The sequence below is a fragment of the Chitinophaga sp. sic0106 genome (genome assembly GCF_019219075.1).
Classification (GTDB): domain Bacteria; phylum Bacteroidota; class Bacteroidia; order Chitinophagales; family Chitinophagaceae; genus Chitinophaga.
Window position 1 is genome coordinate 173,014 of record NZ_JAHUWJ010000004.1, and the last position, 115,343, is coordinate 288,356.

The following is a 115,343-nucleotide window of genomic DNA, read 5'->3' on the forward strand; positions in this document are numbered from 1 at the left end:
AATCAGCTATTGGTGGCGTGCATATAAATAAAGAGGCATGAAAAAATTAGCGAAGGTTTATAAAGGTCTGCAATTATATCTCTGGTGTTACCTGCCTTTTTTCGCAGGACTGATGCTGGTAAAGCTTTTGTTTAGCAGAGACGATATTTATTTCTTCATCAATGGGCTGCATACCCCGTTTGGCGACTGGTTTTTCCCGCTGGTCACACATCTGGGGAGTGTAGCCGCCGCCGTTGTGTTTACTGTGCTGGTGTTTTTCTTCAGCAAGCGGGAGGGTTTTATACTGGCCGGCGCCTATTGTTTTACGGCGCTGGTAAATTTCATGCTCAAGTTTTGGGTGGCTTTTCCGAGGCCGCACCGTTACTTTTCCCGGAAGATAGCGGAAGCTATTAATGATCCACGGCTCCATGGCATTTATTATGTACCGGGGGTGGATGTATTGGATAATTTCCGGAGTTTCCCTTCCGGACATACGGTATGTGCATTTACTGCTGCTACCGTTCTTGCCTATTTTACGAAAAGAAAAGCCTGGTCGCTGCTATACCTGGCGATAGCGATCCTGGTGGGTTATTCCAGGATGTATATGAGCCAGCATTTTTTCGAAGATGTGGCCATAGGCTCTCTGGTAGGGATCGTGTTAACCATTGCCTGGCTTGCCTTAACGGATGGCAAAGGCTTTGACGCCAATACAGTGAAAGTATAAAAAGGGGTCAGTAAACCTGACCCCTGCTAACCCGTGTATCATTAGGAATGATATGTTTGTCGTTGTACTTTTTCATGGCTTCTGTATACATTTCAGCCGGGGTGGGGTACTTTCTTTGTTTAGGCTGATACCATTTCGGTACTTCTGTATAACGTGCCCAAATGATTTCGTAGCCGATAAAAATTTTGTACCTGCCTTCCTGCACATCATCGGCGTGACCCAGTCTTCTTTCTTCACCGGGAGCGAGATTCGTAATTAAACGTATATCCTGGGAGGTGCCCATATCTGTCTTAATCACCTGTTTTACGGCAACTGTCATCCAGCGGTGGGAGGAGTTGTTACGGATACTTCTGAGATAGCGCGACACATTAAATAAATGGTTCGAGGTGCCTACTATCCGGGCATCGGCAATGGCGTCTTCGCCGGGGCAGGGAGTACTGTGCAGTTCAGATAATTTGAATTTTCGCAGTACCTGAATGCGATAGAGCAGGTACATGGAAATACAGGCCAACAGAAAAATAAAGGGTCCGTACATAGTTATCCTGATTGAAAAGTTCCTGATTTTCAGGTTATCAAAAAAAGAGATATTACCATCAAAATGAAATTATGTTTATTTTTTAGCGCATTCCTTTATTAGATGTTAACGAAACAGGAAATATCGGCAGGGAGATTTGAAATTCTCTAATTAACCAACGGTTTACAAAATTATCGGGATATAAAATTGAAATTTGCCGATGCTAATTAGAAAATGGTGTTCATTACCATGGTGTTATCTTTAGGGTAGTAAAACAGATAGGTGCAGATTGGACAACCCCACCAAAAACAGAGGAACCTATTAATAGTAAATTATTAAGCGCATGGCCCGATGTGAGATTGCTCACAATCCTAGCAGCAGGCTATGCTTCGTTTGAAGCAATCCCCACTATGCCACTTTGAGTAAGATTTTTAGAAGCTTGTAACGGATAAGCTGATCCCCGCAGTTTTCCATTGTGCATTGTAATACGGCAGCATGACTACATTCTTGTGTTCGGGAAACAGTTTACGTTGTATAACCGGGTAAATCCAGTAGGCGGCTTTGGTACTTAGGATACCAAACCCGGCGCCGGCCACCACATCGCTGAGCCAGTGGCGGTTGTTATACATGCGCATGGCGCCTGTAGCGGTAGCCACGGCATAGCCTGCCACGCCTATCCAGGGCGATACATCTTTATATTCCTGTCGCAGAAACTCCGCCGAAGCAAAGGCATTGGCCGTATGGCCGCTGGGAAAGCTGTAGTCATTACTTCCATCCGGGCGCATTTCATTGGTCTGTGCTTTCACAAATCCTACCGTACTGGCGTTAATGATAGCCGCCAGTCCGAGGATGATTGTACGGTCGCGCAGGTTATGCTTCCCTTTTACGCCTGCTGCATTGAGTACATACACCGCTACAGCAGGGGAGTATTGCATGAAATTATCCACGCCGGTACTGAAATTGGGACTATGCTCCCGGATTTCCGTTTTGGTGCTGTGATTAAGATCCCGCAGCGTAGTGCTATGCAGGGCCGCAAAGCCGTAGCCGATCATGGCTGCCGGAATAATTACGCCAGCTGCACTGCATACAAAGGATTTTTGTTTGTTTTCCTTTACTGCAGTCAGGTTCAGGGGAGATATTGGTGTAATGTCGGGAATAGTATCAGTGGTGATCAGGGATATGCCACTACGTGCTGTCGTATCTGGTACCAATTGTAGGTCGGTTTGTTGTGCTGACAAGCTATTCCAACGCACCATGGCTAGTGTAGCCATCAAAATCATTTTCTTCATGCAACGCTCCTTGTTAGAATAAAAGTATTACTTAATTCTGTAGCAATTCTGTGTTACGCCTCATTTATTGTATCTGACTGAGCAACAGTTCGTTGTGTTAGTTTGTTATGAAACAGGAAGGTGATCCCCAGCCCAATGATACATCCGGCGATTACTGACAGGACCCTGCCAATGGCCGTATCCCACGGATGCTGGCCTGCCTCGTGGGTCATTACAATAATGGCTGCCGCCAGGGCGGTACGTGTAGCCGATTCGAGTTGTAACAAATTACAGAGGATAACTGTTATAATAACAGCAATGCTCATCATCAGCACTATGTCGGGATGTATCAATATTAACAGGAATCCTGACACTGCCCCGATCAGATTGGCTTTAATACGTGTAACCGCAAGCGTTACGGCGTCCGAACCATCCGGAGATAATACCAGCATCACTGAAATCAGTACCCATACTGTATCTTTGTAGCCAATTATCCACGACACCAGGCTTACGAAAAGTACCCCGGTAACACATTTGGCAGCGTATATGCTTACGCGTTTGATTCGAACTTTATCGGACATATACAATGTTAATAAATTTTAGGAAACCAACAGATATACTGATGATTAAACGGACACTATGTTTCGGCGCCATCCTGGCAACGCTGCTAAGCAGCAGTTGTATCAAGGATGCGCCCCTAAGCCCGGAGGCTGATTTGGACTCCTTTATAGTAGACCAGGCCGACCTCACCGGTGCCGTCTTTATTGATGAGGCAAATTCAAGGGTACAATTATACCTCAAACAAAATGCCTTTGAAAAAGGTATTGTTCCCAGGGTGGTACCCATACCCGGCTCCACAGTAGAGCCTGCATATGGTGATACCCTCAAATTTGACCAGGTTACAGGGGAAGGTCTTACCAGTTATAAAATCACCTCCCAGGATGGCAATTACCATAAAACCTATACCGTGTCGGTAGTAACAATTGGTGTATGGGCGTGGGATTTTGAGCAGTGGAGGGTGCAGGAGCCCAATAAATATATGTACACCGTAGAGGACAATGCTACTGTTATCTGGTCCTCCGGTAACCCGGGTATTGCGCTGTCAGGTGTACAGGCCGATCCCAAACAGTACCCGTTGCGGGATACTACTGAACCATACCACGGGCAATATTGCGCAGTATTGGAAACACGTGCCGGTACTACATTATCCGCCTTTGTAGGTATACGCTTGTTTGCCGGTAATTTCTTTCTCGGAGTATTTGATAGCAGATTCGCCCTGTCTAACCCACTCGCATCTACGCAGTTTGGCCAGCCCTACCGCGGACGCCCCAAAAGTTTCAGTGGGTACTATAAATACCAACCTGGTCCGGTTTACCAGGACAAAGCCGGTAAGCCAGTGGCCGGCGCTACAGACTCCTGTTCCATGTATGCAGTACTTTATGGCGGAACAACAAGACTGGACGGTACTAATATCCAGACCTCCGACCGCATTATTGCTGTGGCTAAACTACCTGATGGTGGGGCAAAGGCGACTTATACCCGCTTTAATCTGCCCTTCATTTTCCTGAAAGATATTGAGCCGCAAATGATGTTGGCAATAGTAATGTCATCCAGTTATAAGGGTGATCTGTACGAGGGTGCTATCGGCAGCCGCTTACTTGTTGATAGCCTTCAGATTATTCGCTAATAAAGATCCTGCATATGATGAGATATATTTCAAAAATATTTATAACCTTAACATTGATCGGCGCTGCCAGTGATTTATTGGCGCAGAATAGTACCAGCACTTTCAAACCGTTTTTGGAACACCGTATTTTGGCGGGATTCAACTTTGGGGCTACGGCTCCAATGGGCTTTCCCAACACTATCCGTGCTATTGATGGCTATTGGCCTGAATTTTCTCCTACGCTGGGCTATGAACTCAGTGTACGCGCTTCCCAAAAATGGGGTGCTGCCATTGGGGTGAAATTGGATTTTAAAGGCATGGGCATTAAAGATGAAGTACAGTACTTTCATACTATCATTACTGTGCAGGATGGTTCCAGCACGGGCACTTTTGAAGGTACCTTCACCGGCAAAAACAAAACCATTGCCCGTAATGCATATGTTACCTTTCCGATAAGTGCTGTATTTACGCCTAACAATAACTGGCGTTTTTCGCTTGGTGGCTATATGGCCTGGAAGTTCAGCGCCAATTTTCATGGAACCGTTTCTGATGGCTACATCCGTAACGGAGGTCCTACCGGCGAAAAGGTGATCGTGGACGAAGCTACCTTTGATTTCAGCAGTGAAGTAAGAAACTTTGATGTAGGATTTCAGGGAGGCGCTGAACGCCGGGTTGGTAAAAAACTCAGCGTGTTGGGTAATCTGGCCTGGGGTGTAAGGCCCATTTTTCCAAGCGATTTTCAGGGACTGGATTTTCCACTCTATAACGTATTCCTGATGTTAGGAGTGAGTTATAAAATTTAGTAGTTTGTTTTTCGAACATAAAAAAGCGATTGCCACCGGCAATCGCTTTTTATTTTGGCTAAAATGTAATGGCATCGCCTGTTCAGGAGGGTTCTCCTTTTTAGGCAGCCCTTCATTAATATTTCGCCGGCTGCCCGGCCTTTGGCAGCGAAGCCCTGATAAAATTCCGGATATCTTCATTCCCTGTGGCCAGATCATCTTTCCGCAAATACATCATATGCCCGCTCCGGTAACCCTTCCAGGATAACCGGTCTTTCAGCCTGCCACCAGGGTCCAGCTGCCACATACTATATTTTGCATTGAAATAATCGCAGGCGCCATCATAATACCCGGATTGAATCATCACATGCAGGTAAGGATTCTGCGCCATAGCCTGGCGCAGGTTTTCACCAGTATTATCATTACCGCGGTCCCATGGATGCACGGGGCCAAACATCATATATTTCAAATCTGTTTTTACACCCAGCTCTTCGCGCAAATAAATATTAATAGCAGGAGTGAAGGCATGCAACCAGCTGGTGAGTTCCGCGTTGTAGTCGGGACTATTGCCGGCCAGCTCACGGTCCATACCCCGGTAGCGACTATCGAGTCGCCCTACCGTAAAGCCTTTATCACGCAGGAGTTCCTTCCAGAAATAATCCGTTGGTACGTCCAGGTTATGCTGCAGGATCACCTGTGCTGACAGGCCGGAGTAACGGGCCATTTTAGCGGCGATGTTGCTGCGTTGCTGATCATCCAGGAAGCCGCCCTGGCTGATAGCGGGCAATAATTCTTTTATCGTGAATTCTTCCACCTCAGGCAGAAAAACGGTGAGGTCTTTTTGTTGCAGATCGCTCGCCAGCGCTTTGTGATACCAGGCGGTTGCTGCATAATAAGGTAAACGTAAAGCGGCATCCACCGGGCCATTTCTGTTGATCCCCAGTTCTGTTGGGGAGACGAGAATGACACCATTGAGGTACATCCATTGTGAGTTCTGTAATTCCAGCGCCAGGCCGGAGGCACGGGTGGTACCATAGCTTTCACCGATCAGGTATTTCGGAGAGGCCCATCTGTTGTGCCGCGACACAAATGTATTGATCCAGTCGGCCAGGTAGCGGATATCCGCATTCACCCCAAAGAATTTTTCCCGTGGTACATCCTTTGAAGACAGGCGACTGAAACCGGTGTTGGCCGGATCGATATAGAGGATATCGGCCACATCGAGGATGGACTGGTTGTTTTCGTGTATCCCATAGGGTTGTACCGGGTAGCCTTCATCGTCGATGTTTAACAAGCGCGGGCCGGTGTAGGCAATCTGCATCCATACGGAAGGGGTGCCGGGCCCGCCATTAAAGGAAATCACCAGCGGCCGGCCGGTTTTGTCCTTTACATCTGTGCGCTCATAATAGGTGTAAAACAAGCCGGCCAGAACTTTGCCGTTTTCGTCCCATACGGGTTGGGTGCCGGCTGTAGTTTTGTAAGGGATACGCTGGCCTTTAATGGTGACTTCATGAGAGCTAACGATGGTAGTGTCCGGGCTCATGGAAACGCTGGTTTTGGCTTCCGGTCGCGCAGGAGGTGCCTGTGCCGGCCCTTTTTGTTGCGCCACGGCATGCAGACTCAATCCTGCCAGCAATGCCGGAAACAGCAGCTGTTTTTTCATTGTGTTCATACGGTTTAGATCTTGATTGGCTGGTAAGATGGCTCAAATCACTTACAAATGCAACATCTTTTATCTGAATGGCAATAGGGGGCTATTTCCGGGTTTAGGGAGATGTCAAAGTTCCGGTGCTTTACTCTTCTTCCGGTTGTATGGTTTTGCTGAGGTGCTGGTAATCCGACGGGCGCCTGCCAGTCAGTTTATAAAACGTATTGCTGAACGCGGATACACTGTTATAGCCAGTATCCCAGGCGATTTCACTGATGGTTTTGTCCGTTTCCATGAGGTAACCCATGGCGCGGGACATGCGGGCGATTTTCAGGTACTGGAAAAAGGAAATATCCATCGTAGACCTGAATAGCCGTGTTAGCGTGCGCTCACTGGTGTTGAATTTTACACATACCGTTTCCATTGTCAGTGGTTCGGCCAAATTCTCCTGTATAAACCGTAAAATAGGACTCATGCGCGGATTATCACTGGTAGGCAGGGTAATGGGTAAAGGACTGGTACTGATATCTGGCAGCAAATATTTCATAGCCTTTATAAATGTAAAAGGCTTGGTACCCGGCATAATATTGCCTTCCCAGCGGGTCGTAAACAGCAGCATTTCCAACAGGAGGTTGGTAACCGGGTAAATGCCGGTGGTGCTGTAAAATGGTTCATTCGCATCTTCCCTTTCAGTAAAAAAATAAATCGAACGAACATAATTAGCCGGATAACGATGGGCAAAGTAATGCTCCACGCCGGCCGGTACCCACATGTAATGTCTGGCAGGCAGGAAGTAGGTTTTTTCCCGCGTATATAAAAATGCGGCGCCACCTTCAACATAGGTCAGCTGACCTTTGTTATGCTTGTGAAAAGGGAAGTGGTGTTCGGTTTTCATATGCCATATATAGGCCGACTGAGGCACTTCATCGGTGTCTAATAGTATCTGGTTATAGTCAATTTTTTCCATTTGGCCGGATCTAACAATTATATGGCAATTTATAGCAAAAATAATTTACAAACTGAATGGAACTTTGCAGCTTCATCACGAATAATATGTTTACAATCAGTAATAAGATGCTGGCGGGGGTGCTGCTAATCACACTTTCAGGCAGCATAAAGGCCTTCAGCCAGGACCCTGAACAAAAGAACACCCTGACCCTCTCAGAAGTTTGGAAAAAAACATCAACTTATAATAAACAGTTGCAAATGAAGCAGCTGAGCGTGGAGAGCGCGGAAGCACGTGTTAAGAATGCGAAAACAGAGCGGCTGCCGGAAGTATCCGGTAGCGGCATGTATGCGCGTTTCTCCAACTTCGCGTTATATGAAGATGGTATCCTGCACGCACCTACGCAGATTCCCATCGAAAAGAAAGGTACCTACAAGGTTTCCGGGGAAGCCTTTCTGAACTTATATAACGGTGGCAAGATCACCCGGGAAATACATGCTGCCGAAACCGAAGCAGAGCTGGCAGCCGAGCAGAAAAATCTCACAGAGCAGGAGCTGAGGTATAAAGCTGCGGCCTATTACCTGGAGATATACCGCAACTACCAATACGAAAAAGTAATGCTGCAGGATATTTCAGAACGTGAAAAAGAACTCGAAGAAATCCGCCACCTGCAGCAGAACGGTGTTGTGCTTAAGAGTGATGTGCTTAGAGCAGAATTACGTCTCTCCAAACAAAAAATGACACTGCTGGAAATAAGAAACAGCCTCAGGATTGCGATGCAACGCCTCAATATCATGATGGGAGATCCTGATGGCAACGTGATCCGCATTGCCAATGATACTATTAATGCTATACCACGCCAACGCAGCTACGAAGATTATGTGAACGATGCGTATGAAAATTCATTTGAGTTTAAAATTTCAGAGAAAGAAACGAAGCTCAGCGAACTGAAGCTGCAACAGGTGAAATCGAACATCATGCCTAAGGTGGGCTTGTTTGCGGAATACGGCTATTCTTTTCCGCAGATCCTGATGTATCCATACTCTTTTAATCTGTATGGACTGGGAATGGCTGGTGTAAAAGCCTCCCTTCCGATTTCGCAACTTTATACAAATAAGCACCGTAAGGCAGAGGCAAAAATTAACCTGGAACGGCAGGAAGTGGAGCATGCGGATACAAAGGACAGGGTGCGGGAAGAAGTAAATACCGCTTATCTGCGCTACACCGAGGCGCTGACGCGCATCCAGGTGGCAAAGGAAAACATTGTGCAGGCAAAGGAAAATTTCAGAATCGTAAATAATACTTACTTCAATCAGCTGTCGCTGCTGACTGACTTGCTGGATGCAGAAACACAACTGCTGCAATCCCGCTTTGATCTGACGACAGCTGAAGTGACGGCGCAATTACAATACTATCAATTATTGAAAGCAACAGGCAACCTATAATTATATGAACAAAACAGCTAACACAAACACCAACAGAACGGACAAAATAATTTCTCGTGTCACCACCGTGGTGGCATTAATTGTAGTGGTATGCCTGGCCATCTGGGGGATTCGCACCCTCATACATCAGGCGAGGTTTGAAGAAACCAACGACGCCCAGGTGGATGAATACATTAATCCGGTAGTAGCCAAGGTAACAGGCTATGTGGAAGAGATCCGGTACGAAGAAAACCAGGATGTGAAAAAAGGAGATACGCTGGTAGTGATTGATAACAGTGAATATGCAGCCGCGCAACAGGAAGCGGAAGCCGCCTTGCTCAATGCACGTGCACAGATAGCCGTGATTCAAAGTAATGTGCGCACCACCGGTCAGAGCTCGAAAGTTTATGAATCACAGATTGCGGCAGCCAAAGCGAAACTGTTGAACCAGGAGCAGGAGTACGACCGTTACAAAAAATTATACGACGTGGAATCCGCCACCAAACAACAATTGGACAGGGTACAAGCCGCCCTGGATGTGGCCCGCTCAGAATATAAATCAGCCCAGAACGCCTATGAAGCCTCTCTTGGCCGTATAGACGATGCCAAGGTACAGCTCCAGGCGCTGGAGGCGGAAATTAAAAGGAGGGAAGCGGTAGTAACGCGCAACGACCTCACCGTTTCCTATACCGTGATTGTGGCGCCATATGATGGTAAAATGGGACGCCGCACCATTCAGCCCAAACAGCTGGTGCAGGCCGGACAAACATTAGCGTTTATAGTTGACCGTGAGGCAGGCAAATGGGTAGTTGCCAACTACAAAGAAACGCAGATCCGCCATATGAAAGTGGGGGAGAACGCTACTATTACCATAGATGCCTTCCCTGGAAAAAAATATACCGGAACGATAGAATCCTTATCAGGTGCCACCGGCAGTAAGTTCTCTATTTTACCACCGGATAATGCCACGGGTAACTTCGTGAAAATTGCCCAGCGCATACCGGTTCGTATACGCTTAACCGGTAGTGCGGAAGAATTGAAGGACTTGTCGGCCGGCATGAGCGCCATTGTTGCTGTCAAAAAAGAGAGGAATTAATTTATGGCTAGTGTTCCGATATTCAGAAGCTGGGTACCACAATGGCTTAGCAGGTTGACGATCGTGCTGGTAATGCTGCCAACAGTGATGCTGTTTGCTTTGTCTACCGCCAACGTGAGCGCTGCTACCGGTTTCTATGGGGTAGAGCCGGCTGATATCCAGTTTTCCATGCTGGTGTACTACTCCGCAATTGCAGCGTTTACGCCGCTGGAGCGGCGGTTCTTCAGCCGCATTTCTACTAAAGAGTATTTCCTCCTGTGTATTGTATTACAGGTAATCATTACCTGGTTTGTGTACAATACCCGTGAGCTGCCTATACTATATATCTGTCGTTTTTTACAGGGGACCGTTAACTGCGGCGTTACCAGTATTTGTCTGACGTTGTTGTTCGCTCAGTTAAAGAGCGAACATGCCCGGGAGATAGGCTATACGTTTTTCTATGGTCTTATCTTATGTGCTTCTTCTTTTACCTCACTTGTAACCGCCCCCATCATTGACAATTATGAGTACAACGTACTTTATAAAGTGATGATATACGTGTTTGTTCCGGGAGCAGTATTATTACTGCTCCTGATGAACCGTATACACCTGGTGAGAAAGGTGCCACTGTACCAGCTGGATTGGGGCAGCTTTGTGTTGTATGCGCCGCTGCTGATCTGCCTGGGCTACGTGCTCACCTACGGACAACAGTATTATTGGATGTCGGACCCTGCGATTGTGTGGAGTTTAATTGCCGTGATAGGTTTGGGAGCTGTATTCGTTATCCGGCAGGTATACAGCAAAAGACCGCTGATTCACATGGAAGTATTTAAGTACAAGAATTTTGTTTTCGGGGCGGCGCTGGTAGGACTCCTGTACCTGGTCAGGGGTGCATTTTCGGTAACCACCAGTTATTTTAATGTGGTGCTGGGCATGGACCCGATTCATATTTATGAGTTGTTTATCTATAACATTGTGGGAGTGGTCATCGGGAGTCTGATGGCGGCAAGATGGATTGTGAAAAAGCGCCCGACGCAACTGATCTGGCTGGCTGGTTTTTCGCTGATGCTGGGCTTCCATACCTGGATGTATTTTCATTTTGCTACGGAGGCAGATGCGGTTATTTTCATTATACCCTTAATTGTACAGGGCGCTGGTGCGGGGCTGCTGATGGCGCCGGTGGTGTTGTTTACCATATCCTCCGTGCCGTTTGAACTGAGTCAGTCGGCGGCGGCCGTGGGTGTATTTGTGCGCTTCGCTTTTTTCAGTGGCAGTACTGCGTTGATTAATTTCTTCAGTTTATACTACGCAAAGATCCACGGCACCCGTATGAGTGATACTATCACCGCAGTGGAACCGGGTCTGCAATCGCGTTTACATACTTACCAGGCTGCGCTCCAATCGCGGGGCATTCCCGCTGATCAGGCAGCCAAAGCTGCTACGGGCTTGCTGAGCAGGGCGGTGCAAAAACAGGCTTTCCTGAAATATGCGATGGATTATTATGCTATCGTATCTATTGGTATCCTGGTGATTATGTTGATTATAATTATGGCGCCGTTTATAAATCGTACGATTATTAATGTTAGATCCAAGCAGCCGGCAGCGGCAACGTTTTAATGTGCAATAAATACTACCTTAATTCCACCTATTATGTGGAGGTTGAACTCATCCAGTTGTTCAGCGGGTATCCAATATTCATCATGTATATTTCCGCCAACATTTTGTACTTTAAAATTGGCTAGATATTCATTATCTACATCGAATGCGGTCACATAACCATTTCCATATGCCGGTAAGTTCCAGTCAACCGTGATTTGTCGGGCATATTCGAAATTGGTTACAGGGTAGAATATAGGTTGGTCTGGTAAGCGTGGTGGAAAAGCCTTGTAGCCAGATTGTTCGATCAGCATAAGTTCTGCTGAATTAACGGGTCTGTATAAGGTTGTAGTGTTTTGCATGGGACTAAAATAAGAAATACTATTTGGCATCTGGAAAATTAAAAATACTAACAGTTATGTTAAATCCCACTTCTGCCGGTGAAATTGCGACAATGTATATGAATAGATAGCTTTATGCATTGTAATCAGAATTAATATTAATCATCCTCAAAACCATAAACATATAATAAAAAACCTTTAATTTTCCTGATTGCGTAAATCATTTTCCCGCTTGCGTAACCGCTCCCTTTTGCCTGCCTATACCTTTGCATGCAAAAAAAGCCGATGAAACAATTTTTACTGCGCTCCGCTACCCCAAAAGCACTGATGGTGATCCTGCTGTTAGTGGCGGTTTGGAGCCAGGCAGCAGCAGACGATATCCTATCCGCCATCAGAGGACGCGTCCTCACTTCCGATGGACTACCTGCCCCATATGTTACCGTTAGATTGCAACATACAAATTACGGCGCCCTTACTGATGCTAATGGCGACTTCGTAATCAAAAGAGTGAAACCAGGAAAATATACCCTGGTGATTTCCCTGGTAGGCTATGAGAATGTAACGCAGGCTATAGAAGTAGAAACCGATAAAATCTCCCAGACAAATATTACCCTAGGTGCTTCCGGCCAGCAAATGAAGGAAATCACCATAGTAGGTGAATCCAATAAATACACCGTACTTACCCCTTCCAACTCCCTGCGTTTAAACCAACCCCTGGTAGAAGTACCACAAAGCATTACAGAAGTATCCAAAGAAATAATGGCCGACCAGCAGATATATAACATGCAGGAAGGTGTTACCAGAAACGTTTCCGGCGTGTCGCGCCTGGCGCACTGGGATATGTACGCCAATATCCAGATGCGTGGTAGTCGCGCTACCTCCATGCGTAACGGCATGAACGTGTTCATCAGCCCATGGAGCCCGCTCGTAGAAGACTTCAGCATGGTGGACCGTATCGAATTTGTAAAAGGCCCTGCGGGTTTTATGCTGTCCAACGGCGAACCTGGCGGCCTCTATAACGTAGTTACCAAAAAACCTACCGGCAACACCGGTGGCGAGGTGACCATGTCCCTCGGCAGCTACGATAACTACCGCGCTACCCTCGACCTGGACGGTAAATTATCTAAGGATGGCAAGCTGCTCTACCGCTTTAATCTGGCCGGTGAAGCAAAAAATGGCTGGCGCGATTTCGACTACACTAACCGCTACAGCATTTCTCCGGTACTCAAATATTTAATCGACGATAAAAACAGCATCACCCTGGAATATAACCTCCAGTATATGCAGCTGCCGGTAATTGGTGGTAACTACTCCTTCTCCAAGCGTGGCTATGGGGACCTGCCCAGGAACTTCACTACCATTGAAGGGAATATGGACCCTACTACCATCAAAGACAACAGCGTAATGGCATTTTATGAACACAAGTTTAGCCAGGACTGGAAACTGACCGCGCAATTCGGTTACTTCCACTTCAGCCAGATCGGACAGAGCATGTGGCCTAAAGGTTTTTATGATGCTAATAACGACAGCCTGCTGCAACGCAGCATCAACATCTGGGATGGACTGGGCCTCAACAAAACGGCGCAGGTGTTTATCAACGGTACCGTTAGAACCGGTGCACTGGTTCACAATATCCTCGGTGGTGTAGATATGAAATACAGCAACTATTGGGCTGACTGGAGTCAGGGCGCAGACTTCGGCGATGGTACCTTTAACATCTACAATCCTGTATATGGTGGCGTAAAAATGCCTAAATGGGACCGCTCTACGGATATCCGTACCCGTGGTGTAGAATATAACTACGGCTACAGCGCAGTATACCTGCAGGATCAGATCGGATTCTTCAACGACGCACTTCGCTTTACCCTCGCCGGCCGTTATACTACCAATTCCGTAGTGAGTCCGTACGATGGCAAGAACAAAGACAGCAAATTCACGCCACGCTTTGGTATCAGCTATTCTATTGACCGCAATACTTCCGTATACGGCGTATACGATGTGGCCTTCATGCAAAACCCGGGACTGGACTATCAAAAGAAAACTTTTGAACCACTCACCGGTAGCAATGTGGAAGTAGGCTTCAAGCGCGACTGGTTCAACGGCCGCTTCACTTCTACCTTAGCCCTGTACCAGATCATCAAAAACAATGTACTCACACAGGACAACGATCATCCGGACCCGATAACACACCAGCCGATTTATAGTCGCACAAACGGTCAGCAAAAAATCAAAGGCCTGGAAGTAGATATCCAGGGTGAGGTTGCAAAAGGACTGAACGTAGTGGTAAACTATGCTTACACGGATGGTATTGTTTCGGAAGATACCAAGGCGGAACTGGTAGGTAACTACGTACCAGGTATATCTAAACATATACAAAATACCTGGTTGACCTATACCCTCGGAACCGGTGCCCTGAAAGGCCTGCGCGCCAACATCGGGTATCAGTATCAGGCTGGTCGTGTAGCCGGTATGGTGTACGATAAAACTGAAAACTTCATCCCAGACTATTTCAGAATGGACGCAGGTCTTGGCTATAATATCAATAAATTCAGCATCAACGTACTGGTTAATAACCTGCTGGATAAATACCTGTGGACCGGTGGCCCTTCAGGGGATAACTTCGGTAAAATTTACTATTGGCAAACAGAACCAGGTCGTAATGTTCGCATGAGCGTTGGCTATCGTTTCTAATATTTATCATCGTAACAAACCCTCACTATAAAAATGAAAAAAGTACTATTTTCTGTATTACTGTGTTGCAGCATGTTTACTGCCTTTGGTCACGCCCTCTGGATCGAAACTTCCGTAAACGGTAAAAAAGGTCAGACCCAGGAAGTGAAAGTCTTTTTGGGTGAATATGCCGAAAATGAAAGAGATTCTATCCAGAACTGGTTTAGCAACATGAAAGACTTTACCCTCTACCTGATAGACCCTTCCGGTAAAAAAACAAAACTGGAATGCCAGCCTGCAGGGACCTACTTTAAAGCTACTTTCACGCCGCAGCAGGATGGTGCGTATGTACTCTACATCGATCATACGGTGCAGGAAGTATACGGTGGCAGCAAAATCCGCTACTATGCCCAGGGGCTGGTACAGGTCAACAATACCAACGGCCTGGCTAACCTGAAGCAGAACGATTTCGTATTACAAACTTCTGCAGTAGCGGCTAAAAAAGTAAATACACCAGAACAGGTTTCACTGTTTAATAAAACAAAAACAGTACTGCCTAAAGCGGAACTGACAGTAATTTCTCCTAGTGGCTGGAGCAAAAAAATTAATGCCGAAGGTGGTAAAACCCTGAGCTATGCACCAGTTGAAGCTGGTCGTTACCTGCTGGAAGGTACCTACCTGGAAGAAGAAAAAGGACAACATGAAGGAAAGCCGTTTGAGCGCGTTTGGTATTGTGTCACCTATTGCAAGGACGTGACAAAATAAAAATATGCCCTTAAAGAAGACTATCCTCAAGATACACAGCTGGCTCGGACTTTTGTCCGGGCTGGTTGTTTTTATACTGGGCATTACCGGATGCATTTATGCCTTCATTGATGAGCTGAAACCAGTATTTTACCACGACCGCATGTATGTAGAAGTGCCGGCTGATGCGCAACGTTTACCCATGAGCGTTATACGTGAAAAAGCACAGCAGGCCATGGGGGAGGAGTATAAACTGCAACTTGCAGAAATTCCCCTGGGAGCTAACAGGAGTGTGTCTTTCCGTACCCTCAAAGTAAACCCGGAAGGCCTGAGCTACGCCACCTACATGGAATATTTTTACCGTATTTATGTAAACCCTTATAACGGTAAGATCCTCAAAATAGAAAATAGTAAATGGGAGTTTTTCAATACCATTGTTAACCTGCACATCAGTTTATTGCTGGGACCTAATATAGGTACCACGATTGTAAACTGGTCGGTGATCATATTTGTGGTGCTGTTGATTTCCGGCATCGTCCTCTGGTGGCCCAATAATAAAGCTGCAGCTAAACAGCGGCTGCGATTCAAATGGAAAGATACTACCAGGTGGAAACGTAAAAATTATGACCTGCATAACATCCTGGGTTTTTATGCGATGCTGGTACTCCTGATCATAGCCATCACGGGGCTGGTGATCAGTTACCAATGGGTAAGCAATGGGGTGCAGTGGATCGCCAATGGGGGTAAAACGATTGCAGCACCGCCGCCGGTGATGTCGGATACGACCATTGCTGACGCCTATTCTCTCGATAAAATCCTCCATGATGCGGTGAAGCAGGCACCAACAGGAACTACCTTTTTTATCGGTATTCCTAAAGATACCAAACTGCCGGTGCACGTTTTCGCCCGCAACGATAACAAGCCATTGTACAAAGCCACCCGGATGCAGTATGACCAGCACGCCGCTGCCATGCTCACCAAAACCACTTTTGCCACCATGAATAACGGAGAGCGCATCAACGCAATGAACTATGATATTCACGTGGGTGCAGTGCTGGGTATTCCCGGTAAGATACTGGCTTTCCTGGCTTCCCTCATTGCCGCTTCTTTGCCGGTGACAGGCATTTATATCTGGTGGGGCAGGAGAAACAAAAAGCAAACATCGTCTAAAATCAATACCATTCAAGCGCGTAAGCGAGCGTAATCTTTTTCTTAAACCCTGAAAATTTTATTTATAACCATAAACCATATTAATCTTCCTTTTTAAAAACAGGTCATATAAAGTGTTATCAGCACAATGAACAGTACAGATATGACCCGTATTATACTGGCGGATGCTCAACCTGTTTTCAGAGAAGGAATCAAAAGTTTGTTAGCGGATCATCAAAATAACTACCAGATTGAAGAGGCAGGCAACAGCGCAGAGCTGCGGCCTGCGCTGCTGGCCTTTCACCCGGATATATTAATCCTGGACTATGATCCCACATTCTTTGATGCTGATGAAATATTCAGCACCTTGTCTGTCATCCCGGAATGTAAGGTGATCATTATCTCCGGACAGAAGAGAAAAGTGGACGTATTGAAATTACTGGATTGCAATGTCTGCTGCTATCTTACCAAAGAGTGCAGGAAAAAAGATATTCATGAAGCCATCCATTGTGCCATCCATGGAGAGAAATTCTTTTGCAGCTTTGCAGTGGATGTACTGCTGTCTGACAGAAAAAGAGCACCCTTCATCCCGCAAATCCCGCCGGAAGGCTTATCGGCAAGGGAAACTGAGATCATCCGACATATAGTACGCGGTAAGTCGAACAAAGAAATTGCCAGCGAAATGCATTTAAGCCAGCATACCGTCCACACGCACAGAAGGAATATAATGAAGAAACTACATCTTCATTCTGCGGTGGAACTCTGCAACTATGCGCTGGAGTCAGGAATTGTAAGAGTAGAAAACTAAAAAGCACACCTGTGTGTTTGCATGCATTGGGGCAACCGATTCACCAACGGTTGCCCCAATGCATTTTGTTTCCCACCCTGTAGAGACGGGCAGCGCCCGTCTCAGCGAATAGCCGCAAGCATTGCGGCTCTACAGCATTTAATACCACCTGTGTGGTAATTTCGCTACCATCTCCCTACCACCATTATACCACCTCCCTGCGATTTCCTACGGTTACGCCAACACGTATTTTTAAACCTGCTATCATAATAATTAAAAATTCTATGAACAAAATGATCTATGATTTTGCTGCGGTTGGTGTTGGCCCTTTTAACCTCGGATTGGCTTGTCTGACCCATCCTTTAAACGACCTGCAAGGCATCTTTATCGACAAACGACCCGACTTTAACTGGCACCCGGGAATGCTCCTGCAGGATACCACGCTGCAAGTGCCGTTTCTTGCCGATCACGTGACCCTGGCGGATCCTACCAGCCCATTCAGCTTTCTCAATTACCTGAAAGAAGAAGGACGTATTTACTCGTTTTATATCCGGGAAAATTTTAAGATGCTACGCAATGAATATAATCAGTACTGTCGCTGGGCGATCAACAAACTGGATAATATTCATTTCAATACGGCAGTAAAGCAAATTAATTACGATGCCGATCAGCAGTTATACGTGCTGGAATGCAGCAATAACCGGCAGGTCAAAGCCAAACGACTGGTACTCGGTACCGGTACGGTACCTTATGTGCCGGCTAACTGTAAAGCACATATGGATACCGCCATCCACAGTGCCAACTACCTGCAACATAAGCACCGCCTGCAATCCGGCCGCAGTATCACTATCGTGGGCAGCGGACAGAGCGCCGCCGAAATTTACTACGATCTCCTCCAGGATATCGATACGTACGGATATGCGCTGCATTGGATTACCCGTTCTCCCAGGTTTTACCCCCTCGAGTACAGCAAGCTGACGCTGGAAATGACATCTCCCGAATATGTAGACTACTTCTATAACCTCACCCAGGAAAAACGGGATCATCTGCTGCATCACCAGAAGCACCTGTACAAAGGCATTAACAACGACCTAATTGCGGCTATTTTCGATACTATCTATGCTAAAAAACTCGTAGCGGATGTAAAGGTCAGTCTGCGTACCAATGCTGATCTGCAACAGGTAGCCTACGATGCTGCCACCGAAAATTTCCGCCTCACCTTCTTCCAGGAGGAGCAGGAGAAATATTATTCCCACGAAACGGCAGGCCTGGTGCTGGCCACGGGTTATACGCACCGCATTCCTGATTTCCTGGAACCTGTTGCCGACCGCTTCCTCACCGATGATAAAAACCGTTTTATTGTCAACAGAAATTATACGGTCGATAAAAATGCCAACGAAATTTTCGTGCAAAATGCAGAGCTGCATACGCATGGTTTTGTTACACCAGACCTGGGCATGGGTTGTTATCGCAATGCCTGGATCATCCGGGAGATGCTGGGCAGGGAAGTATACCCTATTGAGCAAAGAATAGCCTTCCAGCAATTCGCTGTTGACGCGGGAGAGGAGATTGTTTTACCTAAAGCGCACACCCTGTAACATGCCGGTAAGAGTATTTTTGATTGCCATGACACTCGTGGCCGTGGTGAGTGATTACATGATGCACCCGTTTTACCCGATCTTTTTTGCTGCCCGCTTTGGTGTTACCGATCCGCGCATTACCGGTATCTATTTCAGCGCTGTATGCGCAACCGTGATGGTCGCTTTTCCCATATGGGCCATGGTTTCCAGGCGTATCCCCGAACTGCGTATTCTCGTAATCACGCAGGTGCTCGCAGGGATGCTGGCTGCCAGCTGTGCATTCATTACTTCCTATCCGATTTTTTGGCTGGTGTCGTTGGTGGTCATTGTGTTTAAAGGTTCCTACCTGTTGGTATACCCCTACATTTTGCGCATTACACCGGCAGAAAAACATGTTGGAATCATCAGCATCCTTTCGGTCATTATTCACCTGGGGGGTGTGCTGGGCGCTATTTTCGGCGGGATGGTGATCGACTGGCTTCAGCCGCAGTACATCTACCTGGGCATGGCCGCCGGCGATTTCTTTCAGGCAGGCCTCAGCCTGTATTTACTGATGGCAGGCCGTCAGGAAACGCCAGCACCGGCAACTACACCACATAGCTGGTACGACCTGATACCCGGCGGTATGGTGCTGAAGCTAAGCGTGATCACGCTGCTGTTTTATTATGCCGACTTCCTCATCCGCCCATTTTTTGTGCGGTACTGGGAATCGGTGGCATCTTCGGATAGCCGTATTTTATCCGGTACCATCTACGCCATTCCCGCAGCGGTAGCCGTATTGGCGCTGTACATGAATAAAACACGCAGGCCCTACAATACGCCATGGCATGGGATTTTGCCGGCATTGCTACTGGCCTTGTGCGGGTTAATGTTGCAGGCATATCCCACGGTGATTACTATTATCGCAGGCAGATGCCTGTACGGCTGGGCATTTTTTCAATGTGCTGTCCGGTTTGATGCCCTGCTGTTTCATATCAGCGATCCGGCATCGTATGCCATTGAGTATAGTAAAATTCATTTCTTCCAGAACCTGGGTGTGCTGGCCGCTTCTTTTTCTGCCGGTGTACTTGCGGAATACCTGCCGCTCAACATCCCGTTTGTAGTGGCTTTCGCAGGGTATCTCGGTGTAGTACTGCTGTACTATATGCTGGCGCGCACCCGTATTCAAACCATTCCACAATATTGATCTATGCAGGTAATGTCTCCCCTACATGCAATGCCGGTATACCAGGAAACCAGCCACCCCCTTGGGACTATTGAGCTGTGGCCCATGGACCTGCAAAAGGATATCACCGCGGTTTACAGTTGGGTAACGCAACCCTATGCTTCCTACTGGGGCATGACGGAAAAGTTGCTCACTGCGGTGGCACTGGAATATAGTAATATCATCAGTAGTGATCATGCCATGGCTTTCATTGGGAAGGTAAACGGCATCACCAGTTTTCTCTGCGAAGTATATGATCCGGCCTACGATCTCATTGGCAGCCATTATGAGGTGGCAACGGGAGATGTAGGTATGCACATACTCATTGCCCCCGCGGACAAAAAAATACCTGGTTTTACCTGGTGGATATTCAGTGCTGTAATGGATTTCCTGTTTCAGAATCCCACTCACCAACGGGTGATTGTAGAGCCGGATGTCAGAAATGAAAAAATCCACCGGCTCAACAGGCGCGCAGGTTTTGTATATGAGAAAGAAGTGCAGCTGCCGCACAAAACCGCAGCCCTGGCCATCTGCACAAGAACACAATTTCAATTAACAAAGAAAAAACTAACATGCTATGAAAGCACCTGAACAACTGGTCGCGCATCTGCAACCGGAAATATGGGCATCTGCCAACAGACTACACATCGCTAAAATTATCAGTGAGTTTTCCCACGAGTTGCTGCTGCAACCAGAATGGATCAGTGACCACAACGGATGGAGCCAATACCGTCTCAGCGCTCCTGATGCCACCGCTACTGTGTATTATTTTAACGCACGTGTTATGAGCCTGCAACACTGGCACATCGATACCAACAGTATCTCCAAACATACCAATGAACAACCACAGCCACTGGACAGTATCCTGTTTATCCAGGAGTTTAAGGGTTTACTCAATATTAGCGAAGAGCAACTCCCCAGCTACCTCGAAGAAATAACCAGCACCTTATATGGTAGCGCCTTTATGATGAGCAGACCGCAACTGCCGGTGGCGGAACTGGCCAAGGCGGACTACCAAACGCTGGAACATGCGATGACCAGTGGCCATCCCTGCTTTGTGGCTAACAACGGCCGTATTGGCTTTGATGCCAACGACTATGAAAAATATGCCCCGGAGGCCGACCAGCCCATCCGCCTGATATGGCTGGCGGGGCATAGGAGTCGCACCGCTTACAGCGCCGTTGGTGAACTTCCTTATGCCACGCTGATTGCACAGGAACTGGGAGAGGAGGTAATAGCGCAGTTTAATAAAATTCTTACTGATAAAGGGTTGCAGCCGGATGACTATTTCTTTATTCCTGTACATCCGTGGCAGTGGTATAATAAACTGGCCATCATCTGTGCGCCGGATCTGGCCAACCATCACCTGGTTTGCCTGGGATATAGTCCGGATGAATTCAATGCGCAGCAGTCAATCCGTACCTTCTATAACCTGACGAATCCCGAAAAGCATTATACCAAAACAGCGCTGTCCATACTCAACATGGGCTTTGTAAGAGGCCTGACCCCTTATTACATGGATAGTACACCACCTATCACCGAATGGATTCGTGAAGCCGTAGGCAAGGACCCTTACATCCTTAAAAATGGATTTACGCTGCTTTGTGAAGTTGCCACCGTGGGCTACCGCAACTTTTACTATGAGCCGTTCGGCAAGCAGGTGGCTTATAACAAGATGCTGGCGGGCCTATGGCGGGAGAGCCCTGCCAGGGTACTGCAACCTGGTCAGCAGCTGATGACCATGGCCGCGCTGCTGCATAAGGATTTTTATGGCAATGCCTTGCTGCCGGCAGTGATCAAAGCCTCCGGCATTGATACTGCCACCTGGGTGAGCAAGTACCTGCGTGCCTATCTGACGCCACTGCTGCATTGCTTCTACGAGCACGATCTGGTATTTATGCCACATGGTGAAAACCTCATCCTGGTCATGGAAAACCAGGTGCCCGTGAAGGCTATCATGAAAGATATTACAGAGGAAATCGGCGTGTTCCGCATGCGCACCGATATTGCAGAAAAGGGAAGGCGTATATGCGTGGAGGTGCCCGAGGAGTTACGTATCCTCAGCATTCTGACGGATATTTTCGATTGCTTCTTCCGTTTCCTGGCACCTATTCTCGATACACAATGCAACTTCCCGGAAGATACCTTCTGGCAGCTGGTAGCTGATTGCGTGTATGATTATCAGGCAGAGCAACCGCAGCACCAGCATAAGTTTGAGCAGTACGATATGTTTGCGCCGGAGTTTATTTTATCCTGCCTCAACAGACTGCAGTTGCGCAACAATCGCCAGATGGTAGATCTGGCCGATCCCGCAGGCAGCCTGCAACTGGCGGGAACGCTGCGCAATCCGATTGCGCCATTTAAACGTGCCACCAAAGCTACTGCTGAACTAACCAACGCAGCAAGTATATGATAGCAACGGAAACCAGGCGGGATGTCCGTCAGCAGCTGCTGACGGACATCATCCGCAACCGCAGGAGCGTATACGCGGACGACTATACGAACGAACCCATTCCGGAAGCCATCATCCGCGAAGTGCTTACCAACGCCACCTGGGCACCTACCTACAAGATGACGCAGCCCTGGCGCTTTATCGTATTGCAGGGGAACCAGCGAAAACCCTTTGGTGAATTCCTGGCAGAATACTACCGTGAACGGTTAAACGAAACGGTGTTTACCAGGGAACGGTATGAGCGTGCGAAAGCATATCCGGAAAGAGCTGCGTGCATGGTCGTGCTCATCATGCGCCGTAATGATAAAATTGATATCAAGGAATGGGAGGAGCTGGCAGCCGTATGCTGCGCCGTGCAAAATATGGCGCTCACCTGCGAAGCCTACGATATAGGTGCTTACTGGGATAGCTGCGATGCCTGCGTGGAATACGCTGCCAGGTTTGGCCTGGAATCAAACGAACAATGCCTGGGATTTTTTTATATGGGCTACTACGACAAAGCTACATACAGTAGCCCGAAACGGCGTACGCCCATTGATAAAAAAGTGACCTGGCTCTATTGATTTTATTACCTCAAAATATAAATGTATGGATACCGCATTGCCTTTAATACTGGGAAAAATGCATAGTGTATTTGGCTACGTTGTACTGGGATTGGTGGTGTTGGAGTGGGTGATACTGGTGCTTACCCGTAAGATGGAGAGCAACCGCGAAGGATGGGTCAACATCTTCTCCTATGTGCTCGACAGCCTACCGGGCATTTTCCTGGGAAAGATCCTGATTTTCGGCACCATGATGTGGCTATACGAATACCGCTTGTGTACCCTGGGTTACGCCTGGTATATCTGGATACTGGCTTATTTCGTATACGATTTCATGTTCTGGCTCATTCATTACCTCGGACATAAAGTACGCTTTTTCTGGTGCATACACGGCGTACACCACACAGCGGAAGAAATGAAGCTGACGGTGGCGGTGCGTGGTTCCTTCCTGGGCATCCTGCATATACCGCTCACCATCATAGGCTTGCCATTACTGGGTTTTGATCCTTTTATGTTGTTTATAGTAGAGGCTATCGCGAGATTATATGGCCTTTATGAACATGTAAATGATCACTTCGACGAGATCGTAGGGAAACAGCGGTGGCTCGAAGTTTTTTTCGTGACACCTTCCGTTCACCGGGTACACCACGCTAAAAACCTGATCTACCTGGATCGTAACTACGGTGAAACATTCTCCATCTGGGACCGGATCTTCGGCACCTTCCAGACGGAGGTCAACGAGGTGAGGCCCGAATATGGACTACTCAATAATCATATCAACAGCAAAAACCTGTGGCAGGTGCAGGTAGGCCTCTGGAAAGACCTCTGGCAGGACGTTCGCACCGCCCCAGGCTGGAAAAATAAGCTCCGGTATATTTTGATGCCTCCTGGCTGGAATCACTACAATGGTGGTAAAATGGCCGCCGAATACCGGGAGGAAGGATGGCAACAGTTGAAAGCAAGGCACACCCGTAAACCAGTTACCCATTTAAACCCTTCAACATGAAAAATTTAACCGTAACTACCAAGGATATACCCGCGGAGGACTGGCAACAAACCAGCAACGTTCCTCCGGCAGCCCCATTGATAGTGGATATCACGGCCCGTGAATCTACCGCCATTCACTACATCGGGCAGAAGCTGATACGAGAATACGGCAGCTACGAGAATCCTGCTTTTCTGGCAACCTTACACCTCAATGCGTACCAGTTATTACCAGAACGCATTACCCGCATACTCAGTGCCTTTGGTACTGATTTTTCGGCCGGGCAGTATGGCGCCATTGTGTTTCGTGGCCTGATGCAGGTAGACCAGGAAGAGCTGGGCAAAACGCCTGCCAGCTGGAAGGAAATGGACCCCGGAAAGCTGCAAGCGTTTGGCTTCATCAGTAGCCTGATGCACGGTGCCGTGCCCAGCAAGCCGGTACAGTATTATGCCCAGCGAAAGGGCGGCGGTCTGCTGCATCCCATCATCCCGGATGAAAGTATGAACTACACACAAACAGGCAGCGGCTCCCGCACGGATTTGTTTGTACATACAGAAGATGCATTCCTCTTTAACCAGGCGGACTTCCTCAGTTTTTTATTCGTACGCAACGAGGAGCAGGTGCCCTCTACTTTATATTCCATCCGCTCGCATGGGGCCACTGACGACACTATGACCCCTTTGTTCCGGTCCTTGTATAAGTGCCCTAAGGATGCGAATTACAGCCAGGATACCGCTTTCGGAGAAGAAGTATCGACCGCCGTTTTATATGGCAACGATACCTATCCGTTTATCCGGTTTGATGCCGCTGAACAGATTTATAATACTGACGCCAATCAAACCGCCGAAGCGCTGCACCACCTGGAGGAATTCTGGAAGGTGGCGAAAACGCATATCTATAACGATTTTATCCCCCAGGCCGGCGATCTGATATTCGTGAACAATCATCTCTGCGCCCATGGCCGTAATGCTTTTATGGCGGGGTTCCGCAATGAAAACGGCACCATGGTACCTTGCGAACGCAGAATGATGCTGCGCATGATGAGTAAAACAAGTTTGATCGATATCCGTAATGTTACCCGCACCAATGATCCTTTCTTTATCATGGAAGAGCACTATGGTAGCGTATTCCAGGACCAATAAATACTTAAAATATGATTACTGAATCACTCGCTATAACATCCGAACGTACTACATCGCGGCATGCGCTGCTCAATGATATTTTTTACGAAGGCAGCGCCGGCGAATATAAGCAAGCCATAGAACAAGCCCGTGAAGCGGTGCTGCATTTCCTGGAAAATAATACCCAGCCCTTTTCCGGCGTAAAGCCAGCCACCATGAAAGCCGCTGTGGCGGCGGTGAACCTGGAGGCGCCACTGCAGAATTACGAGGAACTCATTGCAGAAGTGCATGATCTGTATATCCAGCATGCTACCGCATTTCATTTGCCGCAATACATTGCGCACCTCAACTGTCCTGTAGTCATTCCTGCGCTGGCAGCGGAGGTAATTATCAGTGCTGTCAACTCCTCCCAGGATACCTACGACCAAAGCGCCGGCGGCACTTTCATAGAGCGCCGCATGGTGGACTGGACCTGTGAGCAACTGGGATTTGGTAATCTGGGAGATGGAATCTTCACCGGTGGAGGATCGCAGAGTAACCTGATGGGGTTGCTGCTGGCACGTGATCACTTCGCGCTGCGGACAGACGGTGTAAATATCAAGAAAGATGGATTACCGCCGAACGCACAGCGCTACCGCATTTTTGTGGCGGATACTGCCCATTTCAGCAACCAGAAGAATGCTTCCCTTATGGGGCTTGGTGAGCAGGCGGTCATCAAAGTAAAAACGGATCAGCGTTTTCGTATGGACACCGCCGCACTGCGGCAGGCCATCGAAACGGAACTGGCCGCCGGAAATATTCCTATCGCCATCGTAGCCACCGCTGGTACCACTGATTTCGGCAACATCGATCCGCTGAGAGAAATCGCCGCGCTGGCCACCTACTATCAGTTATGGATGCACGTAGATGCTGCCTATGGCTGTGGACTGCTGCTGAGCAGCAAGTACCGCCACAGACTCAATGGCATTGAGCTGGCAGACTCGGTAACGGTGGACTATCATAAATCCTTTTTCCAGCCTATCAGCAGCAGCGCCTTCCTCGTAAAAGAAAAGGATACGCTCAAAATTGTACAACACCATGCGGACTACCTCAATCCTGCCGAACAGGATTATGAGGAGCTGCCGGCTCAAATCAATAAATCCATTACCCAGAGTACCCGCCGCTTTGATGCGCTCAAACTATGGTGTACGCTGCGTTTGATGGGAAAAGAGCAACTGGGGATTTATACCGATATGATGATCGAAACCACAGCCGCTACGGCCGCACTATTGCAGCAGGAAGAAGATTTTGAACTTTTGTCTGATTCCGACCTGGGAGTGCTCGTATTCCGCTTTGCACCAGCCCGCGGCATTGCTGATTTGTCGGCACTGAATCTCTCCATAAAAAAATCCTTGTTTTTTGATGGTACTATACAGGTTGCCAGCACAAAGGTAAAAGGGGAGTTCTATCTGAAATTTACCATCCTGAATCCGTTGACTACGGTGGCGCATACACGCGACATACTTGAAGCGATTAAGACGCGTGGATTTGAGCTGATAGGCTAAATAATAGGTCATGCAGAAAAGAGGTATGGGCGTAAGCCCGTGCCTCTTTCCGTGTTTCATAGGGTGCCGAAGGCATCCGGTGAAACACGGAAAAATACCCGCTGAAATAATATAGCGTTAACATCCGGCCTTTCCACTTCACATCCCCCTATAAATAGTGGCTCGTGAAATTGTAGTAGTATATTTGTATATATGATTATTGTGACCAGCCGGTTGGCGTTCTGTCCCAGCGGTGTTTTTTCAGTTCCGCCAGCAGCGCTGGTGACAGGCCTTTACCATCGCTGGCGCCCATGTTGGCATTCACATTCCTGATTTTACGCATGCCCGGAATAGTGGTGCTGATATCCGGATTGCTGAGGATGAAGCGCAGCGCCATTTCAGGCATCGTCATGCCTTGCGGAATCAGTGGCCTCAGTGCGTCAGCATGTTCTACGCTGCTGTTCAGATTCTCTGGTACGAAATAGCTGGCGCGCCAGTCGCCTGCCGGAAACGTAGTTTCTTTCGTGAAAGTGCCGGTGAGTGTACCTTCATCAAAAGGCACCCTGGCAATCACCGCGATATTTTTTGCGCGGCAGAGCGGCAACAGGTTGTCTTCCGGCGCCTGGTCAAAAATATTATAGATCACCTGTACCGAATCGATCAGATCAGTTTTTAATGTTTCCAGGCAGTTATCCGGCTCCCAGCGGTTTACGCTGATGCCCCAGTGTTTCACTTTACCTTGTTGCTGTAGTTTGGTAATAGCTTCTTTCCATTCGTCCTGGTTGGCCCAGTGGTCCTCCCATACGTGGAATTGCTGCAGGTCGATGCAATCTACACCAAGATTTTTCAGACTTTTCTCCGTGTATTCAACGATGTAATCAGCCGGAAATACATCCTGGAGGGAGTATTCAGGTTTGGATGGCCATTTCCTGTTTTTCGGTGGTATTTTAGTGGCGGCGTAGAGTCGTTTTCCTGCATGACGTTTCATGGTTTTGTTCAGTATCTCTTCGCTCAGGCCTTCGCCGTATCCCCAGGCAGTATCAAAGAAGTTGCAGCCCAGTTCAATTGCCTGGTCCAGTGCTGCATTTACTTCCGCCTCTTCTGAGCCCGTCCAGCCTGCCATTCCCCACATGCCGTAGCCTATTTCACTCACGTTCCAGCCGGTTCTTCCAAATACCCTGTATTCCATTGTAAGCTATTTTTTTAGTTGAAAATTTACAAGGCTTAAATATAAATGTTTGCAGTTATTTTTTTAGTTATTCTGCCAGCAGGGATTTAAGGAAGTTTTCAAATTTCCGGTTGCTGTAATCCTTTGCACCGGTGTAGCGGGCGCGGATGTTGCCTTGTTTGTCGATCACAACGGTTGTTGGTAAAGTGCCATCGTAAACGGTGGCAGGAATACCGCTGGTGGTCTTGAATACAGGCAGGCTATAGCCCTGGCTTTCCATGAATTTTTTTGATACGGAGAGTTTCCTGTCAGCGTCTACTGCAAGGAACACGACCTCATTTTTATATTTTTCATATAGGGCCTGGAGAGAAGGAAGCTCCGCCCGGCATGGTGGACACCAGGTTGCCCAGAAGTTCAGGATGATCACCTTACCCTTCAATTGCTCTGTTTCCACAGTGGTTTCCTGACTGTCTTTAAAAGACATGGACGGTGCTTTCGTAACAGGAGCGGAGGGTACAGCAGGCTGGAATAAACCTGCTTTCATGAGGCCTCTGATCACATAGGATTTAGTGCCAGGACTTACCAGCATTAGTATCACAAAAATCAGCAATAGGGCATTCAGGATCGTGCTCCTTTCGAACCATTTCTTTTTCATAAACATCACTTACACTTCAATTTTTCGTCCCAAAAGTACAAAATACTATCAGGATCATTATGTACATCAGAATCCATTATCTGTCCATTGGGCAAGTAACGATGAATGATGAATTTTACATCATCGGAAACGGAAAATTTTTTAACATGAAAGCGAACATAGGTTTAAGCGAAGCAAACTCCCAGGCAGTTGGATTATTATTGAACGGTTTGCTGGCAGACGAGCAGGTATTGTATCATAAGGTAAGAAACTATCACTGGAATGTTACCGGTACAAACATGATTGAGCTGCACAAATTTTATGAAGAGCAGTATAATGAGCTGGCAGAAGTAATTGATGATACGGCGGAGCGTATCCGTAAAGTAGGCCACTTTGCGATGGGGCGTATGGAAGATTATCTGAAGCTAACTAGTCTGCTGGAAGGTGAGAGCACCAGTGAACGCGTACAGCAATGGACCAACCTGCTGAATGATCATGAAACATTGGTAAGGGAAATCAAGCAAAGGATTATTACTACGGAAGGATTCAATGATCCGGGTACCGTGGACTTTCTGACAAACGTGCTGAAAGTACATGAAAAATGGGCCTGGATGATCCGTGCTTATCTTAGTTAACTTCAAAATTTCAACATTATGTTTAGCCAGGAATTCGAATGCCAGTTACCACTGGTGGTGGCGGAGCTCATGCCCTTTGCGATCAAGCTTACTCGTAACAGAGATGCCGCTCAGGACCTTTGCCAGGAAACCCTTTGCCGGGCATTGATGAACAAGGATAAATTCGCACCCGGCACCAGCATGGAAGCGTGGCTGCTGGTGATCATGCGGAATATCTTTCTGAATAATTACCGGAGAAAGCAACTGCACGACAAATTTGAAAGCTACAGCAAGCATGAGGTAGCACATGCGGCCGACCGCAACCTGCACAATAACAGCACCGAAATGGCGCTCACCCTCAAAGAACTGCAGGAAGGCATGGATGGCCTGCCAGGTAAGTTCAAAATAACTTTTCAGCTATATAGTCAGGGCTATAAATACCAGGAAATTGCAGATATGATGAAAGAGCCGATGGGTACCATCAAAAGCCGTATCCATATGGCCAAGCGAATGCTCAGAAATAATGTGCCCGCATGGGCAGAAGCGCATGCATAAGTGACGACAACCGACGCCGGGCCAGGCAAAAGTACCAGGTTTTTGCCGGCCGGTTGGATTGTCGGGATACCCCTGTAAAATGTCGCTTTGACCCCCTGATGATTTGCGTAAGAGTAAGTACGTTTGTACCAGTATAAAAACTGATTATTATGCAAAAGATCATCCCATTTTTGTGGTTTAACGGTCAGGCTGAAGAAGCGACCAACTTTTACACCGGCATCTTCAAAAATTCAAAGATTGTCAATGTTAGCCGCATGCCGGGCCAGGAGCCGGGACAGCAGGGGCCTGTGTTCTCCACCATCTTCGAATTAGAAAGTCAAACGTTCTACGCTTTAAATGGAGGCCCGCAATTCAATTTTACACCCGCCATCTCATTGTTTGTTAACTGCTTTACCCAGGCAGAAGTAGATGAGCTGTGGGAAAAACTTACCGCCGATGGTGGTCAGGAAAGTCGCTGCGGTTGGCTTACTGATAAGTACGGCATATCCTGGCAAATCATTCCCGTACAGTTAGGTCAGTATATGGGAGATAAAGATCCCGCAAAAGCCGGCAGGGTTATGCAGGCCATGATGGGAATGGGGAAGCTGGACATCCAGGCACTTACAGATGCGTATAATGGGGTAGGCGCAGGGGTGTAATGCGTGGGACTATTCTAAGGCATAAACTGCTGTAATTTCCTCACTGGACGCCTGGTATTACGACCACCATGTAGGAAGTGCATACTTTCCCAACTCGCTCCATTTACCACTGAATGATCTGCAACAGTATTTTCCAGCCGGATTGCGTATGGTTCCATACGCGCATATAATTATTTCTTTTACTGCCCTCCAGCGTGTAGCCATACACGTAACCCAGGTCCCGGTCCTCAGAGAGGCCGCCGGCTACCGGTTTAAACATAATTCTGCCATGTACCTGGCTGATGGCCTGCATGATGCTGGTACTGTCGTGCAACGGTGGATACCCTTCCAGGTTAAACCAGGTGGCCCCATCAATGTATTCACTAAAGGCCAGGTTGCCGGCAGTCTGATAGGATTTCAGGAACCTGGCTTCTACTTCCCGGATATCCCCGATGCCGGAAGGTAAGGAACTCACCTTCGCAACTTTGGTATTGCTGATAGTATCCACCTTGGAGCGGGGTGTAGATACGCCGATGTCCAATACTACTTTCCAGTTACCATAGGCATCCTTTGCCCAGATGCTGCTGAATTGCCCACGGTCGGCGGCGGAGTCGCTCCCCGGTGCACGTAGTTCATAAGGGCCGGTTGTGAAGCCGGTATTGCCGCTCAATGCCGTGTAATAGTAAACTGGTTTCCAGATCAGCTGCACATCTGTATCCGGTTGTTTCCAGACCTGCTGGCGGCCATTTTGGATCATCCCATTCTGGAAGGTAACAGCCGTACTGTCCAGGTAACGCAGGAAGGCCCGCTTCATGCCAGAATCCTTGGCAAGGGTAGCAAACGAAGTTTCAGCTTCTGTGATACGTTGCTGTGCAGATACCGTTGTGGCGAATAATAGGATAAATAACAGGTAGCGCATGTCGGTGTATTGAAATAACTGCGACTAATTTGGGGTTAGCCGGTAAAAATTATTGAAACGAAAATAACGAAAACAGGATAAAGAAATTAGCACTTTAGTACTATTAGTTGCGATTTTACCATCAGTTTATCGATAATTACGAAAATGGATAAGTTTTGGTTGCTTTTTAATAATATTTCAAAAATGAAACTGCGGCATTATCGCTTTTGCATCTTATGTGGTTGATATTGCATGAAATGGACATCGTCAAGTAAATATAATTGCCTGAGTCAACCAAATGTATGACTGGGACTTTTTAAATAGAATCCCTGATATCTCCCTAAGTAATAAAAAAATTACTGTACCTGCCATAGATAGTGTAACAATGGGCAATAGATCCAAATAATAAAAGTTATAATCCGGGAAGACGGAAATCCTTCTGCATCAGGAATCCCGTAGGCTGCCCTTAACACACACCATATTCAAAAGTTTCTCAAAACTATTTTTTGAACAATTGTTTAATACATTTGTTTAATTGAAAAAACGCATCTACTTTTATGTAGTAAAATAGTAAAGACATGGCAAAAGCAACCAGGAAGAAAAAAGATCCGGATGCCTCCGCAGAAGAGAAGATCCTCAGCGCAGCCAGAGTGGTATTTACCCGCAACGGCTACGCCGCCACAACGGTGAGGGACATTGCCGCGGAAGCGGATCTCAACTTCTCCCTTGTCAACTATTACTTCCGCAGCAAGGAAAAGTTGTACGACCTGGTCATGAAAGATGCCATCCGGCAGTTGTTGTACAGCATCAAATATTTACTGGATGAACCGCAAACCACCCCGCAGGAAAAAATTGACCTGCTATGTGTGAGGTGGATAGACATGCTGCTGGAGCACCCCGACCTGCCCCTGTTCGTCATGAACGGCGTGGCCAACAGCTCCAACGACATCACAAAAGAACTGGTAGAGAATAATGTTTTCCTTACTTCCTATTTCGTTAAACAATTAATGGAGTTACACGGTAAAGGAAAATTGAAAATAGCGCCCCTGCACCTGGTCATGAACCTGGTGAGTATGCTCAGCCTGCCATTTGTAGCCCGGCACCTGTTGCTTAAAACAGGAGCAGTGGACATGAAAATGTTCAGGGCCATGATGGAAGAACGTAAGACGCACATCCCCGGATGGATTAAGTTAATGATGTAACATCTTTATTCCTGGATATATGACGCATAAGCTAACCTCCCTTAAGCTGGTGTTATTAATGACATTCCCTGCTGTAATGGCTGCGGCGCAAGACCCCATGCTTACATTGGAACAATGTCATACCCTGGCAGAACAGAATTATCCGTTAATCAAACGATATGAGCTTATAGCTGCAAGTCGAAACTACTCCCTGTCGAACGCAGGAAAAGTGTATCTACCCCAGCTGACTGTAGCAGGTTCGGCTACCTATCAGTCTGATGTGGTTGCCTTTCCTATTGAGTTCCCACCTGGTTTTGGTGTAACCATACCAAGCCTGGCAAAGGATCAGTATAAGTTGACCGCCGAAGTACAGCAGACTATTTTTGATGGCAATAATTCCCGTTTCCAAAAGGAAGCTATTAAAGCCAATGCAGAGGCAGAGCGGCAGGGCGTTGCTGTCAACCTCTATGCTATCCGTGAACGAATCAACCAGTTATATTTTTCAATTCTCCTGATGAATGAGCAACTCCGGCAGAATGACCTCAGACTGTCGGATCTGGACAACGCAATTGGAAAAGTTAGTGCAGCTTACCGGAATGGTACAGCCTATCGAAGCAATGTGGATGAATTAAAGGCAGAACGGTCCGCCGCTAAAACGCAGGAAATAACGTTTGTGGCTAACCGTAGTGCGTATACGCAAATGCTCGGACTCTTTATCGGACGGCAGTTAGCCGATACCATTAAGCTGTTGATGCCAGAAGAGCAGTCGGTATTAGGTAACATAAATCGTCCGGAGCTCGCTTGGTACGCTTATCGCCGCAGCGTAGCAGACGCACAGGAACAACAGCTGAAGTCCGACCACCTTCCCAGGTTCAATGCATTTTTTCAGGGCGGCTATGGCAGACCTACACTTAATATCCTGGATAATGCCTTTGGTCCCTGGTATTTTACCGGGCTTAGAATGAACTGGAATTTTGGTAGCCTATACAGCCTCAAAAATAACCGGCGTATCATAGAAAATAACCGTAAGTCCATCAGCGTGGAGGAGGAAACTTTCCTGTTCAATACCAATATGAACCTGACGCAGCAGCGCACAGAAGTGAAAAAATTCCATGAAATGATTGCGGAAGACGAGGAAGCTATTGGCTTCCGGACTTCAGTGAAGCAATCCGCCAAAGCGCAGCTGGAAAACGGTGTGATCACGGTACATGACTATATCGGTCAGCTCAATGCGGAAAACCAGGCCAGGCAACTGCTCATCCTCCACAAACTGCAACTGCTGCAAGCTACTTATCAATATAAATTTACTTCCGGTAATTAATAATAGTATACATGAAACAGATACTTTGTATTGCTGCTGTACTGGCCCTGCTATCTGCCTGTACTAATAAAACCAGGCAAGCAGATGCCTCCGGCAATTTTGAAGCAGATGAAGTAATTGTATCCGCCCAGCAAAACGGAGAACTGCTGTCCTTTCAGGTTCCTGAAGGAAGTGCACTTCGTGCAGGCGATACCGTAGGACAGATAGATGTAAAAATTCCTTCCCTGCAGAAAGCACAGGTAGAAGCGAGTATAGCAGCATTGCAGGAAAAGACGAGTAGTCCCGCCGAAAAGAACCAGCTGGTAAAAAAGCAGCTGGCAGTGCAGGAAGCTCAACTGGCGCAGCTGATACGCGAACAGCAACGTACCGAAAACCTGGTAAAAGAAGATGCCGCCACCCGTAAGCAGCTCGATGATATGAACAGCCAGGTGGACCAGATGCGTAAACAGATTGCCGCTACCCGGCAGCAGATTAACCTGGACGACTATACGACTGGTGTGCAAAACAGGTCCGTGCTCAGCGAAAAAGCGCCGCTGCAGATGGCTGCCGCACAATACAATGAACAGATACGCAAAGGACTGATCATCAACCCTATCACCGGTGTAGTGCTCACCCGCTATGCCTTACAGGGGGAGCTGGCCACAGTGGGCAAACCACTGTATAAGATTGCCAACACCGATACGCTTTATCTCAGGGCATACGCCGATGGTACGCAGCTGCCGCAGATCAAAATCGGTCAGCAGGTGCAGGTGCGCATTGACCAGGGCAAAAAAGAATATAAATCATATACCGGCACCATCACCTGGATAGCCGCTAAATCAGAGTTTACCCCGAAAACGATTCAGACGAAAAATGAAAGGGCCAACCTGGTGTATGCGATTAAAATAAAAGTACCCAATGATGGGGTCCTGAAAATAGGTATGTACGGCGAGGCGCTCTGGTCACAACAATAAATCAATGATTATGGATGCAGTAGTGCTGGATGGTATCACGAAAACATATGCCGATGGAAAAATTCTGGCGGTAGATCATGTTTCCCTGACGGTGAAACGGGGAGAGCTGTTTGGCCTGATAGGCCCTGACGGCGCCGGCAAAACCAGCATCTTCCGTATACTCACCACCTTGTTGCTGGCAGATAAAGGTACAGCTTCGGTGCAAGGCCTGCATGTAGTGAAAGATTACCGGCAGATACGGAAAATACTGGGTTATATGCCAGGTAAATTCTCCCTGTACCAGGACCTGACCGTACACGAAAACCTGACTTTTTTTGCGACCCTCTTTGATACTACCATCGAAGAGAACTATGATATCATCCGCGATATTTATGAGCAGCTGAAGCCTTTCAGCGACCGCCGGGCAGGCAAACTTTCCGGCGGTATGAAACAGAAGCTGGCATTGTGTTGTGCGCTGATACATAAGCCGGAGGTGCTGTTCCTCGATGAGCCAACCACCGGGGTGGATGTGGTGTCGCGCAGGGAGTTCTGGGACATACTGGCGCGACTCAAAAGCATGGGCATCACCATTCTCGTGTCCACCCCTTACATGGATGAAGCAGGTTTATGCGAAAGGATTGCACTGATCCAGGCGGGGAGTATTATGCAAATTGATACGCCGGATAATATTATACATAGCTATCCCGTACGACTATACGCTGCTAAGTCGGCCAATATTTACGGCCTGCTGAAAGACATGCGTGATAATGCTTCCGTGGAAAGCTGCTTTGCATTTGGCGAGTACCTGCACCTCACGTTGAAGGAGGACAGCGGTCATGCGGTAACGGAGCTGGAGGCGTTTGCACAACAGAAAGGGCATACCGGTATTGCGGTAAAGGAGATATCGCCGGGCATTGAAGATACTTTTATCCGTTTGATGAATCAAAAATCGCAATAATATGGCAGAGCAGGTGATTGTATGCAACGAACTGACCAAGCGTTTCGGCGATTTTTACGCTGTAAACAAAATAACGTTTGAGGTAACTAAGGGAGAGATTTTTGGGTTCCTTGGGGCCAATGGCGCCGGTAAAACCACGGCCATGCGTATACTGTGCGGCCTCTCGTACCCAACCAGCGGAACGGCTACCGTAGCGGGATTTGATGTGTACCGGCAGCAGGACCAGATCAAAAGAAATATCGGTTATATGAGTCAGAAGTTTTCTTTGTATGAAAACCTGACCATCGTTGAAAATATTGAATTTTACGGAGGTGTGTATGGGCTGAGCAGGGCGGTGATAAAGGAGCGGAGTGGGGAGTTGATCCAAACACTGGGTCTGGAAAAAGAAGCTAAAAAACTCGTTGGGTCGTTGCCGTTAGGCTGGAAGCAGAAGCTGGCATTTTCAGTGGCCATTTTTCACCGGCCGCAGATAGTGTTCCTGGATGAGCCTACGGGCGGGGTGGACCCTGTTACCCGCCGGCAGTTCTGGGATATGATATACGAAGCCGCTGCCAGTGGTATCACGGTATTTGTAACCACCCACTATATGGATGAAGCAGAATATTGCAACAGGGTAACGATCATGGTAGATGGTAAAATTGAAGCGCTGGATGCTCCGCAGGCCCTGAAACAACGGTTCCAGGCAGCAAACATGGAAGAAGTATTTTATCAGCTGGCCAGATCGGCCAAACGTTCATCAGACTGATTAACTTATGAAACAGTTACTGGTATTTATCCGTAAAGAGTTTTACCACGTGTTCCGCGACCGGCGCACGTTGCTGATTATGTTTGGTTTGCCGGTGGCGCAGATCCTGCTGTTTGGCTATGCCCTTACCAGCGAGGTGAAAAATGCCGATATCGTGATCAGCGATCAGGCCAAAGATGCCAATACAGCCAAAATTATCAGTAAGATAAAATCATCATCCTACTTTATTGTACACGAAGAGCAACTGGCAGGACCCGCTATAGACGCCGCTTTTAAGAAGGGCACTATCAAATGCGTATTGATATTTCCGCCCCGGTTTGGCGACGACCTGCGTCATGACGGCAAAGCCAGCGTGCAGATTATTGCCGATGGTTCCGATCCCAATACTGCAAAAACGCTGGTGAATTATTTATCGATGATCATGCTTAACTACCAGCAGGATCTGGCGGGTGGAGGAGGAGCGCCGATAGGTATCATCCCTGAATTGCGGATGTTGTACAACCCGGAAGACAACGGTTCACTTAATTTCATTCCTGGGGTGATAGCGCTGATTTTTATGATCGTATGTGCCACGCTTACCTCCGTATCAGTGGTGAGGGAGAAGGAACTGGGCACGATGGAAATCCTGCTGGTATCGCCTTTTCATCCGATGATGGTGCTGATTGCGAAAGCGATTCCGTACCTGGTGTTATCGCTGGTGAACTTCACTTTTATTTTGATATTGTCTGTAGGCTTCCTGGATATTGAGGTGAAAGGCAGCCTGCTGTTATTGTTTGCGGAGAGTACTTTATTCATCATTACCTGTTTGTCGGTGGGCTTGCTGATCAGCAATATCGCTTCTTCGCAACAGGCGGCCATGCTCATTTCCATGATGGGTATGATGTTGCCTACGTTGCTGCTCACAGGATTTATGTATCCACTGGAGAACATGCCATTGGTATTACAGGTGATTTCAAATGTGGTTCCGTCGAGGTGGTATTACCTGATTGTAAAAGCGGTGATGCTGAAGGGGCTGGGCTTTAGTGCTGTTTGGCGGGAAACCCTGGTGCTGGCAGGGATGACGGTGGGGTTATTGTCGCTCGCATTACTGAAATTTAAAACCAGACTGGAATGAAGAAACTCGGGTTTTTGTTGCAGAAGGAGTTCAGGCAGATATTACGGGACCGGATTATTCTCGTGATGATCTTTGCCATGCCTACTATTCAGCTGATCATACTGCCGCTGGCGGCCAATTTTGAGGTGAAAGACATTAAAGTGGTGGTGGTAGATCATGATCATAGCACCCTTACCCAGCGCATGCTGAGCAAGCTGGGGGCGAGTGGCTATTTCCGTATAACCGGTGCCGTTAGTTCATATCAGGAGGCGCTGCATTATGTGGAGCGCAATGATGCCGACGTGGTGTTGGAGATTCCGGCGAATTTTGAGCGTAATCTGGTGCGGGAAGGACGGCAGCAGGTGTCGTTGTCCATTGACGCCATTAATGGCGCGAGGGCCTCTATTGGCGGCGCATATCTGAACAGTATAATCGCGGATTTTAGCCAGGGTATGGACCTTGATTTTGTACGGGCGGCACATCCCGTAGCGGCACGTATGCCGGTGATCAACGTGATGTATAATACCTGGTACAATCCGAGGGAGCAGTATAAATACTACATGGTGCCGGGGATATTTGTGTTGCTGCTTACACTGATCGGTGGTTTTATGGCGGCGCTCAATATTGTGAAGGAGAAGGAGATAGGCACTATTGAGCAGATCAACGTAACGCCTATACGCAAATGGGAATTTATCAGTGGTAAGCTGATTCCGTTCTGGCTGATGGGGCTGATCATATTTACAATTGGATTGCTGGTGGCCTATGTGGTGTATGGCATTGCTTCCGTAGGGCCGTTATGGTTATTGTACCTGTTTGCGGCTGTATACCTGGTAGCCTTGCTGGGCTTTGGTTTGCTGATATCTACTTTTAGTGCCAACCAGGTGCAGGCGATGTTTCTGGCCTTCTTTTTTATGATGATATTTATGCTGATGAGCGGGTTGTTTACGGCCACGGAAAGCATGCCCGGCTGGGCGCGCACGATATCGGCGCTTACCCCTGTGACACATTTTGTAAAGGTGATACGGATGGTAATGCTGAAGGGGAGCGGCTTTGCGGATGTACAGCTGGAGTTCTGGTATGAGGTGGCGTTTGCGTTGGTGCTGAATGCCTGGGCGGTATTTAACTACAAAAAGACGAGTTGATGCTGCAGTTGCTGGTGTGGAACACCCGTTGATTTTTCGCTCATCCCAACGGCGTTTGCGAAGGAGCTGCAAATGCGAGCTCTCCGCGTGCAAAGGCACACTCCGTGCACCGTGCTGCCGCTGAACAGGTAGGGGAGGAACGGAGAACGGCTTGCCTTTCAAGATAAGTTAACCCCGGTTTACGAAAACGTTTGCTATGCTATATTTCAACGCTTCGAAATTATCCGCTATGCCTGTGTTTGTACTGATATTATTTCTCTGGTTTTCTGTACAATTTTCACATTCTGAATATTTTTTGTTAGAATCTGTCTAAAATCAGGATAATTTTTTCTATTTTGTTGGAAGATTATTTATTTCAATCGATTGTTTTTTATATTTTTGATCGTGTACTGCTATTTCCTGATACAATAAACAAATCAACTGAAGAGAAAAGACCAAAATTTTTCCCACGTATGAAATTAATTGGCTCATGACTTAAGGTCTAGTTACTAACTTTTCATGCAAACGTTTGCTGTGCCATTCCACTTATGTCGGTTACCGGCGAGGCTTTCTATTGCTATTTTATCATGCATTCAAATTACATAGGTTTCGGACTGTAACCCGATTCAGCCTTTTATTGCTCAAAAATTAATACCTAATGATTCACTATTTACCACGTTCTTCATCGGGTAAACTACGTTTACACTGGATGATGCTGACACTGATACCCGCAGCGGGTATGATTTGTACCGCGCCTGCATATGCGGCCTCAGGTGCATCCGGCAATGCTGTAGCTGAATTTTTTCAGCAGGATCCAGCCCAATCACACGTTATCACAGGTACAGTAACAGACGATAAGGGACAGCCGGTTCCCGGTGTTACCATCGCTGTAAAAGGTACTTCCCACGGTACCGTTACTGACGCTAAAGGTGCTTATTCACTGCGTTTCCCTAACAGCGTTAAATCACCTGTACTGGTATTCACTTCCATGGGCTTCAGCGCCAAAGAAGTGGCTTACACCAACCAGAAAACAATCAACCAGCAAATGGTGACCGACCAGAAAGCACTGGGAGAAGTAGTCGTGGTTGGTTATGGTACCCAGCGTAAAGTAAACATGGTGGGTGCCGTTTCGGCAATTAAAGTAGATGAAAAGATGGCAGGCCGTGCAGTGTCCAACGCCTCTTCTGCACTGAGTGGAATGGTGCCTGGTCTGGCAGTAAGCCAGCCAATGGGTATGGCCGGTAAAAACGGTGCAAACCTCACCATCCGTGGTCTGGGTACGGTAAACAACGCCAATCCGCTCATCGTAGTGGATGGTATGCCGGACGTAGACATCAACACCATCAACATGAACGATATCGAGAGCATCTCTGTTTTGAAAGATGCAACCTCGGCGTCCGTATACGGTTCCCGTGCGGCCAACGGTGTGATCCTCGTGACCACCAAATCCGGTAAGGGAAACAAAAAAACACAATTCAACTTCAACGGCTTTTACGGGGTAGCAAAACCTACGAAATCCTATGATTTCATGGCCGACTACCCACGCTCCCTTACCCTGGCGCAAATGCAGCAGCGGGTAAGCACGATGCGTGACCTGCTCACCTTCCGTGATGGTACCATCGACCAATGGATGGCACTGGGCATGATCGATCCACTGGCATACCCTAACACAGACTGGTGGAACATCATCATGCGCGACGGGGTGAACGAAAACTACAACCTCTCTGCTTCCGGCGGTAACGACTTGTCCAACTTCTTCGTGTCCGTGGGCGTGCAAAATGAGCGAGGACTACAGATCAACAACGATTATAAAAGATATAACGCACGTTTTAACTTCGATTATAAACTGCGCCCTAATATGAATGTAGGGGTGAAATTCGCCGGTGTTTGGACGAAATTTACCTACGCCCTCGAAAATGGCTTCACCGATGATGATGGTGGTAACCTCGACCTGCAATATGCTATCGCAGGTATCACGCCATATGATCCCATCACCGGCAAATTCGGCGGTGTAATGGCCTTCAACGAAGATCCGCAGGCGTTCAACCCATACATGATGTTCACACAGAACAAAAATGACCAGAACCGCCAGCAACTCAACGCCAATGTGTACTACGACTGGTCGCCTATCAAAGGCCTGACCGCTAAGGTAGATTACTCCCTGGCTTATTATAACCAATTCAGCTACTCGGCACCAATTCCTACCACCTCCTGGAACTTCCAGACGATGACGAACGGAAGCCGTGTATGGTACGGTGCTAACGCAGGTATTTCCAACAACACCAGCAGCGGTTATAAAACACAGCTCAACGGTAGCCTGACGTATCACAAAGCATTTAATAAGAACCACGACTTTACCGTTCTGGGTGTATATTCAGAGGAGTACTGGTACGACCGCAACCTGAACGCGAGCCGTAACGACCGTCTCTATCCTGACCTGCACGAAATCGATGGTGCCTTAACCAGTATTCAGGGTACTGGCGGTAACTCCAGCACGGAAGGGCTGCGTTCCTATATTGGTCGTATCAACTACACCGCATACGATAAATACCTGCTGGAACTGAACTTCCGTACAGATGGTTCTTCTAAATTCCTGAAAGGCAGCCAATACGGTTTCTTCCCGTCTGCGGCCGTGGGTTGGAGATTCATCGAGGAAGACTTTATTAAACAATATGTATCCAACTGGCTGAGCAACGGTAAACTCCGTGCCTCATATGGTACACTGGGTAACAATAGCGGTGTTAAACGCTATGAGCAACAGGAAACCCTGGCTATGGCATCCTACTTCCTGGATAAGGATATCGTTAAAGGATTTGTAAACCAGAAAATGGTAAACAGGGATCTGACCTGGGAAACTACTTCGGTATTAAACATCGGTCTGGACCTGGGCTTTTTCAACAGCCGCCTGAATGCTGAACTGGATTACTACAACCGCCTTACTTCCGGTATGAACAGGCCTTCCGACTTGTCAATGCTGCTCACCGGTGCTTACGATGCACCACGCAAAAACATCGGTAACCTGCGCAACAAAGGGGTAGAGCTGAACCTGACCTGGACAGACAAACTGTCTAACGGCATCTCCTACATGCTGAATGCCAACGCCTCTTATAACCGTACCACCCTGGAAAAATGGAACGAGTACCTCGGTCGTGGCTATACCTTCCTCAACATGCCTTACCACTTCGTGTATACCTATACGGATAAAGGCATTGCCAAAACGTGGCAGGATGTATACAATTCCACTCCACAAGGTGCCTCTCCCGGTGATATTCTCCGCAACGACGTGAACGGCGATGGTATCATCGACGGTAACGATAAAGTAGCACAGGAAAACTACCAACGCGACAGACCTACCACTAACTATGCCTTATCTGGTAACGTTAGCTGGCATGGTATCGACTTCAGCTTCCTGTTACAAGGTGCTGCCGGCCGTAAAGACTATTGGATCAACAACTATAACAATACGAACTTCAGCGCTACCCGTTACGCCACCACCTGGGATCACTGGACTAATCCATGGAGTACCGACAATCCAAACGGTATCTGGCCACGCCTGGGCGGTATCGGTGGAAACCGCGAGGAAACTACCTTCTGGCTGGATAATATGTCGTACCTGCGCCTGAAAAATATTCAGCTGGGTTATTCCATTCCTTCCCGCCTGGTTAAACTGGCTAAGATCAACAGCGTAAGAATCTATGGTTCTGCTGAAAACCTTGCCACTATTACCAGGTTCCGTGGTCTGGACCCTGAAATGACTGGTAACAGGAACATTGCGTATCCGTTGCTTAAAAATTACTCCTTAGGTGTGAACGTTGGATTCTAATAAAATTGTTATGAAGAGAAAATCATTATCTATTATACGCACCGCAGTTGTTGCCTCTTCCGTGGCACTGCTGGCTACCGGATGCACCAAGAACCTGCTGGATCAGCAACCTACTACTGAAGTTGGTTCCAGCTTCTTCTGGAAAACGGAAGACGATGCCACTTACGCACTGATGGGCGCCTACAACGCCACCCGTTCCGTGTTTGACCGCGATTACTATTTCGATGGACAGGGAGAGTATACCCGTACCCGTGGTACTTCCACTTCCAGTGGCGATCCATACAATCCATCCAGCAGCGCCGGTTATCAGTCGGCCAGCTATGGTGACCGCTTCGATAACTATTTCAAAGCACTATACGGTTCTGTCAACCGTGCCAACTACGTTATTGAGAACGTAAACGCGATGATTGACCGTAAAGTAGGTAACAGGGAAAAGCTGGAAGTAATCGTGGGCGAAGCAAAACTGCTGCGCGGTATGACTTATTTCCGTCTGATCAGCATGTGGGGAGATGTGCCTTACTTTGATAAGGTGGCAACCTCTAACGCTGATGTACAAACGCTTGCCCGCATGCCGATCACTCAGATCAAGGATTCGATCATGAATGATTTCAGCTATGCATTTGAAAAACTGCCTGCCAAGCCATCCGCTGTTGGCCGTGCTGCGAAACCTGCCGCACTGGCGTTCCGTGGCAAGCTGCAGTTGTTCTGGGGCTCCTGGAATAAAAACGGCTGGCCTGAGCTGACTACCTTCAAACCGGATGCAGCTGCTGCCACTGCAGCATTTAAAGGCGCTGCGGAAGATCTCGGGCATGTGGTAAACGATTACGGGTTGGCCCTCTTCAGAGGTGGCGAGCCTGGTGCAATCGATACGCTCGGTGGCGGTGAAATTCTCCCTAACTATTTCTACCTGTTTATGCCAATCGCTAACGGTGATCCTGAAATGATCATGGCATTTACACACGGTGGTACCAGTACCGGTCAGGGAGAATCACTCATGCGTGATTTCTCCGGTCGTACTATGCAGCGTTCCCAGTGCTGGGTGTCTCCGCGCTACGAGCTGGCAGATCGCTATCAGCTGATCACCACCGGCGAGGAAGCGCCAAAGCTGAAGCCTATGGCTCCAACTGCCGCCGGTGCAAGAACAACCGTTAACTCCGCACTCAACCCGCAGAGTTATGCCAACCGTGATTATCGTATGAAGTCCACCATCATGTGGGATTACGAAAAAGCAATTGGCATGCAGGCGCTGAAAGCAACCGGTTTCGCTCCTTTCATTTATAAATCATGGGGTACCAACATCACCATCGGAGGTGTTTCTTATACCACCTACGATACCGATGGTTGCAACTCTGGTTATGTATACCGCAAGTTTGTACGTAACTACGCCGGTCAGGATCGTACCGATGGGGATTACAACTACCCTGTAATGCGCCTCGCTGATGTGTTCCTGATGTATGCGGAAGCTACCAATGAAGTAAACGGTCCGCAGGCAGATGCGATCGCGCTGGTAAATAAAGTACGTCGCCGTGGTAACCTGCCAGCACTTAAAGCGGATAGATATACCGGTAAAGATGCTTTCTTCAAAGCCATTGAGCAGGAGAGAATTGTGGAACTGGTGGCTGAAGGACAGCGTGCGTTTGACTTGCGTCGCTGGAGAAAACTGGAGGCGCTGTATGGTGGCCTCGGTGGACTGGGTGTAGGCCAACAGGATACACAGGGCGCTGTAAGACAATCGCCAATTGTGTTCCAGAACGCTACTGAAAGGGATTATGCGAGAGCATATATTTTCAAGATCCCGCAGAGCGAACGTGACCGCAACCCGAACCTGACCCAGAACACGCCTTGGTTATAATTGAAAATTTGACAATCCGGAGATAGTAATGATCCAGTGAACATTACTATCTCCCTAAAATAAATCAGTATGAAGAAATTTGTAATCATCAGCGGCTTGATCCTGTTTTTTGCAGGCATGATAAGCAGCTGTAAGAAGAACGACCTGCCAGTGGATGAAGACGGACTGCTGATCACCACACGTACCGATTGCTACGTTACCAACTTTGAATTGCTCGGTTCTGACTTCCAGACCGTAAGAAGTAAAGCTCCCGTAATTGATACCGCCTTAGGTACCATTACCCAGGAGGTATTTTATGGTGCTGACCTGAAAAATCTATGGCCACAGCTGTCACTCGCACAAGATTGCAAGCTGGAACCTAAGATTACCGGTAAAACAGATTTCTCTGACCTTGCAAACCCACGCCAGTATACAGTCGTATCTGGTAACAGGCAAATCAGGAAAACTTACAAGATCATCATCACCGTTCAACCAAAGTAAAACCTGAGACATGAGAATTAATTTCAGATCATATACACCCGCTCTCTTTGGGATAATGCTGCTGGCGGCATCCTGCGCAAAGGACGATGCATACGAAACACCCACTACAAAAGATCAGCTGCAGAACGATTGTATCAAACGTTCTACCGGACCTAATATTTCCGGAGGCATGATTGAATTTGCCTATGCCATGGCATTACCTGCCTCCAGAGGAAAACTGGTATCTGCACAGGTAGAAGCCAGCATTGCCGGTGCTTCCGGTACTTACCTGGAGAATAATTCCTATTATTATTCCATCGAGCAACAGAAAGATGTGCCGGTGAAAATAGGGGAGCCTTCTGTTACTACCGGCACTACCACGGTTACCACTTTCACGAAAGATACCATGGCTTCTACGCTGCGTTTCTTCTACCAGATTCCGGAAGAAGCAAAAGGTAAATCTGTCACCTTCACCTTCTCTGCTAAATCCAGCAACGGTGAAAATGTATCCTACAAAATGGGACCTTACGAAATATCCACCATGGATATGAAGCTGGACCTGAATATGACAGATGGCGATTCTACCTACTTCTCTGTAGCCGACATGAAAGTGTACGCTAAAAATCAAACGGTGGATGCATCAAAAATCGACCTGATTTATATGTACCGCACTTCAGCCACCGCCAGCCTGAAACATGCACTGGTGTCCCCAGGCGCTCCTAAAGAGTACCTGCAGGACTTCGTAGTGCCAGGTGGTGCCGCTAATGTGACCAAACTGATGAAAACCTTTAACCTCCGCGATCAGCAGCTGGCGCGCCTGCAATATGGTGTGTTCATCACCGACCTGGACTTTAAAGCGGTAGATTTTACCAACCAGCCAAGTTATCTCTTCAACCTGAAAGGGGAAGGTGGTACCTGGGTGGAAACCGCTGACGGTAAATACAGAGCATATATCTATATCAATAAAGTAGATGATGCTAAAAAATCCATGGTTATCAGCGTGAAACGCTACCAGGTGAAGTAATATTTTTATTTGCTATATGCACGAAAAGGCGCCAGGGGCGCCTTTTCGTGCATATGACGGAGCCGTTTCCGCAGACTTCGGTAAAAATTATACAAACATCTACTTATGAAAAAGACCTTGCTAGTAATCGGGGTGCTGCTGGCAGCAGTTACCGTGCAGGCACAAAACCTGCTCAGTGGGCGCTATAACCCACAGGAACTGGCCACAAAGCTGATTCCGCGCGACAAATGGGAACCTTTCCCCGCACGTGAAAAAAGGGCCGTGTGGACTACCGTAGATCCAAAGCTGGCCGCCAATACCATCAAAGCCGCAGAAGGGTATCTGAATTACACCTGGCCAGGCATTCCGGCCACCGTGTCCATGCTGATCGTGCGCACCGGCGACCGCCGCCAGTACCAGGAAATTGCCAATGGGAAACGACAGGTGCTGGCTACCCTCATGATGGCAGAAGTATATGAAAACAAAGGCCGGTTTACAGATGATATCATCAATGGTATCTGGTCCGTTTGCGAAGAATCTTTCTGGGGTGCATCCGCACATCTTCCAAAAGGAAAAGACGGTGGATTACCGGACGTCGCTGAGCCATTTGTAGAGCTGTTTTCAGCAGAAACAGCTGAACTGCTGGGCTGGGTCGACTACTTCATTGGCGACAAACTGGATGCGGCCTCTCCGCTCATACGTAAACGTATATACGACGAAACTAACCGCCGCGTGTTTACCCCGCTCATGACCAAACACCATGGCTGGATGGGTAGCAGTAGTTCAGGCAGAAGGCCAAATAACTGGAATCCGTGGATCTCCTCCAACTGGCTCACCGCCGTGCTGCTGCTCGAACCGAACGAAAAGGTAAGAGCTGCAACGGTCAGCAAAATTTTGCATACACTGGATCAGTTCCTTAATCCGTATCCGCAGGATGGTGGTTGCGACGAAGGTCCGGGTTACTGGAGTGGCGCTGCTGCTTCTCTCTACGACAATATCTGTATGCTGAACCTGGCTACCAACAATGCTTTTAGCTATGTGCTGAAAGAGGAGAAGGTTAAACATATGGCGCAGTTTATCTACAAGGCACAGATCAGTGAAAAGTACTTCATTGACTTCGCAGACGCTGATCCACAGCCAGGAATGAACGGAAGTCTCGTATATCGCTTCGGTAAAGATGTAGGTGATCCGGACATGATGAAGTTTGGCGCCTGGTATATTGATAACGACCGGGATGGCATCTGGCGGGGTACGTATATGTATTACCGTAATCTCTATTCCTTATTCATGAAAGAGGAATTCCGCAAGGCCGAGAAAGGGTTGCCGTTGCTGGAAAAAGTGTGGTGGCCTGACCTGGAAGTAATGACTGCCCGCGACAACGGTGGCACCGCCAAAGGCTTTTATGTAGCAGCCAAAGGCGGTAACAACGATGAAAGTCATAACCACAATGATGTTGGTAACTTTATTGTGTACTACGATGGCTTGCCGGTATTGATTGATGCTGGACGCGGCACCTACACCGCCCGGACTTTCAGTGGTCAGCGCTACGATATCTGGTTTAACCGTTCCGACTATCATAACCTGCCTACCGTTAACGGCTACACGCAGCCGAATGGGCCTCAATATAAAGCCACGACGGTGAGCAGTACCAGCAATAAATCAGGTAGCATCATGCAGCTGGACCTGGCAAAAGCATATCCGGCTGAGGCGGGGATTAACAACTGGAACAGAACTGTGCAGCTGCTCAAGAAACAAAAGGTGGTAGTAGAAGATCAGGTGAGCCTGAATCGCACGGATAGCCTGACCCAGCACCTGATGACCTGCTTTCCGGCAGAAGTGACTGCTCCTGGTGTGATTACCATTCACGGCGAAGAAAGGGATTACCAGTTAAATTACTCTTCCAAAATGAAGGCTTCCGTTGAGAAACTGGTATTGACGAAAATGGAGGATAAAGGAATCATTGAGAAGTGGGGCGATAGTATTTATCGCATCAACCTTGAAGTCGTTAAGCCTGCCGCAAAAGAGAAATTTGTATATACAATAACACCATCAAAGCAAACGGCGTCTGCGAAAGGCAGATAGTTGCTTTATGGTCAGATAGATGATTGCGGAAACGCAAAGCACGATGAGGCCCCAACGTAGGTAGCTGGCCGTTGTAATCGGTATACCCATGCCGGTGCCTACTGCAATATAAGCAGCCAGGCATACAGGGCATTTGGGTATAAGCGCCAGTCCAACTCCCGGCAAGGCCCATCGTATGAAGTGGAGAATGCGCCGGAATACAGGCCGGCGCATTTTCTCTGCTTTGTTACAGGAACAGGAATGATGTGACATAACATATATTTTAGTGACAGCAATTGCCATTGCCCGTAACGGCAGGCTGTTCCGCATACATGTCGTGGAGTTTCACCCAGCCCATCGGGTGATCCCCCTCATTCCGCCCTTTAGGAGCTATATCCAGGTAGTTAAAAGTATTGGTCAGCGTTTCCATGCCTCTGGCATAAGTGGAGTAGGTGTGGAAAATTGCTCCATCTTCCTCTTTATAAAAAGCACTCACGCCAGGCTGTTCTTCCCCCGCATTTTTCTCCAGCCGGTAGTTATAATACACCCCGCCATTGCTGAGCTCTTCCGGCTTAAAGGAGACTTTATAGTCGTAATTGAAATCATTGCCATTAGATGATACCCACTTAAACTGCCAGCCCATGCGTTTTTTGAATTTTTCAATTTCTGCCAGGGGGGCGCGGGACACTACTACCAGGTTGACGTCATGGTTGTACAAATGCGGCAGCACACCGTCGATATTATCCGCATTGAAGGAGCAGCCGGTACACCCTTCTTTCCAGCCGGGGCCCAGCATAAAGTGTACTATCAGCAGCTGACTGCGGCCATCAAAGAGGTCGGAAAGGGTTTCTTTGCCTTCCGGACCATCAAAAGAATAGGTTTTGGTAACCGCCTGCCAGGGCAATGCCTGTCTTTCACGGGCAATCTGATCGCGCAGGCGGGTCAGTTCTTTTTCTTTCACCAGCAATGCTTTGCGGGCAAGATCCCATTCAGCTGCGGATACTACTTTATTTTTAGTTTGCATAACAAATGGATTTTCGACTACAAATATCCATTTAACGCCTGCAAGTAATGCTGGGCAAAAACGTCAATTTAGGGGTCATATGCGACCCTCCTGCAAGGGCAGCATGAAGTTATGGGCACTGATGTAGAAACCATAGTTCAGGTACAAACGATGTGCATGGCTATTACCATGGCCGGAGGATAGCCGCACACTGTGCAGTCCCTGCTTCACCGCCAGTTCGCGTATATGATCCAGCAGCTGCTTTGCGTAACCCTTGCCCTGGAATTCCGGCAGGGTCGATAAATCATCGATGTAAAAATGCGGACCGCCGAGCAGCTTGTGCAGTCGCCGGAAACCAGCGATAGCAGCGGCGCGTGAAGGGTCTGATTCATCCGTGATGTATACCAGCATGTAACCATCGGTGTCCTGCATCGCTTTTACCTGTGCCAGCACTTCGTCTTTTTTCAGCATTGGCCGTAAGGCCACAATAGCGTCTGCACAAGCGTTAATTTGTTCGTCGGAATTGGCGTATTGTACCGGCATTATTTGTTGAATTGATAGTTAAGAGAGATGGCAATCCTGTTCCAGGTATTGATCTGAACAATGGCCATGAGGATTTGTGCCGTACCGTCCATCCCGAAATGTGCTATCACGTCCTGGTACGTTTTATCTGATAAGCCCTGCTGGCCTATTTGTGTCACTTCCTCTGTCATGGCCAGCAATGCGCGTTCTGCCGGAGTGTACAGCGTTGTCTCTCTCCAGGCATTAAGCAGGTATATACGCTGTTCCGTTTCCCCGTATTTGCGTGCATCGCGTGTATGCATGTCTATACAATAAGCACATTGGTTGATCTGTGATGCCCTGATTTTAATCAACTCTTTCTGGATAATATTAAGTTTGGAATCTGTGCCAAATACATGCAGCGCCCTAATGGCCTTTACAGCCTCCGGAAATTGCTCGTGTAAACTGAATCTGGTGTTCATCTTTTTTATTTAGGGAGATATTAACTGCTACAAATGTATATTTGATCTGGACTAGTAGAGTAGTCCACTTTTGAATTAATAAGTAGTCCAGATGCTTCCATTCAAATCACTGATAGAAATAGACCGCAACGCGCATCAGGCCATCTATCTCCAGGTGGCTAACCGCTTTATTACCCTCATCCGGGACGGTATGATCCGCCCGGGCACCTTTCTGCCAGGCAGCAGGATATTGGCTGATTTGCTGGGCCTTCACCGCAAAACAGTGGTAGCAGCCTACGATGAGTTGGTGAGCCAGGATTGGGTAGTGCCCGTGCCGCGAAAAGGCATGATGGTAGCCACGAACCTCCCAATGGTAAAACCACGGACGTTTTCAGGTGCGGTCCATGCTTATGCGCAGCAGCCTGCATTTGAAATGAATACTTTTCCTGTACTGCCACATCCTAACAAAGTTGGTGCTACCAAAAAACTGGTGGTAAATGATGGCTTTCCGGATGTGCGCCTGGCGCCATTGGAGGATTGGATGAAAGAATGCCGCTCCCTGATTCAGCAGCCAGGTTATGCCCGCAACCTGGCCGCAACTGCCGTTGCTGGCAATCTGCATCTGCGGACCCAGCTGGTAAAGCATCTCTCTGATACCAGGGGACTCAACATCACCCCCAGCAATATTATGATTACACGAGGTGCGCAAATGAGCATTTATCTGGCCGCAGCTACGTTGATCCGTAAGGGTGATTATGTAATAGTGGGTAGCCCCAATTACTATTTCGCAGATCTTACTTTTGAGCAGCTGGGGGCAAAACTGCTAAGAGTGCCGGTGGACAACCACGGGATAGACGTAGATGCGATCGAGCGACTTTGCAAAAGCAAGCGGATAAAGCTACTGTACGTGATCAGTCATCATCATCACCCAACCACTGTTACATTAAGTGCGGAGAGAAGAATGAAGCTGCTGGAAATCATCAGGAAGTATAACCTGGCTGTAATTGAAGATGATTACGATTACGATTTTTATTACAGCGCATCGCCGATTGTACCCCTGGCCAGTGCGGATCATGGTGGTAATGTCATCTACGTGGGCTCCTTTACCAAATCGCTTGGATTATCATTGCGCATGGGTTTTATGATAGCCCCGGAAATGTTTATAGAACGGGCTGCACAACTGCGGCAGTTGATGGACCTGGGAGGCGATAACCTTGTGGAAGAGGCGCTGGGTAATATGTTAAAGGCTGGCGTAATTGCCCGTCACCTGAAAAAAGCCAATAAAGTATATCGGGAAAGGCGGGACCTGGCAGGGGAGTTGTTGCAACAACAGTTGGGCAACAAGGTATCTTTTGAGCTGCCACAGGGTGGGATGGCTATCTGGCTTCAGTTTGATCCCGCCTGCAACCTGGCGGCTGTAACTATCAGGGCAGCGGATCTCGGGCTTACTATGAATAATGGCTACCGGTATTTTTACGGTACACAGCCAGGAAATGCCATTCGGTTTGGCTTTGCATCACTTAACCAGCGGGAGCTGACGCAGGCAGTGACAATCATCCGCAAAGCGATGGACCGCATGTAGTCAGCCAACCGCATGACGGTTCCGGCAATCACCTGCAATGCGATGGGAAAAGCGTAGTAAGCCTGCTACCATCATTTGCATTCAACGTTCCTTTTAGTCCGCCAACCGCAGGCGCCATGTGGCGCGGGTGCGGCGCACCTCCTTCAGCTTTTCTTTCTGATCAGGGGTGAGCGCCGCCATAAATTGCGGCAAGCTGCTGATAAGCGCATGGTTCGGTTGTGCTACCTCATCAATTACAAAACCCATTTCTTCAAAAAAAGATTCTGCTTCTTCAAAAGAACTGAACTTCTTCTCTTCAATTTGATGTGCCTTCAGAAATTGCATTAATGCATCATCACGATACATTTTGGCGGCTACGTCTGTATCTTCACGGATATAGATATCGGCAGTAATCCAATATCCCCCGCTTTGCTGCAAAATTCGGCGGATGATGCCACATAGTTGTTCTTTCTCGGCTGTATCAAGATACATCAGCAAGCCTTCATTGATGATAGCCACAGGGCCGGGAGGAAACCTGGCAGTTAAGGAACGGAAGGTGTTTTCGTCAAGGGCATTTAACCCTTCGAGATCCAAATGGCCTGCAATGGGCTCCGGATGCAATTTTTCAATGAAGGATTTTTTGGCAGCAATGAGGTCTGGTAGGTCTGTATCGATATAATAAACTGTAGGGTCGGCTACCATGGCGAGGCCACGGAATGAAAAACCGGCTGATATCTCCACGATATTTTTTATATCAATTGGTTTCAGCAGCTGGTCAATACTGCGGTATCGCTGTTCAAAGTGTACAATCCTTGCCCAGTAACGGGCGGCCTTTTCAGGATCTGCCTGGAATGGCTCCGGCTCTCCCAGTAATGCTACTGCTTCCTTGCAATAAGGCAGGGTAGTATGTCCTTTCAGATACAACAGCCCTTTTGCGGAGGGACTTATGGAGTTAAAATCTCGGTTAGAAGGTGTTTCCATTGTAAGTTTTCCTGCATTAAAAAAGGCCATTCCTGCATTACAGAAATGGCCCGGTTTGAATAATATAGCATGTTCCGTAGTATCATGCATGTTATCTGATCGCTTTCATGAGTCGGCTCCAGCGGATGCCATCACTATCGTAACTCATCCAGGTGATCCAGGCTTTGCCTACCACGTGATCCTCCGGCAGGAAGCCCCAGTAACGGGAGTCGATAGAGTTATGGCGGTTGTCGCCCATTACCCAGTAATAATTCATTTTGAAGGTATAACTGGTGGTGGGTTGGCCATTGAGTATAAAGCTACCATTTTTCACTGTAAAATCATTGCCCTCATATATCTGAATAATGCGCTGGTAGAGCGGCAGGTTTGCTGCTGTTAACTGTACGGTGACGCCTTTGGCGGGTACCACGACCGGGCCGAAATTATCCTGGTTCCAGTGGAAGCGGGTGGTGTCAAAAGGGAATACGCCGGGATCCGACATTTCCGTGTTGACAAACGGCGTAACTGCGGTAACGGACGACCATGTTTTGATGGTGGCCAGGTCGGACTGGTTAAAGTTACAGAGGTATAATCCCGCCTGTCCGGTAGGGGTAGGCTCATCGATGATACCCATTTCTTTCAGCCGGGCAGGGTTAAGCGCATCACCATTGGTTTGCACGAGGTACTGCATCTCGCTGCCGGGAGCCACATAGGCCGGCTTAGTATTTACAAATAAGTGTCCGTCGCGGATTTGCAGGGTATCGCCAGGTACGCCCACACATCTTTTGATAATATTTTCTCTTTTATCCAGGGGGCGTGGAATAATGTGGTAGCTGTTCCAAACCTCCTGACGGCCGAGCTGTCGTACCAGCTCGTAATAGTTCACGTTCTCTTCTACCTCGAGTGCCACGGTATCCCCGGCAGGGAGATTAAACACCACAATATCATTTCTTTCGAGAGAGGAGAAGCCTGGCAGGCGCTTATAGGGCCATTTTACCAGCGTGCTGTAAGAGGGACTATAACTGGTAAAAGGCATCTTGTTGTGTACCAGTGGCAGTGCCAGCGGTGTTACCGGCAGCCTGGGGCCGTAGCTGATCTTACTGACGAAAAGGTAATCGTTTACCAGCAGGGTGCGTTCCATAGAACCAGAGGGAATACAATAGGCCTCGAAAATGAACATCCTGATCAGGGTGGCGGCTACAATGGCGAATATACCAGCATTGAGCCATTCCCGGAGTATGGATTTCTTTTCTCCAGTAGTATCTTTCCGGCGGCGGAAGAGTTTCATACTATAAGAATTTTGAATCTAATATCGGCTAAATATCAATAGCCGGATTAGAAATTATCCCGGCGGCGGGAAATGGATGCTCAATGGCATTTATTTTCTTATCTTCGTACTAACCCATAATTGAAAATTAGGGATTTTGTATATGGCAAGATCACAGGAAACCTTTAACAAACAAGAATTCCAAAAGAAGAAGCAACAGAAAAAACAAGAAAAGGCGGATCGTAAAGAAGAGCGACAGTCCAAGAGCAACAAAGGCAAGAGTTTGGAAGACATGATGGCCTATCTGGACGAGAATGGTAATCTGACTACCGTGCCTCCGGATCCGTCTAAAAAGAAAGAAGTCAATCTGGAAGATATACAGATAGGAGTGGCGCGCCAGCAGGAAGAGGCGGAAGATCCGGTGCGTACTGGTGTGGTAACGTTTTATAACGATGGAAAAGGCTTCGGCTTTATCAAAGACAGCCGCAACCAGGAGAGCTATTTCGTGCACATTAACCAGTCGAAAGACCCGCTGAAGGAGAACGTGAAAGTATCTTTCGAGCTCGGAAAAGGTCCTAAAGGCCCGATCGCCATTAATGTGCAGGTAATAAAATAGCCTGCTGCAGGCACATCGTTTACGCTACAATTTACCGTCCCAAAGCCACCTGCTTTGCGGCACTAATATCTCCCTGTACCTTATAACACCAAAACGGGACTCGTCCACAAGCATTCCGGTAGCACCCGGGTTATATAGATATGATTGCCCACGTATGAAAAAAGATTCTGTTACTACACCTGTAACGGCCATGCCGTTTAATTTATTTGATCAGGAACTCAGTGAAAATGGAATTGGTTGTCATACCATGCTGGAAGCCTTTCCCGCCGCAGCATACATCTGTGATATGGATGGTCATGTAAGGATTTTCAATCACCTGGCCATTAATCTCTTTGGTCGTATGCCCGCCACAGGTACTGATAAATGGTGTATGAGCCTGAAAACTTTTTCTCCCAATGGCAAGCCTTTGCAGCCCGAGGAATACCCGGTAGCCTGCACCATTGAGCAACAGCGGCCATACGCCGGTAAAGCGATTATCATCGAAAAGCCGGATGGCAGCAGGCGTATGCTCGAAGTAAACACCAGTTTGCTGTATAATCATCGGCACCAGCCGGTGGCGGTAATGTGCGTGGCCAGGCCACCGCTGACGTCCAGCGATTGGCTGGCGACCAGCGTTTAGCACTTACTATATTGATGGAGATCCATCCAACACGACCGCCATTATAATAATCCGCACATGTATTCCTGGCCGAAGGCGAGGAACACCAGCGAAAAAATATTAAGAAAATCTCCTTGTGAGAAAAAAACTAATGTATCTTTCTTCCCTATTAGAAACGAATTATGATAGTTGATACATTAGATCGTGCAGCACGATACCACGTCCTCGGCGAAAAGTTTGTAAAAGCCTTTGATTACCTGCGCCAGACCGACTTTACCACCATTGCGAAAGGGAAATACGACATTGACGGCACCAATATATTCGCCATCGTTAATGAATACGATACCATCGCGGAAGAAGGTGAACAAATGGAAGCCCACCGTAAGTACATAGATGTACAATACCTGGCGGCCGGAGAAGAAAGAATAGGTCATGATTTTTTGGGAGATAAAAATCCCTCCAAAGCCTACTCCGACACAGAAGATTACATGCTCTTTGCAGAGAAGCCTGCTTTCTATACGGTACTCAAACAGGGCCAGTTTGCTATATTTTTCCCAACGGATCTGCATATGCCTAATCTTCGTGTAGCCGGTCCCGTGCCCGTTAAAAAAGTAGTGATTAAAATTGCGGTGGACTAATGGAGATATTGATACGTGAAATCCAGTCCGGCGATAATGCAGCTTTGGCGGGCATTATACGTAAAGGTATTGAAGAATTTGGGGTGCCGCTGGAAGGCACTGCGCATAGCGATCCTACTACGGACGACTTATTTACTTTATTTAAAACACCTGGTTCCGGATATTTCGTGGCAGTGGAAAACGGTGTAATCCTTGGTGGCGGTGGTTTTTACCCCACTGAAGGATTGCCTGCAGGTTGTGCGGAGCTGGTTCGTTTTTTTCTTTCGCCTGCGGCGAGAGGAAAAGGCCTCGGTGTTAAATTGCTCGAAAATGCCAGCGAGGCGGCCCGGAAAGCGGGCTATACTTCGTTCTACCTGGAATCATTTCCTGAGATGACAAAGGCAGTTGCGATGTATGAGAAAAACGGATTTCAATACCTGCCGGCAGCATTGGGCAATTCAGGGCATCACGCCTGTACTATCTGGATGTTAAAAGACCTTACTTCATTATGAGTCTGATTGGAAATATTATCTGGCTGATTTTTGGCGGTTTCTTCACCGCTATATGGTATTTTATTGTAGGCTTCGGCTTTTGCATTACCATCATTGGTATTCCTTTTGGCTTGCAGTGCTTTAAAATAGGACTGCTGACGCTGATGCCTTTTGGGGCAAATGTGAGAGAAGCAAATCCGCCAACAGGCTGCCTGTCCACCATCTTCAATATCATCTGGATATTTGCAGGTGGTATCTGGGTGGCGCTTGGGCACTTGCTGTTTGGCCTGCTGCTCGCCATTACCATCATCGGTATCCCGTTTGCGCGGCAACATTTTAAATTATTGGCATTGACGTTTGCACCATTTGGTAAAGAAGTTTATTACTAAATTTCCCGTTAATTTTTTCGAAGCGGGTGTATCAAAAGTAGTATACACCCGCTTTTTTTCGGGTACCTGTGGTGGAAGATTTTCCTGTATCCAATTCTCCGGATCTTTAAATTACTGTTGATACATCCCGGCCAACCAAACACCATCCTCTGGCAGTTTCTGTTTTTTTTAACAAATCCACGGGTTACCTCTGCTGCGTTTCCGGTATAAAAGGAAAATTACTACTATATGCGAAACGCCCTTCCGCTGTGGGTTCTACCCGCCCTGACCCTTGCTGCCTGTTCATCACAGCGCTATGAAAAAGATGCCGCTGCGAGCGAAGCTGTATCTGCGGAAACAGTAACTGCCGCTGCTGATTCCACCTCTTTTGCAGCTGATATTGCTTCCCTTAACAGCGCTTCCCGCAAACGTGTACGTACCGCTGATGTAAGCTGTCGCGTACCCGATGTATTTACTGCCAGCCAGGCGCTGGAAAGAGTGACAAAATCACTCGATGGTATTGTAGTAGAGAGCAAACAGCAAAACGAAATCTCCCATGAAAAGTACATTCCATATAAAGGAGACTCTTTGATGCATGTACGGATGTACAATACAGTGGCGAGTCTTACCCTGCGTGTGCCTGCAGCTGCCATGGATTCCGTAGTGCAGGTACTGACCCAACAAGCCACCTATATTGATTACAGAACGTTAAAAGATCAGGATAAAACACTGGATTACCTGAGCAATTCCCTGCGCAACAATGCTAAAACGTATACGGCAACAGCAGACAGGCATACCTCTTCTGTAGATGCAGCCAATTACAATCAGTCAAAAGAAGATAATACGATCAGCCGCCAACTCAACAACCTGGCTATTTTGGATGAAGCCAATAATGCCACCATTACCGTGGCTATGGTGCAACCCGGCCGTGCGGATGTGGTAGTGGAAGTAGACCCGACAGCTGCCACCCGCGCAGGTTTTGGGACTGAGTTGAAGACAGCGTTGTATACGGGAGCGGATATACTGAGGAATATTGTATTGTTCTTTATTACGATCTGGCCTTTCGTGATCATAGGTATTATAGTTTGGGTAATGGTAAAGCGTTTCAGGAAAACTTCCGTGCAGGCATAGTAATCCACTCAATTTTTTTTAAATTGAGCGGATCATTTTAGCCGCATGAATACAACAACCAAACCGCGCTTATTGTCGCTGGACTTTTTCAGGGGCCTTACGGTGGCCGCCATGATAATGGTAAACAACCCAGGTAGCTGGTCCTATGTGTATCCTCCGCTGGAACACAGCAAATGGAACGGTTGCACGCCAACAGACCTGATATTTCCTTTCTTTCTGTTTATCGTTGGCGTATCGGTACCATACGCCATGGGTACGAAAAAAGAAGATCCTGCTCAACATCGTTCACTGATCATACATGCACTCCGTCGTGCGGTCACCCTGATCCTGATCGGGCTGGCATTGCGACTGATATTTAAGTTCGACCTCGCTCATTTACGTTTTCCAGGCGTATTGCAGCGTATAGGGCTCGTATTTGGTATAATTGCCGTGTTGTATATCAAAACCAGTTTACGTACCCTGAAATGGATATTTGCAGCAGCGTTGATAGGCTATTACCTGTTGATGACGGTAGTGCCGGTGCCAGGAGTAGGGCCTGCTAACCTGGAGCCGGAAACAAACCTGGGGGCCTGGCTGGATAGGTTGGTGTTTACTACCAATCACCTATGGGCATCCAGTAAAACATGGGACCCGGAAGGATTACTGGGCACAATCCCGGCAGTAGGTACCGGCATCTTTGGTATACTGGTGGGCAGCTGGCTGCGCAGGAAAGATAAGGATGATGCCGTGAAAGTTAGCTGGCTGTTTGTCTATGGCTTCTTTTCGATTATCCTGGCCCTGGTGTGGGATCTGTTTTTTCCGATTAACAAATCCCTGTGGACCAGCTCCTTTGTACTGTACACCGGTGGTTGGGCAACCGTAGGCCTGGCGGTGTGTTACTGGCTGATAGATGTGCAGCAACGTACACGTTACCTGACGCCAATGGTAGCATTTGGCCGCAATGCAATTACCGCCTATATTTTATCGGCACTGGTACCGAAATTACTGAGCCTGATTCCTGTAGGAGAATTGTCCTTACAGGCATGGCTAAACGAAAAAGTATGGAGTAATATTTTCACGCCATACAACGCATCACTGGCAGCAGCGCTGTTCCTGGTTTTCCTTATCTGGATACCGATGGCAGTGATGTACCGCAGAAATATTATTATAAAAATTTAGAGAGATGGAAGAGAAACAAAAGAAGCATGTCAGTAAATTTCTGAGTCTGGTGCTTCGCCATAAGCCGGAAGAAATTGGACTGGAGCTGGATGCAAACGGCTGGGCAGTGATAGATGAGCTGATTGCAAAATCAAACGTGAAATTTACCAAAGCAGATTTATTGGATATAGTGGCTACGAACGACAAGCAGCGGTTTGCGCTGAATGCCGATCAAACCATGATCCGTGCCAGCCAGGGGCATAGTGTGAACATTGACCTGGGCCTTGCGCCATCTGTACCGCCGGAAATACTGTACCATGGTACGGCCGCTGATACGGTGGATCTTCTCCGGAAGGAAGGTATTCAGCGCATGTCCAGGCAGTATGTGCACCTGAGCACGCAGCAGTCAACCGCCGTACAGGTGGGCGGCCGTCATGGTGCGCCTGTGGTAGTGAGCGTACGTACCGGGCAAATGCATGCCGATGGATTGCTGTTTTACTTGTCCGAAAATAAGGTATGGTTAACTGAATTTGTGCCGGCAAAATATATCGACTAGCGCCATTTTTTCGTTAAATTGTGGTGCTATTGGAAACCTTTAATCACCAGAACAATGTCAATTACATCCGAAAAAGAATTAGAAGGCATGCGCCGCATCAGCGAAATGGTGGCTACTACGCTGAAAGAAATGCGCCATTATACTAAGCCTGGAATGAGCACCCGGCAGATAGACGATTTCGGCGGTAAGCTGCTGGAGAAAATGGGTGCGAGGTCGGCTCCCAAGTTGACCTACGGCTTTCCGGGCTACACCTGCATCTCCCTGAATCATGAAATTGCACACGGGATACCTGCTTCGGATAAGATTATCCAGGAAGGGGACCTGATCAATATTGACGTATCTGCGGAATATGATGGCTATTGGTCCGACAATGGCGGTTCATTTGTAGTGGGTCAGGATATCCACGGTTATCAGCCATTGGTTGAAACATCAAAGAATATCCTGCACAAAGCCATTCATGCGATCCGTGGCGGGGTAAGGATTTGTGATATCGGCAAGCTGATTGAAACAGAAGCCCGTCGTAACGGCTACACCGTGATCCGTAACCTGGGAGGTCATGGTATTGGTAAAGGATTGCATGAGTCGCCTTCCGATATTCTGAATTGCTATGACCAGGCAAACCGCGGCCGATTCAAGCGTTTTGGGGTGGTGGCTATAGAAACTTTTATTTCTACAGCTTCTAATTATGCCAACCAGGAACCGGATGGCTGGACCCTTGTAGGCAACCGTGGTGGCTTTGTTGCACAGCATGAGCATACGATTATTATTACCGAAGGAACACCGATCATACTAACTGCCGCCAACGAAATCTGGAATTAATTGGTAATTTGCGGCCATTATGTCTTTATACACCACAAAGGGCGCTATTACAGTCACCTGTAATAAGCGCCTGACACCTTTCCTGGAGCAGGAGGTGAAAGAGCTGGGCTTTGTGCCGGAAGAAACTTTTGTAACAGGGGTGCGCCTCAACGGAACCATCAATGATTGTATCCGCTTAAACCTGAACCTGCGCTGTGCCAGCCAGGTGCTTTACAGCCTGAAAAAATTCGAGGCACAGGATGCCGATGATATATATAGAGAACTGAAGTCTTACCCATGGGAAACCCTCCTGAAACCGGACGGTTATTTCTCCATCACCAGTAACGTACTGAACGAAACGATCAATAACAGCATGTTCGCCAACCTGCGTGTTAAGGATGCGATTGTGGACCGCATGCGTGAAAAAACCGGTAAGCGCCCTTCTACAGGGGCAGAGCTGAGTGGTGCAGTCGTAAACCTGTTCTGGAAAAATGAGCAGGCGGAAGTTTTCATTGATACTTCCGGTGAATCGCTGGCCCGCCACGGTTATCGTAAAATTCCGGGACGTGCGCCAATGCTGGAAGCACTGGCTGCCAGTACTATTCTGGCCAGTCGCTGGGACAGGCAATCGCCGTTTATCAACCCGATGTGTGGTTCCGGTACCGTAGCGGTAGAAGCCGCGTTAATTGCTACCAACACCAGGCCTGGACTGTTTCGCAGTAACTACGGGTTTATGCACCTGGTAGGCTATATTGACGATGTTTACCAGGAGGAGAGAGGTTTGCTGGAAAAGCAGATTATCGAAGTGCCGGGATTGAAAATCATTGCGACCGACCTCAGTGAGCAGGCGGTATCCAACGCGCGCAAAAACGCCAGGGCTGCGGGAGTGGAAGACCTGATTGAGTTCAAGGTTTGTGACTTTGCCGCCAGTCCGGTGCCACAACCAGGTACGGGCGTGGTGTTTATGAACCCTGAATATGGGCTTAGGCTGGGAGAAATTTCGGCATTGGAAGAAACGTATGCCCGTATAGGTGATTTCATGAAACAGAAATGCGGCGGGTACTTTGGTTATATCTTCACCGGAAACCTGGATCTGGCAAAGAAAATAGGGCTGAAGGCCAAACGAAGAATTGAATTTTATAATAGTACACTGGATTGCCGGTTGCTGGAATACGAATTGTACGCAGGTACGCGTGATCCAAGAAAGCAGCAGGCAGTAACGGAATAAACAAATAACTAAAAATAAAAACGACGCTTACGGGCGTCGTTTTTGTTTTTAGTAAGATACCAGTGTTGTTACGCTGGATGCGGGCAGCATGATTCCGAATGCGCCGCCGGTGATGGCGAAACTATCGGAGGAAAGGTTGCTGGCGCTGGTAGTCCTGTAACGATTGAAGCCTGCCACGGTAGCGCCACTGACGGAAAATGGCTGATAAGTGTCGGCCGTATTGAGGTTGATGGCTACCACAACGATTTTGGAACCGCTTTTATAGGCGGTGGTGTAGATGTTGGTGGCAGGGTTGGCGGTACAGGATATTTTGTTAGACCCCGGGCGTACGTATCTGGCCCATTGTGCCATTACATAGCCTCTCTTGGTGATGTTACCGCTTTCGTCCATGGGGCCGTAGGATCTTCTGATGTACCACCATACGTACATGCTGTAGCCTGCATTCATACAGTCATGAATTTCTTTGGCAACGCCGAGGGCGTCTGTCCAGCCATTGGCATCATTGGTATTGGTGTAATGTTCCGTCATCCATACTTCTTTTCCCGGAGAGTATACGTACGGTGTTTTACCATAAATATGCCCGCATACATAGCTTGTTTTCGATTTAGCGGTAGCATTGCTCAGGTAAGTATCCAGGTAGGTTTTATCCATATTAAACGGTTCTGGTGCCATTACCGGCGCGCCGAGGTTACTGCCTTGTGCTGCCACAAAGTTGGCCACCTGGGTGGCGGATAGCTCCATGGATTCGTAGCTGACAGTGATGTTGGGTTCATTGATCGGGCTGATGGCTGTTACCCCGCCTACGGTATTACAGAAGTTGGCGAGGTGGGCAGCGTAGGCCGCATAGGAAGCGGTGTTTAGTTGTCCACCTATGAGACTATTATTGCTTTTCATAGCTGCCGGGGCGGTCCAGGCAGAGGCCACTACACTGGCGCCATAGGATTTAGCGGCGTCGATGGTAGGTTTTTCTGCCGCGAAATCGGCGCTGTTGGGTGAAACCCTGACACGCAATACGCTGAGGCCTATACCGCTGCTCGGAGAAAAGGCGGTGGTACGTTGTGCGGCGGTCAGATCAGCAATCCAGCCACGAATACTGGCACCACCAAACCCGCGTATATACTGTTGAACTACGCCGGCATTAATGACGGCGGTGGCTTCTGTGTTGGCGGGATTAGGGTTGGAGAGGGAGGGTTGATCGGCTTTGGTGCAACTGAAGAGCAATAGGAGGGCAGCAGAAAAACCGATGAAAGTTTTCTTCATAACGTTGTTTTTAAGGTTAATAAAACTATAAATCTGAGTCTGTAACCGATTACATTTCTAATATAGAAATACTATTTGAAATATTTAAGTACACTCATGTTTATATTACGCAACCGATTACATTAAAATTGTTCTAAAGGATAAGATTTTGGTTTTGTGGAGATAACGTTGGCGACAGATCAAACTGCTGGGTGATATTCCTTTTGCAGCCAAATTTGGTGGTGCTACCGTAATTTCAATGCGCATTAAGTAGCATTCCCGGGGATACGAAACAATTTTTGCTCGTAGAGCCGCCATGCTGGCGGCTCCTACGCTTCGATCTACTCCATGATCTCCCAGAAAATAAAATGTTTACCTGATAGATTATAGCGAGGAGCCGCCAGCATGGCGGCTCTACAGCCCGATGCGGCATAAAAAAACCGTGTGGCGCACAATGAGCCACACGGTAAGTACCTATTCTAATAACTTTCTAATAATATTCTGCTGCTACACTAATCAGCACCGCATTTCCATCTCCCTATATTTGCAGCACATTAAAACAACTACCATGGACGCAGATCCTGCAACACCATTTACTCACTTCCTGTAACCGCAAAACCCTCTGGTAGCTCCGGTTGCAGGGCAAAACCAGTTTTATGTTCAAATTTAATTTCTTTCAGCACAAACGCACACACGCCATTATTAAAGATGATTTCGCACCTGAAACACGTCCGGTGATTACAGACGAAAAAGGGGAGCAGATCCCGGCCAGGCAGGTACGTCCTTATGTGTACAGGCCCGTAAGGTTCCTGCGCAGAAGACGGAATGAAATGATCTGCTGAAGCTACAGGGCAGCGCTCACGTTAATAGGGCGGGAGAAGCTTTCTTCCAGGCTGATGATGGTTTCTGTCCGCTCTATTCCTTTGATATGCTGCAGATCATCCTGAAGGATCTTACGCAGCTCTGCACTGTCCTTACAAATGATCTCCGCAAACATACTGTAGGAACCAGTTGTGTAATTGAGTCTTACTATCTGCGGCACTTTCAGCAATTGCTTGGCAACGCTTTCATACATGGAACTTTTTTCCAGGTAGATACCAATGAATGCTAACACATCGTAGCCGATGGCCCGCAAATTTACCTGTAGCCGTGTACCCTTGATAACACCCATTTCATGCAGTTTCTTAATACGCACATGAATAGTGCCGCCTGATACGAACAGCTTTTTACCCAACTCAGCATAGGAAATGCTGGCGTCGTTGGACATTTCAGATATGATTTGGAGGTCTAATTTGTCAATATTTAACTGGTGGCTCATTTTTGCTAGGCGATTTAGATTTTATCTAAAATTAAGACATTATTTGCAAAAATATCAAAATTATGTATTATGTACCAAGAGTTAATTCGTATTAAAGTTTACATAATATATCTGCGGTGCCGCGCAAACGCTCACCAGCGGAAAACATTTTTCATCAGTGCTTGTTGTTCACTAAGAAGGCCCCATCAGCATTGCGGCCAATTTGAAACGATTCACTGATTAAACCATGTGACATGTATCTTAGTAATCATCGCATTTTTGCCGGTATAGCACTGGCCATTGTTATCCTCGCCAGCAGTTGTGGAACCACCGTACACATGACAGGCACCTGGAAAGCGCAGCAGGCACCCACACAAGGCTATCACAAAATTCTGGTCGCCAGCCTGTCGTCTAACCTCGGCGCAAAACAAACCATTGAAACAGACTTAACAGCAGCATTGCAGAAAAAAGGTATCGACGCAGGCAAAAGTCTGGATATGTTCCCGCCCAACTTCGACCCTAAAAATGAAGTATCCAGAGAAGAAATGGCGAAAAAAATTCTTGCTGCCGGTTACACGGCTGTACTCACCACCTCATTGGTGAATAAGGAGTCGGATACCCGCTATGTGCCTGGCACGCCTTATGCGTCTTATCCGGCCTATGGCTGGTACGGCAGCTTCTGGGGATATTATGGTTATATGTATGGCTCGGTATACAGCCCGGGTTATTACACCACGGATAAAACCTATTTCCTCGAATCAAACTTGTATGATTTATCTAAAGAGGGTGTATTGATTTGGTCCGGACAGTCGGAAACGGTTAATCCAAACAGCCTCGCTTCCTTTGGCAAAGCATTCTCCAAAACATTGACAGATGCAATGCAGAATGCAGGCTTATTAGATCAACACTAGCATTCATACCCTAAAAAAATAAGAGGCTGACAAAAAAGCAATGCTTTTGTCAGCCTCTCTTATTTTGCAGGAACTTTCCTTTCTTTGCAAAAAACTCAGCAGATGGAATTAGCTCAGCCGAATCCGGAATTATTACAGCAATTAGTCACCATGCGTATGCCTTTTGGTAAGTATAAAGACACCATTTTGTGCGACCTGCCGGTAAGCTACCTGGAATGGTTTCAACGAAAAGGCTTTCCTCCCGGAAAAATGGGTATGCTGCTGGAAACCTTGCTGGTGATCAAAATGAACGGTTTGATGTACCTGCTGGACCCACTCAGAAAACGATAACTAAAACCAGGAGGTAGGTTGATCTTCCTCCGGTACCACCACCGCTTTTTCTATGGGCTTTGTCTCCACCGGAACATCAGGCAGCAGTGCCTGAACAGGTTTCCCCAGTTCCTGCACTGCCAGTTTATCTTTTCGGGTTACGCCGCCAATATGGGCGCCTACCTCTACTTCCAGACTAAATGCATTAACGTCTCCTTTCACATGGGCAGCACTTAACACCTGCGCCTTGTCAGAAACGTAAACGTTGCCATACACCTTTCCATTCAATATCAGCTCTGCAGCAAATACGTGTCCCTTGATACGGGCGGTTTCACTGATGATGAGTTTACCGGTGGTTTTTACATCACCTTCCACTGTCCCGTCAATGCGTCCCGGAACAGCAGCGTCTATGCTGCCGCTTACAGTCACAGATACCGGGATCTGCAAACCTTCCGGCGTAGTCAGGTTACGGAATAAATGTCGGACGTTTATCATTCAATCAATTTAGAGTTTTATAGTGATGTCTTTTTCTTTGGCCGGGATAGTGCTGGCCTGGGCAGCGGGTGCGGCCGGGGCAGGCGTTGCTTCGGTAGTGCCAGGAATCGGTGGAGGCGTAGTGCTCACCGGTTTATCCTGCTCAAAATAACTGATCACGGAAGTGGCATTACCCAGATCCAGTCCCACGCTACGTTGCGCCTTGTTGTCGGAAATACGCAGGGAGTTGTACAGGTAACCAATACTGATCAGTTTTTCAGGCTCTGGTGCTACTTCTACAGGAATGAAATCCTTGAATTCCTCTATAAAAGCGTCGGTCAGTTCTTTGTAGTGTGCGCCACCACCCATCAGGTAGATTTTTTCACAATTCTCAAAATCCAGATCGGTGAAGTATTTACGCATGAGAGGAGAAACCACTTCTTTGTAGTACTGCAGTAATACTGCCTTTCTCATTTCTTTCAGGTCAATACGTTTGCGGTTGGTGAAGATAGAACCCTTCATAAACGCATCGTCCACCTGGTGCTCATTTTTCATTTCCAGATAGTGCTTCTGGTTCAGTTCCCTGGTGAGGTTACCAATCGCATAACGGATACCATGGGAGCTGAAGCAGGTACGATGGATCAAACCATCGCCGGTAGCCATACCACCTTCAATGGTACCAAAACCAAAACTCACCGCAATGAAGTTATCAAGGTTTGGCTCGTTGACCGTTTTCTTTAAACCGATAATACCAGCTACGATTTCAGGAATTACTTCATAACGTTCAATATCAAACATGCCTTTCTTGAAAGAACCCTTGTTGTTGTACGTCTGGGTATCATAGTCGATCAGGAAATGTCTTTTGCTCAGGAACTGCTCTGCGGCTGCTTTGTAGATATTGTATGTAGAGAAAGGGAAACCCATGGTAATCGACAGCGGTTGCTGTACTTTATCAATGGTATTCAGCATGGCGGCTTTGAAAAGTATCTCATAGTCTTCTTCCTGCGGAGAGGCATTGGTCACCCTACCCGGATTGATACCCCCTCTTTTCGCCAGGTTCCCTACCAGGTACCAGGTGTCATCTTTCTTTATTTTTAATCCGTTCAGTAAATCTTTACTGGAGTTTTCGGTGTTCCCAAAGGCGGTCTCAAACACACTGGGGAAGCTGGTTGTAGATACTTTCATAGTTGTTGTGATAATAACGAAACAGAGATTAATTCTTTTTTATAATCAGGACAATAGGGGATGGCATTCAATGAATTTGGGCTAAATTTAGTACAGGGTTTTATATTTTCAAAATCCCCGGAGCCGTTAATGATAATAATAACACAAAAGATATCGTTAATGGTTATACGTCCTTCCCCCTTACCCATGTTCACCCTTTAGTATAACGGTGCATGAAACTGACTTTCATTCTTTTATCGGTAATAGGGGCCATCGCCTGCAATAATTCACGTCGCGTTTATTCTGCACCCGCCATTGGCGCGGAAGCTGAGTTCGACAAAGGCCTGCGGCCCGAAAAGCGCCCCCAATATCTCTTTGACAAAAAGACCATGAAGGATATGCAGAAATCAGGATCGGTCAGCGACTACAACCGCAGGCAGAACACCCGGCCCACCGCCCCCGTGAAAGGAGCTGGTACCGTAGCGGATACTTCTAAACTACCTGCCGACAGCACCCGGCCATCTCCCCAAACCGACAGCCTGGCCCTGCCAGCTGATACCAGTCACCAGCCATTACCACTTTAATCACTACTTTTGGGCGCAGGAATACGCATAAAATCCTGCTACTCAGATATGATTAAAGTGAAGCTGCAAGTTTTACTCCTGCTCAGTATCGCCACCATGGCCACGGCGCAGCAACTCTATATGCCGCTGAACATCCAGCGGGCCTATGAAAAAGGTACCCGCCATATGTCCGGCCTCCCCGGTGCCAACTACTGGCAAAACCACGCTGCTTACGATATACAGGTAGCCTTCAATCCGCAAACGCGACTGCTGGCAGGATCGGAGTCGATCTATTATACCAACCGCAGCCCGGACACACTCCGTGAAATAAACCTGAAAATACTGGCGAACCTCTACCAGAAAGGTAACGTTCGTGCTATGATCATTGACAGAGAAGATGAACACGACGGGGTAGCCATTACCAACCTGCGCGCCAATGGTACCGCCATTCCCGTACCCGCTGCCACCGGCACCAATATGATGGTGAAAATACCGGCACTGGCACCTGGCGGCAGCATGCAACTGCAAATGGAGTTCTCCTACACCCTGAACAAAAACTCCCATATCCGTACCGGCGCCATCGACGACGGTGCCTTCTTTATCGCTTACTTCTTTCCCCGTATAGCCGTATACGATGATATAAACGGATGGGACAGAATTCCCTACACAGGAGCCATGGAATTTTATAACGACTTCTCCGATTTTCGTGTGTCCATTACCGTACCCGGCGACTACCAAACATGGGCTACGGGGGACCTGGTCAACGCCGGCGATATTTATCAGCCCAAATTCCTGGAACGTATCGCGGCCGCAGAGCAGCACAACGATATCATCTACATTATTGATTCTACAGACCTTAAACAAGGAAACCTCACAAAAAATAAAACGGCCAATACCTGGCAATTCCAGGCGCAACATGTTACAGACTTCGCCTTCGCCATCAGTAATCATTACCTGTGGCAGGCCGCCAGCGTGGAGGTAGACCCGCGCACCAAAAGGAGAACCAGGGTAGACGCCGTGTTTAATCCGGAGCATGCCGACTACTTTGAGGTAGCCCACTTTACCCGCGCCACCGTTGAAAAAATGAGTTATAACTTCCCGCGCTGGCCCTTCCCGTACAGCCACGAAACGGTGTTCGACGGCCTGGATCAGATGGAATACCCCATGATGGTAAACGATAACCCGGCGCCTAATCGCAAATACAGTATTGAGCTAACGGACCACGAAGTGTTTCATACCATGTTCCCCTTCTATATGGGTACCAACGAAACACTCTACTCCTGGATGGATGAAGGCTGGGCCACCATAGGCGAGTGGCTGTTGTCGCCCATGATCGACAGCTCCCTGGTAGATGATTATGGTATGGAACCTTACAATAAAATTGCCGGCAAGTTTCAGGACCTGCCGATTATGTCGCCCTCCAATCAGCTGACAGATGCCTACATGACCAATAGCTATCCCAAACCGGCTCTGGGCTACCTGTATGTAAAGGACCTGCTGGGCGACAGCCTGTTCCTCAAAGCCCTGCATCATTACATCCGCACCTGGAGCGGGAAACATCCGCAGCCATATGATTTCTTTTATTGCATGAATATGGGTGCCGGCCGTAACCTGGACTGGTTCTGGAAAAGCTGGTTTTTCGATAATGGCTATCCGGACCTGGCCCTGGCGCCATTTCGGGTATTAAATGGGAAGTATGAGATCGTAGTGAAGCGGATCGGTAGTAAACCAGTTCCGGTGGATCTTACGCTGACCTTCGAGGATGGCAGCACGCAGAAGCTGCACCGTGCAATTGACTGCTGGGAGCAAGGACAAGAGGCAGTGGCTTTCCAGGTGCCGAAAAATAAACGGCTGAAAAAAGTAGTATTGGGAAGTACCTGGGTGGCCGATATTCATCCAGAGGATAATGTGGTGGAACTAAAGTAATGGGCTACAGGTCATCGTAATACAATTTGTACACTACCTGGTTGTTACCTCCTACAATACCGAGGCCGCCCACTGTATTATTACGCAGCTGCACGGCCTGTATCAGGCTGTTTAACCCCGGATTACGTTTTACTTTTTCGTAGGTAAGCAGGAAGTCGTAGTACTCTTTAGTCACCGACTTAATATATACCAACACCCTGCCTTTGGGCGCAATGGCTTCAATCTGGTTGGAGCTAAGTGCCGTGGCGTTGATATACAGATTAGTGGTAAGTGGTTTACCCTGCTGATTGAAAAGAATGCTGTTATAGTTTTCGTTTAGTCCGCCAATCTGGTTGTTATCAGCATTTTCATCCTGCGTATAGCAGGGAATGCGCAGGTAGTCGTTGAGGAAGGTAGTATCCTTGCTGATCACCACACCGGGCTGGCCTTTTACCGACTCGTACAAATCTTCGTTGGCAGCAATGTTATAACGTACACCATTATACGTAAAGAAAGAATCCACTAATGCCGATTGCTTCAGCGCTTCCATAACGATATAGGTCCGGACCCCTGGTTGCCCGAAAACGGTCAGGTTAAAACGTAGTACCGGCCGGCCATTGAGCGTGGTACGCAGCGTGTCGGTGAGCTCCACTCTGCAGTTGCCTGGAATGCCGGCACTGGCAGTTACGGGTTTCATATCTGGCACCTCCACTTTTACGCGGTAGGTTTTGAGCGATTGTAATTTTGTTTTGCCGCTATACACACTCATGCGATCGCCGGGGTCGGGCACGTTACTGAGTGTTTCAATTAAAGTGCCATCCTGGTTCAGCAGCTGTACATTTGCGTTAGGCACCAGTTCAAATCCGTTATCTACACCGGTGGTCACGAGCTTGCTTTTGCCGATCCGTAACTGTGGCATCTCTCCGGCTGTTAATTCACTGTATACTACCACACGTGGCTGACCGTTGCCGGGAGGCACGGGTAACTCGGTTTCACATCCGGCGAGCAGTAAAGCTATAATTGCAGTGTATTTTATCAATCGCATCATGATCATCAGAATTTAAAGGTGTAACTCAGATACGGCAATGTTCTGAAGATACTGTACTGGTATAACTGTAACGGATATACGGCGTCAAAATTGAAATAGGAAAACTGATCGAAGCTCACAATAAAGGGATTGCTCCGGTTGTAGATATTATAAACGCCGGCATTGATGGTATGCCTAAATTTTGTTTTGGTACCCAGCTGCACGGTGGTGCCAAGGTCCAGGTGGTGTACGGGCCGCAGTCTGTATTTATTCAACCCGGTGAAAAAAGGCAGGTAATTCACCTGGTAGGTAGAGAATGGAGAGTAGCGTTCGTCCAGGTATCCGTTAATATTTTTGGCCCAGTCAAGATCGGGGAATATTTGTTGTGGCATCGTAAACGGAGCACCGCTGGCAAACTTCCAGGTAGCGCTTACTGACCATACCGGGGAGAGCTGGTATTTAAGGGCCATAGACAGGTTGTGCCTGCGGTCTTCCTTGTAAGGATAACGTCTGCCGCCATTCACCCTGTCAAACTGCCGCCAGGCCCAGGATAGCGTGTATGCAAAGATTCCGGTAAATCTTCCTTTGGTTTTTTCCAGGAGAAATTCAGCCCCGTAATTATAACCTTTCCCGGCAATCACTTTCTTCTCCCAGAGATCAGAATTATCGAAAATATTGAGGACGGTGTTGGTGGTCACGATATCACTGAGTAGCTTGTAATAGCCGTCGATACTGAGGCGCCAGTCGTTTTGCCATTTCTTTTCATATGCCAGGCTATAGGAATAGGAACGCTCCGGCTTTATTACATCTGTGCTTGGTACCCATAAGTCTGTAGGAAGATTGATCACCGGCGTGGAGAGCTGGTGAATAAACTGCGCCATGGCGGCGTAAGACGCCTCCAGGTACTGATCCCTGGAAAACTTCCAGCGAATCAGCATCCTCGGTTGAGTAGAGGTATAAACGGAACCCTTTTGCACCAGCGAACCGAAATGCAGGCCCGGCCTAATGATGAGGTGTTCGTCGAATAATGAAATCTGATCCTCTGCATAGAGGTTTATTTCCGACATATAGTATTTCGGAGCGTCTCTTTTTACTGCTTCCCCTGCGGAGATGTTAGTGCGGTAGGAGGTAGGTGCGAAGTTGTGATACGTATAGCCACCGCCGAAAGATAGCTTATGGGTATTATTGAGCGTGTATTCGGTTTCGTTGTTAATGGCGATATCGCGTACCCTGGACACGCCCACCCCTTTTACAAACAGCGAGTCGGAAAAGCTCAGCGGGATCAGGGAGTTCTGCGAAAAGGTATTATGAAACCTGCTGTAGGTAAGCGTGGTATTGGTAAACAGCCGTGGATTTACTACGCTGGTCCATTTCAATGCGGCGGTAACATTACTCCAGGCGAAATTGTAATCGTCGAACAGGAGGATCACCGGATTATCGCTGGCGATATTCATGCGGTCCTGCCCTTTGTAAAAGCTAAAATACAGGCGGTTTTTTTCGTTGAGGATGTGGTTTACTTTTCCGTTAATATCATAGAGGTAATATTTACCGTAGTCGCGCAGGAAGTTTTTACCGTAGAGCACATCCACCAGGGAGCGTCGCAGGGAGAGCGACATCGACGTCCGGTCTTTGATAATAGGACCTTCCAGCAGGGCGCTGCCCGACACAGGGCTCACAGTGGCCTTTCCGTGCCACTCTTTCATGTCACCATCCTTGGTGCGTATATCCACTACGGATGATAGTCTGCCAGCGTATCTGGCGGGAAACGCATCTTTATAGAGCGATACATCTTTTACGGCGTCGCCGTTAAAAATGGAGAATAGTCCGAATAGGTGACCGGTATGATAGATGGGCACGCCATCGAGCAGGTACAGGTTTTGGTCGGCCCCGCCGCCACGTATCAATAAGTTGCTGCTGCTTTCCAGGGAGCTGCCAGCGCCGGGATAGAACTGCAGTGATTTCAGTACATCTTTTTCTCCCAGCAGTGCAGGGTAACTGTTGAGATACGATACCGGCATGTTGATATAGCCACCGTGCAGCAGCACTGTATCACCGGCGCTGGCGTTGATCACTACCGGCTGGAGACTGTGACGCACGCCCATGTAAATATCGAGCTGCCCATCGTCCGGCGGTGGTAGTGGTTGCAGTACCGTTTCATAGGCCACATGTGAAAACACGATCTGGCTGCAGGTATCGGGTACCTGGAGTGTATAAAAACCATAGGCGTTGCTGATAGTTCCTTTACGGGTAACGGGATCGTATATGGAGGCGCCGATGATGGCTTCATCGCTGTTCTTTTCTTTTACAAAACCGCTGATGGTATAATATTGGGTACCGGAAATATCGCGTAGCAGGAATATTTTTCCATTGACGGAAGCAATTTCAATACCTGTTCCCTGGAAAATGGTGTTAAGCACTTCACCCGTGGTGGTTTCGGTGCCGGTGAGCTGTACTTTCCTGTTAAGGTGAATGAAGTTGGAACTGTAGGAAACGGGTATGCCGGTTTGCTGGGTGATCTCCTGGATATAATGCAGTACGGTGCCTTGTTGCCTGGCGGGTTTAAAATGCCGGGCCAGGATGCTGTCTGCCTGCTGCGCGCTTAAAGGCAGCCAATGCAGCAGCATCAGGAGCAATAAAGTTGTATAAGAGAGGGGCCTTAATTTGTTGTTACCTGCGGCTGATGACAATCGTGTCGCCTTCCTGCCTGTAGCTGAAGCCCAGCAATAGTTGTAGTTCATGCAATGCATCTTCGCAGGACTGATCGTGGAAGCTGACGGTAGCTTTTTCCATCGCGGCTGCATCGCGGTATGAATCGTCAATCCTGATTTCTTTGCCGTAAAAATCGGCTAATTGCGGCACAATATCAACTAAAGGTGTGTCATTAAATTTTAAAGTTCCTGTTTTCCAGGCGAGGAAGTTAAGGTCGTCATTATCAGACGCGATAACCTGGCCTTGCTGGCTTACACCTTTGAGGCCACTGGTGAGGATGACGCCTTGCTGGCTGCTGGGATGTGCGAGTCGCACGCGGCCTTCCGTTACAATAACGGTGGTGGCTTCCTGCTTTGTTTCCACGGCAAAGGCGGTACCCAGTACTTCAATGGTAGACTGGTCCGGCGTTTTTACGAGGAAAGGATGGGAGGGGTCTGTGGCTACTTCGAAGTAGGCTTCGCCGGAGAGTTCCACTACCCGTTTATCATGTTGGTAATTTTTGCTGTACCTGATTTTGGCCCCTGGGCGCAGGGTAACTCTGGAGAGATCGTCCAGTTGAAGGTTTTTAATTTTTCCTTCATTGGCGGCTATCTCCTGGATATCGCCTGGCCGGTCTATCATCCACCAGGCAGCTGCCGATAACAATACGAGGATGGCTGCTGCGGCAGCGTATTTCCAGCGCATGGTTTTTACCGGTGCGGATTGGGCAGGCTGAATGCGACTTTCCACTTTATCCCAGGCATTGACGGCGTTGTACTGCCGCTGTGTTGGGACGTAATTGCTGCCTTTCCAGATTTTTTTCAGTGCTTCATATTCGGCCTGGTTTTCTGCAGACTCCAGCCAGCGGCTGAGTGCCAGGTCCTCTTCGGGGGTAATCTGAGCGGACAGTTTTTTGGTGATCAGTTCATATATATAAGTAGGTTCCATATCTACAGTGTGCTCTGTCTTTATAACGCAGGGTAGGGTCGCTACCCCCTATTAGTCAGTTAATAATTTTATCATAAGCAGGATGCCTGCCGGCAGGCCATAGTCTGCCAGATACTTACGCAGGATCTTCAGTGCTCTCCCCATATAGTTCTCCACCGTTTTAGCGGAGAGCCCCAGGTCGGTGGCCGCCTGCTGGTGCGTCATCCCCTGGATGCGGCAGCGGGTAAATACTTCCCTGCACTGTGGTGGCAGGTTGGCGATGGCTTCATAAATGAGCTGATCGAAGTAGGGTTTGGCCGCAGCCTTCTCCAGTTCGTCCGGTTCCTCGCTGATATCGGCCAGTTGTCCGTATCCCTTTTGATTATTCTGCTCCACCTGTAGCTTGCGGATCACAGAAATCGAATTGTTGCGCACCGCCCGGAACAGATAGGGTTTGATATTAGGCATCTGGATCAGGTCCGGATGCTTTTGCCATAACTTAATAAAAGTTTCCTGCACTACATCTTCGGCAGCGGCATCGTCATTCAGAAAACTGTAAGCATAGTTACATAACTCGTTGTACAGTGAATGAAAAAGGTCCTTATATGCTTGATAAGAAGGCGATGTAATCATTTAACCTTCATGTGATTTTAATGATGAATGCCGCTAAAGTAGCGTTTTTACATCATATAAAAATATAGTGGGAATTTCGTGGCTACCATCCCTAATTTTTTCCCTTGCGTTTCAGATTATAATTTTATCTTGAGCCGGCTTTGCAATCCATTGCAAAGCATTTAAACCGTTATAATTATTATCAGCAAATGAAGCTCAGGATTACTGCAACGGGGCTGCTGACTGCGCTCACGGTACAATATGCCGTAGCACAGAAGCAACAGCCCATCTACCGGAATGGCTGGATTGATTTCAACAAAAACGGCAAAAAGGACATCTTTGAAGATCCGACACAAACTGTGGACGACCGTGTTAAAGATCTGCTTTCGCAAATGACGCTGGACGAAAAGACCTGCCAGATGGCTACCCTGTATGGTTATGGTCGCGTGTTGAAAGATGAAATGCCCACACCGGAATGGAAAAAACAGGTGTGGAAGGATGGTATCGCCAACATCGATGAGGAACTGAACAGTGTGGCTAATAACCGTAAAGCACAAACGAAGTACTCCTTTCCTTACAGCACACATGCTGCGGCTATTAATACCGTACAAAAATGGTTCATTGAAGAAACACGCCTGGGCATACCGGTGGATTTCACCAATGAAGGGATACATGGTCTGAACCATGACCGCGCTACGCCTTTGCCGGCGCCTATTGGTATTGGCAGCACCTGGAACCGCGCACTGGTGCACAGGGCAGGAGAGATTGGTGGTCGCGAAGCTAAACTGCTCGGCTATACGAACGTATATGCGCCCATCCTCGATCCTGCGCGTGATCCACGCTGGGGCCGCGTGGTAGAGTGTTATGGTGAAGATCCTTTCCTGATCGCTGAACTTGGTAAGCAAATGGTGATGGGGATTCAGTCGCAGGGCGTAGCCTCCACACTGAAACATTATGCCGTTTACAGTATTCCTAAAGGTGGCCGCGATGGCGATGCCCGTACGGACCCGCATGTGGCACCCCGTGAAATGCACCAGATCTATTTGTATCCCTTCCGCCGCGTGATCCAGGAAGCAAAGCCAATGGGCGTGATGAGCAGTTATAACGACTGGGACGGGGAACCTGTTACCGGCAGTTATTACTTCCTGACACAGCTGCTGCGTCAGCAGTTTGGGTTCGACGGCTACGTAGTATCCGACTCCGAAGCAGTGGAATATCTTTTCAGCAAACATCATGTGGCAGCCGATTACAAAGAGGCCGTACGGCAGACGGTGGAAGCCGGATTGAACGTGCGTACCAACTTTACCCCGCCGGAAAATTTCATCAACCCGCTCCGTGAGCTGGTGAAAGAAGGCAAGGTAAATATGAAAACGATCGACAGTCGCGTAGGAGATGTACTGCGCGTGAAATTCCGTTTGGGCCTGTTTGATCATCCTTATGTGGATGAGAAACTGGCAGACAAGGGCGTACACACTGCTGCTGATGACTCTTTTGCTTTGCAACTGAACCGGGAGTCGCTGGTACTTTTAAAGAACGAAAAGAATACATTGCCGCTTAACCGTGGCGCTATAAAAAATGTACTGGTAACCGGACCGATGGCCACGGCGGTAAGTCACGCCAACAGTCGTTATGGTCCTTCCAATAATCCGGTAATTTCTGTATTGGATGGTATCCGGAAAATGGCAGGCAAAGGCATCACTGTTAATTACAGCCAGGGCTGTGATATTGTGAATCCTGGATGGCCTGGCACCGAAATCATTCCAACACCACTGAGTGCAGAAGAACAGGCCGGTATAGCCGATGCCGTTAGTAAGGCAAAAGATGCGGATGTTATCATCGCAGTGGTAGGGGAAGACGACAAGCGCGTTGGGGAGAGTCTTTCCCGTACGAGCCTGGACCTGCCTGGTCGCCAGCTGCAGTTATTACAAGCCTTACATGCCACCGGCAAACCGGTAGTGGCAGTGTTGATCAACGGTCAGCCACTCACCATTAACTGGGAAAACCAAAATCTGCCAGCTATCCTGGAAGCCTGGTTCCCTGGCCCTAATGGCGGTATCGCCGTAGCAGAAGCGTTGTTTGGTGACTACAACCCGGGTGGTAAACTTACTGTTACCTTCCCTAAATCCCTGGGGCAGCTGGAGCTGAACTTTCCCTTCAAGCCCGGTTCCCATGCAGGTCAGCCAAGTAGCGGTAATAACGGTTTCGGACGTACGAGTGTAAATGGTGCGCTGTATCCGTTCGGTTACGGCCTGAGCTATACCACCTTCGAATACAGTAACCTCGTGATTACACCTGATCAGCAACGTCAGCAAGGTGATATCCAGGTAAGCGTAGACGTTACCAACACCGGCAGTAAAACCGGTGATGAGGTAGCACAGTTGTATATGCACGATAAAGTGAGCAGTGTAACCACCTACGTGTGGCAGCTGCGTGGCTTTGAACGCGTGACACTCAAACCGGGAGAGAAGAAAACCCTCCACTTTACCCTGCATCCGGATCATCTGGCGCTGTTAGACAAGGACATGAACTGGACCGTGGAGCCAGGAGAGTTTGAAATCGCCGTGGGTACTAACTCCGAGGATCTTCAGCTCAAGAAAACATTTACTATCATCCGATAGGCATAGTTTGATTTTTTAGGTCAGCCCCGGGAAAGCGATTTTCCGGGGCTTTTTTATCTAGTTACATACTATCACCCGGATAACTATCTTGCAGCTGTATTAAAGTCCCTTACCGTATGAAATCCCTGAGATTATCATTTCTATGCCTGCTGGCCATCCTGGCTGCCTGTAACACCCCAGGTAACCATCAGGCGTTAACCGACAGCACCGGCATAGCCCCGGATTCCATTCCCGGATTTGAAGAGATGGTGCGTGGTTTGCCTATGCTGAATAGAGAAAATTATTATAATCAAATGAAGGAGGTGACCGGAACCGCTATTGTGCCGGCGATGATCCGTGAAGGCTACAAAGACGTACGTGTCAGTGTGTTCAGAAAAACGGCTGCATTTGTGGCGTTATACTTTCAATGTAGCAGGAAAATTGGCTATGATCACGGCTTCCTGTATACCTTTGACTCCCATGGAAAGGTCATTGATTATGAAGAATTGGAAAACTATGGAAACGATGGAGACGACCATATCACCAATCGTATAACGCTTACTCCGGTTTTCGTCAATGATTCCATCGTGCAGGGAAGAAAGTATGAATACAGTTTTGACAACCAAAAAGAGGACTACATTACCAACAAGGCCAGCATAATTACTTACCGGCTAACAGATAAAGGGGAGATCGTAACGGTGCCCATGGTAAATATTTCGTTTGCAGATTATGAAAAACTTTTTCCGGTTGTTAGCCAGCCATTGACACTTACCAGTAAGCCGAACTTCCCGAGCTTGAAGCCTGTATCGTTGTTGCTGCCTTTCCTGGATTATAAGGAGTATGCATCGGACCCTAAACTGGCCTATTATCATGTTGCAAAAATGCAGGCTGGGAAATTTTCCGTCCTGATTTATGCACATGATGAGTTATCGAATGGTGGGGAAATGGCAGACGGACCATCCTATGAATTATATATCCATAAAAGCGATGGTACCGAAACATTTCACGCAATGTTGCAGGGGGAAGCAGGTGGAGAGTATTACTCCGACAAGATAGACAAGGCCATCATTAATGCGGATGGTAGTATTTACCAGCATGAAATTTTGGAGAATACGTTTTATGATATACAGGGTGACAATGACCTGAAAACAGTTATGGCGATGCTGTTGCGGGTAAATGAAGAAGGACGGCTGACAGGAGTAACCCAACGTTATGAACTAAGTAGCGAATCTTTTTCTGAAAATGGCGTGAAGCAGGTGTTAGCCGATCACATGGAACAGCATGCCGAAGACGGCCATAGCTATGCGCAGGTAGACCTGTTGTCCTTTAAAAAACCAGTATATCTTTACCGGCATGTCTACGCCGGAAAAGAAGCGGCATTGGTAGAATTATTGCTGGTGGGTGAAAACCGGGAGGTGTCCGACAGACTAATCATGCACCAGACTCCCGGTGTTACAACAGTTGGACCCATCACCACTATTCCAAAAGATAATTTCGCATCGCATAATCCCGGAGCCGCAACTTTGATAGCGCCGGCACAAATCATGCTAAATGGTAAATGGATTTACATCACCCCCGAAGGAAAGTTCTCCGAAACGCATTAACCCAAAAAGCCCCGGAACACGCATCCGGGGCTTTATGTTCAATAAATTACTGCTATCCTGACCGCATTTAATCTCCCTAATAATTCGTAAATTCATTGAAAACCATGTTATATGTCAGGAACTTTCTCTAAGCTCAGAAATGCGTATCAGCTCTTTAAAAGTATAGACTTTAAGCAATTGGCCAAACTATCCGAGAAGGTAGACTTACCGAAGGTGATGCAGTCGGTAGCCCAGATGGACGAGAATCAACTCAACGGCCTGATGAAAATGCTGGGGAGTCGTGGTAGTAAAAAGAAGGAACCGCCTATTGACGGGGATTTCTATAATATCAGTGAACGGCTGTCGCCGGAGGACAGAGAGTTGCAGTTGAAGGTAAGGGAGTTTATGGAGAAGGAAATCCAGCCGCTGGTAAATGAATACTGGCTGAAGGCGGAGTTCCCTTTTGAAATCATTGAAAAATTCAGGGCCCTCAATATATGCGGCGTAACCTACGACGGTTACGGCTGCCCAAATCGTTCCTACCTGATGGAAGGTATTCTGGCTATGGAAATGGCGCGGGTGGACGCCAGCATTGCCACCTTCTTCGGGGTACAAAGCGGGTTAGCCATGGGCTCCATTTATATGCTCGGTTCTGAGGCACAGAAATCAGAGTGGCTGCCCAAAATGCAGCAGCTGCATTGTATTGGTGCCTTCGGCCTCACGGAACCGGAGGTGGGCTCGGGTACCGCTGGGGGACTAACTACCACGGCTAAACGCGAAGGGGATACCTGGATTTTGAATGGGCAGAAAAAATGGATAGGCAACGCCACCTTCGCGGATGTTATCGTTATCTGGGCCAGGGATTTGGGAGATAATCAAGTCAAAGGATTCCTGGTGCGTAAGGAAAACCCCGGTTTCGCTGTAGAAAAAATGCACGATAAGATGGCGCTCCGCATTGTACAGAACGGCCTCATCACTCTTACTGACTGCCGGGTGGAAGAAGCCGATCGTTTACAACATGCCAATAACTTTAAAGATACCTCCCGCGTATTGCGTATGACCCGCGCCAGCGTAGCCTGGGAAGCGGTAGGCTGTGCCCGAGGCGCCTATGAAAACGCGCTGGCGTATACCCGTAAACGTAAGCAATTCGGGAAACCTATTGCCTCTTTCCAGCTCATCCAGGGCCACCTGGTAGAAATGCTGTCCAACCTCACCGCCATGCAAACCATGGTGTTCCGCTTATCCGAACTGCAGGACCAGGGCGCTCTCAAAGATGAGCATGCATCATTGGCAAAAGTCTTTTGTACCCTTCGTACCCGCGATATTGTGGGCCGCGCCAGGGAAGTGATGGGAGGCAACGGTATTTTGCTGGAATACAATGTAGCGCGGTTTGTTGCCGATGCAGAAGCAATTTATTCCTATGAAGGAACCAAAGAGATCAACTCCCTCATTGTTGGAAGAGCTATCACAGGTTCAAGCGCTTTTGTGTAGTAAATTATTGAACCGATGGAAGGCGAAGTTTTTGCGTGTATGCTGCGCGGTTGGTGCAGCATACATGGACAAGCCCGGATGCCTTCGGTATCCGGGCTTATCCGTCTCAAATTTTTTTAAAATAAAAAACAATCTATTTTCTATTTTTATCCGTTAGCTGATAAAACAGAAAATAAACCACTCGTTATGAATACATCCGACCGTCGCAGTTTCCTCCGCAACGTATCGCTGGGAAGCCTTGCCGCTATTAGTTTGCCAAACATTGTGTCTGCCGCTACCGCAGGTGCAAAGCCAGCAAAAATACAGCTGAAAAAAGATTTTACCATCCTCTTCCAGGGCGATTCCATTACAGACGTGGGCCGCAAAAGGGACAGCGATGCCGCCAACAACGGGGCTGCACTGGGTGGCGGTTACGCCTTCCTGGCCGCTTCCGAACTGCTTTGGCAGCATCCGGCTAAAAACCTTTCCATCTACAACAAAGGCATCAGTGGTAACAAAGTATACCAGCTGGCTGAAAGATGGGATGCCGATTGCATCAACCTTAAACCCAATGTGCTCAGCATCCTGATAGGCGTAAACGACTACTGGCACAAGCACAATGGCAAATATGACGGCACCTCCAAAGTATATCGTGATGATTACGATAAACTGCTGGACCGCACCAAACAAAAGTTCCCTGATCTGCAACTGATCATCGGTGAACCATTTGCCGTTAAAGGCGTGAAAGCAGTTGACGATACCTGGTACCCCGAATTCAATGAATACCGCGCCGCAGCCAAAGAGATTGCAGATAAATATAAAGCAGCCTTCATTCCTTACCAGGCCATTTTTGATAAGGCAGTGCAATCCGCTCCGGCCAGCTACTGGACCGGTGACGGAGTACATCCTTCACTGGCAGGTGCGCGACTCATGGCGCAGGCATGGCTGGATTGTGTTAAATAATTCGCCCATGAAAAAAGTATTTCTTCTTTGTATAATGATGAGTGCAGGTGTAAATATGATGGCACAGCAGGTGAAAAATATTCCGTTATGGCCGGGTAATGTACCCGGCGAAACGGTGAAGTCGCCCATGAAAACCTCCGCAGATAACAGCGGTAACGTAATCCGCATTTCTGAAGTTACGGATCCTTTCATCTCCGTGTACCCTGCACCGGCAGGGAGTACCAAAGATGCAGCCGTGATCGTTTGTCCGGGAGGCGGCTACAGCATCCTGGCCCTGGACCTGGAAGGGACCGAAATAGCGAAGTGGTTTAACTCCCTCGGCTATACGGCGTTTGTGCTGCATTACCGGGTGCCGCAAAAGCAACTTGGCGCTCTGCAGGACGTACAGCGCGCTATCCGTATCGTGCGCTCCAAAGCGGCCGACTACCACATCAATCCAGAAAAGATTGGCGTACTGGGCTTTTCAGCAGGTGGAAGCCTGAGCGCAAGAGCCAGCACGTTGTATGATGTGCAGCAGTACACACCAGTGGATGCAGCCGATCAGCTGAGTGCCAAACCGGCCTTCACCCTGCTCATTTATCCGGCCTACCTCGATAAAGGAACGGACCGTAAACTGACGCCAGAGCTGAAAGTAAACGCTGCCACGCCACCAACATTCCTGTTTGCCACCGCTGATGACCCTTATGGCAACAGCGCACTGGTAATGGCCGGCGCCATGCGCGATGCAAAGGCACCGGTAGAACTGCATTTCTATAATAAGGGCGGACATGGGTACGGACTGCGTCCCGGAAACCCCGCCGCAGCTGCCTGGCCCGGACTTGCTCAGGCCTGGCTGAAACAGTTTGATAAGAAAGATTAACATCTCCCTAAAAAAGAACCGCCTCCCGCGGTTCTTTTTTTATATAACAATTCCCTGTCCCGGTTGTATTATAAAGAAAGAACTGCAGAAATGGACCCACACCACGACCACGCTCATCACCAGATGAACGGCCACAAGGAACAGTCAACTCTACATATGGACCATGCTGAACACCATGATCACCATGACATGGGAAACATGCATGCCGGCCACGATCATAGCAGTATGATCAACGACTATAAAAAGCGCTTTTATGTAGTACTGGTGCTTACAGTGCCGGTCATGTTGTTGTCTAAAATGATCCAGCATTGGCTGGGATTGTCATTCAGCTTTCCGGGCGACCAGTCCATACTGCTGGGACTCAGCACCATTATCTATTTCTACGGCGGCTGGCCATTTCTGACAGGTGCCAGCCATGAACTCAAAGCACGCAATCCTGGTATGATGACGCTGGTGGGTTTTGCCATCACCGTGGCATATGTATACAGCGTGGCCGTACTATTCGGTTTACAGGGAATGGACTTTTTCTGGGAACTGGCTACACTGATCCTGATCATGCTGCTGGGCCACTGGATAGAAATGAGTGCGGTAGCCGGCGCAGGCCGGGAGCTGGAACTCCTCGTGAAACTAATGCCTGCGGAGGCACATTTGATTAAGGGAGATGTTGTGCGGGAGGTGCCCACTGACAGCTTGCAACCGGGCGATATCATCCTGGTAAAACCAGGAGAAAAAATAGCCGCCGATGGCATAGTGTCCGAAGGTGCCAGTTACATCAATGAATCTATGCTGACCGGTGAATCCAGGCCGGTACAAAAATCCGCCGGGGATAAAGTCATTGCGGGAGCCATTAACGGCAACAGCGCTTTCCAGGTAAAGGTGACTCACAACAGCGCGGACTCTTATCTCTCCCAGGTAATAAAACTGGTAAATGATGCCCAGCAGGCAAAATCAGGTACGCAGCTGCTGGCGGACAAAGCTGCCCGCTGGCTCACTGTGATAGCCATTGGAGCTGGTATACTTACTTTCCTGGTGTGGTGGCTCACAGGCAGCTCCCTCGCTTTTGCCATGGAACGCATGGTAACGGTGATCGTCATTTGTTGTCCGCATGCGCTCGGACTCGCCGTACCACTGGTTGTAGCCCGTTCTACCACCATCGCAGCCCAGCACGGACTGCTGATAAAAGACCGCACCGCATTTGAAAACTCCCGTAAAATTGATACGCTGGTATTTGATAAAACCGGCACGCTGACCGTCGGTAAATTTGAAGTGACAGCCATGGAATCTTTTGACAGCAACTATAGTAAAGAGCAACTGCTTATGCTGGCTGCCGCCGTAGAACAACAGTCAGAGCATCCCATCGCCACTGGTATTCTTACGAAGGCGAGCGAATTACAATTACAGGTACCAGCGGCTTCTGATGTTCAAGCCCTTGCCGGTAACGGTATTCAGGCGAAAGTCGGGAATGATACCGTATTGGTAGCCTCACCGGTTTATGCCCGGGAACATTTTCGTGCACCGGTTGTAAACATCGATGGTACAGGGACCTTATCGTATGTGGTCATCAATGATAAGCCCGCAGGTTACCTGTTGTTGTCAGATGAGCTGCGGCCTGAATCGGCCGGCGCTGTGCAGCAACTGCGGCAGGAAGGCATTACCACCGTACTCCTTACCGGCGATAATAAAAAAGTAGCCGACGCGGTGGGGCAAAAATTACAGCTTGATAAGGTGGTGGCAGAAGTTTTGCCGCACGAAAAGCTGGAACAAATAAAAACATTGCAGCAGGAGGGAAGGTATGTAGCCATGACCGGCGACGGCATCAATGATGCACCGGCGCTGGCGCAGGCCAACATTGGTATTGCCGTTGGCTCGGGCTCGGATATAGCCGCCGAAACCGCAGGGATTGTACTGGTCAACAGCAACCCCGCTGATATTGTGAGTCTTATCAAATTCGGAAAAGCCACCTACCGTAAAATGATGCAGAACCTGGCCTGGGCCACGGGTTATAACCTGATCGCTATGCCACTGGCAGCAGGTATATTGGCGCCCTGGGGAGTGATACTTAGTCCTGCCATTGGTGCGGTACTGATGACAGTGAGCACTGTGGTAGTTGCCATTAACGCGAAGTTGCTGAAATTATAACAATTTATTATGTCTAAATGAAGGGAATAATTCAATAAATTTGGCAGACATTTAACTCTGTATTAAAAAACCTGATCATGGGATTATTTGATAAACTGCGGAATGAATTTGTTGATATTATTGAATGGACAGACACCTCGTCTGATACCATTGTTTGGAAGTTTCCCCGTTACCAGAATGAGATCAAGCAAAATGCTAAACTGACGGTACGTGAATCACAGGTAGCTGTGTTCATGAACGAAGGTAAAATTGCAGATGTGTTTACCGCTGGTATGCATACACTGAATACGCAAAACCTGCCTATCCTCGCTACTTTGCAGGGTTGGAAGTATGGCTTCAACAGTCCATACAAAGCAGACGTATTTTTTGTGAGCCTTCGCCAGTTTACCAATCAGAAGTGGGGTACCAAGAATCCGGTGATGCTGCGCGATGCAGAATTTGGTCCGCTTCGTGTACGCGCTTTCGGTAGTTATGCATTTAAGGTAAAAGATGCAGCAGAATTCATTAAAGATATCGCGGCTACCAACCCTGAATTTACGGTAGACGGTATCAACGAGCAACTGCGCAACCTGGCTGTATCACGTGGTATGGATGCGATTGCAGAAGCAAAGATTCCGGTGCTGGACCTGGCCGCCAACTACGACGAAGTTTCAACTATTATCACCGATAAGATCCGTCCTGAATTCAATGAGCTGGGACTGGAACTGACTAAATTCCTCATCGAAAACATTTCCCTGCCACCAGAAGTGGAAGCTGCACTGGATAAAAGGAGCAGCATGGGTATTGTGGGCAACCTGGGTGCATATGCGCAGTTCCAGGCTGCTAACGCTATGGAGAAATCCGCGGAGAATCCGGGCAGCGGTGGCCTTGCCGGCGCCGGTCTGGGTTTGGGCATGGGCGCCGCCATGATGGGTCAGATGGGTAATGTGTTTCAGCAAAACCAGTTTAATCCGGTATCAGGACAGAGTGGCGCCGGTGCTGCACCAGCGGCAGGCGCTGTTCCGCCACCATTGCCGTCTGCCGTATCTTTCTTTGTAGCGGTGAATGGTCAGCAGGCAGGTCCTTTTGACCAAACGCAACTGCAACAACTGGCAGCCACTGGTCAGTTCAATGGTAACTCTCTCGTATGGAAAGCAGGTATGGCTGCATGGGCTGCCGCTTCCTCCGTACCTGAGCTGGCATCAATTCTGGCTGCCGTGCCTCCACCATTACCATAAGCTATTAGTTCCGCGCGCCTTCGGCGTGCAGCACTTCGCAAACAGGCCCCTGGCCTGTTTGCGACTTTTTATAAACAGAATGTTTCCCTATGTCATTTGAGGAAAAAACAAGTGAAACGGTACAATCGCTGAAGTGCCAGAACTGTGGGGCCGTGCTGCATTACGCACCCGGTACCAACAGCCTGAAGTGTGAATATTGCGGTACCGTTAATGAAATCGAACATGAACCCGACCTGGCCATCAGGGCCATCGACTATGAGGAATTCATTGCTGCCCAACAGGCACATACCAACGCCACCCAGGAAGCGCAAATTGTAAAATGTACTAACTGCGGCGCCTCTACGACGTTGCTGCCTAACGTAACTGCCGACTCCTGCGCATTCTGCGCCTCACCGCTGGTGATAGACCATGTACAAACTACTACTATGCTGGAACCACATTATGTTTTACCCTTTGTGGTAAAAGATAATGAAGCGCTTCAGTATTTCCGGAACTGGATGAGCAAACTCTGGTTTGCTCCTTCCGACCTGGTGAAAAAAGTAAAAGATGGTTCATCACAGCAATTGAAAGGGGTGTACATCCCGCACTGGAGCTACGATGCTGATACGGATACTTCGTATACTGGTCAGCGTGGTGAATATTACTATACTACTGAAACCTATACTGAAACAGTTAACGGCCGCGAGGAAACACGTACCCGTCAGGTACGCCACACAGCCTGGTATCGTACTTCCGGTCGTGTAAACAATGAGTTTCGTGATGTGCTCGTGTCGGCCAGCCCAAGCCTGCCACAAAAAATGGCTATCATCCTGGAGCCCTGGAAGCTGGAAGAACTGAAAAAATATGATGGCCGCTACCTGAGTGGTTTCCGCGCCGAAATTTTTCAAACCAACGCCGAACAGGGCCTGGTACAGGCGCAGCGCCGTATGGACCCGATTATCCGCGACGAAATATGCGGTGATATCGGTGGGGATGAACAGATCATCGATGATTACGATGTGGTATACGACTCCCTCGGTTTAAAATACCTGCTGCTGCCGGTATGGATCAGTGCATACAAATACAATGATAAAGTATATCACTTCGTGGTAAACGCTTGTACCGGAGAAGTAACGGGCGACCGGCCATACAGCTGGGTGAAAATTGCAGGACTGGTGATTTCCATTATCCTGGCTATTATCATCATCTGGCAATTGGCATCTCAACAATAAAATATCATAGTTATTAAATTTAAACGGGAAGGGTCAGGGCGGGTCGCCCTGACCCTTCCCGTTTCAGCGTATGCCGAAGGCCTGCGCTGAAACGGGATCATGCGTGCGGACATCGAATCGGGGAGTAAAATCTACAAAATCAACCATTACATCTCCCTGAAAATTGATTAAATATTTTAATGAAATATGCTGTGGTAAAGGGATTGAAAGGATGAGGCCAAATTTGCGGTATCCTTTTTGAAAAATAGAAGCTGAACCTATTAATTCATTTTTTCAAAAAAACTCAAAACAATCGGCTATGAAAAAGACCATATTTTTAGCGACCGCTTGCCTCGCAGTAGGCCTGATTCAATCCTGTGGAAATAACGCCAGCAACAAAGAAGCACAAACAGACAGTGCACAGGAAATTAACGAAGCGGTAAAACCCGTAGATGACAAATCTTCAGAATTTGCCGTAGAAGCTGCAAACGGGGGAATGCTGGAAGTGGCCATGGGTAAGCTGGCGCAAGAGAAAGCTACCAATCCGCGTGTAAAAGAATTCGGTAACATGATGGTGAATGACCACAGCAAAGCAAATGACGAACTGAAAGCGCTGGCTACCAGCAAAAACATTACCCTGCCCGCTTTAGTGAATCCGGAAGATCAGAAACACCTGGACGAGCTGGCAAAAAAATCAGGAAAGGATTTCGATAAAGAATACATGAAAATGATGGTGGATGACCATGATCATGATGTGAAAAAATTCGAAGATGCATCTAATGATCTTACAGATGCTGACCTGAAAGCCTTTGCTACTAATACTTTGCCTACCTTAAAAGCGCACCAGGATTCTGCAAAAGCAGTTAAGGACGGTTTAAAATAGTTTAGTTCAAGATCAATTATAGGTGCTGTTTGATTGGAATTGCAAACATCAAACGGCTTGTCCCTGGTACCGGTACAGTACCAGGGATTTTTATGTTAGTGCGGTAATTTTTTCTCCAGTAATCCATAAACCCAGGTGCCGGCAATGGCGCTGATTAAGGTAACTGCTACTACGGTAAAGCCCAGTCCGATCTGCGCAAACAATGGCCCCGGACAAGCCCCGGTTATAGCCCAGCCTATGCCGAATATCAATCCTCCATAGATCTGTCCTTTATCAAATTTTTTGGGTGCAATGGAAATCGGCTGCCCGTCAAATGTTTTAATGTGAAAGCGTTTGATCAGCTGTACGGCCATGATGCCAACCACCACGCCGGTGCCGATTACACCATACATATGGAAAGAGGTGAGTTGAAACATTTCCTGGATGCGGAACCAACTAATTACCTGCGCTTTTACCAGCACAACCCCAAAGAAAATACCGGCGAGTAAATACTTAATATTTTTCATGGCCTAGGCGTTTAAAAGTTTAAAAATCCAGGGAACAATAATGTTGGCACTAAAAAATCCTCCCGCCATAAAGCAGATGGTGGCCACCAGCGACGGCCATTGCAGGTTGGACAATCCCATAATGGAATGTCCGGATGTACATCCGCCGGCATAGCGTGTTCCAAAGCCTACGAGGAATCCGCCGATGACAAAAAAGATAAGTCCTTTTAAAGTAAAGAGGTTACTCCAGTTAAAAATCTCTGCCGGAAGCAGCTGGGAATAGTCGGTAATATGATAGGCCTGTAGCCGCTGTTGGGTAGCGGCAGCCACCTCAATGGGTGCATTACCTTCCAGGAAACAGCCGGCGAGGATGCCGCCAATAAGGATCCCCCCTACAAAAAACAGGTTCCAGGCTTGTGCTTTCCAGTCGTACTTAAAAAAAGAAATATATGCCGGAAAACAGGCGGCACATATTTGTCGAAGAGTGGAGGAGATGCCAAGCGCTTTGTTGCCCAAAAGCAGCAGGAGGGGAACGGTGAGCCCGATGAAAAGGCCGCCTACGGCCCAATGCCAGGGCTGCTGAATAAATTGGATGATGCTCATAGGTAATATTTTTGGTTTTGTAACAGCGCAGCCGGCGCTGTTATAAAACCAAAAGCGCCAGGAACCTTCGGTCCCTGGCGCTTTTGGTTATAACAAGTCATTATACTCCGGCTGCCTTTTCATATAGGCAAACACGTAGGGGCATAGTGGCTTTACTTTCAAACCATTTGCCCTGGCGTATTCCAGCACATATTTAGCCAGTGCGGCTGCCACACCTTTACCTTCCAGCTCTGGTGGTACTTCTGTATGTACATAAGCAATGCCACCGGGATAGTTTTGGTAAATGATAAATCCCGTATGTCCGTCAACGGTAGTTTCAAACCGGTGTTTTTCTGTATTCTGAATGATATCGTATTCCATAATTTTTAAGTTGCAGGTTTATCCCGGAAATTAATTTTTACGTGAGTACCATCGCAGTAAGGCTTGTTGGAGGAGGCGCCACAGCGGCAGAAAGCCGTTACTTTATTTTTATGGGTCTCTTTTCCTTCGGCATCTTTAACTACAATGTTGCCATATACCAGCAGCGGGCCGTTTGGCAGCGGCTCTACAATGCTTTCGGCTTCGATGTCCGGTGCTATGCCACCTTCCGCGACAACGTCGCTGTTGAGGTAGTAGGTGAGTGCGCCGGATGGGCATTGCTTTACCTGGTTGATAATGCGCTCTGTGGTGGCGCCTTCGGCATTAATCCACGGCTTGGTATGCGGATTGAAAACATCCGGCAAGCCATGGAAGCACACTTCTGAGTGTATACACACATTGGGTTTCCATACGATGGTCACCTCGCCGTTGGTGTATTTCTTGGTAATGTCTTTCATAAGAATGTCCGTTTTATTAAGCGGGATTGCTGATGATAACAATAGGATTACTCAGTACCTTATGAATAGGGCAGGAGTCGGCAATCTGCAGTAGTCGTGCCCGTTGTTCCTCATCCAGGTTACCCTGGAATGCAATATTGCGTTCTATAACGGTCGTATTGGGGTCTGGTTTTTTATCCTTGTTAAAAAACAGCTCAATTTCCACGCCTTCCAGCGGCCATTTCTTACGTTTTGCGTACATGCTTACGGTGATGGCGGTACAGGCGCCCAGACTGCTGAGTAACAGCTCTCCGGGCTTGGGTGCGGTGTCGCCGCCGCCCACCTCTTCCGGTTCATCCGCCAGCCAGCGGTGACCACGTGTATCGATAGATACCTGGTAGGGATGCTGGCCGATACTTACTTTTACTGATTCATCCATAATTCTATAAGCTGCTTCCTTATCAGCATTAAACTAAAATGATTGGGCCAGCCATTGTGCAGCATGGGTTACATCCTGCTGCGTGAGCTGATGGCCTGTGTTGAGCATTTCCAATTTTACCGCGTAACCGCTGGCCTCCAGTAAGGTGGCGTAGCTCTCGGTTGCACCAGGTTCTACGGTGCCATCCTGTAAGCCGCCACTCATAAAAACGGGTTGTGCTCGCGTTGTTTCAAACGGATCTTCTATTCCCTGCAGGGGCTGCATAGGGCGGAATAATACCGCTCCCGCCAGCAGTTCCGGATACAGCATCAATATGGCTCCGGCAATATTGGCGCCGTTGGAATAACCAACAGGGATGAGCTTATCTGCATCAAAACCTTTTTCAAGCGACAACTCCTTTACAAAGTGTACCAGCTCATGCGTACGGAAATGTACATCCTTTTCGTCAAATACCCCCATGGACAGTCGCCTGAAAAACCGGGGCATGCCGTGTTCACTAACGTTACCGCGTACACTGAGCACGTGGTAACCCTTGCCTAATTCCGCCGCCAGCTGCAGCAAATCTGTTTCGTCGCCACCAGTGCCGTGCAGCAGTAGCAGCGTATAACCATTGCCGTTATTTGCCGGCGCCCAGATATATTGCAGGGGTTTGAAATCCATTGTTAGTCCAGCTTTACTAATTTTTTAACTATCTCTTCCCGCTGCGCTTCATATTGAGGAGGCAGCATCAAATGGGTACCCAGCTCCCCGAGCGGTTCGTCTACTGTAAATCCAGGTGCCTCAGTGGCCAGTTCAAACAGTACTCCGCCCGGCTCCCGGAAGTATACGGATTTAAAGTAGGTCCTGTCCAGCACAGTGGTAACGTGCAGGCCTCTGTTCTCCAGCACTTCTTTTAATTGTTCCTGCGCGGCTACATCCGGTACGCGGAAGGCTACGTGATGCACACTGCCGCCAGCCACATGGCCACGCATTTCCCCTTTGGCCTCTACGAGGTCAATGTATCCACCCTGCTGCCCATCAGGACCAGCAAAGCGATAGCGGTTGGTGTGGTTCTTTTTCAGCTCCCAGCCAAATACGGATACCAGGAGGTCGGCCGTTGGCTGAATGTCGTCCAGGGTAAGGGTAACATGATGAAAGCCTTTGGTGGCATATTGTTCTTTGATCTCGGCAGTTTCCCAGGGCTTGCGGTCGTCCGACTGTTCGGGCACCGTCAGCTCTACTTTCAACCCATCCGGGTCCAGGAACGTGAGGTATACTTCTCCAAATTTGGAAGAAGGTTTATTATAGATGATGTTTTCTTTCTCTAAACGTTTCAGCCAGAAATCCAGGCTGCCTTCGGGTACAGAATACCCAATTTCAGTAGCCATATGCGTCCCCCTGCGCCCCGTGGCGATGTCCTCCCAGGGAAAGAACGTGAGGATCGTTCCCGGGTCACCCTTTTCATCTCCATAATAAAAATGATAGGTATTAGGGTCATCGAAATTGACGGTTTTCTTTACAAATCGTAATCCCATTACCCTTGTATAAAAATCAAAGTTCTTTTTGGCCCTTCCCGCTATCGCTGTGACGTGATGTATGCCTTTTATTGCGCTCATGGTAATGTGTTTATAAATGAAAAAGTCCCGCAGTATGGCGGGACCGCGTAATATCTTTTATGATCTCTTCAGCATCTGTACCTCGCAGTGGATCTTTACTTCGTCGCTTACCATCACCCCGCCGGCTTCTGTCACCGCATTCCAGTTCAGACCGAAGTCTTTACGATTGATTTTGCCATGCACCGTAAAACCCGCTTTGGTATTGCCCCAGGGATCTTTAACCACCCCGCCGAACTCAACATCCAGCTTAATGGGTTTAGTCACATCACGAATGGTAAGGTCACCATACAGGGTATAGGAACCGTCGTTATCTACACTTTCAGCTTTGGTAGCCTTGAAAACGATGTTACGGTATTTATCTACGTCGAAGAAGTCAGGACTGCGAAGGTGACCATCGCGCTGCGCATTGCCGGTATTCACGGAATCAATATCCACGGTGGCAGTAACGTTGGCATTCAAAAAATCTTCTTCTTCTTCTGTTTCTGCTTCCACTGTGAAGTTGTCGAATTTACCATTGATGTTGGTAATCATCAGGTGTCTGATCTTGAAGCCAAGCTCGCTGTGGTCAGCATCTGCTACCCAAGTTGTTTTTGCCATAAGTGAATGGTTTTATAATGATGAAATATGTTGACCCTTTACAGGACTGTGCTGCTCTCAATGCATAACAAGTCCGGAATTTGTTTGTTCATCTGAACATCACAAAGGTCTCCAATTGCCGGACGGATGCAAATGCACTAAATATTGAAAATGATGTACAAATTGTGCTTTACTAAGTTAATGAATTCGGATCGAAGGGGAAACAGGTTAATTAATCAGCATTTTTTTTCAAATAACACAAACATTATGCATAATTAATTGTTTATCTGTCGGATGAATCCAAAAATGGCGGCGTTGCTCAGAAATGTACTTCGTATGAAACAATTCCCAGTCATCATCATTCCGTTTATACTCGCTGTTCCAGCTTACGCCCAGGATGCAGGGAAGGAGCTCTCATTAAAAGATTGTTACCGCATCGCCAAACAGGGCAATATCGTGGTGCAGCAGGCGCAGCACTCGCTCAAAGCCAGGGAGTACTCCCTGCAGGCAAACAACCGCGCCTACTTCCCCAAGGTAGACGTGCTCGCAGGGTATAACTACCTAGGTAAGCCGCTGGAAATTAATTTACAACAGGTGAAGAACGGGGTGGTAGACGGCTCTTCTGCACAAGCAGTGAATACCGCCAATGAAGTGTTCCATCAGATCACAGGTCAGGACCTGCCGCAGGCGGTGAAAGACAAAATCTCTACTGCCACCAAAGGTATCCTCAACACGGCGTACCCGGATTACAATCCTCAACTCGCAAAGCAATCCTACTTTACCGCTGGCGTGTTTGTGCGTCAACCTATTTATATGGGCGGAAAAATTGCCTCCGCGCAGGAACTGGCACGCACCAACGTACAGGCGGGCGAATTCAATCAGCAACTGGTAGAAAAGGAACTGACTTTTGGCATCAGCGCACAATACCTCCGCATTCTCTATCTCAATACCATCCTGGCACACGAGGCCATCATTCTGAAAGCTTTCGAAAAAAATAAAGCCTACGCCGCCTCACTGAAAAAGAACCAGATACTGCCGCCATACCTGCTCAACTGGGCAAACGTTTCCTACACGCAGGCTGCTAACCGTTACGCGAACCTGCAGCTGGACAAGCGCAACGCCATCCTGGAACTGAATAAGCTGTTGGGGCAGCCGCTTAATACGCCGCTGGTCATCAATGATACCCTGCGCTACGGCGCTTATGATGTAGTTACCAGCGAGGAACCGGCAGCCATACAGCTGGATAACAACGCTACCTACCGGCTCGTGGCCAATGCCACGGACCAGGCGAAAGTAGCGGTGAAGGCAACCCGCTCGTTGTCGCTCCCTAATATTTTTGCCATTGGTAACGTGAACGTATACCAGAAAGACCTGCCGGTGACCATACCTCCCTGGATGGTAGGCGTAGAGCTGCAATGGAATATCTTCGACGGCTTCTCCCGCGTAAAGCGCACCCGCGCCAGTGAGCAACTGGTAGAGGAAGCGAAGCTGGCAGCGGAAAATACAAAGACTAACCTGGAACTACGGCTGGCAGTGGCTAAAAACAAAATGCAGTCCCTGCAAAATGAAGTGGCCTCCCTGGACAGTGCACGGCAACAGGCGCGGCTCACCACCGTCCTGATTACCGACCGGATGGAAAATCAGCTCTCCTCCGTAAAGGATGTCAATGACGCCCTCCTGATGGAAGAAGAAATGGAGAAAATATATTATACCGCCGTATTGGGTTACTACCTGGCAATGGCCGAATACTGGAACGTACTGGGCACTCCCGAGGAGTTTGCCGTTTACATTGACGGAACGAAATAAACGCATACAGATGAGGAACTTTCTAAAAAATTACTGGGCTTTACTTGTTCCCATTATCATTATTATCATCGCCCTTTTCTTCTTTGTGAAGAAGCCGGCAGCTACGGATGATTCGGTAATAGGAATGGTTGATGCCGACTACGTGGATGTTGCAGCGGAATTTCCCGGCAGGCTGGATAGTTTGCTGGTAAGACAAGGGGATACCATCCGTAAAGGCCAGCTGCTCGGCGTTTTGCGTTCTACGGAAATCAATGCTATCCGCAACCAGGCGTTGGCGGCCATTGATGCGGCGCAGGCCCAGCTCACCTTATTACAGAAAGGTGCCAGGCCGGAAGTCATCCAGGCGGCCAACAACCTCTATAAGATTACGCAGGACCAGTATGAGCTGATGCAGAAAACGTACAAGCGCATGGAAAACCTGTTTAGTGATGAAGTGATTTCCGGCCAGGAAAAAGACCTGGTATATTTTAAGCTACAGGCATCCAAAAAAGAAATGGAGACGGCCAAACTCAACGTGGAAATGCTGGAGCAGGGCCGCCGGCCGGAGCTGATTCAGGCCGCAGCCGCCATTCTTACACAGGCGCGCGAAGGCTATGAACTCACCAAAGCACTTTCTGATAATACGTATATCCATGCCCCGTCTGATGGTATTATTTCTTCCATGGTGATCTCCGAAGGAGAAATAGTGTCCATTGGTTATCCGCTGATCACGATACAAAAACCGGAGACATACCATATGCGCTTCAACATCCGTCAGGATCAGATGAACAAGCTCAAACTGGGTACAGTGGTGAAAATGACGGTGCCTGGCTGTGAACCTGAAAAATTTGAAGCGAAGGTCCACGAAGTTTCACCTTCGCTCACCTTTGCTAACTGGGTGCCGGTAAAGGCCAAAGGCGATTTTGAACTGCGGACTTTTACTGTCGATTTTAAACCCGTAAACGAAGCTGCCATCAATGGTTTGAGACCAGGTATGACCGCGAGTATGAATCTGCCATGATAAAAGGGGTATATAGCATCTACATCCGTGAATGGAAGCGGATACTCACCCTGCCGGTACACTATGTGGTGCTGCTGGTAGTGCCGGTGATCATCTGTACCATTTACGCCCTGATTTATAACAACAAATTTGCGCAGGACCTTCCCGTAGCGGTTTGGGATGAGTCGCACTCGCCGCTGTCGCGACAGTTTACCTTTATGCTGGAAGAAACGGAATCGATCCATATCACCAGGCAGGTAAACAGCTATGCGGAAATCGAAGCACTGATGAAAAGTGGGGAGATCCTGGCTGCCGTACACTTTCCGCCGCGCATGGATAATGATATCAAAAGCCGGCATCCTACAACTGTTACACTTTATGCCAACGCAGCGTCGCTGGTTACTTCCAAGCTGATCTACAAAGATGCGGCGCAGGTGATTATTACCGCTGGTTCGGGCGTGATCCTGCAGAAGTTCGTGAAAACGGGTATGCCTGCCGGGCGAGCTATGGCGCTGGTATTGCCGGTGAACCTGCATTCCTGGGTGCTGTATAATCCCCGGTATGATTACCAGGCTTACCTGGTGCCTGGCCTCATTGCTGTTGCGTTGCAGATGATGATCATCATGGTAGCCATTCTTACTTTGAATTATGAGAGAAGTCTGGGAACCCTGGAAGAATTGCGCGGGCAGGCCGGTGGTTCGGCATCGGTGGCCATTATGGGTAAGTCGCTCGCACATTTATCGATGGCCTGGGTCAATTACCTGCTCGTCACCTGCATCATGTTCCCCATATTCGCCGGTGGCCTCATTGCCAGCAACTGGCCGCTGTTTGTGATGTATACACTGCTGGCTGTCGCATGTATAGGTTTTGGAATGATGGTATCTTCTATCTTTAACGATGTGATGCTGGCCTGCGATATAGGTCTGTTCTATACCTCACCGGCATTCGTATTCAGCGGCTTTACTTTTCCGCGATGGGGTATGCCCTGGTTTGATCAGTACTATGCGATGCTGATGCCTTTTACCCCTTTTCTGGATTCCCTCTTTAAGGTGTATTTCATGCGGTTGCCATTATTATATTGTTATAAAGAGATGGGGCACCTGCTGCTATTTATAGTGCTTACGTACCCGGTGGCTATTATCGTCTTTCAGCGGAAGCTGAATAAACTTGTTGTACAACATGCCTGATTTTTTTGGTAACATAGGACGCGTGTTTCTTCGTGAACTGAAGCTGATAGCCTCGGATCATAGTCTTACTCTTACCTTGCTGCTGGCGCCGCTGATCTATGCTTTCTTTTACGGCAGCATTTATCAGTATAAGGTGGAAGAGCAGGTGATGCTGGGGGTGGTGGATGAAGATAATACCGACCTTTCACGGACCTTCATAGAGCAGGTGGGCAACCTCCAGATTACGAAACTGGTCAGGGCAGCCAATATACAGGATGCCGAAAAAATCATGTATTACGGTGATACACAAGGGTACCTGTTTCTGCCCAAGGGTATGGAGAAAAACCTGCTGGGCTTAAAGCAGGCAGATGTAGTGCTGGTGGTGAACGGGGCGCGTTTCCTGCCTTCCAGTGAGCTGGCCATGGGCATTACCAATATTGGCATGGCTGTAGGAGCGGGGGTGCGATTGAAATATAACCAGATGCAGGGAAATAATAATGAGATTGCCATGCGGGAAACCATGCCGGTGAATTTTGATTACCGGCCGGTGTATAATACACGTTCCAGTTATGGTGGCTTTCTACTGCCGGGGCTGCTGGCGCTGATTTTGCAGCAAACACTGCTGATTGGGCTGGCGGAAAGCGTGGCGCTGGACAGGCAACGGAAACACCTGGGGCAGGTGATCGGCATGGCGGGTAATAGCCTGTCTACCGCGCTCTGGGGGAAATCGCTCTTTTACTTTATCCTTTTCTGTGGTTACGCTGCCTTCTTTATGACCGTCAATTACCGTACACTGGATATCCCTTTCCGGGGGCATCCGCTGGATGTATCCATTGCTTTTATTTTATTTATATTGACGTTAATCCCGATGGGCTTTATGTTAGGCACTTTGTTTAAGGGGCAACTGCTCACAGCCCAGCTAATGGTGTTTTCTACCTATCCTTTTTTTCTGCTGAGTGGCCTTGCCTGGCCTTATGATTCCCTGCCCAGGGGCATGCAGCTGCTTTCGTCTTTGCTGCCTACCACGCCGTTTCTGAAAATCTATATTGCTATTGTGCAGTCAGGGGCTGGTTTGGGAGATAATATAGTGTCTGTGGTGCACCTGCTCTTGCTATGGGTGTTTTATGTGTCGCTCGCGCTATGGCGACTCTCATTTATCCGTCGGAAGGAAGCAGTATTATCCTAAATACAATATCTTTGTTGGAGGATGTATGCAATTGTAGATATAGAAACTACTGGTGGCCATGCCAGTGCCAACGGAATTACGGAAATAGCCATTTTTGTATATGATGGCAGCGGGCTGGTACAGCAGTACGATACGCTTGTAAACCCTGGAATTCCCATTCCTCATTACATCAGCAGTCTGACAGGCATCACCAATGAAATGGTGGCCGATGCCCCTCCGTTTGAAGCGGTTGCGCCGCTGGTGCATAGTCTGCTTAAGGACAATATTTTCGTTGCTCATAATGTAAATTTTGATTATTCGTTTGTGCAGCACCACCTGAAGGCTGCCGGCTATGAGCTGGACAGCCGTAAGCTTTGTACGGTGCGGCTGGGACGTAAAATATTCCCGGGTTTACAGTCTTATAGCCTGGGCAACATCTGCCGGCATTTTCAGATTCCGGTTAATGGCCGGCACCGCGCTGCCGGCGATGCGGAGGCCACCATGAAACTGTTTGCCATGATGCTGGCACAGGATAAGGCCAACGCTATATCAGGTGCCCTAAAAGGCGGCTCCAAAGAACAATTCCTGCCACCTAACCTGCCACCAGAGCAGGTGAAGGACCTGCCCAGTGTACCCGGCGTATATTATTTTCATGATCAGAAAGACAAAGTGGTGTATGTGGGTAAGGCCAAGGACCTGAAAAAGCGGGTAAACAGCCACTTTACCGGTAACAACCCCGGGAGGCAGCGACAGAATTTCTTACGCACTATTCATCGTATTTCCTGCCAGCCTACGGCCACTGAACTGATGGCCGGTATTCTGGAGTCGGTGGAGATCAAGCGGCTGTGGCCAGCATTCAACGCCGCGCAAAAGCGGATCGAATACCGCTACGGCTTATACCTGTTTGAGGACCAGATGGGCTACATGCGGATCGTGATTGAAAAGCGAAGAAAGCATTCCCATCCTGTGCATAGTTTCAATTTGCTGGTAGATGGTCATCGCATCCTGCGTGCATTGATCAGGGAGTTTGAGTTGTGTCCCAAATTATGTTTTTTACAAAAGAACGATGGTACCTGCGCAGGTATCACGGCAGGTACATGCAATGGGGCATGCCGCAGGGAAGAAAGTGCTGTCGCGTATAACAACCGGGTAGTGTCGGCAGTAGCCTATCTGCAGGATCAGCAGCCATCTGTCACCATTTACGATAAGGGACTGACACCGGGAGAACGGAGTTGTATCCTGATGGAGAAAGGTAAGTTTTATGGGATGGGGTATTTCCCGGGGCACCTGGAGCATACTAACCCAATGGCTATACGTGATTACCTGACGCCTTATCCTGAAAACGAAACCATCATAGGTCTGCTAAGGCCTTACGCGTCGGGCGTTTCAGCAGAATAATCAGAAAATTTATAGCACGGATGTAGCATTACATCTGATTCCTGCATACTTTTGCAGCTCGTAAAAGTCTTTTAATCTTTATTTATTATAAAATTTATTCATGTTAGAGCCAAGATTCAACCTGCCAGGTCAAACCGCTTTCTATAAAGGGAAAGTACGTGATGTATATACCATTGAGGACAAGCTCATGGTAATGGTTGTTAGCGATCGTATCTCTGCATTTGACGTAGTACTGCCCCGGCCCATTCCTTATAAGGGTCAGGTGCTGAACCAGGTAGCTGCTATCATGCTGGAAGCCACTAAAGACATTGTGCCTAACTGGGTAAAATCCACTCCGCTGCCTAATGTTACTATCGGGTTGAAATGCGAAACCTTCCCGGTGGAAATGGTGGTGCGTGGTAACCTTACCGGCCATGCCTGGAGAACTTACAAAACAGGTGAACGTGTACTTTGCGGCGTTACTATGCCGGAAGGACTGAAAGAAAATGATTACTTCCCTACACCTATTATCACCCCTACTACCAAGGCACATGAAGGTCATGATGAGGACATCTCCCGTGAAGAAATCATTGCCCGTGGTTTGGTGAGCAGGGAAGATTACGAGCAACTGGAAAAATACACCCTGGCCTTGTTCCAGAAGGGTAAGGAGCTGGCTGCTGCACGTGGCCTGATCCTGGTGGATACCAAATATGAGTTCGGTAAACATGGTGAGCAGATTGTGGTGATTGATGAAATTCATACCCCTGATTCTTCCCGTTACTTCTACGCAGAAGGCTACGAAGAAAACCAGCAGGCCGGTAAACCACAACGTCAGCTCAGTAAAGAGTTTGTTCGCGAGTGGCTGATGGCAAATGGTTTCCAGGGTAAAGACGGTCAAGCCGTTCCTGAAATGACGGATGAATTCGTACATACCGTTAGCGAACGTTATATCGAGCTGTTCGAAAAAATCACTGGTCGGACTTTTGTTAAGGAAGATGTGACGCAAGCAGATGCAGAAGCAAGGATAGTAGCGGCGCTGAAAGCTCAATAAACTATGTAGAGCCACAATGCTTGTGGCTCCTCGCTCTGATCCTGCTGATCGGCAGGATCAGAGCGTTTTTATTTTGTAGGGGACCATTGGAACCTCAAGCATTGCGGCTCTACGGGTCCGCCCATCATTTCCCCGCTCTCCATATCTCATAATGTCCTATTTTTGCTTTTCAAACAGATAGGCTTTTGAAACATCTAGCGGCACTGAACAAATACTTTATCCAGCATAAATGGCGGCTAATCCTGGGATTGCTGTTTACCGCCATTTCGATTATATTCAGCGTATTCCAACCCATTATGGTCCGTCAGATCTTTGATCTGCTGTCCCACAACCTGGATGAATACCGGCTGCTGGAAAATACGCCGTTGAGCGGTATGTTCAAGGGCAGTTTTTCACAGATCCTGGCCTTTTATGGCGTGAGTATTTTGATCTTCGCATTACTCAGTGGTTTCTTCCTGTTTCTGCAACGGCAAACGCTTATTGTGATGAGCCGTCATATTGAGTTCGGTCTAAAAAATGACATCTACCAACATTATCAGCGGCTGGACCTCAACTTCTTCAAGATGCACCGTACCGGTGACCTGATGAGCCGTATCACCGAAGACGTATCACGTGTACGTATGTACGTAGGGCCTGCCATCATGTACGCCTCCCGTACCTTGTTTTTGATTGTGATTATCATTTATCTGATGATAGATGTAAACCCGCTCCTTACGCTGTATACCTTATCGCCACTGCCTTTTCTGGCAATCACCATCTACTACGTAAACCGGATTATTCATAAAAAGAGTGAACGCATCCAAACACAGTTATCTGGTATCACCAGTATTGCGCAGGAGTCGTATTCCGGGATCAGGGTGATCAAATCCTACGTGCAGGAAGATGCCAGCACGAAGCATTTCGAGGAGGCGAGTGAGGAATATAAGCAGAGTTCAATTAGTCTGGCTAAAACCGATGCCTTGTTTCAACCCGCTATGGCGCTGATGATCGGGCTTAGCGTGATTCTGACTATTTTCATCGGAGGGATACAGGTGATTGCCGGCAACATTACCGTTGGTAACCTGGCGGAGTTTGTGATTTATGTAAACATGCTGATGTTTCCGTTTTTCTCCATCGGGATGGTGGCCTCTATGATACAGCGCGCGGCAGCCTCACAGCAACGCATAAACGAATTCCTGGAAATCAAACCGGAAATAACGGATACGGCTACTGCAAAGCCGGTAGCGATCAATGGAGAAGTGCGACTCGAAGCCGTGACATTTACTTACCCGCATACCGGCATTACTGCCATAAAGGATTTCAATCTCCATATAAAACCAGGAGAAAAAATTGCAGTGATAGGCCGTACAGGCTCAGGGAAAAGCACGCTGGCGCAGCTGTTGATCCGTATGTATGATCCGCAGCAGGGCAAAGTAGTGATGGGTGGTACCGATATCCGGCAGATTCCACTGGAAAACCTGCGTGGTCAGATCAGCTATGTGCCGCAGGATGTGTTCCTGTTTTCCGACACGGTTGCCAATAATATCCGCTTCGGTGATCCGGTGGCCGATCTGGCAAAAGTACAGCAGGTAGCGCGGCAAGCCTCCGTAGAAAAAGATATCCTGGGATTCAGCGAAGGCTTTGAAACAGCCATAGGGGAGAGAGGCGTTACCCTCAGCGGCGGACAGAAGCAACGTATTTCTATTGCCCGCGCCCTTATCAAAAATCCGCAGCTGCTGATTTTCGACGACTGCCTCTCCGCCGTAGATGCCCGCACAGAAAAAGAAATTATAGGTAACCTTTACGCCTATCTGAAAGATAAAACTGCTATCATTATCACTCACCGTATTTTCGCGTTGTTTGAGTTCAATAAAATCATCGTAATGGATGAAGGACGCATCGCAGAAGCGGGAACGCATGAAGAATTATTGTCATTAAATGGCTACTACGCAGAGTTATTCGCACGCCAGCAATCCGGCGAAGAAGAGCCGCTAACTGAGTAGTAATCACGGGCTTGTATACACGCTGCAGTGGGCGCTCCACCCAAGGTTTTATGATTTTTCAAAATCATTTAAAATTATTTTGATATTTGTAAAACAATAGTATATTTGTTCCTTATTGAAACAGGATTTGATTCGTTAACACTTAAATCTATCAACTGTGGCGTACGAAAACAACAATCAACAGGAAAGAAACAATGATAGCATCTTTTCTAAACGATTGAAAGCGGGCAAAAGAAGAACGTACTTCTTTGATGTAAAGACCACTCGGGGAAACGATTATTTTCTTACTATCACAGAAAGTAAGAAACGTTTTAATGACAACGGTTATGACAGGCACAAAGTATTCCTGTACAAGGAAGACTTCAACAAGTTCCTGAACGCGCTGACTGAAACCATCAACTACGTTAAAACTGAGTTGATGCCCGATTTTGACTTTGATGCCTACAACCACGATTATGTGCAGGAAGATCAGGACGAAACGGAAGGTGCTGATGTAGCTGAAGCTGCGGCTGAGGTTCCGGTAACAGTATCCGTTGAAGCTGCTGCTCCAACTTCACATTCAGCCGATGATGTAGACAAATGGTAGTTTAATTTTACACAGAACTATTTTATTAATTATCATATTACAACCTCCGGATTTCTCCGGGGGTTTTTTATTTTATATGTATGCCCACCCAATTTGGAGTGGCGCCACAAAGCGGCTCTACCGAATTGTTAAGGACCCTCAACAGCCCCGGCTTCATGGATCAACAGGGTGACTCCTGAAATCCGTAATCAGAACGCTACAGGCAAAAAAATTCCCGCATTAAAAAATGCGGGACAATTTTCAACCTCAGAACTTAAACCTTAGTAAGGCTTAAGCCTTAATCTTAAAAATAATTATTTTCTCATTGATTTGAACGCATTGATCAGACCATTAGTGCTGGCATCATGATTAATCACCAGTTCTTCATTCTCCAGCTCCGGCAGGATCTTACTGGCCAGTTGCTTACCCAGTTCCACACCCCACTGATCAAAGCTGTATATATTCCAGATAACGCCCTGCACGAAGATTTTATGCTCATATAAGGCAATTAACTGGCCGAGTGTATACGGTGTAATTTTTTTAACCAGGAAGGAGTTGGTTGGGCGGTTACCGCTGAATACCTTGTAGGGTAACACGCGTTTGATTTCCTCTTCTGAAGTACCGGCTTTCTCCAGCTCGGCACGTACCTCAGCTTCGGTTTTACCGTTCATGAGCGCCTCCGTTTGTGCGAAGAAGTTAGACAGCAATTTCACGTGGTGATCGCCGAGAGGGTTGTGACTTACCGCGGGTGCAATGAAGTCGCACGGAATGATATGCGTACCCTGGTGAATGAGCTGATAGAACGCATGCTGGCCATTGGTGCCAGGCTCGCCCCATACGATCGGACCGGTTTCATACTTAACGTCAACGCCTGTACGATCGGTATGCTTTCCGTTACTTTCCATATTTCCCTGCTGGAAATAAGCGGCGAAGCGGTGCATGTATTGATCGTAAGGGAGAATAGCCTCAGTAGCGGTGTCAAAGAAGTTGCCATACCACAGGCCTACCAGGGCCATGATAGCAGGGATGTTATTGTCCAGCGGGGTGGAGGCAAAGTGTACATCCGCCGCGTGTGCGCCACTAAGCAGTTGGGTGAAGTGTTCGTAACCAACGGTGAGCGCAATAGACAAGCCAATGGCGGACCACAGGGAATAACGGCCACCAACCCAGTCCCAGAATTCAAACATATTAGCAGGGTCGATACCGAAGGCTTTCACTGCTTTTTCGTTGGTGGATAATGCCACGAAATGCTTGGCCACAAAAGCTTCATCACCTGCGTGCCCGAGGAACCAGTTTCTTGCCGTATGGGCATTGGTCATGGTTTCCTGTGTGGTAAAGGTTTTGGAAGCAATGAGGAACAGCGTTTCGTCAGGTGTTACTTTCTTCAGTGTTTCGGCGATGTGCGTACCGTCCACATTAGATACGAAGTAAGGCTGAATACCTTCTTTCCAGTAAGGCTTCAGCGCTTCGGTAACCATCACCGGACCCAGGTCAGAACCACCGATGCCGATGTTTACAATGTAGCGTATAGGCTTACCCGTATATCCTTTCCATTCGCCGGAATGTACCTGTCGACAGATATGATCCATTTTGCTGAGTACTGCCAGTACATCCGGCATTACATCACGACCATCCAGCATTACCGGTTTTCCGGAGAAGTTACGGAGCGCAGTATGCAGCACGGCGCGGTTTTCAGTAACGTTGATTTTTTCGGCCTGAAACATGGCTTTCACCGCGTCTGGCACGCCGCACTCAACGGCGAGTTCCAGTAGTTTGGCCTTCGTATCTTCCGTAATAATATTTTTAGAATAGTCAAACAGGATGTCTTCAAATTTGATAGAAAAGGTACTGAAACGTTCTCTGTCTTCTGCGAATAATGCACGCATGTGCACTTTCTTCATCTCTTCAGCATGACTTTGTAATTGCTGCCAGGCTTTGGTAGCAGTCGGATTAATTGATGGGAACATAGTAGTGTTATATTAATGCGAGCCAAAAGTAATATTTTAGACGGATGATTTCTGCTTCCTTATTAAATGCCATGAAATAGTAATGGCAATCAGTCCCATTCCCATGATGCAGGCATAAATGATATGGTATTCGTCGGACAGTCCGATGGTTTGCCTTTTGTACATAATGCCATAGAACGCCCATACACTAACAAGCGCATGCAGGATATTGTTGCGGTACATTACCATATACATACTTACCAGCGCGGCAATGCCAATTAAAACAACCGTGAGTTTAATCTGTGCCTGGTGAGAGGTAAACCAGTCCGCGTACGCACACAGGGCCGCAAAATTAGCCAGCGTGGCCACTGCTATCCACCCTAAATAAATGCTGAAAGGAATTTGTACAAACAGTTTCTGCTTGCGTGGCGCGCTGGAATTATAGATGTCGAAATTAATATGAATTTTGACCAGGCAGGCGAACAGCAGGAGCATGAGTAACTGCGCCACAGGTATTAACTGGTAATGCCAGGTAAACAGCCATCCGGCATTGAGGATACAGCTGAGGATAAACCAGTGTTTCATGCGTTCCATGTGGTATCGCAGCATTTCCTCCTGAGAACCGGTGAAGGCCAGCGCCTGTTGGCAAACCGTAAAGGCAAGCAGGCCCAGGTAAATTAAGCTCCATATCGAAAACGTAAATCCTGCAGGCGCAAACAGGCTGGGATACCTGTCAGCCACCTCGGCGGTAGTTAATCCATTGATCGGCATTTTCACTGCCAGTACATTGGCAGCAATCATGATTACAAATGCAATGGAATTGAAAACCGACCGGTTTTTGTAATAGAGGGTATCATGGGTTTGCATGCTCAGATGGTCATTTGATGATATATGATCTGTCCGCAGTGTAAATGCAGGCAGGTTTTTAAATTTCGCAAATATTATGCTAATAACAATGCGCAAACCTGCCGTATTGTTGCATCATATCTATCAATCATTATTACATTAGCAGATTTCCACATTTTTCACTACATTTGCGCCCTATGACAGCAGAGCAACTTAAAGCTATGAGGGATCGTCTTCACGTCCTGGGAGGTTTTCTTTAACGTCCCTGACCGATTAGCCAAAATAGAAAACGACAAACAATTAAGCCTGGCCCCCGGATTCTGGGATGATAACGCCAGAGCAACTTCCATCCTGAAAGAAATTAAGGTAAACAAATATTGGGTTGACCTTTATGATCACGTAAACACCGCTATAGAAGACAGTGCAGTGTTAAATGATTTTTTCAGAGAAGGAGAAGCAACAGAAGAAGAAGTAAACCTTGCCTATCAGGCATCCCTGGCAGCGTTGGAAGATCTGGAATTTAAGTCGACCTTAAACCAGCCTGAAGACGAAATGCCGGCTGTACTCACCATCAACTCCGGCGCCGGTGGAACCGAAAGCCAGGATTGGGCAGAAATGCTGCTGCGCATGTATCGTATGTATGGAGAGAAACAGGGTTGGAAAGTATCGGAAATCGATACCCAATACGGAGATGGTGCAGGTATCAAATCTGCCACACTCGAGTTCGACGGTGACTTTGCTTATGGCCACCTGAAAGCGGAAAGTGGTGTACACAGACTGGTGCGTATTTCACCATTTGATTCCAACGCGCGCAGACACACTTCCTTCGCCTCCGTATATGTATATCCGTTAGTGGATGATAATATTGAGATTGCTGTGAATCCTGCCGACCTGGAATGGGAATTCTACCGTTCGGGTGGTAAGGGAGGTCAGAACGTAAATAAGGTGGAAACCGCCGTTCGCCTCAAGCACGTTCCTTCGGGAATCATCATCGAATGTCAGCAGGCCCGTACACAGGGTGAGAACCGTGAGAAAGCGCTCACCATGTTGAAATCCCGCCTGTATGAAGAAGAACTACGTAAAAGAGAAGAGCTGAAAAATGCCGCCAACGCCAACAAGCGTAAAATTGAGTGGGGCTCCCAGATCAGATCATACGTGTTCCATCCGTATAAAATGATCAAAGATCACCGCACCGATTTTGAAGTTGGTAACGTAGGCCCGGTAATGGACGGCGAACTCAACGGTTTCATCAAGGCATACCTGATGATGCAGAAAGAAGAGGACAATAATTAATAAGTATTCATTAATAATTAATAAGCCCCCGCTGGTTACAACACCTACCTTTGCAGCGTAAACTGCAAGCGAATTATTATTTATTAGAAACAACAAAATCTTACCAGATGAATACAGGATACTTTGACTACGCAGCGCCAGTAAATGAGCCTGTTTACAGTTATGCACCGGGTTCGCCGGAGAGAGCAGCGCTCAAAAGTCAGCTGGCTGCTTTCAAAGCGGAAACCGCTGATATCCCAATGTATATCGGTGGCAAAGAGGTGCGCACCGGCAAAACTGTTGATCTGCGTCCTCCTCACGAAATCAAGCACAAACTGGGGCACTTCCACATGGGAGATGCTTCTCATATTAAAGATGCTATCGCAGCAGCATTGGAAGCCCGCAAAAAATGGGCGAAGATGGACTGGGAAAGCCGCGCTGGTATCTTCCTGCGTGCGGCCGACCTGATCGCCACCAAGTACCGTTATCACATGAACGGCGCTACCATGCTGGGCCAGAGCAAAAACCCGTACCAGGCAGAAATCGACAGCGCTTGCGAACTGATCGACTTCCTCCGCTGGAATGTTCACTACCTGAGCGAAATCTATCGCCAGCAGCCGGTGAGCTCTCCTGGAATTCACAACCGTATGGAATACCGTCCGCTGGAAGGTTTCGTACTGGCGGTGACTCCTTTCAACTTCTCCGCTATTGCCGGTAACCTGCCTGCATCTGCTGCCATGTGCGGTAACGTAGTGGTATGGAAACCTGCTAACACGCAGGTATTTGCTGCGCAGATGTTCATGAAGATCATGATCGAAGCAGGCCTGCCTGATGGTGTTATCAACCTGGTGTACGCACCTGGTCCGCTCATCGGAGATGTATGTTTCGCTGATCCAAATTTTGCTGGTATCCACTTCACCGGTTCTACCGGCGTGTTCCAGACCATGTGGAAAACCATCGGCGAAAACATTGCCAAATACAAAACCTACCCACGCATCGTTGGTGAAACCGGTGGTAAGGACTTCGTCCTCATCCACAAATCTGCTAACGTAGACGTGTCTGTAACAGCACTGGCTCGTGGCGCATTCGAATACCAGGGACAAAAATGCTCCGCTGCTTCCCGCGCTTACCTGCCAAGCAACATCGCTGAGGAAATCAAATCCAAGCTGGTTGCCCAGCTGAAAACCATGAAAATGGGGACCACAGAAGATTTCAGCAACTTTATCAATGCTGTGATCGATGAACGCTCTTTCGATAAGATCGCGCAGTACATCGACAACGCGAAGAAAGATCCTGCTGCTAAAATCATCGCTGGTGGTAACTACAATAAATCAGAAGGCTACTTCATCGAACCAACAGTGATCGAAACTACCGATCCTAAGTATGTGACGATGTGCGAAGAAATTTTCGGACCAGTACTGACGATCCATGTATATGATGCGGAGAAATTCGAAGACATCATGCAGGTGGTAGACAGCACTTCTGAATATGCCCTCACCGGTTCTATCATTGCACAGGATCGTTATGCAGTTGAACTGGCTACCAGAACCCTGGAAAATGCAGCTGGTAACTTCTACATCAACGATAAACCTACCGGTGCCGTTGTTGGTCAGCAGCCTTTTGGCGGCGCCCGCGCTTCCGGTACCAACGATAAAGCAGGTTCTATGCTGAACCTCTACCGTTGGCTGAGTGCAAGAGCTATCAAGGAAACATTTGTACCTCCGGTGGATTACAAATATCCTTTCCTGAACGAGGCTTAATTTTGAAATGTTCATGATTTATATAAAAAGGCGGTGGATTTTTCCACCGCTTTTTTTGTGATTGATTACGTTGCATGCTCTCAGCCCCCTGTATCAAACGGAATGGGCGGCCCAACAGAGCCGCCCATTCCAAAAAATTCTGTGCCGAAGGCACAGGAGATAAAAAAAGTTATTGCGCTTTCTGCAACGCCTCCAGCGACTCCGTAACATGTTTCTCCCCATCCCGCATGGAATTAAACGTATGAATAACCGTTCCATGCTTATCCACCACGTAGGTAACCCTGCCGGGGATCACGAATGTTTTGGGCACGCCAAACAGCTTGCGTACCTTCTGATCGGGATCACTGAGCAACGTGAACGGCAGCTGGTGATGCTGCGCAAAGCTTTTATGGGAAGCTACATTATCAGAGCTGATACCAATTACCAGGGCGCCCAGCTTTTTGAACTCCTCATATGCATCCCTGAATGAACAGGCTTCCTTGGTACAAACACTGGTTTCATCCTTAGGATAGAAGTAGATAACCAGTGGCTGCTTACCCACCACGGCCGCCAGGTCAAAGGTTTTGCCGTCCTGATCAGGCAAGGAAAACACCGGGACCTTGTCGCCCGTTTTTATCTGTGCATCCGCCGTGGGAGTCCAGAATTGAAAGAATGCCATAACGAATAATAGTTTTATGATTCGCATAGATGAATATTTCTGCTACGAATGTAAGCCAATGTCGGGTTATTTCACTTCTCTTACATTCAAATAGAAATTGGGGTCCACTGCAAAATCTGATTTCTTGTTGAGTGTGATTACCGCTGTATGCCAGAGGGTGCCCGGATATATCAGCGTATAGCCGCTCTCGTTAAGTTTCACCTTTACCGGCATATTAAAATCCTTCACGGCATCGACCCAACGAAATTGTATTTGCTGACCAATGATGCGGTATTCCAGGGTTGGAATCTGTGTGGTGGTCAGGTATTGCTCATACATTTTGTTGAGGTTGATACCTGTAAACTGATTGATATATTGCTGCACCTGTTTGCCTGTTACCGTCTGGTGCCAGAAGGTTTTGTTGAGGCCCCGCAGCAACTGACGAAATGCTTCATCGTTGCCCATTATCTGCCGGATCATATGGATCATGCTTGCACCTTTATAATACATGTCACCGCTGCCTTCAGCGTTGACGCCGTAAGTAGGGATGATGGGCACATCGTTCTGGATATTGTGCCGGCTACCCTGGAGATATTCGTTGCCTGCTTTTACACCATAGAGACAGGTGGTGAAAAGGGTCTCGGAATAATTGGTAAAGGCCTCGTGTACCCACATGTCGGCCAGATCTTTAGTGGTAATATTATTACCAAACCATTCGTGGCCGGATTCGTGGATCACGATAAAGTCCCATTTGAGGCCCCAGCCGCTGGCTGACAAGTCCTTTCCGAGGTAACCCATTTTGAATTGGTTGCCGTAGGCCACCGCGCTCTGGTGTTCCATGCCCAGGAAAGGCACTTCCACAAGTTTATAGCTGTCCTGGTAGAACGGATATTTTCCAAACCAGTATTCAAAGCACTGGAGCATGGGCTTTACTACTTTAAAGTGGGCTGTGGCGGTGTCCACATCATAATCCAGCACCCAATAGCTGATATCCAGCTTACCGCCTTCACCCTTGTATTGGTCTTTAATTTCTTTATAGTGGCCGATATTGAGCGATACACAGTAATTATTAATTGGGTTGGTAACCTGCCAGTTATAGGTGGTAGTACCATCTGCGTTGGGAATGGTTTTCTTCATGCGGCCATTTGAAACCGCTACGAGTTCGGAAGGAACGGTGATTGCCACATTTACTTTTTCGGGTTCATCGCTCTGGTGGTCTTTATTGGGCCACCATACACTGGCACCCAGGCCCTGGTTGGCGGTAGCAATCCAGGGACGTCCCTGTTTATCTTTGGACCATACAAGGCCGCCATCCCAGGGGGCTTTACGGGCGGCGCGGGGCTTGCCGTGGAAGTAAACGGTAATGCGGGCTGTTTTTCTGGCCTCCTGTGGTTCGGCCATGCGGATAAACCAGGCATTACCATCTCTTTCAAACTTTAATGACTTTTTGTTCTGTTCTACACTGTCGATCACCATCGGTTCCTGCAGGTCTATCTGCATCACCGTATCGCTTTTCAGGATCGCGTAGGTAATGGTGTTGAAGCCGGTCAGGGTGCTGTCGTCCGGATTAACGGTAACATGCAGGTCGTAAGCTGCCACGTCCCACCAGGCCCGTTGAGGGGTAATGCTTCCTCTTAAGGTATCCGCCTTTGTGAATGTTTCCTGGGCGAAAGTGGCGCCGGATGCTAGCAACGCCAGGCAAAGCAATTTAATGCCGCGCATATTTCAATGTATTTTATTTCGGGAAAGATATTAATTTACTGCCAAATGAAAAGTTGTTATTGTCAGGCGGTTGTACGCGGTACTACTTTATCCATCGGTTTATTGTTGGCCTTATGGGGCTGCGGACCTGCTGTGCAAACGGATAAGCAGGTGTTCAGGTATAATCAGGTAGAAGGTATTGCCAGCCTGGACCCGGCCTTCGCACGTAACCAGGCGGTTATCTGGGCCACACACCAGTTGTACAATACCCTTGTGGAAATCGACAGTCAGTTGCAAATACGGCCGTCGCTGGCTAAAAGCTGGGAGGAGTCGGCCGACCGGCGCGTGTTCACCTTTCATTTACGTACCGACGTATACTTCCACGACCATGACGTCTTCCCAAAAGGAAAAGGAAGAAAACTCATTGCTGCTGATGTGGTGTATAGCCTGCGCCGCATTATGGACCCGGCAACCGCCTCTTCAGGTGCCTGGATCTTTAACGACCGTATCCAGGCTGACAGCGGCTTTGTAGCCCTGAACGACTCCACCTTTCAGCTGCGGCTGGTACAGCCGTTTCATCCTATCCTGGGTATCCTCAGCATGCAATATTGTAGTGTGGTACCGCAGGAAGCCATCCAAAAGTATGGGAAGGATTTCCGTAATCATCCCGTAGGCACCGGGCCTTTTCAGTTCTACCTCTGGGACGAGGGGCAGGGATTGGTGCTGCACCGCAATCCGCATTATTTTGAAAAGGATAGCGCCGGCGGGCAGCTGCCGTATCTGGATGCGGTACAGGTGAGTTTCCTGGAGAGTAAGGCTACGGAGTTTCTGCTGTTTCGCCAGGGGCAGCTGGATTTTATGAATGATATAGATGCCTCCTTTAAAGATGAAGTGCTTACCCGCCAGGGGAACCTGAAAGGGGAGTGGCAGGGGAAAATGGAGCTGGACAAGCACGCTTACCTGAATACTGAGTATCTGGGTATATTGTGCGACAGCTCCCGTGACATCGTACAGGCGTCCCCGTTAAGGCTTCAGAAAATACGACAGGCCATTAACTACGGTTTCGACCGTACGAAGATGATGACCTATTTGCGTAATGGCATTGGGACGGCGGCTAACGCAGGTTTTGTACCCGCTGGTTTACCATCTTTCGATAGTATAAAAGTAAAAGGCTATCCATATAACCCTGCCAAAGCCCGGCAGCTGCTGGCGGAAGCCGGTTATCCGAACGGGGAGGGGATGCCGGTCATCAAACTACTGTCAATCCCCATTTATGCCGATCTGGCCAACTATGTAGCCAACCAGCTGCAGGAGGTGGGTATCCGGATACAGGTAGAAGTGATTCAGAAAAGCCTGCTGCTGGAGCAAACTGCCAAATCGCAGGCCCTCTTTTTCAGGGGCAGCTGGATAGCCGACTACCCCGACGCTGAAAGTTACCTGGCCATGTTTTATAGCAGGAACCCGGCGCCACCCAACTATACCCGGTTTACCAACCGCCGTTTTGATCAGTTGTATGAGCAATCCCTCCGGGAAACGAATGATAGTGTCAGGTATGAAATGTACCAGGAAATGGATAGGATTATTGTAGCAGAGGCGCCCGTAGTGCCCTTATTTTATGATGAAGTGATTCATTTGGTACAGCCCGGTATCAGTGGATTGGAAAGCAATGGATTGAATCTCCTGGAGTTACGCAGGGTCAGGAAAAGAATGTAGCAGTTGAGATTTAACATTTCATTTTAATAATTGCCCTTATTTTTGGTTGACTTACAGGTATTTAGCATACCTTTGAAGTTCACATTTTTGTAAATTATTTCAATCCAGAAAATGACAGCAATCCTGATATTCTTTTGTGTGCATTGGTTCGCTTCACTGTTCTTTCACACATTTTACCTGCACAGATACGCGTCTCACCAGATGTATACTACCAGTAAGTTCTGGGAGCGTTTCTTCTATTTCTGCACCTGGTTTTTCCAGGGTAGCTCTTACCTGGTTCCGAGAGCCTATGGTGTAATGCACCGTATGCACCACGAATTCAGTGATACAGAGCATGATCCACATTCTCCTCACTTCTTTAAAGATGTGTGGTCTATGATGGTGCATACCCGTACGATCTACAATGGTTTCTTAAAAAATACAAATGATGTAGATCCTAAGTTCCTTGCAGAACCGCTGCCTAAGTGGGATGCGATGGACAGAATCGGCGATAACAACTTTGTGCGCCTGCTGTGGATTGCTGCTTACGTAACTTTCTACGTAGCATTTGTTCCTGCTGGTATGTGGTACCTGTATTTCCTGCTGCCAATCCATTTCCTGATGGGCCCTGTACAGGGAGCAGTAGTAAACTGGTGTGGTCACAAATATGGTTATAGCAACTTTGACAATGGTGATAAATCTAAAAACACTTCTCCATGGGGTATTATCCTGCTGGGTGAGCTGTTCCAGAACAACCACCACAAGTTTAAAGACAGCCCTAACTTCGCTAAAAAATGGTATGAGTTTGATCCTAGCTTTCAGGTGATGAAGCTGCTGAATTTTGTGGGTGTTATCAAACTGAAACCAGCTTATATTTCTCCTGCTCAACTGCAGGGCGCTAAAGGCACCAAAGCAGCTTAAGCGTACTACACCGGAATCAATCTGTTCAATAAACAAGGAGTCCCGCCGTAATGGTGGGACTCCTTGTTTTTATACCTTTTGTTGTATAGCTTCCGCCGTTGAAGACTGGGGCGATGCGCGCTGATATTAAGCTAAACAGCCCTTGCCAATGGCAAGGATCTTAATCTCTGAAGGGTTTAAAAGTACCTTTGTCGCCGGCGAGCGCCAGCATAGGCAGATCCCCTGCGCTATCTCCATAGGCGTAAATAGCCCTGTAATTATCCAGCCTGAATTCCTTTTTAATCCTATTCACCTTTTCTTCCCCGTTGCAATTGGTGCCTTGTATCTTACCCGTAATCCGGCCGTTACTGACCATCAGTTCTGAACCTATGCATTGTATCTGCAGGGTTTTGCACCAGGGTTCTACCCAGTATCGGGGAGATGCTGTTACCACTACCACTATATTGCCGTTTGCCTGGTGTTTTTTGATCGTGGCCAGGGCCTTATCTCTTAACATGCCCGGTAAGGCAATGGCGCAGAAGTCCTCGCAGCCTTTACGAAAGACCGCTTCCTCCATGCTCCCGAAGTAGTGCGCCAGCACCCTTTCTTTCATTTCCTGGGCGGGAATGCGTTTCAGCTTAAATGCCAGCAGGGCTGGCAGCAACCGGATGATACCGGCATACATGGCTACACTGCCTTTCTGATAGCGGATAATCTGCCAGAGTGTATCCCTGGTGGTAATGGTGCCGTCGAAGTCGAAAAATGCAATAGTCACAGTTTCAGCTTTTTAAAGATGCCTTCCGGAATATTTTTAATGATCAGCATAATATATTTCCAATGCCATTTCACATAGATGACATTCTTCTTTTTGCTGATACCTTTAAATACTGCTTTTGCCACTGCCTCGGGTTGTGCCGTCAGCAACGGTGGGAGTGTGAGGTGCTGGGTCATACGGGTGTTTACAAATCCGGGTTGAACGGATATAACGTGAACGCCTGCATGAAACAGGCGGTTACGCAGTCCGCTTAGGTAAGCGGTGAAGCCGGCCTTGGCGCTGCCATATATATAATTGCTCATACGGCCTCTTTCTCCGGCTACGGAGCTGATGCCGGCAATCAGGCCGCTGCCGCGCTGCGCATAGGCTTCTGCTACCACGTTGAGGATGCTTACGGCGCCTGTGTAATTGGTGTTGATGATGCGGGAGGCCTCTGCCCAGTCGTGTTGTGCCTTTTCCTGATCGCCGAGGTAGCCGAATACACAGATGGTAATATCCGGAATAACCGGCAGCGAAGCGAAGAAGGCGGCATGGGTATCGAATGCGCCGGCATCAAAAGCATGCACGGTTGCTTTGACGTTATAGCGTATCTGCAGGTCCTGCTGTAAAGGTATCAGGGCATCGGCACTGCGGGCAGCGAGTTGTATGTCAAATTTATCAGAGGCATATTCACGTGCTATGGCCATAGCCATATCGGAACCCGCACCCAGAATTAAAACAGATGGCATGGGAGTACAAAGGTGTTTGGTTAGCAGGAAATTATTTTGTCAGCGCCAGGCGCTCTGATTGTAAAGAAGTAAAAGTATTATTGTGGTTATACTGCTTTACAATGGCAGCAAATTTTTCAGCGTTAGGGTAGCTCTTCCAGAACACTTCCTTTTTCATACGCGCATCTTTGGAAAGGTACAGCCGTCCGCCATATTCCAGCACAATCTCATCCAGTTCATCCAGGAATGCAAAGAGGCCTTTCCTTACCGGGAAGTCCAGCGCCAGGGTATATCCTTCCATAGGGAAAGAGATCAGGCTGTCCTGGTCGCCAAATACCTTTAATACCGCCAGGAATGATCCCCAGCCCTTGTCACTGATACGTTGCAGTATTTTCACCAGTCCGTCTTTATGCTCCAGGGGGAGTACGAACTGATACTGTACAAACCCTGCCTTTCCGTAGCCGCGATTCCAGTGAAGGATAGCATCTAACGGATAAAAGAAAGGTTCATAAGGCACTACATTATTGATTTCACGCTTGAGATTTTTATTGTAGTATAGCCAGTTAAATATCTTAACAGTCAGGGTGTTGAGAATAAATGAAGGCAGATTAAAAGGCACCGTCAGTTTACGTTTAGCCGGCAACGTGAGAGGGGCCTTTTTTTGTTTGGCGCTCAGTTCCTCCGGCGTGGCATGCTCTCCTACAATGAGGATGCTACGGCCAAAGGCATCACCTGTTTTAAGGCAGTCGATCCACGCCATGGAGTAGGTATAATGTTTATACTCCTCGAACAGGCGGATCACGTCTTCCAGGTTTTTGGCCTTTATCTGTGTTTGTTTGATGTAGGCAGTTTCGATTTTCTTGAGGTCAAACTTCACGCGTGTAACAACTCCCGTTAGTCCCATCCCGCCGCAGGTAGCCCAGAAGAGGTCCGGGTTCTGGTCAGGGGCGCAGGTAACGGTGCTGCCGTCGCCGATGATCACATCCATATCGAGGATATGGTTGGAAAAGGCGCCATCCACATGGTGATTTTTGCCGTGTACGTCGGAGGCTACTGCGCCGCCAACGGTAATGAACTTGGTTCCCGGGGTAATGGGAAGAAACCATCCTTTGGGCACGATGATATCCAGGATCTGGTCGAGCGTAACGCCTGACTGTGTTTCAAGGATACCCTTTTCGGTGTCGAACTGCAGGATCTTATCATACCGGAGCATGGAGATGCTATGCTTGCCCAGGGAGGCATCGCCATAACAACGGCCATTGCCGCGGGCAATCAGCTCCTGGTGATTGCTCACATAAGCACGCAGCTGATCTTCCTGCGTAAAGGTTGTTTCTTCACTGGCGATAGCGGGGTAGTTGCCCCAATTTGCTAACCGTTTTTGCATTATTCAAAAAATGTAACGTTAGTGGGTAAATAAATTAAAAAATAAAAACTCAGGACCCACAGGAAAATGGTTAAT

110 protein-coding genes (2 of these 110 only partly in view) are annotated in these 115,343 nt (G+C 48.0%); 71 read left to right on the plus strand and 39 right to left on the minus strand.

What is annotated here, in order from left to right; all coding sequences use genetic code 11:
* Positions 1–31: the end of an MBL fold metallo-hydrolase gene (locus KW844_RS07895; protein ID WP_370626487.1), read on the plus strand. It extends 959 nt beyond the left edge of the window; only the last 31 of its 990 coding nucleotides appear in the window; its start codon lies beyond the left edge, outside the window; its stop codon occupies positions 29–31.
* Between the two features lie 6 nt (positions 32–37).
* Positions 38–703, plus strand: a complete 666-nt coding sequence (locus KW844_RS07900; RefSeq protein WP_218376172.1) for a phosphatase PAP2 family protein — start codon at positions 38–40, stop codon at positions 701–703.
* 7 nt (positions 704–710) lie between these two features.
* On the opposite strand, the gene KW844_RS07905 is transcribed toward KW844_RS07900, so the two are convergent.
* The 3 genes from KW844_RS07905 to KW844_RS07915 all read right to left on the minus strand — a co-directional run bounded on the left by KW844_RS07905 (position 711) and on the right by KW844_RS07915 (position 3,066).
* Positions 711–1,238 (minus strand): hypothetical protein, encoded by a 528-nt coding sequence (locus KW844_RS07905; protein ID WP_218376173.1) that lies wholly within the window; start codon positions 1,236–1,238, stop codon positions 711–713.
* 410 nt (positions 1,239–1,648) lie between these two features.
* Complete coding sequence (locus KW844_RS07910) at positions 1,649–2,506, minus strand: phosphatase PAP2 family protein (protein ID WP_255578281.1); 858 nt, start codon at positions 2,504–2,506, stop codon at positions 1,649–1,651.
* A 53-nt stretch (positions 2,507–2,559) separates the two neighbouring features.
* Positions 2,560–3,066, minus strand: coding sequence for an aromatic acid exporter family protein (locus KW844_RS07915; RefSeq protein WP_218376174.1), 507 nt, complete (start codon positions 3,064–3,066; stop codon positions 2,560–2,562).
* A gap of 41 nt (positions 3,067–3,107) precedes the next feature.
* On the opposite strand from KW844_RS07915, the gene KW844_RS07920 reads away from it, so the two are divergent.
* Together KW844_RS07920 and KW844_RS07925 are read left to right on the plus strand one after the other, a co-directional pair.
* Entirely contained in the window at positions 3,108–4,172 is a 1,065-nt protein-coding gene (locus KW844_RS07920; RefSeq protein ID WP_218376175.1) for a PCMD domain-containing protein, read from the plus strand.
* A 14-nt stretch (positions 4,173–4,186) separates the two neighbouring features.
* A complete protein-coding gene (locus KW844_RS07925; RefSeq protein WP_218376176.1) occupies positions 4,187–4,954 on the plus strand; it encodes an outer membrane beta-barrel protein in 768 nt (255 codons plus the stop codon).
* A gap of 115 nt (positions 4,955–5,069) precedes the next feature.
* On the opposite strand, the gene KW844_RS07930 is transcribed toward KW844_RS07925, so the two are convergent.
* Together KW844_RS07930 and KW844_RS07935 are read right to left on the minus strand one after the other, a co-directional pair.
* Positions 5,070–6,596 (minus strand): S10 family peptidase, encoded by a 1,527-nt coding sequence (locus KW844_RS07930; protein ID WP_218376177.1) that lies wholly within the window; start codon positions 6,594–6,596, stop codon positions 5,070–5,072.
* Between the two features lie 130 nt (positions 6,597–6,726).
* A complete protein-coding gene (locus KW844_RS07935) occupies positions 6,727–7,548 on the minus strand; it encodes an AraC family transcriptional regulator (protein ID WP_218376178.1) in 822 nt (273 codons plus the stop codon).
* A gap of 86 nt (positions 7,549–7,634) precedes the next feature.
* Here KW844_RS07935 and KW844_RS07940 point away from each other — a divergent pair, with 86 nt between their 5' ends.
* From KW844_RS07940 to KW844_RS07950, 3 genes are read left to right on the plus strand one after another with little or no spacing between them, the layout of a single operon-like run.
* Entirely contained in the window at positions 7,635–8,972 is a 1,338-nt protein-coding gene (locus KW844_RS07940; RefSeq protein WP_218376179.1) for a TolC family protein, read from the plus strand.
* A gap of 4 nt (positions 8,973–8,976) precedes the next feature.
* On the plus strand, positions 8,977–10,047 hold the full coding sequence (locus KW844_RS07945) for an HlyD family secretion protein (RefSeq protein WP_218376180.1): 1,071 nt from the start codon (positions 8,977–8,979) through the stop codon (positions 10,045–10,047).
* Between the two features lie 3 nt (positions 10,048–10,050).
* A complete protein-coding gene (locus KW844_RS07950) occupies positions 10,051–11,643 on the plus strand; it encodes an MFS transporter (RefSeq protein ID WP_218376181.1) in 1,593 nt (530 codons plus the stop codon).
* On the opposite strand, the gene KW844_RS07955 is transcribed toward KW844_RS07950, so the two are convergent.
* Positions 11,640–11,936 (minus strand): hypothetical protein, encoded by a 297-nt coding sequence (locus tag KW844_RS07955; protein WP_218376182.1) that lies wholly within the window; start codon positions 11,934–11,936, stop codon positions 11,640–11,642. The two genes, KW844_RS07950 and KW844_RS07955, sit on opposite strands and share 4 nt — an antisense overlap.
* A 312-nt stretch (positions 11,937–12,248) precedes the next feature.
* Here KW844_RS07955 and KW844_RS07960 point away from each other — a divergent pair, with 312 nt between their 5' ends.
* The 12 genes from KW844_RS07960 (at position 12,249) to KW844_RS08015 (ending at position 26,741) form a co-directional block, all read left to right on the plus strand.
* On the plus strand, positions 12,249–14,654 hold the full coding sequence (locus KW844_RS07960) for a TonB-dependent receptor (protein ID WP_218376183.1): 2,406 nt from the start codon (positions 12,249–12,251) through the stop codon (positions 14,652–14,654).
* A gap of 33 nt (positions 14,655–14,687) precedes the next feature.
* Positions 14,688–15,398: a hypothetical protein gene (locus KW844_RS07965; RefSeq protein WP_218376184.1), complete on the plus strand. Its 711-nt coding sequence runs from the start codon at positions 14,688–14,690 to the stop codon at positions 15,396–15,398.
* A 4-nt stretch (positions 15,399–15,402) separates the two neighbouring features.
* The gene (locus KW844_RS07970; protein WP_218376185.1) at positions 15,403–16,581 is read left to right on the plus strand and encodes a PepSY domain-containing protein; all 1,179 of its coding nucleotides are present in this window, start codon (positions 15,403–15,405) and stop codon (positions 16,579–16,581) included.
* Positions 16,582–16,674: 93 nt separating this feature from the next.
* On the plus strand, positions 16,675–17,334 hold the full coding sequence (locus KW844_RS07975) for a response regulator transcription factor (RefSeq protein ID WP_218376186.1): 660 nt from the start codon (positions 16,675–16,677) through the stop codon (positions 17,332–17,334).
* 263 nt (positions 17,335–17,597) lie between these two features.
* Positions 17,598–18,911 carry a lysine N(6)-hydroxylase/L-ornithine N(5)-oxygenase family protein gene (locus KW844_RS07980; protein WP_218376187.1) on the plus strand — a complete coding sequence of 438 codons (1,314 nt, stop codon included), beginning with the start codon at positions 17,598–17,600 and terminating at the stop codon, positions 18,909–18,911.
* Position 18,912: 1 nt separating this feature from the next.
* Positions 18,913–20,079 carry an MFS transporter gene (locus KW844_RS07985; protein ID WP_218376188.1) on the plus strand — a complete coding sequence of 389 codons (1,167 nt, stop codon included), beginning with the start codon at positions 18,913–18,915 and terminating at the stop codon, positions 20,077–20,079.
* A 3-nt stretch (positions 20,080–20,082) separates the two neighbouring features.
* On the plus strand, positions 20,083–20,688 hold the full coding sequence (locus KW844_RS07990; RefSeq protein ID WP_218376189.1) for a GNAT family N-acetyltransferase: 606 nt from the start codon (positions 20,083–20,085) through the stop codon (positions 20,686–20,688).
* Entirely contained in the window at positions 20,675–22,510 is a 1,836-nt protein-coding gene (locus tag KW844_RS07995; RefSeq protein WP_218376190.1) for an IucA/IucC family siderophore biosynthesis protein, read from the plus strand. The genes KW844_RS07990 and KW844_RS07995 overlap by 14 nt, the downstream gene beginning before the upstream one ends.
* Positions 22,507–23,112: a nitroreductase gene (locus KW844_RS08000; protein WP_218376191.1), complete on the plus strand. Its 606-nt coding sequence runs from the start codon at positions 22,507–22,509 to the stop codon at positions 23,110–23,112. The genes KW844_RS07995 and KW844_RS08000 overlap by 4 nt, the downstream gene beginning before the upstream one ends.
* A 25-nt stretch (positions 23,113–23,137) precedes the next feature.
* On the plus strand, positions 23,138–24,097 hold the full coding sequence (locus KW844_RS08005) for a sterol desaturase family protein (protein WP_218376192.1): 960 nt from the start codon (positions 23,138–23,140) through the stop codon (positions 24,095–24,097).
* Positions 24,094–25,218, plus strand: coding sequence for a TauD/TfdA family dioxygenase (locus KW844_RS08010; protein WP_218376193.1), 1,125 nt, complete (start codon positions 24,094–24,096; stop codon positions 25,216–25,218). Before KW844_RS08005 ends, KW844_RS08010 begins: the two co-directional genes overlap by 4 nt.
* Before the next feature lie 11 nt (positions 25,219–25,229).
* The gene (locus tag KW844_RS08015; RefSeq protein WP_218376194.1) at positions 25,230–26,741 is read left to right on the plus strand and encodes an aspartate aminotransferase family protein; all 1,512 of its coding nucleotides are present in this window, start codon (positions 25,230–25,232) and stop codon (positions 26,739–26,741) included.
* 196 nt (positions 26,742–26,937) lie between these two features.
* Here KW844_RS08015 and KW844_RS08020 read toward each other — a convergent pair whose 3' ends face one another.
* Together KW844_RS08020 and KW844_RS08025 are read right to left on the minus strand one after the other, a co-directional pair.
* Positions 26,938–27,909, minus strand: coding sequence for an aldo/keto reductase (locus KW844_RS08020; protein WP_218376195.1), 972 nt, complete (start codon positions 27,907–27,909; stop codon positions 26,938–26,940).
* Between the two features lie 67 nt (positions 27,910–27,976).
* Complete coding sequence (locus tag KW844_RS08025) at positions 27,977–28,543, minus strand: TlpA disulfide reductase family protein (protein ID WP_218376196.1); 567 nt, start codon at positions 28,541–28,543, stop codon at positions 27,977–27,979.
* A 146-nt stretch (positions 28,544–28,689) separates the two neighbouring features.
* Here KW844_RS08025 and KW844_RS08030 point away from each other — a divergent pair, with 146 nt between their 5' ends.
* The 3 genes from KW844_RS08030 to KW844_RS08040 all read left to right on the plus strand — a co-directional run bounded on the left by KW844_RS08030 (position 28,690) and on the right by KW844_RS08040 (position 30,329).
* A complete protein-coding gene (locus KW844_RS08030) occupies positions 28,690–29,157 on the plus strand; it encodes a Dps family protein (protein WP_218376197.1) in 468 nt (155 codons plus the stop codon).
* An 18-nt stretch (positions 29,158–29,175) separates the two neighbouring features.
* The gene (locus KW844_RS08035; protein WP_218376198.1) at positions 29,176–29,691 is read left to right on the plus strand and encodes an RNA polymerase sigma factor; all 516 of its coding nucleotides are present in this window, start codon (positions 29,176–29,178) and stop codon (positions 29,689–29,691) included.
* A gap of 149 nt (positions 29,692–29,840) precedes the next feature.
* Positions 29,841–30,329, plus strand: a complete 489-nt coding sequence (locus KW844_RS08040; RefSeq protein WP_218376199.1) for a VOC family protein — start codon at positions 29,841–29,843, stop codon at positions 30,327–30,329.
* A 103-nt stretch (positions 30,330–30,432) separates the two neighbouring features.
* Here KW844_RS08040 and KW844_RS08045 read toward each other — a convergent pair whose 3' ends face one another.
* Entirely contained in the window at positions 30,433–31,227 is a 795-nt protein-coding gene (locus KW844_RS08045; protein ID WP_218376200.1) for a hypothetical protein, read from the minus strand.
* A gap of 557 nt (positions 31,228–31,784) precedes the next feature.
* On the opposite strand from KW844_RS08045, the gene KW844_RS08050 reads away from it, so the two are divergent.
* The 12 genes from KW844_RS08050 (at position 31,785) to KW844_RS08105 (ending at position 47,776) form a co-directional block, all read left to right on the plus strand.
* Positions 31,785–32,408 carry a TetR/AcrR family transcriptional regulator gene (locus KW844_RS08050; protein ID WP_218376201.1) on the plus strand — a complete coding sequence of 208 codons (624 nt, stop codon included), beginning with the start codon at positions 31,785–31,787 and terminating at the stop codon, positions 32,406–32,408.
* Between the two features lie 19 nt (positions 32,409–32,427).
* Positions 32,428–33,708 (plus strand): TolC family protein, encoded by a 1,281-nt coding sequence (locus KW844_RS08055; RefSeq protein WP_255578289.1) that lies wholly within the window; start codon positions 32,428–32,430, stop codon positions 33,706–33,708.
* Between the two features lie 11 nt (positions 33,709–33,719).
* Positions 33,720–34,661 carry an HlyD family secretion protein gene (locus tag KW844_RS08060; RefSeq protein ID WP_218376202.1) on the plus strand — a complete coding sequence of 314 codons (942 nt, stop codon included), beginning with the start codon at positions 33,720–33,722 and terminating at the stop codon, positions 34,659–34,661.
* Between the two features lie 10 nt (positions 34,662–34,671).
* Positions 34,672–35,598 carry an ABC transporter ATP-binding protein gene (locus tag KW844_RS08065; RefSeq protein WP_218376203.1) on the plus strand — a complete coding sequence of 309 codons (927 nt, stop codon included), beginning with the start codon at positions 34,672–34,674 and terminating at the stop codon, positions 35,596–35,598.
* Between the two features lies 1 nt (position 35,599).
* A complete protein-coding gene (locus KW844_RS08070) occupies positions 35,600–36,343 on the plus strand; it encodes an ABC transporter ATP-binding protein (RefSeq protein ID WP_218376204.1) in 744 nt (247 codons plus the stop codon).
* Between the two features lie 7 nt (positions 36,344–36,350).
* Positions 36,351–37,457, plus strand: a complete 1,107-nt coding sequence (locus tag KW844_RS08075; protein WP_218376205.1) for an ABC transporter permease — start codon at positions 36,351–36,353, stop codon at positions 37,455–37,457.
* On the plus strand, positions 37,454–38,578 hold the full coding sequence (locus tag KW844_RS08080; protein WP_218376206.1) for an ABC transporter permease: 1,125 nt from the start codon (positions 37,454–37,456) through the stop codon (positions 38,576–38,578). Before KW844_RS08075 ends, KW844_RS08080 begins: the two co-directional genes overlap by 4 nt.
* A gap of 637 nt (positions 38,579–39,215) precedes the next feature.
* Complete coding sequence (locus KW844_RS08085; protein ID WP_218376207.1) at positions 39,216–42,380, plus strand: TonB-dependent receptor; 3,165 nt, start codon at positions 39,216–39,218, stop codon at positions 42,378–42,380.
* A gap of 10 nt (positions 42,381–42,390) precedes the next feature.
* Entirely contained in the window at positions 42,391–44,232 is a 1,842-nt protein-coding gene (locus tag KW844_RS08090; protein WP_218376208.1) for a RagB/SusD family nutrient uptake outer membrane protein, read from the plus strand.
* 69 nt (positions 44,233–44,301) lie between these two features.
* Entirely contained in the window at positions 44,302–44,712 is a 411-nt protein-coding gene (locus tag KW844_RS08095; RefSeq protein WP_218376209.1) for a hypothetical protein, read from the plus strand.
* Positions 44,713–44,722: 10 nt separating this feature from the next.
* Positions 44,723–45,715, plus strand: coding sequence for a DUF4466 family protein (locus KW844_RS08100; RefSeq protein WP_218376210.1), 993 nt, complete (start codon positions 44,723–44,725; stop codon positions 45,713–45,715).
* Positions 45,716–45,820: 105 nt separating this feature from the next.
* Positions 45,821–47,776 carry a heparinase II/III family protein gene (locus KW844_RS08105; RefSeq protein ID WP_218376211.1) on the plus strand — a complete coding sequence of 652 codons (1,956 nt, stop codon included), beginning with the start codon at positions 45,821–45,823 and terminating at the stop codon, positions 47,774–47,776.
* Here the strand turns inward: KW844_RS08105 and KW844_RS08110 are convergent.
* From KW844_RS08110 to KW844_RS08125, 4 genes are all read right to left on the minus strand, one after another.
* Positions 47,744–48,028: a hypothetical protein gene (locus KW844_RS08110; protein WP_218376212.1), complete on the minus strand. Its 285-nt coding sequence runs from the start codon at positions 48,026–48,028 to the stop codon at positions 47,744–47,746. The genes KW844_RS08105 and KW844_RS08110 overlap by 33 nt on opposite strands.
* Before the next feature lie 10 nt (positions 48,029–48,038).
* Positions 48,039–48,779, minus strand: coding sequence for a thioredoxin family protein (locus KW844_RS08115; protein WP_218376213.1), 741 nt, complete (start codon positions 48,777–48,779; stop codon positions 48,039–48,041).
* A 75-nt stretch (positions 48,780–48,854) separates the two neighbouring features.
* Entirely contained in the window at positions 48,855–49,301 is a 447-nt protein-coding gene (locus KW844_RS08120) for a GNAT family N-acetyltransferase (protein ID WP_218376214.1), read from the minus strand.
* Complete coding sequence (locus KW844_RS08125; RefSeq protein ID WP_218376215.1) at positions 49,301–49,741, minus strand: carboxymuconolactone decarboxylase family protein; 441 nt, start codon at positions 49,739–49,741, stop codon at positions 49,301–49,303. Before KW844_RS08125 ends, KW844_RS08120 begins: the two co-directional genes overlap by 1 nt.
* Positions 49,742–49,832: 91 nt before the next feature.
* Between KW844_RS08125 and KW844_RS08130 the strand changes: the two genes are divergently transcribed.
* Positions 49,833–51,302 (plus strand): PLP-dependent aminotransferase family protein, encoded by a 1,470-nt coding sequence (locus KW844_RS08130; RefSeq protein WP_218376216.1) that lies wholly within the window; start codon positions 49,833–49,835, stop codon positions 51,300–51,302.
* Between the two features lie 93 nt (positions 51,303–51,395).
* On the opposite strand, the gene KW844_RS08135 is transcribed toward KW844_RS08130, so the two are convergent.
* Together KW844_RS08135 and lepB are read right to left on the minus strand one after the other, a co-directional pair.
* Positions 51,396–52,262, minus strand: coding sequence for a class I SAM-dependent methyltransferase (locus KW844_RS08135; protein WP_218376217.1), 867 nt, complete (start codon positions 52,260–52,262; stop codon positions 51,396–51,398).
* A gap of 91 nt (positions 52,263–52,353) precedes the next feature.
* Positions 52,354–53,529, minus strand: a complete 1,176-nt coding sequence (gene lepB / locus KW844_RS08140; protein ID WP_218376218.1) for a signal peptidase I — start codon at positions 53,527–53,529, stop codon at positions 52,354–52,356.
* Between the two features lie 142 nt (positions 53,530–53,671).
* Between lepB and KW844_RS08145 the strand changes: the two genes are divergently transcribed.
* The 10 genes from KW844_RS08145 (at position 53,672) to KW844_RS08190 (ending at position 61,048) form a co-directional block, all read left to right on the plus strand.
* Positions 53,672–54,124 (plus strand): cold-shock protein, encoded by a 453-nt coding sequence (locus KW844_RS08145; RefSeq protein WP_218376219.1) that lies wholly within the window; start codon positions 53,672–53,674, stop codon positions 54,122–54,124.
* 154 nt (positions 54,125–54,278) lie between these two features.
* Complete coding sequence (locus tag KW844_RS08150) at positions 54,279–54,743, plus strand: hypothetical protein (protein WP_218376220.1); 465 nt, start codon at positions 54,279–54,281, stop codon at positions 54,741–54,743.
* 161 nt (positions 54,744–54,904) lie between these two features.
* On the plus strand, positions 54,905–55,360 hold the full coding sequence (locus KW844_RS08155; protein WP_218376221.1) for a YhcH/YjgK/YiaL family protein: 456 nt from the start codon (positions 54,905–54,907) through the stop codon (positions 55,358–55,360).
* On the plus strand, positions 55,360–55,851 hold the full coding sequence (locus KW844_RS08160; RefSeq protein WP_218376222.1) for a GNAT family N-acetyltransferase: 492 nt from the start codon (positions 55,360–55,362) through the stop codon (positions 55,849–55,851). Before KW844_RS08155 ends, KW844_RS08160 begins: the two co-directional genes overlap by 1 nt.
* Positions 55,848–56,219, plus strand: a complete 372-nt coding sequence (locus tag KW844_RS08165; protein WP_218376223.1) for a YccF domain-containing protein — start codon at positions 55,848–55,850, stop codon at positions 56,217–56,219. Before KW844_RS08160 ends, KW844_RS08165 begins: the two co-directional genes overlap by 4 nt.
* Positions 56,220–56,447: 228 nt before the next feature.
* Positions 56,448–57,329, plus strand: coding sequence for a DUF4349 domain-containing protein (locus KW844_RS08170; RefSeq protein ID WP_218376224.1), 882 nt, complete (start codon positions 56,448–56,450; stop codon positions 57,327–57,329).
* A gap of 45 nt (positions 57,330–57,374) precedes the next feature.
* Positions 57,375–58,487, plus strand: coding sequence for an acyltransferase family protein (locus KW844_RS08175; RefSeq protein WP_218376225.1), 1,113 nt, complete (start codon positions 57,375–57,377; stop codon positions 58,485–58,487).
* A 4-nt stretch (positions 58,488–58,491) separates the two neighbouring features.
* Positions 58,492–59,022, plus strand: a complete 531-nt coding sequence (locus tag KW844_RS08180; RefSeq protein ID WP_218376226.1) for an RNA 2'-phosphotransferase — start codon at positions 58,492–58,494, stop codon at positions 59,020–59,022.
* A gap of 54 nt (positions 59,023–59,076) precedes the next feature.
* Complete coding sequence (map, locus tag KW844_RS08185) at positions 59,077–59,841, plus strand: type I methionyl aminopeptidase (RefSeq protein ID WP_218376227.1); 765 nt, start codon at positions 59,077–59,079, stop codon at positions 59,839–59,841.
* 19 nt (positions 59,842–59,860) lie between these two features.
* Complete coding sequence (locus tag KW844_RS08190; RefSeq protein ID WP_218376228.1) at positions 59,861–61,048, plus strand: class I SAM-dependent RNA methyltransferase; 1,188 nt, start codon at positions 59,861–59,863, stop codon at positions 61,046–61,048.
* Positions 61,049–61,096: 48 nt separating this feature from the next.
* On the opposite strand, the gene KW844_RS08195 is transcribed toward KW844_RS08190, so the two are convergent.
* Positions 61,097–62,308, minus strand: coding sequence for a hypothetical protein (locus tag KW844_RS08195; protein ID WP_218376229.1), 1,212 nt, complete (start codon positions 62,306–62,308; stop codon positions 61,097–61,099).
* 635 nt (positions 62,309–62,943) lie between these two features.
* On the opposite strand from KW844_RS08195, the gene KW844_RS08200 reads away from it, so the two are divergent.
* Positions 62,944–63,129 carry a hypothetical protein gene (locus tag KW844_RS08200; RefSeq protein WP_218376230.1) on the plus strand — a complete coding sequence of 62 codons (186 nt, stop codon included), beginning with the start codon at positions 62,944–62,946 and terminating at the stop codon, positions 63,127–63,129.
* A 2-nt stretch (positions 63,130–63,131) separates the two neighbouring features.
* On the opposite strand, the gene KW844_RS08205 is transcribed toward KW844_RS08200, so the two are convergent.
* Positions 63,132–63,605 (minus strand): Lrp/AsnC ligand binding domain-containing protein, encoded by a 474-nt coding sequence (locus KW844_RS08205; protein ID WP_218376231.1) that lies wholly within the window; start codon positions 63,603–63,605, stop codon positions 63,132–63,134.
* A gap of 233 nt (positions 63,606–63,838) precedes the next feature.
* Here KW844_RS08205 and KW844_RS08210 point away from each other — a divergent pair, with 233 nt between their 5' ends.
* Together KW844_RS08210 and KW844_RS08215 are read left to right on the plus strand one after the other, a co-directional pair.
* On the plus strand, positions 63,839–64,495 hold the full coding sequence (locus KW844_RS08210; protein ID WP_218376232.1) for a hypothetical protein: 657 nt from the start codon (positions 63,839–63,841) through the stop codon (positions 64,493–64,495).
* 102 nt (positions 64,496–64,597) lie between these two features.
* A complete protein-coding gene (locus KW844_RS08215; RefSeq protein WP_073080099.1) occupies positions 64,598–64,825 on the plus strand; it encodes a DUF3820 family protein in 228 nt (75 codons plus the stop codon).
* On the opposite strand, the gene KW844_RS08220 is transcribed toward KW844_RS08215, so the two are convergent.
* Both KW844_RS08220 and KW844_RS08225 read right to left on the minus strand, forming a co-directional pair.
* Entirely contained in the window at positions 64,826–65,299 is a 474-nt protein-coding gene (locus KW844_RS08220) for a polymer-forming cytoskeletal protein (RefSeq protein ID WP_218376233.1), read from the minus strand.
* Positions 65,300–65,308: 9 nt separating this feature from the next.
* Positions 65,309–66,463 (minus strand): ParM/StbA family protein, encoded by a 1,155-nt coding sequence (locus KW844_RS08225; RefSeq protein ID WP_218376234.1) that lies wholly within the window; start codon positions 66,461–66,463, stop codon positions 65,309–65,311.
* Between the two features lie 212 nt (positions 66,464–66,675).
* Here KW844_RS08225 and KW844_RS08230 point away from each other — a divergent pair, with 212 nt between their 5' ends.
* Both KW844_RS08230 and KW844_RS08235 read left to right on the plus strand, forming a co-directional pair.
* Positions 66,676–67,026 (plus strand): hypothetical protein, encoded by a 351-nt coding sequence (locus tag KW844_RS08230; RefSeq protein WP_218376235.1) that lies wholly within the window; start codon positions 66,676–66,678, stop codon positions 67,024–67,026.
* A 48-nt stretch (positions 67,027–67,074) separates the two neighbouring features.
* On the plus strand, positions 67,075–68,931 hold the full coding sequence (locus KW844_RS08235; protein WP_218376236.1) for a M1 family metallopeptidase: 1,857 nt from the start codon (positions 67,075–67,077) through the stop codon (positions 68,929–68,931).
* Between the two features lie 4 nt (positions 68,932–68,935).
* Here KW844_RS08235 and KW844_RS08240 read toward each other — a convergent pair whose 3' ends face one another.
* Genes KW844_RS08240 through KW844_RS08255 form a run of 4 tightly spaced genes read right to left on the minus strand, consistent with a single transcriptional unit; the run spans position 68,936 to position 74,185 of the window.
* Positions 68,936–69,958 carry a DUF4249 family protein gene (locus tag KW844_RS08240; RefSeq protein WP_218376237.1) on the minus strand — a complete coding sequence of 341 codons (1,023 nt, stop codon included), beginning with the start codon at positions 69,956–69,958 and terminating at the stop codon, positions 68,936–68,938.
* A 5-nt stretch (positions 69,959–69,963) separates the two neighbouring features.
* Positions 69,964–72,561: a carboxypeptidase-like regulatory domain-containing protein gene (locus KW844_RS08245; RefSeq protein WP_218376238.1), complete on the minus strand. Its 2,598-nt coding sequence runs from the start codon at positions 72,559–72,561 to the stop codon at positions 69,964–69,966.
* A 43-nt stretch (positions 72,562–72,604) separates the two neighbouring features.
* A complete protein-coding gene (locus tag KW844_RS08250) occupies positions 72,605–73,573 on the minus strand; it encodes a FecR family protein (protein ID WP_218376239.1) in 969 nt (322 codons plus the stop codon).
* Between the two features lie 51 nt (positions 73,574–73,624).
* Positions 73,625–74,185, minus strand: a complete 561-nt coding sequence (locus KW844_RS08255) for an RNA polymerase sigma-70 factor (protein WP_218376240.1) — start codon at positions 74,183–74,185, stop codon at positions 73,625–73,627.
* Positions 74,186–74,373: 188 nt separating this feature from the next.
* Here KW844_RS08255 and KW844_RS08260 point away from each other — a divergent pair, with 188 nt between their 5' ends.
* The 9 genes from KW844_RS08260 (at position 74,374) to KW844_RS08300 (ending at position 87,065) form a co-directional block, all read left to right on the plus strand.
* The gene (locus tag KW844_RS08260) at positions 74,374–76,782 is read left to right on the plus strand and encodes a glycoside hydrolase family 3 N-terminal domain-containing protein (RefSeq protein ID WP_218376241.1); all 2,409 of its coding nucleotides are present in this window, start codon (positions 74,374–74,376) and stop codon (positions 76,780–76,782) included.
* A 116-nt stretch (positions 76,783–76,898) separates the two neighbouring features.
* Positions 76,899–78,365 carry a hypothetical protein gene (locus KW844_RS08265; RefSeq protein ID WP_218376242.1) on the plus strand — a complete coding sequence of 489 codons (1,467 nt, stop codon included), beginning with the start codon at positions 76,899–76,901 and terminating at the stop codon, positions 78,363–78,365.
* A 111-nt stretch (positions 78,366–78,476) separates the two neighbouring features.
* Complete coding sequence (locus KW844_RS08270; RefSeq protein WP_218376243.1) at positions 78,477–79,835, plus strand: acyl-CoA dehydrogenase family protein; 1,359 nt, start codon at positions 78,477–78,479, stop codon at positions 79,833–79,835.
* Positions 79,836–80,021: 186 nt separating this feature from the next.
* On the plus strand, positions 80,022–80,777 hold the full coding sequence (locus KW844_RS08275) for an SGNH/GDSL hydrolase family protein (RefSeq protein WP_218376244.1): 756 nt from the start codon (positions 80,022–80,024) through the stop codon (positions 80,775–80,777).
* Between the two features lie 7 nt (positions 80,778–80,784).
* The gene (locus KW844_RS08280) at positions 80,785–81,636 is read left to right on the plus strand and encodes an alpha/beta hydrolase (RefSeq protein WP_218376245.1); all 852 of its coding nucleotides are present in this window, start codon (positions 80,785–80,787) and stop codon (positions 81,634–81,636) included.
* Positions 81,637–81,726: 90 nt separating this feature from the next.
* Positions 81,727–83,775, plus strand: coding sequence for a copper-translocating P-type ATPase (locus KW844_RS08285; protein WP_218376246.1), 2,049 nt, complete (start codon positions 81,727–81,729; stop codon positions 83,773–83,775).
* Positions 83,776–83,852: 77 nt separating this feature from the next.
* Positions 83,853–84,992 carry an SPFH domain-containing protein gene (locus tag KW844_RS08290; RefSeq protein ID WP_218376247.1) on the plus strand — a complete coding sequence of 380 codons (1,140 nt, stop codon included), beginning with the start codon at positions 83,853–83,855 and terminating at the stop codon, positions 84,990–84,992.
* A gap of 89 nt (positions 84,993–85,081) precedes the next feature.
* The gene (locus KW844_RS08295) at positions 85,082–86,203 is read left to right on the plus strand and encodes a hypothetical protein (protein ID WP_218376248.1); all 1,122 of its coding nucleotides are present in this window, start codon (positions 85,082–85,084) and stop codon (positions 86,201–86,203) included.
* 298 nt (positions 86,204–86,501) lie between these two features.
* On the plus strand, positions 86,502–87,065 hold the full coding sequence (locus tag KW844_RS08300; protein ID WP_218376249.1) for a DUF4142 domain-containing protein: 564 nt from the start codon (positions 86,502–86,504) through the stop codon (positions 87,063–87,065).
* Between the two features lie 95 nt (positions 87,066–87,160).
* Here the strand turns inward: KW844_RS08300 and KW844_RS08305 are convergent, their stop codons facing one another.
* The 8 genes from KW844_RS08305 to KW844_RS08345 all read right to left on the minus strand — a co-directional run bounded on the left by KW844_RS08305 (position 87,161) and on the right by KW844_RS08345 (position 91,578).
* Positions 87,161–87,571 carry a DUF6691 family protein gene (locus KW844_RS08305; RefSeq protein ID WP_218376250.1) on the minus strand — a complete coding sequence of 137 codons (411 nt, stop codon included), beginning with the start codon at positions 87,569–87,571 and terminating at the stop codon, positions 87,161–87,163.
* A gap of 3 nt (positions 87,572–87,574) precedes the next feature.
* Entirely contained in the window at positions 87,575–88,153 is a 579-nt protein-coding gene (locus KW844_RS08310) for a YeeE/YedE family protein (RefSeq protein ID WP_218376251.1), read from the minus strand.
* Between the two features lie 87 nt (positions 88,154–88,240).
* Positions 88,241–88,513, minus strand: a complete 273-nt coding sequence (locus tag KW844_RS08315) for a GNAT family N-acetyltransferase (RefSeq protein ID WP_218376252.1) — start codon at positions 88,511–88,513, stop codon at positions 88,241–88,243.
* 5 nt (positions 88,514–88,518) lie between these two features.
* Entirely contained in the window at positions 88,519–88,968 is a 450-nt protein-coding gene (locus KW844_RS29065; RefSeq protein WP_255578293.1) for a (4Fe-4S)-binding protein, read from the minus strand.
* Positions 88,969–88,984: 16 nt separating this feature from the next.
* Positions 88,985–89,386, minus strand: a complete 402-nt coding sequence (locus KW844_RS08330; RefSeq protein WP_218376253.1) for an OsmC family protein — start codon at positions 89,384–89,386, stop codon at positions 88,985–88,987.
* 33 nt (positions 89,387–89,419) lie between these two features.
* The gene (locus KW844_RS08335; protein ID WP_218376254.1) at positions 89,420–90,046 is read right to left on the minus strand and encodes an alpha/beta hydrolase; all 627 of its coding nucleotides are present in this window, start codon (positions 90,044–90,046) and stop codon (positions 89,420–89,422) included.
* Between the two features lie 2 nt (positions 90,047–90,048).
* Positions 90,049–90,981 carry a ring-cleaving dioxygenase gene (locus tag KW844_RS08340; protein ID WP_218376255.1) on the minus strand — a complete coding sequence of 311 codons (933 nt, stop codon included), beginning with the start codon at positions 90,979–90,981 and terminating at the stop codon, positions 90,049–90,051.
* 57 nt (positions 90,982–91,038) lie between these two features.
* Complete coding sequence (locus tag KW844_RS08345; RefSeq protein ID WP_218376256.1) at positions 91,039–91,578, minus strand: YceI family protein; 540 nt, start codon at positions 91,576–91,578, stop codon at positions 91,039–91,041.
* 315 nt (positions 91,579–91,893) lie between these two features.
* On the opposite strand from KW844_RS08345, the gene KW844_RS08350 reads away from it, so the two are divergent.
* The 8 genes from KW844_RS08350 (at position 91,894) to KW844_RS08385 (ending at position 101,669) form a co-directional block, all read left to right on the plus strand.
* Positions 91,894–93,363 carry a TolC family protein gene (locus KW844_RS08350; protein ID WP_218376257.1) on the plus strand — a complete coding sequence of 490 codons (1,470 nt, stop codon included), beginning with the start codon at positions 91,894–91,896 and terminating at the stop codon, positions 93,361–93,363.
* 10 nt (positions 93,364–93,373) lie between these two features.
* On the plus strand, positions 93,374–94,363 hold the full coding sequence (locus KW844_RS08355) for an HlyD family secretion protein (RefSeq protein ID WP_218376258.1): 990 nt from the start codon (positions 93,374–93,376) through the stop codon (positions 94,361–94,363).
* Entirely contained in the window at positions 94,360–95,529 is a 1,170-nt protein-coding gene (locus KW844_RS08360; protein WP_218376259.1) for an ABC transporter permease, read from the plus strand. The genes KW844_RS08355 and KW844_RS08360 overlap by 4 nt, the downstream gene beginning before the upstream one ends.
* Positions 95,522–96,694: an ABC transporter permease gene (locus tag KW844_RS08365; protein ID WP_218376260.1), complete on the plus strand. Its 1,173-nt coding sequence runs from the start codon at positions 95,522–95,524 to the stop codon at positions 96,692–96,694. The genes KW844_RS08360 and KW844_RS08365 overlap by 8 nt, the downstream gene beginning before the upstream one ends.
* Positions 96,695–96,715: 21 nt before the next feature.
* Entirely contained in the window at positions 96,716–98,071 is a 1,356-nt protein-coding gene (locus tag KW844_RS08370) for an exonuclease domain-containing protein (RefSeq protein ID WP_218376261.1), read from the plus strand.
* A 100-nt stretch (positions 98,072–98,171) separates the two neighbouring features.
* Positions 98,172–99,101, plus strand: a complete 930-nt coding sequence (locus KW844_RS08375) for a phosphoribosylaminoimidazolesuccinocarboxamide synthase (protein WP_218376262.1) — start codon at positions 98,172–98,174, stop codon at positions 99,099–99,101.
* Positions 99,102–99,286: 185 nt separating this feature from the next.
* Complete coding sequence (locus tag KW844_RS08380) at positions 99,287–101,083, plus strand: ABC transporter ATP-binding protein (RefSeq protein ID WP_218376263.1); 1,797 nt, start codon at positions 99,287–99,289, stop codon at positions 101,081–101,083.
* A gap of 157 nt (positions 101,084–101,240) precedes the next feature.
* On the plus strand, positions 101,241–101,669 hold the full coding sequence (locus tag KW844_RS08385) for a DUF3276 family protein (RefSeq protein ID WP_218376264.1): 429 nt from the start codon (positions 101,241–101,243) through the stop codon (positions 101,667–101,669).
* 293 nt (positions 101,670–101,962) lie between these two features.
* On the opposite strand, the gene pgi is transcribed toward KW844_RS08385, so the two are convergent.
* Both pgi and KW844_RS08395 read right to left on the minus strand, forming a co-directional pair.
* Entirely contained in the window at positions 101,963–103,615 is a 1,653-nt protein-coding gene (pgi, locus tag KW844_RS08390; RefSeq protein ID WP_218376265.1) for a glucose-6-phosphate isomerase, read from the minus strand.
* A 36-nt stretch (positions 103,616–103,651) separates the two neighbouring features.
* A complete protein-coding gene (locus KW844_RS08395) occupies positions 103,652–104,461 on the minus strand; it encodes a hypothetical protein (protein WP_218376266.1) in 810 nt (269 codons plus the stop codon).
* 176 nt (positions 104,462–104,637) lie between these two features.
* On the opposite strand from KW844_RS08395, the gene prfB reads away from it, so the two are divergent.
* A protein-coding gene (gene prfB / locus KW844_RS08400) for a peptide chain release factor 2 (RefSeq protein WP_218376267.1) occupies positions 104,638–105,733 on the plus strand; the annotation gives its coding sequence in 2 pieces (ribosomal slippage) (positions 104,638–104,697 and positions 104,699–105,733; 1,095 coding nt in all).
* 107 nt (positions 105,734–105,840) lie between these two features.
* Positions 105,841–107,472 (plus strand): L-glutamate gamma-semialdehyde dehydrogenase, encoded by a 1,632-nt coding sequence (gene pruA, locus KW844_RS08405; RefSeq protein WP_218376268.1) that lies wholly within the window; start codon positions 105,841–105,843, stop codon positions 107,470–107,472.
* Between the two features lie 169 nt (positions 107,473–107,641).
* Here the strand turns inward: pruA and KW844_RS08410 are convergent, their stop codons facing one another.
* Entirely contained in the window at positions 107,642–108,130 is a 489-nt protein-coding gene (locus tag KW844_RS08410; RefSeq protein ID WP_218376269.1) for a peroxiredoxin, read from the minus strand.
* Positions 108,131–108,196: 66 nt separating this feature from the next.
* Positions 108,197–109,831 carry a M1 family metallopeptidase gene (locus KW844_RS08415; RefSeq protein WP_218376270.1) on the minus strand — a complete coding sequence of 545 codons (1,635 nt, stop codon included), beginning with the start codon at positions 109,829–109,831 and terminating at the stop codon, positions 108,197–108,199.
* 45 nt (positions 109,832–109,876) lie between these two features.
* On the opposite strand from KW844_RS08415, the gene KW844_RS08420 reads away from it, so the two are divergent.
* Entirely contained in the window at positions 109,877–111,523 is a 1,647-nt protein-coding gene (locus KW844_RS08420) for an ABC transporter substrate-binding protein (RefSeq protein ID WP_218376271.1), read from the plus strand.
* A 111-nt stretch (positions 111,524–111,634) separates the two neighbouring features.
* The gene (locus KW844_RS08425; protein WP_218376272.1) at positions 111,635–112,423 is read left to right on the plus strand and encodes an acyl-CoA desaturase; all 789 of its coding nucleotides are present in this window, start codon (positions 111,635–111,637) and stop codon (positions 112,421–112,423) included.
* 160 nt (positions 112,424–112,583) lie between these two features.
* On the opposite strand, the gene KW844_RS08430 is transcribed toward KW844_RS08425, so the two are convergent.
* The 4 genes in view from KW844_RS08430 to KW844_RS08445 are tightly spaced (at most 31 nt apart) and all read right to left on the minus strand, a layout consistent with a single transcriptional unit that may run on beyond the window.
* Positions 112,584–113,177: an HAD family hydrolase gene (locus KW844_RS08430; protein WP_218376273.1), complete on the minus strand. Its 594-nt coding sequence runs from the start codon at positions 113,175–113,177 to the stop codon at positions 112,584–112,586.
* Positions 113,174–113,905: an SDR family oxidoreductase gene (locus KW844_RS08435; RefSeq protein WP_218376274.1), complete on the minus strand. Its 732-nt coding sequence runs from the start codon at positions 113,903–113,905 to the stop codon at positions 113,174–113,176. The genes KW844_RS08430 and KW844_RS08435 overlap by 4 nt, the downstream gene beginning before the upstream one ends.
* A gap of 31 nt (positions 113,906–113,936) precedes the next feature.
* Positions 113,937–115,268 (minus strand): FAD-binding oxidoreductase, encoded by a 1,332-nt coding sequence (locus KW844_RS08440; protein WP_218376275.1) that lies wholly within the window; start codon positions 115,266–115,268, stop codon positions 113,937–113,939.
* On the minus strand, positions 115,268–115,343 hold the end of the coding sequence (locus KW844_RS08445) for a decaprenyl-phosphate phosphoribosyltransferase (protein WP_218376276.1). It continues 812 nt past the right edge of the window; only the last 76 of its 888 coding nucleotides appear in the window; its start codon lies beyond the right edge, outside the window — the gene reads right to left on this strand; it ends in the stop codon at positions 115,268–115,270. Before KW844_RS08445 ends, KW844_RS08440 begins: the two co-directional genes overlap by 1 nt.

Excerpts from the sequence above, each read along its gene's own strand:
- KW844_RS07900 (WP_218376172.1), top strand. The coding sequence starts at position 38 with ATGAAAAAATTAGCGAAGGTTTATAAAGGTCTGCAATTATATCTCTGG.
- KW844_RS07905 (WP_218376173.1), bottom strand. The coding sequence starts at position 1,238 with ATGTACGGACCCTTTATTTTTCTGTTGGCCTGTATTTCCATGTACCTG.
- KW844_RS07910 (WP_255578281.1), bottom strand. The coding sequence starts at position 2,506 with ATGAAGAAAATGATTTTGATGGCTACACTAGCCATGGTGCGTTGGAAT.
- KW844_RS07915 (WP_218376174.1), bottom strand. The coding sequence starts at position 3,066 with ATGTCCGATAAAGTTCGAATCAAACGCGTAAGCATATACGCTGCCAAA.
- KW844_RS07920 (WP_218376175.1), top strand. The coding sequence starts at position 3,108 with ATGATTAAACGGACACTATGTTTCGGCGCCATCCTGGCAACGCTGCTA.
- KW844_RS07925 (WP_218376176.1), top strand. The coding sequence starts at position 4,187 with ATGATGAGATATATTTCAAAAATATTTATAACCTTAACATTGATCGGC.
- KW844_RS07930 (WP_218376177.1), bottom strand. The coding sequence starts at position 6,596 with ATGAAAAAACAGCTGCTGTTTCCGGCATTGCTGGCAGGATTGAGTCTG.
- KW844_RS07935 (WP_218376178.1), bottom strand. The coding sequence starts at position 7,548 with ATGGAAAAAATTGACTATAACCAGATACTATTAGACACCGATGAAGTG.
- KW844_RS07940 (WP_218376179.1), top strand. The coding sequence starts at position 7,635 with ATGTTTACAATCAGTAATAAGATGCTGGCGGGGGTGCTGCTAATCACA.
- KW844_RS07945 (WP_218376180.1), top strand. The coding sequence starts at position 8,977 with ATGAACAAAACAGCTAACACAAACACCAACAGAACGGACAAAATAATT.
- KW844_RS07950 (WP_218376181.1), top strand. The coding sequence starts at position 10,051 with ATGGCTAGTGTTCCGATATTCAGAAGCTGGGTACCACAATGGCTTAGC.
- KW844_RS07955 (WP_218376182.1), bottom strand. The coding sequence starts at position 11,936 with ATGCTGATCGAACAATCTGGCTACAAGGCTTTTCCACCACGCTTACCA.
- KW844_RS07960 (WP_218376183.1), top strand. The coding sequence starts at position 12,249 with ATGAAACAATTTTTACTGCGCTCCGCTACCCCAAAAGCACTGATGGTG.
- KW844_RS07965 (WP_218376184.1), top strand. The coding sequence starts at position 14,688 with ATGAAAAAAGTACTATTTTCTGTATTACTGTGTTGCAGCATGTTTACT.
- KW844_RS07970 (WP_218376185.1), top strand. The coding sequence starts at position 15,403 with ATGCCCTTAAAGAAGACTATCCTCAAGATACACAGCTGGCTCGGACTT.
- KW844_RS07975 (WP_218376186.1), top strand. The coding sequence starts at position 16,675 with ATGAACAGTACAGATATGACCCGTATTATACTGGCGGATGCTCAACCT.
- KW844_RS07980 (WP_218376187.1), top strand. The coding sequence starts at position 17,598 with ATGAACAAAATGATCTATGATTTTGCTGCGGTTGGTGTTGGCCCTTTT.
- KW844_RS07985 (WP_218376188.1), top strand. The coding sequence starts at position 18,913 with ATGCCGGTAAGAGTATTTTTGATTGCCATGACACTCGTGGCCGTGGTG.
- KW844_RS07990 (WP_218376189.1), top strand. The coding sequence starts at position 20,083 with ATGCAGGTAATGTCTCCCCTACATGCAATGCCGGTATACCAGGAAACC.
- KW844_RS07995 (WP_218376190.1), top strand. The coding sequence starts at position 20,675 with ATGAAAGCACCTGAACAACTGGTCGCGCATCTGCAACCGGAAATATGG.
- KW844_RS08000 (WP_218376191.1), top strand. The coding sequence starts at position 22,507 with ATGATAGCAACGGAAACCAGGCGGGATGTCCGTCAGCAGCTGCTGACG.
- KW844_RS08005 (WP_218376192.1), top strand. The coding sequence starts at position 23,138 with ATGGATACCGCATTGCCTTTAATACTGGGAAAAATGCATAGTGTATTT.
- KW844_RS08010 (WP_218376193.1), top strand. The coding sequence starts at position 24,094 with ATGAAAAATTTAACCGTAACTACCAAGGATATACCCGCGGAGGACTGG.
- KW844_RS08015 (WP_218376194.1), top strand. The coding sequence starts at position 25,230 with ATGATTACTGAATCACTCGCTATAACATCCGAACGTACTACATCGCGG.
- KW844_RS08020 (WP_218376195.1), bottom strand. The coding sequence starts at position 27,909 with ATGGAATACAGGGTATTTGGAAGAACCGGCTGGAACGTGAGTGAAATA.
- KW844_RS08025 (WP_218376196.1), bottom strand. The coding sequence starts at position 28,543 with ATGAAAAAGAAATGGTTCGAAAGGAGCACGATCCTGAATGCCCTATTG.
- KW844_RS08030 (WP_218376197.1), top strand. The coding sequence starts at position 28,690 with ATGAAAGCGAACATAGGTTTAAGCGAAGCAAACTCCCAGGCAGTTGGA.
- KW844_RS08035 (WP_218376198.1), top strand. The coding sequence starts at position 29,176 with ATGTTTAGCCAGGAATTCGAATGCCAGTTACCACTGGTGGTGGCGGAG.
- KW844_RS08040 (WP_218376199.1), top strand. The coding sequence starts at position 29,841 with ATGCAAAAGATCATCCCATTTTTGTGGTTTAACGGTCAGGCTGAAGAA.
- KW844_RS08045 (WP_218376200.1), bottom strand. The coding sequence starts at position 31,227 with ATGCGCTACCTGTTATTTATCCTATTATTCGCCACAACGGTATCTGCA.
- KW844_RS08050 (WP_218376201.1), top strand. The coding sequence starts at position 31,785 with ATGGCAAAAGCAACCAGGAAGAAAAAAGATCCGGATGCCTCCGCAGAA.
- KW844_RS08055 (WP_255578289.1), top strand. The coding sequence starts at position 32,428 with ATGACGCATAAGCTAACCTCCCTTAAGCTGGTGTTATTAATGACATTC.
- KW844_RS08060 (WP_218376202.1), top strand. The coding sequence starts at position 33,720 with ATGAAACAGATACTTTGTATTGCTGCTGTACTGGCCCTGCTATCTGCC.
- KW844_RS08065 (WP_218376203.1), top strand. The coding sequence starts at position 34,672 with ATGGATGCAGTAGTGCTGGATGGTATCACGAAAACATATGCCGATGGA.
- KW844_RS08070 (WP_218376204.1), top strand. The coding sequence starts at position 35,600 with ATGGCAGAGCAGGTGATTGTATGCAACGAACTGACCAAGCGTTTCGGC.
- KW844_RS08075 (WP_218376205.1), top strand. The coding sequence starts at position 36,351 with ATGAAACAGTTACTGGTATTTATCCGTAAAGAGTTTTACCACGTGTTC.
- KW844_RS08080 (WP_218376206.1), top strand. The coding sequence starts at position 37,454 with ATGAAGAAACTCGGGTTTTTGTTGCAGAAGGAGTTCAGGCAGATATTA.
- KW844_RS08085 (WP_218376207.1), top strand. The coding sequence starts at position 39,216 with ATGATTCACTATTTACCACGTTCTTCATCGGGTAAACTACGTTTACAC.
- KW844_RS08090 (WP_218376208.1), top strand. The coding sequence starts at position 42,391 with ATGAAGAGAAAATCATTATCTATTATACGCACCGCAGTTGTTGCCTCT.
- KW844_RS08095 (WP_218376209.1), top strand. The coding sequence starts at position 44,302 with ATGAAGAAATTTGTAATCATCAGCGGCTTGATCCTGTTTTTTGCAGGC.
- KW844_RS08100 (WP_218376210.1), top strand. The coding sequence starts at position 44,723 with ATGAGAATTAATTTCAGATCATATACACCCGCTCTCTTTGGGATAATG.
- KW844_RS08105 (WP_218376211.1), top strand. The coding sequence starts at position 45,821 with ATGAAAAAGACCTTGCTAGTAATCGGGGTGCTGCTGGCAGCAGTTACC.
- KW844_RS08110 (WP_218376212.1), bottom strand. The coding sequence starts at position 48,028 with ATGTCACATCATTCCTGTTCCTGTAACAAAGCAGAGAAAATGCGCCGG.
- KW844_RS08115 (WP_218376213.1), bottom strand. The coding sequence starts at position 48,779 with ATGCAAACTAAAAATAAAGTAGTATCCGCAGCTGAATGGGATCTTGCC.
- KW844_RS08120 (WP_218376214.1), bottom strand. The coding sequence starts at position 49,301 with ATGCCGGTACAATACGCCAATTCCGACGAACAAATTAACGCTTGTGCA.
- KW844_RS08125 (WP_218376215.1), bottom strand. The coding sequence starts at position 49,741 with ATGAACACCAGATTCAGTTTACACGAGCAATTTCCGGAGGCTGTAAAG.
- KW844_RS08130 (WP_218376216.1), top strand. The coding sequence starts at position 49,833 with ATGCTTCCATTCAAATCACTGATAGAAATAGACCGCAACGCGCATCAG.
- KW844_RS08135 (WP_218376217.1), bottom strand. The coding sequence starts at position 52,262 with ATGGAAACACCTTCTAACCGAGATTTTAACTCCATAAGTCCCTCCGCA.
- lepB (WP_218376218.1), bottom strand. The coding sequence starts at position 53,529 with ATGAAACTCTTCCGCCGCCGGAAAGATACTACTGGAGAAAAGAAATCC.
- KW844_RS08145 (WP_218376219.1), top strand. The coding sequence starts at position 53,672 with ATGGCAAGATCACAGGAAACCTTTAACAAACAAGAATTCCAAAAGAAG.
- KW844_RS08150 (WP_218376220.1), top strand. The coding sequence starts at position 54,279 with ATGAAAAAAGATTCTGTTACTACACCTGTAACGGCCATGCCGTTTAAT.
- KW844_RS08155 (WP_218376221.1), top strand. The coding sequence starts at position 54,905 with ATGATAGTTGATACATTAGATCGTGCAGCACGATACCACGTCCTCGGC.
- KW844_RS08160 (WP_218376222.1), top strand. The coding sequence starts at position 55,360 with ATGGAGATATTGATACGTGAAATCCAGTCCGGCGATAATGCAGCTTTG.
- KW844_RS08165 (WP_218376223.1), top strand. The coding sequence starts at position 55,848 with ATGAGTCTGATTGGAAATATTATCTGGCTGATTTTTGGCGGTTTCTTC.
- KW844_RS08170 (WP_218376224.1), top strand. The coding sequence starts at position 56,448 with ATGCGAAACGCCCTTCCGCTGTGGGTTCTACCCGCCCTGACCCTTGCT.
- KW844_RS08175 (WP_218376225.1), top strand. The coding sequence starts at position 57,375 with ATGAATACAACAACCAAACCGCGCTTATTGTCGCTGGACTTTTTCAGG.
- KW844_RS08180 (WP_218376226.1), top strand. The coding sequence starts at position 58,492 with ATGGAAGAGAAACAAAAGAAGCATGTCAGTAAATTTCTGAGTCTGGTG.
- map (WP_218376227.1), top strand. The coding sequence starts at position 59,077 with ATGTCAATTACATCCGAAAAAGAATTAGAAGGCATGCGCCGCATCAGC.
- KW844_RS08190 (WP_218376228.1), top strand. The coding sequence starts at position 59,861 with ATGTCTTTATACACCACAAAGGGCGCTATTACAGTCACCTGTAATAAG.
- KW844_RS08195 (WP_218376229.1), bottom strand. The coding sequence starts at position 62,308 with ATGAAGAAAACTTTCATCGGTTTTTCTGCTGCCCTCCTATTGCTCTTC.
- KW844_RS08200 (WP_218376230.1), top strand. The coding sequence starts at position 62,944 with ATGTTCAAATTTAATTTCTTTCAGCACAAACGCACACACGCCATTATT.
- KW844_RS08205 (WP_218376231.1), bottom strand. The coding sequence starts at position 63,605 with ATGAGCCACCAGTTAAATATTGACAAATTAGACCTCCAAATCATATCT.
- KW844_RS08210 (WP_218376232.1), top strand. The coding sequence starts at position 63,839 with ATGTATCTTAGTAATCATCGCATTTTTGCCGGTATAGCACTGGCCATT.
- KW844_RS08215 (WP_073080099.1), top strand. The coding sequence starts at position 64,598 with ATGGAATTAGCTCAGCCGAATCCGGAATTATTACAGCAATTAGTCACC.
- KW844_RS08220 (WP_218376233.1), bottom strand. The coding sequence starts at position 65,299 with ATGATAAACGTCCGACATTTATTCCGTAACCTGACTACGCCGGAAGGT.
- KW844_RS08225 (WP_218376234.1), bottom strand. The coding sequence starts at position 66,463 with ATGAAAGTATCTACAACCAGCTTCCCCAGTGTGTTTGAGACCGCCTTT.
- KW844_RS08230 (WP_218376235.1), top strand. The coding sequence starts at position 66,676 with ATGAAACTGACTTTCATTCTTTTATCGGTAATAGGGGCCATCGCCTGC.
- KW844_RS08235 (WP_218376236.1), top strand. The coding sequence starts at position 67,075 with ATGATTAAAGTGAAGCTGCAAGTTTTACTCCTGCTCAGTATCGCCACC.
- KW844_RS08240 (WP_218376237.1), bottom strand. The coding sequence starts at position 69,958 with ATGATGCGATTGATAAAATACACTGCAATTATAGCTTTACTGCTCGCC.
- KW844_RS08245 (WP_218376238.1), bottom strand. The coding sequence starts at position 72,561 with ATGCTGCTGCATTGGCTGCCTTTAAGCGCGCAGCAGGCAGACAGCATC.
- KW844_RS08250 (WP_218376239.1), bottom strand. The coding sequence starts at position 73,573 with ATGGAACCTACTTATATATATGAACTGATCACCAAAAAACTGTCCGCT.
- KW844_RS08255 (WP_218376240.1), bottom strand. The coding sequence starts at position 74,185 with ATGATTACATCGCCTTCTTATCAAGCATATAAGGACCTTTTTCATTCA.
- KW844_RS08260 (WP_218376241.1), top strand. The coding sequence starts at position 74,374 with ATGAAGCTCAGGATTACTGCAACGGGGCTGCTGACTGCGCTCACGGTA.
- KW844_RS08265 (WP_218376242.1), top strand. The coding sequence starts at position 76,899 with ATGAAATCCCTGAGATTATCATTTCTATGCCTGCTGGCCATCCTGGCT.
- KW844_RS08270 (WP_218376243.1), top strand. The coding sequence starts at position 78,477 with ATGTCAGGAACTTTCTCTAAGCTCAGAAATGCGTATCAGCTCTTTAAA.
- KW844_RS08275 (WP_218376244.1), top strand. The coding sequence starts at position 80,022 with ATGAATACATCCGACCGTCGCAGTTTCCTCCGCAACGTATCGCTGGGA.
- KW844_RS08280 (WP_218376245.1), top strand. The coding sequence starts at position 80,785 with ATGAAAAAAGTATTTCTTCTTTGTATAATGATGAGTGCAGGTGTAAAT.
- KW844_RS08285 (WP_218376246.1), top strand. The coding sequence starts at position 81,727 with ATGGACCCACACCACGACCACGCTCATCACCAGATGAACGGCCACAAG.
- KW844_RS08290 (WP_218376247.1), top strand. The coding sequence starts at position 83,853 with ATGGGATTATTTGATAAACTGCGGAATGAATTTGTTGATATTATTGAA.
- KW844_RS08295 (WP_218376248.1), top strand. The coding sequence starts at position 85,082 with ATGTCATTTGAGGAAAAAACAAGTGAAACGGTACAATCGCTGAAGTGC.
- KW844_RS08300 (WP_218376249.1), top strand. The coding sequence starts at position 86,502 with ATGAAAAAGACCATATTTTTAGCGACCGCTTGCCTCGCAGTAGGCCTG.
- KW844_RS08305 (WP_218376250.1), bottom strand. The coding sequence starts at position 87,571 with ATGAAAAATATTAAGTATTTACTCGCCGGTATTTTCTTTGGGGTTGTG.
- KW844_RS08310 (WP_218376251.1), bottom strand. The coding sequence starts at position 88,153 with ATGAGCATCATCCAATTTATTCAGCAGCCCTGGCATTGGGCCGTAGGC.
- KW844_RS08315 (WP_218376252.1), bottom strand. The coding sequence starts at position 88,513 with ATGGAATACGATATCATTCAGAATACAGAAAAACACCGGTTTGAAACT.
- KW844_RS29065 (WP_255578293.1), bottom strand. The coding sequence starts at position 88,968 with ATGAAAGACATTACCAAGAAATACACCAACGGCGAGGTGACCATCGTA.
- KW844_RS08330 (WP_218376253.1), bottom strand. The coding sequence starts at position 89,386 with ATGGATGAATCAGTAAAAGTAAGTATCGGCCAGCATCCCTACCAGGTA.
- KW844_RS08335 (WP_218376254.1), bottom strand. The coding sequence starts at position 90,046 with ATGGATTTCAAACCCCTGCAATATATCTGGGCGCCGGCAAATAACGGC.
- KW844_RS08340 (WP_218376255.1), bottom strand. The coding sequence starts at position 90,981 with ATGAGCGCAATAAAAGGCATACATCACGTCACAGCGATAGCGGGAAGG.
- KW844_RS08345 (WP_218376256.1), bottom strand. The coding sequence starts at position 91,578 with ATGGCAAAAACAACTTGGGTAGCAGATGCTGACCACAGCGAGCTTGGC.
- KW844_RS08350 (WP_218376257.1), top strand. The coding sequence starts at position 91,894 with ATGAAACAATTCCCAGTCATCATCATTCCGTTTATACTCGCTGTTCCA.
- KW844_RS08355 (WP_218376258.1), top strand. The coding sequence starts at position 93,374 with ATGAGGAACTTTCTAAAAAATTACTGGGCTTTACTTGTTCCCATTATC.
- KW844_RS08360 (WP_218376259.1), top strand. The coding sequence starts at position 94,360 with ATGATAAAAGGGGTATATAGCATCTACATCCGTGAATGGAAGCGGATA.
- KW844_RS08365 (WP_218376260.1), top strand. The coding sequence starts at position 95,522 with ATGCCTGATTTTTTTGGTAACATAGGACGCGTGTTTCTTCGTGAACTG.
- KW844_RS08370 (WP_218376261.1), top strand. The coding sequence starts at position 96,716 with ATGTATGCAATTGTAGATATAGAAACTACTGGTGGCCATGCCAGTGCC.
- KW844_RS08375 (WP_218376262.1), top strand. The coding sequence starts at position 98,172 with ATGTTAGAGCCAAGATTCAACCTGCCAGGTCAAACCGCTTTCTATAAA.
- pgi (WP_218376265.1), bottom strand. The coding sequence starts at position 103,615 with ATGTTCCCATCAATTAATCCGACTGCTACCAAAGCCTGGCAGCAATTA.
- KW844_RS08395 (WP_218376266.1), bottom strand. The coding sequence starts at position 104,461 with ATGCAAACCCATGATACCCTCTATTACAAAAACCGGTCGGTTTTCAAT.
- pruA (WP_218376268.1), top strand. The coding sequence starts at position 105,841 with ATGAATACAGGATACTTTGACTACGCAGCGCCAGTAAATGAGCCTGTT.
- KW844_RS08410 (WP_218376269.1), bottom strand. The coding sequence starts at position 108,130 with ATGGCATTCTTTCAATTCTGGACTCCCACGGCGGATGCACAGATAAAA.
- KW844_RS08415 (WP_218376270.1), bottom strand. The coding sequence starts at position 109,831 with ATGCGCGGCATTAAATTGCTTTGCCTGGCGTTGCTAGCATCCGGCGCC.
- KW844_RS08420 (WP_218376271.1), top strand. The coding sequence starts at position 109,877 with ATGAAAAGTTGTTATTGTCAGGCGGTTGTACGCGGTACTACTTTATCC.
- KW844_RS08425 (WP_218376272.1), top strand. The coding sequence starts at position 111,635 with ATGACAGCAATCCTGATATTCTTTTGTGTGCATTGGTTCGCTTCACTG.
- KW844_RS08435 (WP_218376274.1), bottom strand. The coding sequence starts at position 113,905 with ATGCCATCTGTTTTAATTCTGGGTGCGGGTTCCGATATGGCTATGGCC.
- KW844_RS08440 (WP_218376275.1), bottom strand. The coding sequence starts at position 115,268 with ATGCAAAAACGGTTAGCAAATTGGGGCAACTACCCCGCTATCGCCAGT.